We start from the raw sequence: 115,343 nt of genomic DNA, 5'->3' as shown, positions 1-115,343 counted from the left end.
TTTGATCTTGCGGCCAAACACCAACGCTAGCGCCACCAACACCGGAAAAGTAGCCAGCATAAACAGCGACAGCTTGATGGAAGTCCACATGATGATGATAACGCCAACAATCAGCGTAGTTGTCTGCCGGAAAAGCTCAGCCAGTGTTATGGACATGGCATCCTGCACCTGCGCCACATCCGTGGTAATGCGGCTGGTGATTTCGCCTACGCGTCGTTTCTCGTAGAAGGAGATTGGCAGCTGCACAAACTTGCTGTACAGGTCGCGGCGGATGTCGGCTACTGCGTTTTCGCTGACCTGCGCAAAAAAGTACACCCTGAAAAAGGAGAAGATGCCCTGCAGCAGTATAACCGCGAAAAGGCCCATGGCAATTACGTTAATATCCTGCAGCAGGCCGCTTGGGCTACCTGTTGAGGAGTTAAAAAGCTCTCCTACCAGGTACGGGAAAGCCATAAACGTAAGGCTGGACAGCACCAAAAAGGCAAGGCCGGTAATAAATTTATACTTGTAGGGAAGTACGTAGCTAAAAATCTGGAGACTACGGCGAAAGCTCTCTTTGGTAATCTTCTTTCTGCCTTCTTTATCCTGCTCGCCGCCGCTAGACCCGAATCCGCGTTTTGCCATTAATAATACGCTGCTTAAATTGTTTGTAAGCCAATATCCGGCTCATATTAGGCCAGAATACTGCACTTTGAGGTATACTGGCATAACAGCTGAATGAGCTAGAAGATGCCAAATACCCGCAAAATATTGCAAAGGTAAGCAATATGTAGGAAAGTATGATTGGTTTATTGATTGTTCCTCCAAGCGCTCATACTTCGCAAGGTCATACGGCATGTTGGAAACGAAGGGCATGCCGTTTAACTCAGAAAATATTTATAAAGTAAGCCTGCGGACGGGGCTGTATGAGCTCAGCGTATAAAGCAAAAGCGCCCTTTCCTGCTCTCAGGAAAGGGCGCTTTTGCATATGGGGTTTTGGTTTAAGCAGTTTGCTCCCGAGCCAGCTCCAGTTCATCTATTTTACCAGACGAAACAGCCATCAAACCTGCAAATGTCAAGAAGCCGTTCAGAATAAGCACTTCAAAACCGAACTCATACCCCCAGAACCAGTCTACGGAGTTGTAGCTGATGATGAAGGTAAGAAGCGGCGCGATGATACAAACAGCCGGCACAAAATTGTCGCGCACGGCTCGCTTCGTGTAAATGCCGAAGCTGTAAAGCCCTAGCAGCGGCCCGTACGTATAGCCGGCCACTTTAAACACAGCCGTTACGACGTTATCATTGTTCAATATATCAAAAGCGATGATTACCAAGCCCATCACTACTGAAATGCCGGCATGCACGATGTAGCGCACACGCACGCGCTCCTGCTCCGGACGGTCCTTAAAGTTGAGGAAGTCTACACAGAAGGAGGTGGTAAGGGCTGTAAGCGCTGAATCTGCGGAAGCGTAGGTAATAGCGATAATACCAAGTATAAACACGATGCCAGCAAAGTATGTAAAGTGGTTCAGGGCTAGGAACGGGAACACGTCGTCGCCGCGCTCTGGCAGGGCAATACCCTTTGCGTTAGCGTAAATGTACAGCAGGGCGCCTAAAGCCAAGAACAGGATATTGACGAATACAAGTATGATGCTGAACCAGAACATGTTTTTCTGGGCTTCGCCGATGTTTTTGCAGCTCAGGTTTTTCTGCATCATATCCTGGTCAAGGCCCGTCATTACGATGGCGATGAAAGCGCCGGAGAAAAATTGCTTCAGGAAGTATTTACTGTCTTTCACGTCCCAGAAGAACACTTGCGAATAGTCGCTGGCCTGCACAGTGTCTACTAATCCCTGGAAGGTAAGGTTCAGTTCATCAGAAATAAGCCAGATGCTGGTGCCAACCGCCATCAGCATGGCTGTGGTCTGGAAGGTATCGGTCCAGATGATAGTCTTCATGCCTCCTCTGAAAGTATAAACCCAGATCAGGGCAATCGTGATAATCACTGAAACGGAAAACGGAATTCCGAATTCGTCGAAAACGGCTAATTGCAGCACGCCAGCCACCAAGAACAGGCGAATAGCAGCCCCCAAAGTACGCGAAAGCAGGAAAAATGCTGCTCCCGTTTTGTACGACCACCACCCGAAACGCTGCTCCAGGTAAGTATAAATCGAGACAAGGTTCATGCGGTAGTACATGGGCATCAGCACGGTGGCGATTACAAAGTAGCCCAGCAGGTAGCCCAGCACAAACTGCAGATACGAGAACTCAGCCGCCGCCACCATACCCGGTATCGACACAAAAGTAACACCCGAAAGCGATGTGCCGATCATACCGAAAGCCACCACATACCAGGGTGAAGAGCGGTTTGCCAAGAAGAAAGTCTCGGAGTCGGAGTTGCGGCTAGTGAGATAAGAAATAAAGATGAGAATACAGAAGTAGGCTATGATTAAGCCTATGATAAGGGTCGATGACATAGTGTAAGCAGTGGTTCGTAAACGTTCTAGTTCACAAATATAGCAAATCTAAAATCCGACCCTACTCTTATGTTATCTCGTTTAGCAGCACCGGCTCACCGATGGCAGGTATCCGGAGGCCTTGCAGCATGCCTGAGGCGGCAATCTGCTCCAGCAGGCGCACCGGCTCGCTCGGCGGCTCATCAGACAGGTCGTAGGTGCCGTAGTGCATCGGTATAAAAGTGCCCCCACGCAGCAGGTTATAAGCTTTCACGGCCTCGTGCGGGTTCAGGTGGCTCTTTTGCATCAGGAAAGAAGGCTTGTATGCGCCCACTGGCATCAGGCAAACATCCATGGGGCCTAGCAGGTTTTCAATCTCCTCAAAATGCGAGTTCATGCCTGAGTCGCCGGCAAAGTATAATGTTAAAGTAGGCGTTTTGAGCACGAAACTGCCCCACAGCACTTTATTCATATCCAGCAGGCCACGGCGGTGCCAATGAGAAGCCGGCATAAAGTATACTTCCACACTATCAGGTACTAGGTCGAACTTCTGAAACCAGCCCGCCTCCTGGTACGGCAAGTTTGGGTTGATGCCGCGCAGAATATCGCCGGCACGCAAAGGGGCGAGCGCTTTTATAGCTGGGTTGCTTTGGTAAATGGTTTGTACAGATTTCTTATCCAGGTGATCGCGGTGGGCGTGCGACAGCAACAGGAAATCAATGTTACGGAGCTGCTCGGGTGGGCAAGGCGTACCTACTTTCCGCTTCACCATCGAGATATCATACAAAACAGGATCAGTTATAAACGTAACGCCATTCAGGCGCAGAAAAAAAGATGCGTGCCCCAGCCACACCAGCATATCGCGGGTATCGTTTATAAAATCGCAGCCCTCTTGCACCGCAGGAGTGTAGGTGTCGTGCTTTTTCTGCTGGCGCTGCGGGTTTTGGCTCAGCTGCCACTTCAGCACACTGCTAAAATCCGGGGCATAAACTTCCTCGCCGTTGGCAAAGCGGCCTTTAACTGTTTTGTTGCCTCTGTAACCGGGTTTTATAGTTTCGAGGCGTTCGTTCTTAACGTGGCGGATGTGGTTGTTTGTATGCTGCAAAGTCTGTTCGGTTGCGTTAACGGTATTGTGATGATAGATGCTGCTAGGTATAACCAATCCTGAATACAAAATTAGCAATCAGGCACATTGTTAGCCTACCCAGCCTGCCATCATCACCTGTATACTTTGTAAAGGATAAAATAGGTTATAACCTGCTGCTTTTGCAGGAGCCCAGACAAAAAGAACGCTTCCCTGCAAGACCAGGAAAGCGTTCTTTTTGAATTTTATTATGATGATAAAGTTACCAGTTTCCGAAGCGGCTGCCGTAAGCCGGCGAGTAAAACTGGTTTCCGTAAGGCGAGGCTCCGTCCGTGTACCGGATGCCACCTGTCACGCTCAGGTTCTCAGTGATCTTGTAGGTAGCCCTGAAATCGGCTCCCATACGGCCAGCGTTGTAGTAGCTGTTGCCAAAGCTGCTGGAAGGCAAGTTGGAGAAGTCGCGCCACACGTTGCCGCTCAGGATAAGTCGGTCACTAGCAAGATAATCAACCCCCACGCTTGCAATGTAGTGGCTGCCGCCGCTGTTTCTGTAAACTACCGTGGTGCCCTCTGGGCCGGTTAAGGGTATGTTAAAGCCGGAAGTGCGCACATAGGCCAGGCTGGTGTTTACCCTAAAGCGGTTGCTTACCTGGTAGCGCACAGAAGGCTCTACAAAAGTAGCGCTGCCAAAGCCGTTACTAAAACTTGCGCCCATGTTTAGGTTATAGCTCAGTTTTGGTCCTTGCCAGGCCGGCTTCTCATTTTTTACAAGATCCTGCGTTGCTGTAGCAGCTACAGGCGCTGTGCTGGTTTGAGTGGGCACGGGAGCAGCCTCCAAACTAGGCTTTACGTCCTGTGCCATACTTTGCCCGGCGTAAAGCAGGCCTGCTGCCAGTATGGTTCTAAATATATTTTTCACGTGGAAAGATCTGAAGTATAAATTCTTATACTAAGGTACGGCTTAGATGGTTCAAAAGCAAAACGCACCTTTGGGCTCTAAAGTATACGGGTCAGGCTATTTAGCTTTAGAGCTTAACCAGGCGCTGCGGTAGGATTGCATCTCCGGTGTCAGCTGCTTTCCGGTGCTCTCATAAGGTACCAGCTCATATACCGGAACAGCATCTAGCATAAAATTGGTGGTGCGCGTCTGGCCGTGCCGGGTGAAGGTAACCGGAACAGTATCGCCGGGCTTATGCTTTTTCAAAACTTTATCCAGCGCCTTTTCTGATTTAAGCTTTCGTCCGTCCAGGGTCAGAATCACATCGCCTTTTTCCAGACCAGCTTTATATGCCCCGGTGTTTATAAAAGTGCCGTTGGCTACGGTGGCAGCTCCGTCTTTATAATCAAAGTTGAGCATGCTTACCGCGGCTTCGTTTGGTTTGGCTATTCTTAATTCTAAACCTGCTTTGGCCAGCAGCGGGGCGTAATCCGGTAGTTGGCTGCCAAAAACGCTCTGCTCAAAAAACTGCTTTGCAAAAGCAGCGTCGCCGCTTACCTCTGCCAGTGTTTGCTGGAGGTCGGTCATAGTATAAGGGTTTTCCGGTGCACCATACTTGCGCCAGAGCGCCTGCATGTACTTGTCTAATGTCGTGTTATATTCCTGGCGCAGCGTCATGTCGAGGGCCAGGCCAAGCATGCTGCCGTAGGTGTAGTAGGAGATGAAGGTGTTATGGCGGTTTACGGGGTCCACGGAGCGGGCGGCATCCACAAAAGGCGCCTGCTGGCTCATCTCCACCAGGCTATGGTACTGCCGCCCCGGCAACAGCAGCACGTAATTCAGGTCTCCGGCCAAGTCAGAAGTGTACTTTTTAAGGTCGAAAATGCCGGTGCGGGCCATGGTCAGGTCGCCGTAGTAGCTGGTAAAGCCCTCCGCCAGCCACAGCGCCTCACTCATATTAGCCTCCTGAAAGTTAAAAGGCTCCAACGATTTTGGACGGATGCGCTCTACGTTCCAAGCATGGAAGAACTCATGCGAAACAGTGTTAAGCAGCGGCCCCATAGCGGCAGCCAACGGCCTGGAACTGGTAAGAATAGTGGAGTTACGGTGTTCCATCCCATCGCCTACGGCTTGCGGCATATAGCACCCGATAAAAGTATAACGGCCAAAGTCGAAGTCCGGCAGCTGACCGAATACCGCCTGCTGCTCTGCCACAATGTCTTTCGTCTGCGCCATATATTGCTCAAACTGCTGCTGGGTGCCAGGGTGGTGCAGCGCCACCTGTATGGTTTTCTTTTTGCCGCCGTCGTTTACGGTCCACTCCGCAAAATCAAAATCGCTGAGCTCCGTAGGGCTGTCCATCAGGTACTGGAAGTTAGGGGCGTAGTAGGTGTTGCCTTGTTCCTGCCGAAGCTGCGTGGCTACTTTCCAGTTGCTGCCCTCCGGAATGTTGAAAGTTACGTAAGCAGGCGCTTTCTCAAAACCCTTGGCATACATTAGGCTGGCGGGTGCGTTCAGGTGGGCGTGTGTTTCGTCGATGCCTGCGTAGGTACCGTCGGCATGGTCGGCAAATAAAGTATAGCTGATCGTGGCGACTCCCTTATGGTTGGGCACGGCCCATTCGCTGGTGCTCAGGCGCAGGAGTTGCAGCGGCTTGCCCTGCGCATCGGTGGCCCGTACGTTGTATACGTTTTTGGCAAACTCGTGCACGGCGTAACGGCCCGGAGAAGTGCGCGGCATCAGCACTTTCAGCGTATCCTGCTGTATATCTGCAAAGTTTATTTTTACCTCTGCCTCATGGTGTACCGCATTCGGGAACGAGAGCGCATACTTTACCTGTTGCTGTGCCAGCACGGGCTGTGCCCCCAAGCCTAGCGCGAGCAGGCCGTATATAAATGGTTTCATTGCGTAGATTAATGTTTTGTAAATTTAAATATAGGGATTGAGAAGGAGGTGCGCAATGTTTATGGCCGGATGTGTGCTGCAAGTACCGCAGGTAATGCTCAGCTGAGGCGTTGAGCAAAAGCCTCCTCTAACGAAAATGCCTACATGGTGGGGTTTTAAGTGATGAATGTATAGAGTGCAATTCTTCAAAGAATCAGGTCAGCTGCCGCTCAAGCACTTTTGCCTGTACCAAGCCGCTATAAAACTGCTGGCTAAAGTTTACCTCAAACCCCAGCACTTTGAAGTGTGAACCGTAATCCGGGAGCTGTTTCGCCTGCACTTCGCTTAGCCACCCGAAAAATACATACATCCCTTTTATAAGCACTTGCTGCCACCAAGGAGTCGGCTGCCGTGCAGGCCAAAAATCAGCGAGAAGCCACTTGCCGTTTGGCGCCAAGGCTGCGGTAAGCTCTTGCATGAGCTGCCGCAGCCTTGGCGGCGGAAAAAGATCGAGTAGGAAAGGAGTGATGATAACATCGAACTGCTCGTGCGGCTGCAGCGCCTGCTCCGTGCCAAGCCGGAAGCTGACGCTGCAGAAGTGCGGATTTTTATACCTTGAGTACCTCTGCTGAGCCCGTTGCAGCATGGCAGGGGAGGCATCCAAGTATAGAATGTACAGGTGCTTTTCTGTTTTAAGAAGCTGCTCCAGAAGCCATCCGGTGCCGCCGCCAATTACCAGCACCCGTGCCTGCTGCGGCACAAAAGGCAGTAAGGCCAGCTGCGCCCGCTCCAGCGCCGTGCCGTACACCAGCCGGACCAGGGCATCATAGTATGGAGCTACTCGATTAAATCCGCTGTCGGGGAGTTTGGGCAAAGTATAAGCGGTAAAAGTTGCAGCGGCAATTTAACGATTATCGGTCGTAGTGCTGCTCCAGCACTCCCTGAAGTTTCTGAAAAATGAAATCGACAAGCTGCTTGCGCACGCTTTCTGTGTTGCCCTTAAACACCTCCCGAAACTCTTCCGCCTTGCCGTCATACAGAAAGCTCACGAACATGGTGCCCACCGGTTTTTCTTCTGTTTCGGAGCCGCCGGGGCCAGCCAGCCCTGTGGTGGCAATACTAATGTCGGCGCCCAGGAGTTTTTTCAGGCCCATTACCATCTCATTGGTTACCTGTTGAGACTCAGCTGTGTACAGATCAAGTGTTTCTTTTTTTACCCCCAGAAGCTTCTGCTTTACCTCCGGCTGATAGACCACCAGGCTTCCCTTCAGTACTTCGCTGCTGCCTTTGGCGCGAACAAATTCTGAGGCTAAAAGTCCGGCGGTGCAGCTCTCTGCAAAAGCCACAGTTAGTCCTTTGTCTTTCAGAGAAATCATCAGCTCACTAAGCTCTGTCTGGTTCATGGATGTAAGTTAGGTTTACCACTGTTGAAGTAGCATGTTTACTGAAATTGCCGGCTAGAGGTTTTGCCGCAAAGGGTATCGCTCCAGTATAGTATAAGTTGGGTGCGGTGAGCCCAGTACCGACTGCCACAGGGCCACTTCCTGCACCAGAAGTTTCAGCGGCTCTTCAGAGCGGATAATTGACAGGTGTTTAGGCGGAGCTGTATCTTTCCGGAACCGCGCAAGCGTAATATGGGGGATGGATTTCTGTTTTGCCGGCGGTTGTTCTGCCAGCGCCTCCGTCAGCTCTTGGCTAAGCGCCTCAAAAGCGGGATGCTGCGCAAACCGCGCCCAGATTAGCCGGGGGTGCCGCGGCTTTGGCCCAGGTTCTGTTTGCTCAAACTGCAAGGTAAACGGCTGGTGCTGCTGCGCTAAGCGGGCCACACGTGCTTTTATGGGTGCCAGCTCCTCTGCCGCTACATTCCCGATAAAGTATAAGGTGAGGTGCAGGTTCTGGGAAGGCAATAAACGTATAGCTGTATCCTGGTAATGCTGTAGCTGCTCCTCAAGTTTCTCTTTTATGGCTGCGGGCAGCGGAGCGGCAACAAACAACCTGATGCTGTCTTTCATAGTTTACGTATAGTGATTTCCTGTACAACAAAGGCGTTGGCCTGATCTGTAACAGGTATGATTACGTTTTACAACTGATTCTGAAGCAAAATGATACGAAGTTTCTATAAACGAATGGTGGCTTCCGCGGCGCTCTTTACCGTGGAGTTGGTGTTTATTTGGCTGCTGTTTCTGGTCTGCATTATTGTGTTCCTGTGGCTTGGCCGCGAAATTATGTCAGGCGATAAGGTATGGTTGGATGAGGCAGCCTTTGGCTTGGCCGCTAACCTCAGCAACCCCTTCCTGGACGGCTTTATTAAGTTCATCACGTTCTTTGCCTCCCGGCAGTTCCTGACACCCATGGCACTGGCGCTGGTTGGCTATTACCTGTTTGTGCGCAAACACCGCTGGAACTCGCTGAAGGTGCCGGTGGTAGCATTGGGCAGTATCACACTGAACGTTATTCTAAAGTACTTTTTTGACAGGCAGCGGCCTATGTCTCCGTTGGTGGAGGCTTCAGGGCTTAGCTTCCCGAGTGGGCATAGTATGGTGGCGGCCTCTTTTTACGGCCTTCTGATTTACCTGGTGTGGCACAACGTAAAGGATGTACGCTACCGCAACATGCTTGTAGCTTTGCTGGTTGTTTTTGTGTTCCTGATTGGCTTTAGCAGAATTTACCTGCGCGTGCACTACGCAACGGATGTGGTGGCTGGCTTTGCCGCTGGCTTTCTATGGGTTATTATAGGTATTTCAACACTGCGCCGGCTGGAGCGGTCTGCCGGTAAAGAGCTTACACCGATTGTGCTGGAAGATGACGAAAAAAAAGAATAATATTTTTTAAAGAGGTATTGTTTCTACAGAAACCATACACTACTTTTGCACTCCCAATAAACACAAAGGGTTAAAGGGCTTTGGGATTTTTATTGATATAGTGAAGCACGCGCAAGTGGCGAAATTGGTAGACGCGCTGTCTTCAGGCGGCAGTTCCGCAAGGTGTGAAGGTTCGAGTCCTTTCTTGCGCACACTAAATCTTAAAAAGGCTGATCTTTCGAGGTCAGCCTTTTTTGTTTTACGGCCATCAGTAATACACGCGCCAATCCCGGATCTGAAGCTTCTCATTAAAGTACTGCAGCATCCATTGCCGCTCTTCGGGCAACTTGCCTTTAACCACAAGTACCGGCTGTTGCTGCAGCAGCTGCCTTAGGCGTTCTAGGTCCTGTAGCCTGTTTAGCTGCAGCAGCTGTTCCCGCCACTGCCCGTCCTGCTCAAACTGCACTTCCCGCTCCAGCTTACTGCTGCCGTCTTCCAACGAAATAATGCTGCTATTGAGCTCAAAAGCGAGCGAAGGAAGCAGCCTGTTGTAAACCAGCACCGGACGATGTTGCAGTTCCCGCTCTTTTATTACCTCTGCTATTTGCCGGCTGCCGTTAAGAAGCTGCGGGTTGTAAGCCAGTAGTTTAGTAGAAAAAGGCACCAACAAGGCTGTTAGGAGCAACGCTCCGTACATTATTTTCTGATAGGCCGACCTCTCGCCGTTCCAGAGTACCAGCAGCAGGAGTAGCGAGAAAAACGGCAGACTAAGTAATCGCCAGGGTAAATTTATACCAAGAGGCAGCAGCGGTAAAGCTATTAGCGCCACAAGTAGTAAGGCAAAGTATAGCATACTGCCGGTTACAGCTTTTACCATGGTTTTAGTGGGGAAATGATTTATAATCCAGGTGGTTAGCAAAGCCTGTCCGGCAAAAACCGGCAGGATATAAAAGATAAGTTTTGGCCCCAGAAACGAGAAGAAAATGAGCGGCACGATTATCCAGAACAGGAAAAGGCGCTTAAGCGCCGCAGGCATGGCCGCCAGTTTTTTGAGCTGCAGCAGCAGGATGGCAAACCACGGCAGGCTGAGAACAGGAGCCAGCGCAAAGTAAAACCACCAAGGCTTGGAGGGACCAAAAGCATCTAGATCGGTAAAATACTGCCAGGTATACTTGTACAGAAAATAATCTAAAAGCTGCGGATGCTGCAGTATAAGGTATACAAACCACGAACTGCCCAGCAACAAAAAAAGCAAAGCTGCCGGCAGGTGGTGCCAGCCAGAAGCATAGCCGCTGACAGAGCTGTAATGCTGGCTGAACCCAATAACAGCAAACAACGGGAAAATAAGCCCTAAAGGTCCTTTGGTGAGAAATGCCAGCGCCAACAGCAGGTAAAAAAAATACAGCCACACAGCCCTGCCGCTGGTTTTATACTTCAGCCAGGCAAGTATGGCCGCAAGTTCGAAAGTGGCTAAATAAGAATCTGAAGTAAGGTGGCGTGCCGACAGCAGTACCGCAGGAATGGTTAGGTAGATAAGGGCAGCCAGCAGCGCCTGCCGCGGTACATGAAACAGCTCTTTGGCAATCAGGTAAACCAGCCATACTTGTACTAGCAGCGATACCTGCAAAAAAAAGCGCGCACCAAAGCCATTTGGCCCGAATATATCTATCCCGATAGCAGTTATGATGTATGTTAGAGGCGGCTCCTGGTAGTGCTGTATACCCAGTAAGCGCGGATGCAGCAAGTCGCCGGTTAACCACATTTCGCGGCTAATCTCAGCGTAACGGGCTTCGCTGGTTTCCATTATGCCCCACCCGTCCAAATTAAAAAGCAGCAGCAAAAACAGCACGAGCAGCAGGCCCATCAGAAACTGATCTGTACGAGGTTTGTGAGGTAGCAGCATCAGGTTTAGCTTTTTGTAAAGTGTTGTTGATGAGATGTCTGCACCCGCAGCGCAAGTATAAAGTTACGACTATCAGGGAATCTCCCAAACAGCTTCTTCAGAAACAGCAGCAGGTTCAGGCGCAGTAGAACGTACAACATTAGCATCAGGCTTCTTAAGGGCAGATTGCTTTAAAACTAATTGAAACTACAGACCCCTGCAGCGCCATTATTCTATACGAAGCAGCGAATTAAAAATCAGCTTTCAGGCATTAGCACACGTAGCTTTTATAGTATGAAGCACCGGTTGCCACAAACTTTTCTGCGCCTGCTGGCGCTCCTTAGCGCAGAGGCGCTTGTACTGGGTTTTGCTTTCCTGCTTTGCCTGCTGCTTTTTCTGCTAATGGCACATCTGGTGTTCAATGTCGGTGACAGTACATTAGATACAGCCTTGTTTACGTTTGCTGATCGGTTGGCCTCGCCGGGGATGACGCGCGCCATGATGGTGATCTCTTTTTTTGCCTCCGCCGAATACCTGCTTGTTACGCCGCCGCTGGTAGTGCTGGTGTTCAGCTTTTTCAGGGGGTGGCGCTGGTTTGCCCTCAAAGTGCTGCTCATCTCCTTTTCTACTTCCATACTAAACCAACTGCTGAAGCGCTTCTTTGAGCGGCCCAGGCCATCTTTTGCTATGCTGGAGCAGTCAGGCTTGAGTTTCCCCAGTGGCCACGCCATGATCGGAGGCGCTTTTTACGGAGTGCTGATTTACATTGTCTGGCGTACCGTGCCGGGGGCCGCCTGGCGTTGGTTGCTTACCTGTTTGCTATCGTTGCTCGTGCTGCTGATTGGCTTTAGCCGCATTTATTTAAAAGTGCACTATGCTACGGATGTGCTGGCCGGTTACGCGTTGGGTGTGCTGTGGCTGCTGTTATCCATTTACCTGATGCGCCGGTTAGAGATAGCTTATACCAACCGTTACCAGCGCCAAGTATAGCTGCTGCAGCTGCAGCAGCTAGGCTCAAACCAGATCACTCGTTGCCCAGACCGCTTCATTTTTTATGCTTGAGCAAGTATAGCTAAAAAGGCACAGACTTGTAGTTAGCCTTGATTTTCATGAAGATAATGCGTTTATACTTTTATCAAAAGCAGGAAAACCATACTTTTAGAAGTCTAAATTTAGTGCCCGAGCTACATGCGTTCTATCCTCAAGCAAATACTTCCTTTTACTTTCGCGTTTTTTATTGCCTTGCCCGCTTTAGCCCAGCACCCGGGTGATGTGGCGGCAGTGCGACAAAAGCTGCAGCAAGAGCGGCAGGAGGCCTTACAGGAAAATTCAGGAGCTGCCCAAAAGGCTACCCGGTTGCTGGAGTTAGGAGCATGGCAGGAAGCCCGCCAGGTACTGCTGCAGGCGCAGCCAACAGCGGCTGTACAATTGGCAAAGGCCAGGCTGGCTATTTTAGAGAACAGTTTTAGGCAGGCCGATACCTTGGTGCAGCAGGTGCTGCAGGAGAACCCGGAGAACCGCCAGGCGCTGTTGCTGCAAAGCGAACTGCAGGTACAGGCCTGGGAGTTGGAGCAAGCCAAGGCCACAGCGCATGCTTTGCTGGGGAAAAACCCCAAAGACGAAGCGGCCGCACTGCTTATTGGCAATGTGCTGATGCTGCAAAAGAAGTATGGGCAGGCGCTGGAGTGGGCCAAGAAGGTGCAAAGCTGGAACCGCGAAAACGCCGAAGCCTGGCTGCTGGAATCGGATGTGCACTTTTGGAACCAAAAGCCGGAGTTAGCCGAGCAGCCGCTCATCAACAGCCTAACCCTGAACCCCTTTAACCCTGATGCCCGCTTTAACTATGGCTATGCTATCTGGCGGCGCGTAGATGCCACGCAGCTAAACAACATGGCCGCGCAATGGGAGCTGGCGCTGGAGCTAAACCCGCTGCACTATGTTACGCACTGGCACTGGGGCAACGGCCACACCAACCTTACCTACGCCGACTACGCCCAACCCGAGGATGAGCAAGTACGGCAGGCGCTGCAACACGCTGATAAACTTTTATCTGAAAATAAGCTGAAGGAGGCACTGGCAAGTATAGCCCAGGTGCAGCAAAAGTATAAAACATCTGTGCTGCCGCAGATGCTCCGGGGTTCCGCCTATTACATGGCCTTCCACACGGATCGCCAGGCCCGTCTTGACTCAGCACAGGCTGTTTTCCAGCGCATCCTTCAGAAAAAGAAGCACTATGGGCCAGCGCACAACGCTTTGGCCGCCGTTATCAAACAAAAGCAGCTGACTTACCTGCACAACTACGACTCGCTGCAGCAGGTGGTGCAGCAAACCGTGATTAAGGACCCGGTAAACTTTGCCCGCGTGTTTCCGGATGTGACGTATTATCCCGGCGATGAGGTCCAGAAAATGGTGTGGTCGCAGCTTTACGAGAGCATTGTATACTTCCCTTTTCTTTCTAAGCAGGATAGAAAATTTGTGATTCCGCCGCTGCACGTAGATTTGGCTATCGCCATGGGGTCGCCATACTTCAGGCAAGCAACCACGTTCGATAACCGCCAATGGATGGATATCCGGGGCGTGGGAAGCGGGGCCGCGGCGATAGAGTATGTGGTGCGCGGCTCTTACCTAGAGCGCAACGTGGTGCTGCACGAGTATGTGCACCTGTTTCACCAAAGTGTTTTTATGGATGCTGAGAAGCGCGAAGTACGCCGGCTCTACCACCAGGCCATGCAGGAAGGCCGCACCCTAGATTACTACTCCGCCAATAACGAGCACGAGTACCTCGCCCAGACCTATCCGGCCTATTTCGAACCGGTAAAAGTGCACCCGCTCAACCACAAATCCATCAATACCACCACCGACCTCAAAGCCAAAGACCCGGAGCTGTATACTTTTTTGGACAGGCTTGTGGCGCGGCAGCGGGCATACCTGTCTGGCAATAAAGAGGCGATGGCTACAAACTGGGCACAAGTATACTTAAACCTGGCGGAGCAGACGCAACGGAAAGATCAACTTGCCACAGCAGCTACATACTTAGACAGTGCCCTGGTTTGGGACGAAACTTACCAGCCCGCCCTGCTCGCTTACGCTGGGGTAAGGCAACGGCAGAAAAAGTATAAGGAGGCGCAGGAGTGGCTTAGTCGGGCTAAAAGCGTTAACCCAAACTATGCACCAATCTATCTGGCTGAGGCTGAGTTAGTGGAAAGTATGAAGCGCAACGGAAAGTTCAACTCCCATGATGCCCTTATGAGCCAGGTGGAGCTGTACAAAAAAGCGACTAACCTGGAGGATGACCTGCTGATGCGGGCGCTGGCGAATGAGCGCTTCCGGGAGTTTTTTATAGATTACGGCATGGTACCAGAGGCGATAGCCGTGGCAGAAGCCTACATAGAACAGGCTCCTACCATCTCAACCTACCTCCGAGACCGTCGCGACGAGGCAATAGCTTACGCTAACTGGCTGAAAGGCACAACAAGTATAAACCGGGAGGCAGAGCAGGCACTGCAGCAACTGGTAGCCCTGAAGCCGCAGCATTACGAGCTGCGCAGGCAGTATGCAGAGGTGCTGGCTACACAAGGCAAGTATAAAAAAGCCTATGAAACACTGGCGGAAGCGCAGCGCATTTTAACAGCAGCAGGCACTGCCCGCCCTGATTTTATGGTGCTGATGGCTACCTACCAACTGCAGCTGCAGCACAAGGAGGCTGCCCGTGCCGCTGCTCAACCTTTTCTGGATGGTGATGCAAGCCTGCCGCCGCAGGAGCGATACCTGCTGTTGCCTGTATTGGCCGAACTGGGCGAGGAGAAGCAAGCGAAGGCATTACAGAAAAAGCTGCCAAAGCCAGAGACGGTGGTAGAGAAAGCGCAGATCTTAGCGGCCAAGGGGCGCATGTTTGAGGCCAAAGGAAAAATAAACAATGCTATAAAGGCTTACGAAAATGCATTGCTGCTGTACCCTTACCAGCTGGAGGTGCGGCAGCGGCTGGTGCGCCTGCTGCAACAGAAAGGCCGCACCCAGGACGCTGAAAACGTAGCGCAAGCCGGCGAGCAGCTGGCACAAGCTTAACACTTAAACACAACCAATTTTCATACTTCTAACCAACAACCAATTACATGAAGAAATTTTTACTGCAACAACTCAGTGTTTTCTTGTTGATGCTGTTTGCTGTCGCCTGCCGCCAGTCGCCGGTAGGGCAGGAGGGAGCCCTGGCAGTAGTAGACCCTATGGACAGCAATGCCCAGCTAACCGTAGTTTACCTGGTGCGCCACGCTGAGAAAGATATCTCTGACCCCAGTAACCAAGACCCTGACCTCACGCCGGAAGGTGTAGCCCGGGCAGAGGCGCTGCGTACCTTGCTGGAGCAGCAGCAGGTAGATGCTCTGTACGCCACTAAATATGTGCGCACAAAAAACACGCTAAAACCCTTAGCCGAAGAGCGTAAACTGGAGGTAAGGCAGTATGAAGCGCACGACTTTCAGGGGTTGAAGAAAAGTATTCTGCAGAACCATCCGGGGCAAACTGTAGTGGTTTCCGGCCACTCCAACACGCTGCTGCCAATTGTGGAAGCCTTTGGTGCCAAACGGCCTGTGCCGGACATTACGGAGCAGGAGTACGATTACCTGTTTAAGGTAGTGCTTACCCCTGATGGCAGTGCCACAGTGGAAACAGACCGTTTCGGAAACACTGCAAAATAATCAGCCTAAACCTGTATTTAAAAGCCACTGCAGCACCAGATCTGCAGTGGCTTTTATTTTTCCTGAACAAGTATAACCCCTGCTGCCGTAGTAGTAGCATGCGCAAACTAACTATAAAAGTAAAAGAGGGGCAGGGGCAGGAGGTAAAAAACATTGCCGTAAAGCATGATGCCAAAAACCTGATTGTGCAACAGGCCGAGAAAGGCGAGATTGTAACCGTGCACCTGAACAATGAACGTGTAAGCAAATTTATTACCGCCCTCAGCGATTATAAAGAGGCTGAGATAACCCTTGTTCCACGTGGCGTTATCGCGCTGTACCCGCCGCAGGGCGACGCCCCGGACCAGGTGACGGACGTAACATACCTTAGCCCTCTAGAGATTTTTCTGGGCGGCCTGCAGAGTGTGGGCTCTAAAGTAGGGCTGCTTTCTTACGCGTTGGTGGGGGGCATGCTGGTTTGGATCGGTTTGTATACCAACACTAGTTATCTGCTGGTGGCGGCTATGCTGGTGTCTCCTTTTGCAGGGCCGGCTATGAATGCCGCTCTGGGTGCCGCTGCGGGCAAAGGGGGCTTGCTCAAGCAGAGCCTGATCCGCTATTTTATGGCTATTAGTGTCTCTATCTTTATCACATTTATACTCTCGTACCTTATAGAGCAGAAGCACGCCACACCCATGATGGTAAGCGTGAGCCATATTTCGCAGGTAACTATACTGCTGCCAATAGCGGCTGGTATAGCAGGCGGCATAAATCTGGTGCAGTCGGAGCGGTCTAGCTTAGTAGCCGGAGCGGCTGTAGGCATGCTGGTGGCGGCCTCACTTTCTCCGCCTACTGGCCTGATAGGTATGGCGATGAATTTCGGAAACTGGCAGCTTGTGCGCAGCGGGGTTTTTCTGCTGATATTTCAGCTTGTGGTTATCCAGTTTACCGCCGCGCTGGTGTTCCGGTATATGGGCAAGGTTACGATAAAGGGAGCTCGGTTTGCCGATGGAAGAGAGTCTGTGTTCCGGTTGTCGCTGCTGACTTCGGGCTTGATTATAGCTGGTATGCTGTATTGGCAGTTCGCAAAACAGCCTTCGCTTCAGAAAGCCAGCCTGAATACCCTGATTACAGAGGTGATACACACTGAGCTGAATAAAATGAAAGACATCGAGACGATAGAGGTAAATGCACGCTTTACCCGAGGCACGCTGCCCGACCTGAACCCTGTTATCTGTGAGCTGTACCTCTATAACCGCAACGACTCCCTTTCGGATGAGCAACTGAAGCAGGTGGTGCAGGACGTGCTCCATAAACGCATCAAGTCAGAAAACTGGAATGCCGACCCTATGTTCAACATCACCATCCTGAGTTATCAGGGGGAAGCAAAAGAATAGCCGCTGCTAATTTACTGCACTATAACCTGTGTGTCAGCCAGTTTGTCGTGAAAGGGGCGTCTGGAGCTGTAGTCTGAGCCGACCAGGAAACGCAAAACAATAAGCACAGCAGATACTGGCTTAACCAGGAAACGTAATGTGGCAGCCCTGAAATCTATTCTGTCTCCTTTGGAGTCGGTTACGCGCAGGTTCATGAGGTATTTGCCCAGCGTGCCCTGACAGCGGCAGGTTTCGGCCCCGGCAAAGTATAGCCAGCCTAGCACGAGGTGCAGCAGCCGCTCAGGTTTAAAAAGAAATGCTTCATCATCGCTGCTAAACGTAAAAAAATCGGCTATGCCAATCAGCGTCAGCAGCAGCAGTACATCCAACGACAAAGCCATCAGGCGAGTGCCAAGGTCAGCAAGTTCGGTTTTGTCTTTGGATTGGGTATAAGTAGTCTGCATATGTAGTATAACACGGAATTCACCTTTTTATACTTGCAGACAACGCCTTAGTTACAAAGTATAGATTTATTTATACTTTAAGAAGTGATTTTATGCGTTGTTTTTCAGCTATGTATGCTATTCGGGGCTGTTGCCTGGGTGCTGCAGCACAAGCGTATCGGCCAGTTTATCGTGCAGTGCTTGGCGGCGCTCGGTAAAGGCAGCCATCACGTAACCGATCAGCAGGATAAGCCCCGACAGCATTTTACCGAAGTACCGCCCAGAAGCCCGCGCAAACGTAATGCGGTACCCGTAGGTATCTGTAACAAAAATGCCGAAAAGCTGCTTGCCTAAAGTGGCCTGTCGGGCAGAGCTCTCAAAGCCGGCATAGTATAGCCAGCCTATAAAAGCCGCAATTCCCTGAATCTTCAGGCGGCCTTCTACATCGGTTATCTCCGGTATATTGTCGATGCCTGCAATGGGCAGTATAAACAGATTCATGAAAAAGGAAATAATAAGGGCATCTGTGAAAATTGCCGCCATACGTTTCCAGAAGCTGGCATATTCCAGGGCAACCGGTGTGTTTTCCTCTTCGTTTTGATAAAGCTGCATGCGTAAATTATTCTTGGCAGCGATGATACAACATCCGGGGGACTCCTGCAACAAAAAAGCCGCCCACGTTTGCAGACAGCTTCCCAAGTATGGCTTCTTTTGTGTGATGTATTAAGTATTGGAGGCGGTGCCAGCAGGCAGTGTTTGCAGGTATTATAAGCTCAATTTATAGGGCTTAACTCTATCTGCTATAAGAAAGGTTGTTCCTACTCTGTGAAAAATAACGCTGTAAGCGCCGACACGATAAAATTAACGCCAATAGAGAGCACTATAAAACCCATAATTCGGGACAGTGCTGCCAGACCTGCCTTGCCCATATAGCGCGTTAGCTGGTGCGAGAAGCGCAGAATAATGTATGAAACGGCTGCCAGAAGCAAAATGCCAACAAGAATCATCACCATATCCAGGTAAGAAAGGGAAGTGGTAAACAAGCCTATACTCACGGCAATGGCACCTGGGCCGGAAAGCATAGGCATGGCCAGCGGCGTAAACGAAATGTCTTCTTTCAGCTGCCCTTCCTCCACCACATCCGGCGAAATTTTCTTTTTACTGGCACCCGGCGTAAGCAACTCAAAACCTGCCCGCATAATCATCAAACCACCGGCAATGCGCAAATCATGAATACGGATGCCGAAAAAGTTAAGCACGTACTGCCCCGCCAGAAAAAACACCGCCAGAATACCCACCATATACAGACAAGCCTTCAGGGCCTGCTGATTTCTATAAGCTGGCGTATCGTCTTGGGTTAGCGTTAGAAAAACAGGCATCGCCCCGAAAGGGTTAACAACAGAGAACAGGGCAGAGAAAGTGGCAAGTATGATTTCCATGTATAAGGTATGGCTCGAGTAAGGTGTAGCTTTAAATATAGAAGTTTAAAAATGCATCTACAACGTAAATTTGCGCAGGAGGTGGTAAAAAAGTTTAGCACAGTGCTATTTTCGGTACATGCCTAGTGCCTATCTTGCTGGTAAAGTATGAATTGCACCAGAAAACATGCAGAACTTAAGACTTTTGTCTTCCGACTCCGTTCAGAATCCTTATTTTTGAGGATAGATCAACCAAACCGTTACACTACATGAAAGGAGAAGTAAAGCTGGGCATACTTGGCGGCGGACAGTTAGGGCGCATGCTGATGCAGGCCGGGCTAGATTTTAACCTCTATACCCTGGTGCTGGACCCCGACGAGAACGCACCCTGCAAAGATATCTGCAACGAATTTTACGTGGGCAGCTTTCGCGATTATGATACGGTGTATGAGTTCGGCCAGAACTGCGACATCCTCACCATCGAGATTGAGCACGTAAACGCCGATGCGCTGGAGAAACTGGAGCAGGAGGGCGTAAAAGTATACCCGGATGCCAAAACCGTGCGTACCATTCAGGACAAGGGCTTACAAAAGGAATTTTACCGCCAGCACAACATCCCGACCTCAGATTTTATACTTCTGAAAGACAGGCAGGAGCTAGCGCAAAGTATAGATTTCCTGCCGGCGTTCCAGAAGCTGCGCCGCGAAGGCTATGATGGCCGCGGTGTTACGCGCTTAACCGGGGAGGCCGATTTAGGCAAAGCTTTCGAGGAGCCGACTGTGCTGGAGAAACTGGTGGATTTTGAGAAGGAAATATCCGTGATTGTGGCCCGCAATGCCAACGGCGAGGTAACGGCTTTTCCGGTAGTAGAGCTGAGCTTCCATCCGGAGCACAACCTGGTAGATTCGCTTTTCGCGCCGGCCAACGTGCCTTACAAACTACAGCGCCACGCCATCGAGATTGCTACCCGTGTTATTGAAGCCTTTGACATGGTGGGCATACTTGCCGTAGAAATGTTTCTGACCAAAGATGGGCAGATTCTGGTGAACGAGGTGGCACCGCGTCCGCATAATTCCGGGCACCACACTATAAAAGCAAACTATACCTCGCAGTACGAGCAGCACCTGCGCGCCATACTCAACCTGCCACTGGGCGCCACTGATATTCAGAGTGCAGCGGTGATGCTGAACCTGCTGGGCGAGCCCGGCTACGATGGCGAGGCCGCGTACGAAGGGCTGCAGGAGGCACTGGCTGTTCCGGGCGTGTATATCCATTTGTATGGTAAAAAATACACAAGACCTGCCCGTAAAATGGGACACATTACCGTGCTAGGCCAAACCATAGAAGAAGCGCAGCAAAGAGCTGCGTCGGTAAAAGACGTTATCAAAGTAAAAGCATAAGTATGGCTGAAGAAACTAGAAATACACAACCGCTTGTAGGCATTATAATGGGCAGCCAATCTGACCTGAAGGTAATGGATGCCGCCGCCGAAATCTTGGAAACGCTGGGCGTGCCTTTTGAACTGACCATTGTATCAGCGCACCGCACGCCGCACCGTATGTTTGAGTATGCTGAGAACGCAAAAAAACGCGGCTTAAAAGTAATTATTGCCGGAGCAGGCGGCGCAGCGCATCTGCCGGGCATGGTTGCTTCCGTTACCACTATCCCTGTTATCGGTGTGCCGGTCAAGTCATCTAACTCCATCGATGGCTGGGACTCTGTGCTGTCTATCCTGCAGATGCCGGGTGGCGTACCTGTTGCTACGGTTGCCTTAGATGGTGCGCTAAATGCTGGTATACTTGCTGCTCAGATTATCGGCACTAACAACCCTACCGTGGCAGATAAGCTAGAGAAGTATAAAATCAGCCTGAAAGATAAAGTAATGCGATCTGTGGATGAGCTGAAAAGAGGAGACCGGGATTTGGACTGATTTAGATAAACTTTAGTTTTCGAGAAAAAGGAACAGTATAAATCATACTGTTCCTTTTCTTTTTTATTGCCTTCTGTTTTCCGCCTTAGTTGTATTCACCCTCTCTATAAGTGCTTTCACCCCTAATTTTACATTTAATAAAATTATATTTAAAGTTATATTATTTGGTTTATATATTATATATTTTATAATTTTATATGATCATATATTAATAAATTTTAACTTTTTCAATTATTAGCCGTTAAAAGTTGACAATCAATTATTCATATCAGAGGGGAATATGGAGGCAGTTAAAAGAGTTGCTGATTATAGCAGGCAGCGATATATCACATCGGCCGGTTACAATAAGATATCTTTTTTTCAGAGGGTAAAAAGAAGGCTTGAAGGTTCTTTTAGCTATGGCACGCCCGAGTTTTTTGTTTGGAAGAACTCTTATGCCAGGATGAAGCAGACAAAGTATTGCATTAACGACTATGTGCTGAAAAGCAAGTATAAAGAGATAGAGTACTGCCAGGAGTTTCAGCAGGAGTTGACATTTGTACTGCCTTTTGCTTATTGGCACCACCTTAACGGCACACTTGGCAAAACCATCTCTTCAAAATACACCAAAGAGCTATACTTCTTCAGTGAGCAGCATGAGGAAAAGTATAATACCAGAGTTGATCAGCTTCCAAGGGATACTTATGAAGTACCAAATATGTATCATTGCCCCACTGTTTCCTTTAACAAGTGGGCAAAGGTGCCTTTAAAGGAGCATTATAAAAATAAACATTTTGTGTTTGGCAAACCGCTGCTGATAATTGCCAATAAGTATAATACAGAGTGGGGCAAGGGGCCAATCAACTTTTTTAGCGTCTCTATGCTCGATAAAATTCTGGATAAGTATGGCGATAAGTATCAGGTGGTGTATAACCGGCCAGGCGCTGACTATATTGTGATGGATAACAGTGAAATTCTGGAGCTGAGAGAAGCGACGTTTATTCGCAAATATTACCCTGAGGTTATTTTAGCTGAAGATTTATACCAGGAAAATAAGGGCAGAGCAAATAATTACAATCACTTTCAGTTAATGCTGTACGCCAACTGCGATCATTTTTTGTCGGTGCACGGAGGTACTGCAGCGTTAGCAAGCTATTTTGGTGGCAAAAACATTATACTTTCCAAACGCGGACACGAGCACAGGTATAATGAGTTTAATTCTATTTTTCCTGCCTTATCCGGTGCTGAGATATATCATGCTAAGAATGATGCGGATGTGCTGCGCTTTCTGGAGCGGCATTATTAAACTTAAGTGTATGCTTTGCCCGTAGCCCTTTCGGGGGCATGTGGCTTTATTTTTAGATCATGCAAGGCCATTTTAGCAACTATTTTGGCTGCTTTGTAGCATATTTTTGCATCTATGTGCATGTTTAAAGCCTTGCGCAGGTTTGCTTCCACATACGTTCTGTTTCCGGTTTTCTGCCAGAGGCTGTGTGCGATGTTTATACCATAGTTCGCAAAGTTCTTCTGGGCTTTTCTTAATATCTGCTTCCGGTGCTCTGGTGGCAAATGTTGCTGAATAAGCTGAAACAGATGGGCCGCATCTTCTAAATATTCTCCTGTTAGAAACTTAACTCCTGATATGGAATTTGTGTGCTTTCTGTATTCTGCCAGCACCTGCGAAGTATAGGCTACCGGGTAATGCTTTGCTATGCGCACCCACATTTCCCAATCCTCCCCGTAAGTTAGTCCGTAAAAAGAGCCCAGCTTTTCGTACACTTCACGCTTCACAGCTATGGTAGCGTACTGAATATGCTGTTTCTCACTGATACGAAGCAGCCAGTTGTCCAGGAGGCCACGCTGTGGGTTGTCATCCCTCACATTTTTAGAGATGATACTGTTTTGCTCATCAATATGGTAGTGCCTGCAGAAAGCGGCACCAGCTTCTGGGAAGTCTTCGAAAAGTTTCTGCATCGCTCTGTAGTACCCGTCTCTCACGCGGTCATCGCCATGAAGTAGATGGACAAAATGCCCTTGCGCTCTGTTGATGCAGGTTTCAAAATTGCGGAGGCTGCCTACGTTTTGCGGCTGTCTGTAATAGCTCACGCTGCCTTTGCCAACCTCCTGCACTATTTTCTCCACATCGGCGTCGGTGCTGCCATCGTCTACCACTTCAATCTGCATTGCTTTTACAGGATAGTTCTGCGCCAGCACGCTCTCTATTGTATAAGGCAAAAACTCTGCGCAATTATAGACAGGTATCATAACCGACCACTGCGGGCGGTCTGGCGATGGCGCAAGTGGGGGGATTAAAGGGGGGGAAGTAGGGATTCTTTCCATAGCACTTGTTATACTTATTAAATTACAGGCTTTTTCTAGTTGAATGGCTACATTTTCAGCCACTGCTTCAGGTGCTGGTCAAGTTCATCTCCTGTCCAATTTTCTATGAGAAACCTTCCCAATCTGTAAGGCTCAGAACCTGACTTAATTGGCCTGCTATCTGTTGTGAAAGCAGCCGTAAAGCCAGTTTCTTTTGCCACTGCCATCGTGTCAGGGGTGTAGCTTCCGTAGGGGTATGCTAGCAAATTTATCCTATCAGTTGATACTTCCTCTAGAAACTTCTTATTCTGCAGTATCTCCTGCTGCTGCACTGTTTTGCTGTGCGCAGCAAGGTCTGGGTGCGATACGGTATGAGCTCCAAGATCAACTAAGCTGCTGTTGACGAGTGCAAATGCCTGTTGCAGGGTCATACTGTGGCAGAGGGGTCTGAGGGTAGTACAAGTTTGGCCTGACCAATCCCGTATCTCTGAAATGTGCTTCTGCTGAATGGTGTGGGGCAATGGTCTTAGAGTTTCCCATACTTTCAGGAATAGCATTGCCCTGGCAGTAGGAGGAGGCTGTACGTATGCTTTCCACTGCCGGTGGTTGGCTTTTATACTTTCTGTAAGAAAATATTCGGCTGTAAGGTTCATAAAAACGTGAATGCCCTCCAACTGCATGTCGAAAATAAAGGGAAGCTGTTCAGAATGTAGTATGATACGCTCTAATTCATCCCACCAGAATTCTGCTTGATTACCTATGTTTCCTGAGCTGATAAAGAATGTGGCTGGCAACTTATACTTCTCTAGCAGTGGCTTGGCATGTAAGAAGTTATCAACGTAGCCATCGTCAAAGGTGAGCGCTATGCTTTTGTTGCGTAACTTCTTAGCCTTAAGGTTTTTAGCCAGTTCAGCCAAGGGAACCACATGCCATTTTCTTTGCAGCAACCGAAGATGCTCCTCAAAGTTTTCAGGGTTTACGGCTAATCTCCAAATGTCTGGCTCCAACTCTGCTATACGGTGATACATCAGCACCAACGCCTTGGGCTCAAGCTGTTTCTTCACGTTATTTAAGAGGCGCCTTATCAATTTTTAATGGCCTTCACGGTTATGGTTACCTGATAATGTGGGTCGTTGTACTTCAGCTTGTCAAGGGGTACCTCTTGTAGCCCCATGCCGTATAGAAATGCGGTTGCCGTAAACACGTTTCCGTAGGGTGTGATCTCTGCTGTGTCCCCAGGAAACATCTCCTGCATCAGCCGTTTAAGTGCTTTGTCTGTAAAAGACCAATACCATGTATCTTCCCATTCCCCGTAATCGATAGGGGTGATGTAAGGCACCGTGAGCAGAAGTGCGCCTCCTGGCTTTAATATGCGGTAGCAAGTTTGCAGCGCTCCCCTGAAATCGTAGATCAGGTGTAAGGTTTGCGTCAGGATGAGGCAGTCAAAAGAGTTGTCGGGGATTTGTGGCGCATGACTGATGTCGCCAATTAGTGTAGCTGTAGGGTTACTGTCATTTACATGTAAAACATCGCTCTTTATAACTTTATCCCCCCCATACCGCATGGTGTACTCATTGTCGCCAATTTCTAATACTCGGCCTTTGACAAAGTTTGCTTCCTGCTCCAGGAAGTTCTCAATGTAGTAGCGATCCACGGGGCCGCCCCGGTCGTAGCCAAACTGTGTACTAAACGGCAAGTACCTGTTGAAATCGCCAACTTTCACTTTTCCGGGTGTAGGCAGGCGCTGTTTAAACAGGAGGGACTTGAGCTTATTTCTGACTCTGCTAGAAGGGATGTGTTTTAGCATCTGGTTCATAAGGATTGCGGTGCTGGAGCTGTTAAGAATGTTATTTAAGGTGAGGCTGGGGTCATACTTTAAAAGGTTGTAGTACTCGGGTAATGCCAGGGATTGCTGCTTTTGCAGCTTTTCAAGGAGCTGTTCGGTGTAGTAATATTTCCAGGACATCACCCCTGCTTGGTACGCTTTTGTCTCTTCGTCGCTTTGCAGCAAGTGTTCTTGTCGCCTGAGTACCTCTATGGCGGTCTTTAGCATCAGGAGCACATTTCTGGAGCTGTTGGAAAGGTGGAACCGGTAGGCAGCTATTTTTGCAGCGTGGTGCCGTACTGGGTATTTTCGAGCTATTTTCAGATACAAATCATACTCCTCACATCCTCTCAGGCTGGGGTCAAACTCGAACTCCTCAAATACGCGCCGCCTGTACAAAACTGTGGCATGCATGCCAATGTAGTTGCCTTTTAAAAGGTGTGTATAATGCTGCCGGTGCACGACCCTTACCTCTGAATACACCTTCTCTTCATCATAAACTCTGTCGTGGCTGCCGGAGACAAATGCTAACTGCACCTGTTGCTGCAGGTATGTGAGGTTGGTGGCAATAGCGTCTGGGTAGAGGTAGTCATCGGCATCCAGAAAAACTAAAAAATCGCCCTTGCTAAGGCGTATGCCTGTATTTCTGGCGGCAGAGGGCCCTTTGTTGTTTTGGTAATGATAGATTATACTTGGGTTCTGTTTTGCTATCTGCCTAGTGTTATCGGTAGAGCCGTCGTCTATTATAATGATCTCTGTGTGCGGGTAAGACTGCAGGTATACACTATCCAAGGCCGTCTGCAGCAGGTTGCCATGGTTATAACATGGTATAACCACTGATACAAGCGGATTTTTAGCTAGAGCAACCATCTTATCTCAGAGTTGGTTTTAACAGCTGGCGCTGGTGCTTTCTGTAAAAAATCAATCCTGATACTATACCGCTCATTTCTGCCCAGATGGTAGAGTAGCGGGATGTATAACTGGGGAACCCTCTTCTGATGAGCCCGATGTAGAACTTTGGCAATATCTGAAAAAGGTGCTGCTTATAGCCAGCCTGCTGGTGCCGTTCTTGCTGAAGCAAAGCAGCCACCGTAAATCCGCGCATGTAATAGTATAACTGTTTCTGAAGCCCTTTGGCTTCCTTACGGTGCTCATGAAATACAGTGGCTCTTGGATTATACATTATGCTTAATCCCGCAGACAATATCCTGTGCCATATCTCAGAGTCGCCGTTGCAGCCAGCAGCCCCTACGTCGAGCAATTCGTTGAAAAGGCCTACTTGCTTAAAAACAGACTTTTGGAATGCCATATTGGCACCGGCGCCTATCTCCCAGACAGGCGGCCCTATGGCTAAGGTATCATTTATGAAATCTGAAGTATAGGTTTTGTCTGTATATCCCCTGTTGAAGCTCCAGTACTTCTCAAAGTTCAACTGTGCCTTGGTGTGCAGTTGAGCTGCTATCACAAGCCCGGTCATGGCTGCTATAGAATTGTCCTGGAATGTTTCCCATACCCAGTAAGCCCACATTGGATGCACCAATACATCATCATCAATGTAGGCTATAATTTCGTTTTGGGCGTGTAGAATGCCTGTGTTCCGGGCAATGTCCAGACCTGGCCTCGGCTCTTTTACATAGGTTACCTTCTTAAACTGCCGTGCTGCCTCAAAGGTCGTGTCATCTGCTGGGGCGTTATCCACTACTAAAATCTCTTGTGGCACGCACCGGATGCCAAGCAGGTTTTGGAGACACTCTTTTAGTTGAATTGCCCTATTTCGTGTGCAAATAATAACTGTGACAGGCACCGTAGCTGGCACCTGTTTTGGGAAGACAGGGGAGAAGATGTTCTCAAGCACTGCATTCATTTTTTTAAAATTCCCACTTTGCAGCATTGATATCCAATGAGCAGTAGTGCTTAGCTGATTTTCTGGTGAATATTGTTGTACAGCAGGTCGTATGGCCTCAGTAAGTTGTTTTAAGTATATTTCATCTGTGAGTAGCTGCCCAGGCTTTAGAAACAAATGGCCAATAGCAATGTCTTTCCACCAGAAGACTAGGTAACTACCTGAGAGTTTACCTACAGCAGGTATAGGCAAAGGGTGCTGCTTATCCAGATGAATGTGATGAATGTGACAGGCAGGGTGCTGCGACATAGGTTTATATGCTAAGTTGTAATCTGATGTTTTTGTTCTCTAACCTGAACGGAAGCTGGGGGCGTACGGCACCCCACCATTTTTCAAAATAATTCAAGTTTCCACGATAGTCCTCCACATCAAAAGCTAGGCACTCTTCAAAATAATAAAGCTGTATGGAAACATCGCGGGCGACATGGAGGCTTATATAGTACGAGCCGTCATTCAGGAGATTACCCGGAATTGTGCATTCCCCTTCCACAATACCTTTGTGGCAAACGGTAGCCGGGGAAAGCAGATCAAAAATACAGTCGCCGCTGTAGGAGAACAGAACCAGCCCGACATTTATACTTACCTCCTCAAGCAGGTTCCAGAACTGGAATTTAACAGTGAGCGGTGTACGCACGTCAATGATGCCCTCAGTTAGTTCCAGGTGCGGTATAAGTTCTACTTGCTTAAAGCGAATCTTATCGTTGCCAGGAGCTAAGCTGGATGTTTCCCATTTTTGCTGCAGTTGTAGTTTCTGCATACTTGCAATGTACTTATTAACCACCGTGGTGGAAGGGCCAATCTCTTTCATAGTGCCTTTGTTTAGCCAGAGGGCTCTGTCGCAAAGGGTGTTGATGGCCTGCATGCTATGGCTTACAAAAAGAATGGTTCTGCCATCTGACTGGGATACTTCCCGCATTTTGCCCAGGCACTTTTTCTGGAAGTCAGCATCGCCAACGGCCAAGACTTCATCCACAATCAAAATATCAGGCTCCAAGTGAGCGGCCACAGCAAAAGCCAGCCTGACATACATGCCCGATGAGTAACGTTTCACAGGTGTGTCAACAAACTCTTCTATGCCAGAGAAAGCCACTATCTCATCGAATTTGGCCGCTACCTCAGCCTTGCTCATGCCTAGAATGTAACCGCTGATAAAGATGTTTTCGCGGCCAGTCAGCTCTTTGTTAAAGCCTGTGCCAACCTCCAGCAGGCTGCTTACTTTGCCTTTGCCTTTTACAGTGCCCATTGTGGGTTTTACTATCCTAGATATGATTTTCAGCAAAGTAGATTTGCCGGATCCGTTACTGCCAATAATGCCCAAAGACTCTCCTTGCTTTACTTCAAAGTTTATGTCTTGCAAGGCCCAAATCTGGTCCTGCTGGGCGTTAGGCAAAACAGTGTTATCTAAATGGAAGAAAGGGTCTTTTTTGCCTAGTATATAAAGGTTCCACCAATGCTGCAGGTCCTGACGAAAGGAGCCTGTGCCAATGGTGCCCAAGCGGTATAGTTTGGAAATGCGCTCTACCTGAATAATGTTCTCTGCCATACTCGTTTACACTACGTCTATCAGCTTATCGCCCTGTTTGTTAAACAATAATAAAGCAGCACTGAAAAAGGCTGCGGTAAACAGCATGCTATACATCAAATGGAAAACAGAAACAGTGCCCTCTCCCAAAAGTGACAAGCGAAAAGCCTCAAAAAGAGGTGATAACGGGTTAAGCTGAACAACCCATTGCACCTTTTCCGGGACAGCAGAAAGCGGGTAGATAACAGGTGTAACATACATCAGCAAGCGTACTCCCAAGCTAATAACATAGCCGATATCCCTATACTTAGCCGTCAGCACTGAGAAGAACAATCCCATGCCCAAAGCAAGTACCGCCGTTGTTATGATGGCTACCGGAAACCAAAGTATAGTTATACCTGGGGATATTGTTAAACCCTGAAAGAGCCAATAATAGGCAACCAGTAGCAGGAGCAGCATAAACTGAATCAGGAAATTGTATAATTGCGTGCTTATAATGGATAGCGGCAGCACAATACGCGGAAAGTATACTTTGCTGAAGAGGTGGGCATTGTCTTTAAAAGTAGAAGCCGTGCCTGAGAAGCTATCACTGAAGAAGCTCCAAAGTATGATTCCTGAAAAGTAAAACAAAACTGGCGGCAAACCACCAGTCGGGATACCTACAAACTTACCGAAAACCACAACATAGGTAACCAAGGTGAGCAGGGGAGGAAAAAGGATCCAGAACGGACCAAGTATAGTCTGTTGATACTTCAGCAGGAAGTTTCGTTTTACCAGGCCACCGAGCAAGTGCCGGAAAGACCACATCTCACCAAGGCTTGTTCCCCAGTAACTGGTCTGGCTGGTAATCTCCCAATCCCATTTTGTTTTTGTTTCAGACATTAAGTTACCCATCGATTTTGAGTGGAGCAGTTATCTATGCTTATTGCGCCAGCGCTAACTGCCACCATGCAGGGGCAGGGGCCCCTTTGGGTAACTTATACGGTGCATTGTATTTTATGTCTTATTAATTGAATTAAATTTTATAATTAATATATTTAATCATAAATAAGATCAACAAATTTTTGTTGGTAACTTTGTTTGAGTAAGTTATACCTTAAGTGGAGGAGCCTATAAACGAAGCACACAGCTAATTGCTTAGCTGCTTGCTTCGTTTATACTTTCTAAAAGTCTACTAATAGAAATTGCTTATTGTTTAAGGAGCTTAAAACGATAGGTTTTATTACTAAAAGAGGCTGTTAGAATATAGTAAGATGATTCTTTTAGCTCACTTAAATTAAGTGGAAGCCTAGTCAACCCCTGCTGAACAGGTATGGATTTGTAAACCAGCTTCTTGCCTTTTGTGTCTGTTATTGTAAGTATAAGGTCTTCTGCTTTTTCCGTTTCCAGTTCAAGCGTTACCGTTTCCGAGAACGGGTTTGGATAAGCAGAAAATGAAAGTCTGGCCTGTTTAAAATCCACTGCTCTTATAAAGGAGTAGGTAATGGTACTGTCCAGGTCTATCTGGCGTAAGCGGTAGTAGGTTGTTCCGGTTTTTCCTGCCTCCTGATCACGGTAAGTATAAAGTTGCCGCCGCGCTGAGGTAGGAGATTTGCTCTTTACAAAACCAGGTTTTCTGAAGCTTTTCCCATCTGCTGACATCTCTACATCAAAGCCGTAGTTGTTTTGTTCAGAGGCTGTTACCCATTCCAGCACAACTTCCGCTCCCTGTTTAGCAGCCGTAAACGATGCCAGAGTAACTGGCATAGGCGTAGGCACAGACTGAGTGCTGGCAACCGTAAAAGGGGAGAAGGAGTTAACACCGCTCAGGCTGATTTGGTATGTACCGGCAGTTGCGCCCTGTGTTACCATGCCTGTGCTACTCTCCATCACCTGCCAGGTGTTATCTTCAAAGTGGCTCACATAGCTTTCGCTCCGGTTAAAAGTTTCCGGCTCATCATTGGTAGCCCATTGCAGCGTCATCGTTACATCAGAACCCCCTTTTTCTCTTTCGTCAATATGCCAGGTTTTGTTGATTGTACTTTCTTTTTCAGCGGTTTCTTGTTCAGTCGGTGTTCTGTCTTCCACACGTATGCTGAAAGCGTCTTTTATACCTTTGTTCTGCAGCGAAACTGGGGCATACCCTTTAGCGGTGCCAACCGGATATACTTTTGTTGTGCCTGTAGCCATGCCCGCATAAGTTAGCTGGCCAGCGCCGTTAGTTAGAATATAATGATCTGCGTTATAGTTAAATATTTTACCTCCTTCTTTTATTAAAAGGCTATTGTCGCCCAGCAGCAGTTTGCTTTGATTTAAATCCAGCAGGTTGTTTATAGTAGCAGCTCCGGCCAGGGTTTTAGCGCCGCTGCCCTGTAGTACCAGGCTGCCGTAGCTACCGGCAGGTATAAGTTGCGTGGTATCGCTGTTAAATATGATGCTGGAGTTCAGGTCAGTACTTAAGTTGGTCGCCACTAAATTGCCATGTAGTTCTAATGTGGCATTCTGCCCAATTGTAAGTGGGCCAGCAGCATTTAGGGCATTTACATAGCCGTGTTCTCCAGACTCTATACTTGGGAATAGGCTTACTCCTTGCTCACTTGGTGGAATACTGGCATTAATGTGTGGCGTCGGAACGCAGGCGCTCCAGTTCTGGCTGTCAAACCAATCTGGGGTGCCGCTATTGCCTGTCCATTCAGTTGCATCCGTATCGATAACACTAATTGTGTAGTGCACTGCCTGCTGCTGTCCCTGCGCATCGGTATAAGTATACACGAGAGCATGGCTGCCTACACCTGCCGCCTCAGGAGTAAAATACCCTTCCTTGGTCACTCCGTTGCCAGCATATACTCCTGGGGAATCGGTTTGGCCAAACGTGAGTAGCTGCGGACCGCCGTAAAGACAGGCTTTGCTGTTATTTGTCACCTGATGAGCCCCAATGCAAAGATTGTTGCGTTGGGAGATGCTGTTGCCCCAAAAATCTGTTTTACCTATGCTGAGCCCGTAGTCTATTTGCAGGTTTAAAGCTTTACCAATCAAGGCAGAGGACCTATCGAGCTTATAACCTTCCAGCGTAAATAGCAATCTGGGGTCGGAAATAGTAATGCCCTTACCTGGGTTTTTTAATTTTGGATCAAGGTAGTGTCCTGATGCTGCGCCATTTGTAGATTCTTGTGTGGTGGCAGTACGCCAAGCCTCTAATGAAGTATAGGTGGTGGCGCCCCAGGTAAACTTTGGTGAAACTCCTGATGCCCAGTAGTTATTGCCTTCAAACTTAACGTTAGCAGTTACTTTGCTATCTACTTGCAGTAACTTAACACCGCCTGTTGTTACAAAGAGATTATTGCGGAAAGTAGCTACTGCTGTACCGCTATTCTGTACCCAAACAGCTTTTGGAGCACCGCTAGCTGGCGCAGTCATGTATATCGTATTATTATAAATCTGTGCATCCTGAATACCTCCATTAGAACCTGAAGACCACAGGTGAATAGCGCTGTAGCCGTTTTTTCTGCCGTCGTTTTCGCTGATGTTATACCTGATGGTCAGGCCTTGCATGGCTGGCGCACCTGAGTATTGGGCTAACAGAAATCCTGCACCCTCATTATCGTGCGAATAGTTGTACTGCATAATACAGTTGGTGCTACCGCCATCTATATCAAACCCTCCGCCGTCTTTAGATGTGCCTGTTTTATTGTGGTGAGACTCGTTGTACTGAATCACCACATTATTGCTGACATAGCACCAGATGCCTACCGGGCCGCCGCTTGTCCAGGCATTGAGCCATCCGTTGTTGTAGGCCTCGCAGTATTCTATAATGCCACCGTCTACTCCACCCATAACAATGCCGTTTCCGCTATGCGAGTGGGTTTTTGTTGATATGCCAGCGTTGTTGTATACTTTGTTGTTAGATAAGTAGACATTCCTATGGCCCTTTTTATTCTCGTCTGCCCAGGTACTAATACCTGCGTCGCCATTGTCGTGGGCGGAGCAGTGCGTAATAGAAACATCATCAAAACCACTGGTCCCGTTCCAACTGCCAATACTGATGCCTGACTCTCGGTAACCGTATACTTCCACGTTATGGATGGCAATGTAAGGTAATCTGGTGGAGGGCAAATCCATGTAAAAATCGACACCAGAAGCCCCATTAGTTGTTCTTCCTGATCCCTGAAATACTAAATCCTGTATTTTAAAGCCGGCAGAGTTGTACACAGATAAACCCACTTCGGTGCCGCTACTAATAACAGCTCTTCCGACACCAAATGATCCTATCACGATAGGCAGCTCTGGCGTGCCTTTTACATCAGGCCCAAAGTAAATTGAGCCTGAAAAAATAACCTCTCCTTCAAATAAAACAGTATCTCCTGCAGCAAAACGTGTAGCATTTACTTTGTCTATACTTGCCCACGCTAGTGTTTTTGAGGAGCCGCTATTGGTGTCGCTTCCAGTACTGCTGATATAATATGTCTCCGCGTGCGCACTGAAACCTGCTATTGTTAGCAATAAACCCACCGCAAATGATAAGGACTTCATAAACTACAATTGTTTTAAAAGTATGCCTGCTTGTAATCCTATTATTGGATAACCTTTGAGGTAGTGTAGTTAAGGAAGATGAGAGATACGGGCTTACCCAGTTGAACAACTGATACACTTGGGATGCAGTGAGTTATGCAAATGCCTTTACAGGAGTACTTTAGTGGGTAATTGTACACCATATAAATGTTGAATTATAGATAATGGGAAAATTGTAATTTTGCTATTTCCTCTTAATGAGGAGCTCCTGCAATAGTCATAATTATTTGGCTTCTGACAAAGCCGCTCACGGAATAGTTTATTAAAAATGTTTAAATAGATAATAATGTCTATAATTTGATTGGAATAATTATAGTCATATTGATTTGTTGATCAAGTGCTGTTTGGCAGTTTTTTACAGGTGATTTAATCAGAAGTACAAATATTGGCTAAAGCTGCCGGTTTTAAAAAATTATACTTGTTTTTTGCCATTGTGAGGTGGTGACAAAACTAAACAGTGTTAAGTGAATAATATGTATTAACCTATATTTAGGTTAAACTTAATTTTTATAGATAGGAGAGGTAGTGAGTATGGCAATTGAGGAGATTCATCAGCCTTATATTGTGCTACTACTTGGGCCGTGGTGATGCAGGCTGTGCGGAAGTGAGGCCCGAGGTAATTGATAAAGTATAAGTCAGCTTAAAAGGCTAACTCTTGTAATCTAAAAGAGGCCGGCAAAGTATAATTGCCGGCCTCTTTTAGATTGCTTTAGAAAGCGTAACTTAAGATAAAGTAAGAGCTTTTTATTCTGGTCGTCATTTCAGATATCGCAGAAAAACCGTCGTTTATTTCATACCTGGCTTCTATAGATAGTGCATTTCCATTAACCGGATACGATAAACCGATTCCAGATGTAAGGCCTAAAGCGTACTTTCTGCTGCCAATATATTCCGGTAAAGCCGGTCCCTCTTCAGTATAACTGGAAGACATAAAAGTGCTTTGAATAACTTCTTTATCCTTAAACTTAACAGCATAAGCTAGTACAGGGCCAGCGTTTATAAAAGGGCGAATCTTTCCTTTAGGGAAAGTATAGCGCAGCTGTGCAGGTAGCTTAAGGTATCCTAAATCAAATGTTACCTCGCTTGATGTTTGCCTTCCGGAGCCGTTTTCCTCAACCTGATAAGAAGTAAACTTATATGGCGTATACAACAAATCAGTTTGAATAGAAAGCTTCTCATTAATAGCAGGAATAGTGAAATTTAAGCTGATGCCACCTGTAAAATTTGAAAGGCTGTTGTCGTACTCGCGGTTTGCAAGAATGTATGGGCCTGTAGTGGTCAGGTTGGAAACGAAATAGGCTGCAACAGGCGCAATGCTGATATGCCCTTTCTTCTTTTCCTGTGCATAACTTACACTGGCAGGGTTTACGCATTGGTTATACTTAAAAACTGCGGCTGTAAGAGAGGTATGGTTTAGGTTTACTCTTTTCAGCTCTGCTGGTGATAGGGCAGCACAATCAGAGGCTACACTGGAGAGGGCTGTAACAAACGTCTTGTCTGTAACTCTACGTTTTCTGCCGGTGGTTGCATCTGTCTTATACGTTATTACTTGTGTTAACTCAACCAGCGGTCCATTATCTTTAGAAATATAATAGCGTTCCTTTTGAAAGGCATCACGGTAATGGTAAAGGTTGGCTTTTCCTTTTACCAATACATTCAAAAACAGCCGTTGTGTGGCAGTACCTTCTTCTGCTGTGGCAGGTACTGAGTGCGATTCGAAAAGCTTCTGCTCTTTGTAAAACCCATAGCCTTGAATGTTATCAGGCGAAAACGTTTGCTCGGCAGCACTTTCATTTTGCTTAAAAGTGGTAAGCTGTGAGCTACGGACTCCGCCTCTGTAATCTACCAAGCCTTGCACAGTGTCGCCATTCTGAACTATAAAGCCACTTTGGAAATTCTTCTGAGCGAAGGATAGACTGCAAATAAGGAGCAATGAGAGGGTAAAGTAAATTTGTTTCATAAAAGGGTGTTAATTGGATAAAATTTGAATGGGCCGCAAGTAAGTCAACTTGACAAATAATCCATATAGTTTTTATAATTAATTTGTGCAGCTGAGTATAATGCAAAAAAAATCCCCTGCCAGATTCCGACAGGGGATTTTTATATAGTTTAAGTATGAGATGCTTATTTGTTAGAGCTTCCGTCTACTTCTTCGTAGTCAACATCAGTTACACCGTCGTCGTTGGCTTTGCCCTGGTCAGCACCTGGCTGGCCGTTGCCACCACCTTCAGCGCCTGGTGCACCTTGGCCTTGCGTAGCAGCATACATCTCCTGAGAGGCTGCGCTCCAAGCGTTGTTCAGGTTCTCGATAGCTGTGTCGATACCGGCCACGTCTTTTGCTTCATGTGCTTTTTTCAACTCAGCAAGCGCGTTCTCGATGTTCGACTTGTTGCCGCCGGAAAGCTTGTCGCCATACTCTTTCAGCTGCTTCTCAGTTTGGAAGATCATAGAGTCAGCTGTGTTCAGCTTCTCGATCTCCTCCTTCGCCTTCTTGTCAGCCTCAGCGTTAGCCTCAGCCTCCTTGCGCATCTTTTCGATTTCTTGATCGCTCAAGCCGGAAGAAGCCTCAATGCGGATCTTCTGCTCTTTGCCGGTTGCCTTGTCTTTGGCAGTTACGTGCAGGATACCGTTGGCATCAATATCGAAAATAACTTCGATCTGCGGAACACCACGTGGCGCTGGCGGAATATCTGAGAGGTGGAAACGACCGATGGTACGGTTGTCTTTCGCCATTGGGCGCTCACCCTGCAGTACGTGGATCTCAACCGATGGCTGGTTATCCGAAGCAGTAGAGAACGTCTCAGATTTTTTGGTAGGGATAGTTGTGTTCGACTCGATCAGTTTGGTAAACACACCGCCCATGGTCTCGATACCTAGTGAAAGTGGCGTTACGTCCAGCAGAAGTACATCTTTTACCTCACCAGTTAACACACCACCTTGGATGGCGGCACCAATAGCAACCACCTCATCCGGGTTAACGCCTTTAGAAGGCTTCTTGCCGAAGAATTTCTCCACTTCTTCCTGCACTTTCGGGATACGGGTAGAACCACCTACCAGGATCACCTCATCGATGTCAGAAGTAGAAAGGCCTGCATCCTGAAGCGCTTTTTTGCATGGCTCCATAGAGCGGCGGATCAGGTCATCGGAAAGCTGCTCAAATTTAGCGCGCGTCAGTTTGCGTACCAAGTGCTTCGGCACACCATCAACCGGCATAATGTATGGCAGGTTAATTTCTGTTTCCTGAGAAGAAGAAAGCTCGATTTTAGCCTTTTCAGCTGCTTCCTTCAAGCGCTGAAGCGCCATTGGGTCTTTGCGCAGGTCAAGGCCTTCGTCGTTCTTAAACTCATCGGCCAACCAGTTAATGATCACCTGGTCAAAGTCATCACCGCCAAGGTGTGTGTCACCGTTTGTAGAAAGTACCTCAAATACACCGTCACCCAGCTCAAGGATCGAGATATCGAAAGTACCACCACCAAGGTCAAACACTGCAATCTTCTGGTCTATGCTTTTCTTATCCAAACCGTAAGCAAGCGCTGCTGCCGTTGGCTCGTTGATGATACGCTTCACCTCAAGGCCTGCAATCTGGCCGGCTTCTTTGGTAGCCTGACGCTGTGCATCGTTAAAGTAAGCTGGTACGGTAATAACAGCTTCAGTTACAGTTGTACCCAAGTACTCCTCTGCCGTAGCCTTCATTTTCTGAAGAACCATCGCAGAAATTTCCTGTGGCGTATACTCGCGGTCGCCGATCTGCACGCGAACCGTGTTGTTGCTGCCCTGCTGTACTTTGTAAGATACCTGCTTTGCTTCTTCGCTTACCTCATTGTAGCTGTGGCCCATGAAGCGCTTGATAGAAGCGATAGTGTTTTGCGGGTTAGTGATTGCCTGGCGCTTGGCAGGGTCACCTACTTTGCGCTCGCCGTTTCCGTTATCCAAAAATGCTACGATAGACGGAGTTGTGCGGCGCCCCTCGCTGTTAGGTATAACAACTGGCTCGTTACCTTCCATTACGGCAACGCAAGAGTTCGTTGTACCTAAGTCAATACCTATTATTTTTCCCATTCTATAGCTTTATTTATAGTTGCTGATTTGATTTCCTTTTATGGTTACTACTCATTTAACAAGCCATGTGCCAATGGTAATATAGTGCTGTTTTTATGTCATTCTGTCAGCAGACTATATGATGGCCTTACTTGTTGGCGGACTTGCCGGGTTGCTCTGCCGTCACTGCGACATAATTGCTGAAGTTATACTTGGCTGTGACGGTGCGTGGGAAAAACTAAAGCCGCAGCTAAATACCTCTTTTAGAAGCGGCCAGCTGCGGCTTATTTAAATAGATCGGGCTTATTGAAAACTAGACACCAGTTGCCGCACTTCCTCTTTATACTTTGGCAGTATGTCGCTGAGGCCCTCTTTGGCAGAAGCATAAGTTACCTCCACCTGCTTTTCGCCCAGGCGGTATGCCAACAGGCCTTGCTGCTCTTCAGTTAAATAATAAAGCTTGTTTTGCTCTGAGGCTGTGGAAACAAGATAAGTACGAAATGTAAAGCTGTTCTGGACGCGGTGCTGCGTAGGAGCTCTGTTCTCCAGGTATCGTTGCGTGACCATGGTATCTATCCCAATGCTGCTTTGGATTTGGACAATGCTGCGTATCTCGCCCTCATCAAATTTCCAGCGGTGTATCTGGTGCTGCCCCTGCTGCTGCTGGATGTAAATTGCCTGGCTCAGATCTAACTGGGCCACAAGCGCGAATAGCTGCAGGTCTTCGGCCACGGTTTGCACAGTGGGGCTGAGGTTGCTGTTGTCGCTGATGAAGTAGCTTTTACTTTGCTGCAGCTGGCTCAGGTCTTTCTGCAGGTCCTGCTGCAGGCGCAGTTGGGTAGTATCTGTAAACAGGAAGGTGAGCGGCAGAAGTATACTTAACAAGAATGTAGTCATTGCTTAAACAGGTTTATTTAGGTTATACTTCATCCGCTCCAATCTTGTGCAGCGAAGTTACAGCCGTGAGCTGTCTACCACCGTCCAGCTGATATTACCGTTGTTAACCTCATACTTCAGCAGCATATAACCGCCCATGTGGCCGTCTTCGTAATACGCAAGGGCGTAGCGGTCGTTCAGGATGCGTGTATCCCGGATCGCCATGGTACCGCCTACTACACCTTTTGTAGGTATTAGGTTGCCCTGCTTACGGCTCAGGTCATTCATCAGGTCTGTTTCCGGGTTCTGCAGGCCTTTGCGCTTCAGGCGTTGTAAATCAGTTTGGCTCAGGCTGCCCAGCTCGTCTACAAAAGCGGCACCGCCCGGAGGCACCAGGCTCATCGTATCAGGCGGCAGCATCATGTCTTCCAGCGAGTCGGCTGTTTCAGTCTGCTCTTCCAGTTCCTGGTCAATCTCAGCTACCTGGTTATCGGCTATGGCTAGGCGGCTTTCGGCTTCGTTTTTCTGCCAATAAAAGTATAAAGCCAGAAACAGGAACAGAGCTGCCAGAAGCCAGGGAAGTATATTTCTCATATTGTTTTAGTAGGATGCCTTCAAATAAGAATTCTATAGTATAGCAATTTGCTAATTTATACTTTGCCTGTGGCAAAAGGTGCTGCTTTTCTTTAAAAAATCTGAAATAACAAAGCCTGCTCCGTTTAAGAAGCAGGCTTTATTATACTTATACTTTAATTTTTTTCTCAAAAGACCTTTTAGCCGAGCTTAGATTGTCTGGTTCACATCGAAGTTCTCCAGGTAATCTGCCACGCGGCGTACAAACATGCCGCCCAGCGAGCCATCTACCACGCGATGGTCGTAGGAGTGCGACAGGTACATGAAGTGGCGAACCCCGATCAAATCACCTTCCGGCGTCTCAATAACGGCTGGCTTTTTCTTGATAGCGCCCACGGCCATAATAGCTACCTGCGGCTGCATGATGATCGGCGTGCCCATCACGTTTCCGAATGAACCTACGTTAGATACCGTGTAAGTACCGCCGGCCAGGTCGTCTGGCGTCAGCTTGTTCATGCGGCCACGGTTGGCCAGGTCGTTTACTTTTTTGGTCAGGCCGTTCAGGTTCAGCTGGTCAGCGTTTTTGATGTTCGGCACGATCAGGTTACCGCTTGGCAGGGCCACGGCCATACCTATGTTAATGTCTTTGTGGCGGATAATCGTGCTGCCATCCACTGACACATTGATCATTGGGTAATCCTTGATGGCTTTGGCAATGGCATCGATAAAGATTGGCGTAAAGGTCAGGTTCTCGCCTTCGCGCTTCTTATACTCGTTTTTCCACTTGTTTCTCCAGTTTACCAGGTTGGTTACGTCGGCCTCCACAAAAGAGGTAACGTGCGGAGAGATGCGCTTGCTGTCTACCATGCGGTCGGCAATCATTTTGCGCATGCGGTCCATCTCGATCAGCTCTGTGTTGCCGCCGTAAGATGCGGCTGGCTTTACCTGAGGAGCGGCAGCTTGTGGTTGGGCAGCAGGAGCAGGGGCGGCCTGTGGTTGCGCCTGTGGCGCGGCAGGTGCCTGTGCTTGCGGAGCAGCAGCTTGGGCCGGAGCGTTTTTGCGGTTCTCCACATACTCCAGAATATCTTTTTTAGACACACGGCCTTCCTTGCCAGTACCCGGAATATACTCCAGTTCCTGCATCGGAATGCCTTCTTCGCGGGCAATGTTTAGCACAAGCGGTGAGTAGAAGCGGCCAGTGGCAGGCTGGTCTAGTTTGGCAAACGCCTCACTAGGTGCAGAAGCCGCAGCAGTCTGCTGTGGAGCAGCCTCAGGTGCTGTGGCAGGAGCCTGTGTAGCGGCAGGGGCAGAAGTTCCGGCAGTGTCTTCACCGTCTGTAGAAATAACAGCGATCGGGGCGCCTACGGCCACCACGTCACCTTCCTGTACCAGAATTTCCTTCAACACGCCACCCTGAAGGGCAGGTACTTCTGTGTCCACTTTATCTGTAGCTACTTCCAGCACCGATTCGTCCTGCTCGATGGTGTCACCCACGCTTTTGAGCCATTTCAGAACGGTGCCTTCCATGATACTTTCACCCATCTTGGGCATAACCATTTCTACAAGTGCCATATGTGTCTTTATTCGTTGATCAGTTTTAATTAAAGTAAAAAGCCGAAGGAGTACAAGCAGGAAAGTGAGTGCTAACCCGTGTTAAGACCTTTTGCTTAAAAAGTTCAGACAAAGTTAATTATTTTAGCCTATTCCTCAACCGTTGCCTCTAAACTTTGGCGCAGCAGGTTTAACAAAGCCATGGCCGTGTATTCTATATTGAGGAGCCTGTTTTTGTTAAAGTTCAGCAGTTTGGCCTCGGTTTTATACTTGTTGGCATAGGCAATCCAAATGGTGCCTACCGGTTTATCGAGTGTGCCTCCGTCTGGGCCTGCAATGCCGCTTGTAGCCAAGCCAATGTCGGTGTCAAATTTAAGGCGCACATTCTCTGCCATAGCCCGGACAGTAGCTTCACTTACGGCGCCATGCTGCTGCAGGGTTTCAGGGTTTACGTTCAGTTCCTGCATCTTTACTTCGTTATGGTAGGCAATTACGCCGCCTATAAACCAGGCGGAGCTGCCTGCCACACTTGTCAGCTTATGGGCTAGAAAGCCGCCGGTACAGCTTTCGGCTGTGGCGATTGTAAGCCCGCGCTCTTTCAGCTGCAGGCCAATAGCCTCTTCCAGCGGTACCTCGCCATAGGCAAAAATATACTTCCCTATGATGCCCGGCAGCTTATCCACCTCCTGCTGCAGCTCCTGCTCCAGTTCAGCCTCATCCATACTTTGCCCCGTAAGGCGGAGACGCACGCCGCCCAGGTGCGGCAGGTAAGCCAGCTTCAGGTGCTCTGGCAGGCGTGTTTCCCAGTCCTCCAGCCGCTCGGCAAGTATAGACTCCGGCAGCCCTACCGTCTGGATTACCTTGTGTATGATATGCGGCGTTTTAAAGTATGCCTTCAGCTGCGGCAGCACAATGTCGGTCATCATGCGTTTCATCTCAAAGGGCACCCCCGGCATCGAGACGTATACTTTGCCTTTGTGCTCAAACCACATGCCCGGCGCAGTGCCCAGTACGTTGCGCACTGGTGTGCAGCTTTCAGGTAAAAAGGCCTGCTGCCGGTTTAGCTCCGTCAGGTCTATGCCGCGCTGCTTAAATAAGGCGGCGATGTCTGCCAGCGACGGTTCGTGCAGTATAAGGGAAGTATGAAAATAATCAGCCAGCACATGCTTGGTAAGGTCGTCTTTGGTTGGGCCGAGGCCGCCTGTCATCAATATGATGTCGGCGCGCGCCCCGGCATCTTTTAACGCCTGCACAATATGCTCTACACTATCTGAGATAGAGGTGATTTGCTTTACCTTTATGCCAATCCTGGTAAGCTCGGTGCCCATCCAGGCAGAGTTGGTGTCCACAATCTGGCCATAGAGAATCTCATCGCCGATGGTGATAATCTCAGCAGTAACCGCTTTCATATATATTTGTGGTCTGATTTATGTTTAAGCTTCTTAAACCCTGTAAAGGTAAAGATGTTGTAGCACAATGCATAAACAGCTTTAGCTATACTTTCATAAACCGGACCGGATACTTTAAAATCAACATAGTAAGCATACATGAAGAAAATAATTTATACTTCTGCCATAGCCTTGGCACTTGGCGCCTCGGCCTGTACCGTAACGGATATACAGCGCACCATGGATGGCGTGCTGGCAGGCACCAGCGGCACACTTACCCAATCTGAAGTAGCCGCGGGGCTAAAGCAGGCTTTGGAGGTGGGGATAACCAACGGCGCTAGCCAGGCCTCCCAAACCGACGGCTATTTTGGCAACTCACTGATCAGGATTCCATTTCCGGAGGATGTGCAGCGTGTGGAGAATACCCTGCGCCAGGTGGGGCTGGGCAGCCAGGTAGACAAGTTTATACTTACTCTGAACCGTGGTGCCGAAGACGCCGCCAAAAGCGCCGTGCCAATATTTGTGAGCGCCATCAAGCAGATGACCATTCAGGATGCCTGGGGGATACTCCGTGGTGATAAGGACGCGGCCACAAACTACCTGAAGCGCACTACCTCGCAGCAGCTGTATGATACCTTTAATCCGATTATGGTTAAATCGCTGGAAAAGACAAACGCCACGCGCTACTATGCAGACCTTGTAAACCAGTATAACAAAGTGCCGCTTGTGCAGAAAGTAAACCCCGACCTGGATGATTACGCCACCCAAAAAGCCATTGACGGTCTGTTTACTTTGGTTGCCCAGGAAGAGCTAAAGATACGCCAGAACCCGATTGCCCGCACCACCGAACTGCTGCGCAGGGTGTTTGCCCAGCAAAACCAGTCATAAGTTAAGTTGCACGCTTAACATGGCTTTGCGCCCGCTTTACCCAGAAGTAAAGCGGGCGCTTTATTTTATGGAACATAAACCGCTCATCGAAAGTACAATACAGCAAATTTAATTTACCGCTCGTTATACTTTACACCACGGCTATGGGACAAAAACCTTTTCATTATACTACGCTCACAAAAGAGAGGGATCTTGATGTATTATTAGAGGAAATAGGCGACGCCCGCGTGGTGATGCTGGGAGAAGCCTCGCACGGCACTTCCGAGTATTATTCCTGGCGAACGGCCATTTCCAGAAGGCTGATCCAGGAGAAGGGCTTTGACTTTATAGCAGTGGAGGGCGACTGGCCGGAGTGTTATGCCATCAACCGCTTTATAAAAGGGTATCCTAACGCGGGCAGTAAGATTGCCGAGGTGTTGGAGGTGTATCGGCGGTGGCCTACCTGGATGTGGGCCAACTGGGAGGTGGCGGCGCTGGTAGAGTGGCTCCGGGAGCACAATAACCAGCGCAGGCAAGGGGAGAAGGCAGGTTTCTACGGGTTGGATGTGTACAGCCTGTGGGAGTCTTTGGAGCAGATTGTGCGGTATTTGGAAAGCAACGACGGACAGGCCGCGGAGGCTGCCCGCTTGGCCATCAACTGTTTTGAGCCTTTTAACCGCGACCCGCAGACCTATGCCCAGGCCACAGCCTTTGTGCCCACCGATTGCGAACGGGAAGTGATTGAAATGCTGCAAAAAGTACAGCAGCACCGCAGCTTCAGCAACGACCCGGAGCAGGATTTTAACACCAAGCAAAACGCACTGGTAGCCGCTAACGCAGAAAAATATTACCGCGCCATGATAAACGGCAGCACCAACTCCTGGAACGTGCGCGACAGCCACATGATGGAGACGCTGGACCGGCTGCTGGATTTTCACGGTTCGGGTTCCAAAGCTATCGTATGGGAGCACAACACGCACATCGGCGACGCGCGCTTTACCGATATGGCAGATAACGGCATGTATAATATCGGGCAGCTGGCCCGCCAGAAGTATGGCCACGATAAGGTACGGCTGGTTGGCTTTGGTTCTTACCAGGGCACTGTAATAGCCGGCAGATCTTGGGGGGCACCGATGCAAAAAATGGATGTTCCGCCTGCGGCTAGCGGCAGCTGGGAAGAAATGCTCCACAACATCAGCACCGACGATAAAATCATACTTTCCAAAGACCTCCGGAATGTGCCCGAACTGCAGGAGCTTATCGGGCACCGCGCAATAGGAGTGGTATATGATCCTAAGTTTGAGATGTTCGGAAACTATGTCCCTACCGTTATCCCGGATCGGTATGATGCCTTTATTTATTTTGATGAGTCAGAAGCCGTGCACCCGCTCCGCATGAAAAGCCGGGGCGGCAAGGAGCCAGATCTATACCCTTGGAACTATTGATAGGTGGGTAAAGAAAAGCATAAAAGCAGCAAGGGAGCTACCATGGTAGCTCCCTTGCTGCTTTTATGCTTTAAGCTAGTGCTTAGTAGCCTGGGTTCTGCGTCAGGTTGGCAGTTCTGACATCGTTATCCGGGATGGGAAGCAGGTTGTGCTTGCCTTCTACGTAGCCAAGCGGGCCAAGCTCCTGGGCTGCCATGTCCCAACGTACCAGGTCAATGTACCTGAAGCCTTCAAAAGCCAGTTCCAGTTCTCTTTCCTGCATAATGGCATTAAATAAGTCTGTGCCTGATGCGCTTATATCATCCAGGCCGGCTCTTTCCCGTACTTTGTTTAGCTCGGTGCGTGCTCTTCCCTCGTCGCCGAGGCGGTAATAAGCTTCTGCTGCCATCAAAAGTACATCTGCATAGCGTATCAGGCGCCAATTTGTGCCGTAATTTAGCTCCCCGACAGAGCCGCCTTCCGTGGCAGTCTGGTTAATATACGAGCCATACTTGCGCTGGAAGTAGCCCATGTAATCATAAGCGTTGGGTGCTGTCCAGTTTCCTCCCTTTGCCTTGAGTTCTGCCTCAGACATTACTGTGTTGATTCTTCTTTGGGTATCTCCGGCATCAATAAAGCTTTCGTACAAACCAGACCGAGGAGTGTTAAAGCCCCAGCCACCGATCAGGGAGTCTTGCGGTGCTTTGGTGTAAAAGTCGGCACGAGGCCCCATTAACTGTATGTGAATGTTGCTTTCCAGGTTGCGACCGTTAGCCCATGGAAAGTTGCCCCAGTCATAGTTGGCGTCGCTGGAGTAAGCTACCTCAAACAAGGATTCAGGGCCGAACTCTCCTTCCTGCGAGAAAACAGTGCTGAATTTAGGCTCCAGGCTATACTGTCCTGAACTGATCACCTCATCTAGCTGCTGCGCGGCCTGCTCCCATTCTTCCTGGTACAGATGAGCCCGGCCAAGCAAGGCCTGCGCGGCGCCTTTCGAAAACCGGAACCTCTCGCCGGTACCATACGTGCTTTTCAAAGGCAATTCTGCAATGGCTTCGGTCAGGTCTTGCTCAATCTGGTTGTATACTTCCTCTTTGCTTACGCGCTGCTGGGCGGTGTACTCGCTTGGTGCAATGTTATCCAAAATTAGAGGAACATCTCCCCACAGCGATACTAAATCCAGGTAATACAGTGCCCTTAATGCCTTGGCCTCTGCAATCAGGCGCCTGCGTAGGTCGGATTCCGGAACGACATTGTTTATGACCTGGTTTGCCCGGTAGATGCCGTAGTAGCTCATGGTCCAAGCACCCAGCACCGCGTCGTTTTGCGAGTCGAAGCTGAAGTCGTCTAAGGTTTGGTAGGCAGGCTGGTCGCCTGGCCCGCTACCGCCGGCGTTGCTTTCGTCAGACAGCAGCGTTTTAACTAAGTACATGCTGGCCCAGCCCCAGTTGTAGTGCGCCTGCAACATATCGTAGGCAGCTGCTGTAGCTTGTATGGCATCTTCATCTGTTCGGTAAAATTCTTCCTGTGGCAGCCTTCCCGGAATTTCTGATTCCAGAAACTCATCTTCGCAGCTGGTGGCCAGCATCAGGGCGGCCAGGCACATGATGGTTCGTGTTAAAATATATTTTTTCATGATGTTCAGGGTTTAGAGTTAGAAGCTGAAATTAAGGCCAAAAAGTACTTTACGCGGTATAGGGTACACACCTCTGTCAATACCCAGGCTGTTCACGTTGTTGCTACCAGCCTCAGGGTCCAGCCCAGGGTAGTCGGTAAAGGTGAAGAAGTCATCAAGCGAAACATAGAAACGGGCGTTTTGCACACTGATTCTTTCGGTAAGTGTGTTCGGTAAAGTATAGCCGAGTTGTAACTGCCGTATGCGGGCGTACGAGCCGTCGAAAAGCATCAGGTCGCTGTTGTACACATAAGTGCTGGTAGTGTTAGGGGCAAACCAGCTGTTGGTGCTGCCGGGGCCGGTCCAGCGGTCTTCATAGAAGAAAGCAGGGCGGTTGGCGGTTGGCCTGTCTACACGGTTAAAGGCCAGCAGCACATCATTGCCGGCCTGCCCTTGTATAAACGCCAGAAAGTCAAAGCCTTTATAGCTGAGGTTGATGCGGCCGCCGTAAATCACCTCCGGGTGCGGACTGCCTATAAAAGTCTGGTCATCGGGTGAGATCTGGCCATCGCCGTTTACGTCTACCACAATTGGGTCGCCTGGCTGCGGGTCGTACCCTGCTATGTTGTTCTCGCTCAGGTACTGGTCTATGTCTTGCTGCGTCTGGAAGATGCCTGCCGTTTTATAGCCCCGGAAATACCAGATAGGAAAGCCCTCTTCAAAATATGTAGCCGTCCAGCCGGTGCCCACGCCTGTGCCTGCAATGCGGTTTACGTTCGGGTTCAGGAAGGTAACCTCATTATCTATAGTTGTCAGGTTCACGGCAAATTCATACTTAAAGGCATTGTCGCTGTTGTTGAAGCCCAGCTCAAATTCCCATCCTCTGTTTCTTACGTCGCCACCGTTTACGAAAGGCAGTGTGTTACCTATAAAACGAGGCGGCGTGCCGGGTGTAATAAGGTCTTTGGTGGTTTTAACAAAATAATCGGTGGTCAGGGTAAGTTTGTTGTCAAAGAAGCCCATGTCTAAGCCTATATCCACCTGCTCGCTGGTTTCCCACTTCAGTTCGGGGTTAGCCAGGGCCGCTGGCTCGGCAACCGTAATGTAACCGCCGTTTCCGTCCGGGTAGCGTATGCCCTGCGATGTGATAACGGCCGCCCATTGCCCTAAAGTCAGGTTTGACAAGCTGCCGTTCTGGCCCCAGCTGCCGCGTATTTTAAAGTAGTTGAGCACATCGTTTGCCGGGAAGAAATCCTCATTAGTGAAAACCCAGCCTACTGACACTGATGGAAACGTACCCCACTCGTTACCCGGAGGCAGCAAAGAAGAGCCGTCGCGGCGGACGGTCAGGTTCAGCAGGTATTTGTTCTCGTAATCGTAGGAAAGCCTGCCGTAGTATGACTGTAAGGTGTTGGAGTTTTCTGTGCCTGCTATCCTGTCATTGTCATCCGGCGTAAAGTCCGGGAATGCGAAAATATCCTCTTCGGCAAACAACCCTGACGAGCTGCCGTTGAGCCTGTTATACTTTCTTTCTAAGGCAGAAATACCGGCAAGCACCGTGAAGTTGTGAGAGCCTATGGTGCGCTGGTAGTTTGCGTAATTCTCCCACTGCCAGGTAAACCAGTTTTCATTGTTATCGAAGGTGTTAGCCACCGTGTTAAGTCTTTCTGAGGAGAACCAGAAGCTTGGGTTCCAGCCGTGATTACGCTGAAAAGCCGCATCTATACCGAAACGCGTCGTGATTGTGAGCCCTTCAATAGGCTCCATATCAGCATAAATATTGCCGACCACTTTGTTTTGAACGGTGCCGCCCTTTGTAATCGCTAACTGGGCCAACGGGTTTCCGACCTCTCCTCTAATGTATGGAGACAGCCCGTAGATGCTGCCATTGCCATCCCGAACCAGCGGAAAACCAGCATCCAGGGCAGTCTGTACAAAATCAGGCAAAGCACCCGTATAAATAGTTGGTGTGATAGGGTCCATGAGTATGGCGTTGTTTATCACAGAGCCGAATTCGGAGTCTTCTTGTATGCCTGTTCTCTCGAAGTGGGAGTAGGAGAGCCTGTTGCCGATGTTGAGCCAGGATTTGATCTCATGGTCGGAGTTGAGCCTGACGGTGTAACGGTCGAAGCGAGCCTTATCGCCGCCTACTACGCCATCTTGCCGGAACATGGTGCCATTTACCAGGAAGGAGGATTTGTCTGAGCCGCCGCTGAAGCTTACCGAGTGCCGTTGCATGGGAGCAGTCTCAAAAATCTCGTCGAGCCAATTGGTGCCCTCTACATTAGCAACATCTGCCGGGTCGGGTATTACGCCTGCGGTGTTAGATTCATTTAGGTAGGCTGCATACTGCTGGGCGTTCATCAGGTCCATGCGGTCGCCTACTGACTGTATCCCGTACTGGCCGCTGTAAGAAACGGAGGATGGCGCTCCCTTGCTTCCGGTTTTAGTGGAAATAATGACAACACCGTTGGCACCCTCAGCACCGTATATAGCAGCAGAGGCCGCGTCTTTTAAAACCTCTATAGAAGCAATCTCGCTCGGGTCCAGGTACTCAATGCCGCCGGTCCGCATGCCATCCACAATATAGAGCGGCTCCGCGTTGCCATTAGAGCCGGCTCCGCGAACTCTTACCCGCATGCCGCTGCCCGGTGAGCCGGAGGCAGGCAGCACCGTAACACCAGCTGACCGGCCCTGCAGTGCCTGCTCCACGCGTGTAGAGGAAACGGTGGCAATTTCTTCCTGATTAACGGAGGAGATGGCACCCGTAACCAGGCTTTTCTGCTGCGTGCCGTAGCCAACCACCACTACTTCTTCGAGTGCCTCAGCGTCCGGAGCGAGCGACACGTTAATTGTTGACCTGTTGCCAACCTGCACCTCCTGCGCCTTATAGCCGATAAAAGAGAAGACTAGCGTGCCTTCGCCGCCCGGCACAGCAAGCGAGTAATTTCCGTTTGCGTCGGAAGCTGTTCCGCGGGTTGTGCCTTTAAGTATGACCGTTACACCCGGAAGGGCGCCGCCGTTCTCATCTGTCACCTTACCTGTAACAGTAACATCAGCCGTTTGCTGCATCAGTGGCTTGGGCATACTCCACGCGTTTGCACAGGTAACAGAGCCTGTACAAATAAGCATAAGTATGAAGCCTACGTTCGAAAGGAAAAGTCTATTCATAGGTGAGTTGTTAAGTGATTAGAATTGATACATGACTTTATTTCTAAGAAGGTCCCGGCCCCGGCGCTCAGTGTTTGGGAGAAGAGAGAGGTGAAAAAGAGGCGGTTTGAGTCCATCAAATTAAGTTTTCTGTTGCTTTAACCTTTGTTGTTATCATGAGCAAGGCACCAGGGGAAGAGATGTATTCTGCTGTTGCTGCACCTGGCCGAACTGTTTTCTGCTTTTATCTTGCTGTAGTTTTTCTTAAATTTTCGGATTGTTTTCCTTTCTGAAAAATATTAGTGAGTGCTTACTTTGTTTTAGTTGCTGTTTTTTACGAGGATTAATTATTAATGATTTGATTTTTTTATTGGATAATTTTTATTGATTGTTATAACTTTTTATTCTAAGGCTGTTAACCTTGGATATTTTGAAGAACCATACAGCCAGCATTTTCTTACTGATTTAGACTGGTTTGTTCAGCCGAGCTATACTTGGATTAGAATATGCTTATTATTATGTATAAATTTATGATTGCCTTTTGGCATATGTGTTGCCAAAAGATCATCCAGAGTCTGTGAGTTTATACTTGTGTAAGCTTGCAATTGGAGATGAGCTAACTTGATGCGGAGTTTTTGAATGAAGAAGTTATATGTAGTGCTGGCTATACTCCTGATGTGTTACCCTACGCTGGCACAGGTAAAGAATGAGGGTATACCTTATATCCGGAATTATACCCAACAAGATTATAGCGCCTCGCCTCAGAACTGGGCCATAGTGCAGGACCACCGCGGCGTGATGTACTTTGGTAATAATTTTGGGGTGGTGGAGTTTGACGGTAACCATTGGCGGCTGATCAGCTTAGCGAACCGCACCATTGCCCGATCGCTTGCTGTAGATAAAACAGGGCGTATTTACGTTGGCGGGCAGGGTGACTTCGGCTACCTGGAAACAGATGAGCGGGGGCAGATGGCGTATGTTTCGCTTAAGTCTAAAATTGAGGAGAAGCACCAGAACTTTGCCGATGTCTGGAAAATCTATACCTCTGATGACGGCGTGTACTACTGCACCGTTTCCGGTGTATACCACCTTCAGAACGATAAGATAAAAGTATACGAAGCACCAGTAACGCCTACAGGTTATCCGTTTCTGGTTTACAATAAGCTGCTGCTTCCTATACCTGGCAAAGGGGTGTACGAGCTTAAAAATGACCGGTTTGTGTTTGTGCCCGGCAGCGAGAAGATGGCAGACTACGTGATTATCGCTATGCTGCCTCATACCAATGGCAGGTCGCTTATTCTGACGGAAGAGAACGGCATTTTTATGTATAACGGCTACAGCGGCTTTGAGCCGGTAAACTGGGCCGTGGAAGACTTCCTGATCAAAAACAAAGTATACGCTGCTACCAGTTTATCCGAAGAGTATGCCATAGGCACTGCGCACGACGGCCTTCTGATAATTGATAAAAACGGGGTGCCGCGGCAGCATCTAAACAGGGAGAAAGGCCTGCAGAACAGCAACGTAAGAAGCATTTACCAGGATCAGTCCGGAAATTTATGGTTGGCCCTAAACAACGGGATTGACTACTTAGAGACAAACTCTGCCTTTACGCTTTTCAACGCAAAAAACGGTATTCCCGGCACCGGTTATACTTCTTTGCTTGATGGGGATGTACTTTACCTGGGCACCAACGACGGGTTATACTATAAAACATGGTCTAACACTGAGAACCCGCTCAACCCTTCGCCATTCAGGCAGGTTGGCAACACGCAGGGGCAAGTATATAATCTGCAAAAAATAAACGACAGGCTGCTGCTGTCGCACCACAATGGCCCGTTCGAGATTATAAATAACACCGCCTATAGGTTATCGGAGCATCGTGGTGCCTGGTTGTTCGTGCCGCTGGCCTCCCGCCCAGGGTATGTGGTGTGCGGTACTTACTCCGGGCTGCTGCTGTATAAATTTGTAAACGGGAAGCTGGAGTATCAGCATAGGATTAATGGTTTTGATGAGTCGGCGCGGGTAGTGGAGGAAGATAAGGAAGGCAATATCTGGGTGGCCCACGGTTACAAAGGCGTGTATAAACTAAGGCTTTCCGAGCAGTTGGATGAGGTGGAGAAACTCAGCTTTTATGACCAGCGCGCAGGCTTTCCCTCCAACTTGTTCATCAATGTTTTTAAGATAAGCGGCAAACTGGTGTTTACCGGAGAGCGCGGTATTTATAAGTATAACAAGAGCAAAGACCGCTTTGAAGAGCATGAAGAACTAGGCAAGCTGCTTGGCCAGGAAACACACATCCGCAAGCTGATTGAGGACAGCGAGGGCAATATCTGGTTTTCGGCGGGCGTGGAAATGGGCGTGCTGAAAAAGAGAAGTAACGGGAGCTACGAAATTGAGAAAAATGTCTTCAACAAGCTGGAAGGCAAATTAACGGGAGGGTTTGAGCATATTACCCATTATAACCCGCTTAATGTATTGATCGGAGTAGATGATGGCTTTGTGCATTATCACCCTAATTATCAGCAGGCTAGAAGCTTGAATAAATCATTCCATACTTTAATAAGGCGCGTTGAGATAACAGCGCAAGGCCAGGACTCTCTTTTATCAGGCGGCACGTTTCAGCAAGAAGGTATAGCAACACTTAATCAGAGCGAGGAGAAGGTGCCTGTGCTGGCTTTCGACTCAAACTCTGTAAAATTCACTTTTGGGGCCATCTCTTATGATGATATCGACAGAGTGCGCTACCAGTGTTACCTGGAGGGCTTTGAAGCGGCCTGGTCACCGTGGTCCACGGGTTTGCAGAAGGAGTATACCAACCTGCGGGAGGGTACTTATACTTTCCATGTTAGGGCTAAAAACATTTACGGGAATGTAAGCGAAGAAGCAACGTATACTTTTGTGGTGTCGCCTCCCTGGTACAGGTCTCTGTGGGCATATTTAATTTACGCCTGCCTGTTTATACTTGCCCTGTTCCTGATCAAGAAATTGCAGGACTTGAGAGTTGCTAAAACAAAGCAGCGCTTGCAGGAAGAGCAGGAGAAAGCCTTGAAGCTGAAGGAGGCAAAGCACAAAGAAGAGGTGTTGCTGGCTGAACGAGAGATTATTAGGTTAAATAATGAGAAACTGGAGGATGAGCTGGTGCATAAAAACAAGGAGCTGACGAGCTCTGCCGTGCACGTGATGCAGAACATGCAAGCGGTGCATAAGGTAAAGGATCAGCTACAGGAAACCATAGAGCAGGTAACTTGCAAAAATACGCTAAAACAGCTAAAGAAATTGCTTAAGTCGGTAGAGGAGGAGATTAAGTTCGAGAACAATTGGGAGCAGTTTGAGCTCCACTTTAACCAGGTGCACCAGGACTTTCTGACACGCCTGCGCGAAGAGTTTCCGGACCTGACGCACCGCGACCTGAAGCTGTGCGCCTATTTGCGCCTGAATTTAACCAGCAAGGAAATTGCTTCGCTGCTTAAGCTATCATTGCGTGGCGTAGAAACCAGCAGGTACCGCATCCGGAAAAAAATAAAACTTGACCAGGAGGATAACCTGACGGAGTTTATGCTCAACTACTAGCCATCATTGCTGATAAAACAAAAAGGGATACCCCATACTTGGCGTATCCCTTTTTGTTGGATAGATAAGAGCCTACTGCTCGTTCATCTTGTAAACCCGGACATAATCTATTTCCATGGACTGCGGATAAACACTTGGGTCTACGCCTTGGGAACCGCCCCAGTCGCCACCCACAGCGATGTTGAGCAGCAGGTGGAACCTCTTGTCGAAAGGCCAAGTGGCGAAACCCTTTCCGTCATTGATAAACTCAAACACTTGGCTATTATCAATATAACCCCGGATGGCGTAAGGCGTCCAGTCTACGCGGTAGTTGTGGAACTCAGAGCTGGCGGTGGGAATCACCTTGCTGTTGCCCTTCTGGGTGCCCTTGCCGTGGTTGTAGGCCTCGGTGTGGACGGTGACGTGCACTTTGTTCTGGTCGTAGCCCACGTGCTCCATGATGTCGATCTCGCCTGACTTCGGCCAGCCGCCGTAGGCCCAGTCGGTGGGCAGCATCCAGATGGCCGGCCAGGTGCCCCTGCCGGTGGGCAGCTTGGCCCGTATCTCGAACCTGCCGTAGAGGAAGTCGCCTTTGCCCTTGGTCACCAGCCTTGCCGAGGAGTAGTCGCGGCCCTGGGTGCTCTCCTTGCGGGCCGTGATGGTGAGCAGGCCGTCGGCCACGCTGGCGTTGGCGGGGCTGTCGGTGTAGTGCTGCAGCTCGTTGTTGCCCCAGCCGTGGCCGCCTGTATCATAGCCCCACTTGGCAGGGTCAGGGGCGCCGCTATAGTCAAATTCGTCTGCCCAAATAAGCTCTGTAAATGTTGTCGTGTCAGTCACTTCGGCTACCGCTGTAGATGCTATAGCAGACATTTTTGCCAGGTTAGACACTGGCGTACTCGTTGCACCTGATTGGGAAGAAGTGCAGGAGCTCAGCAAAGCCACTGTAAGCAAAGATGCTGCAAGTATGCTCTTATAGTTAATCGAAAGTTTCATGTGGAAAGTATTAGTGCTGTAGGCACGCAGCGGTGATAAAGCTGTTTTAAAAGAAACGTGGAAGCAGATATTTCCGCCTCCACGTTAAGAAAACCAACTAATCTATTCTACTATGCTAAATTTTTGCTTCTGATCGCTCACGCTTATTACAAATTCTCCGGCCTCTACTGTCTTTTTGCCCTCTCTGTTGATGTAGGCTAAATCCTTCGGAGCAATTGTGAAAGTAACCGTTTTGCTTTCCCCTGGCTTCAGCGAAATTTTCTCGAAGCGGCGCAGGCGTCTGACATCCGGTGTAATGCCACTGGCATAAAGGTCTGAGGTAAATAATTGTACTGTTTCCTTGCCTTCTGTTTTGCCAGTGTTCTGCACATTTACTGTAACAGTTAACTGCTCAGATTTTCCGATCTGCGGCTTGCTCAGTTTCAGGTCGCTATACTTGAAAGTCGTGTAGCTTAACCCGTAGCCAAACTCATACTGAGGGCTATAGTCTGCCTCGTAATTGTAAACGCCTTCTACTGTTTGTTGCTCAGCAGATGGTTTGTGGATGTATGGCACCAGGGCATTTGGGTAGCGCGGGTAGTTGTAAGGCAGCTTACCAGATGGGTTCACGTCACCGAACAGCACGTCTGCAAGCGCATCACCGCCGAAGTTGCCCGGCTGGTAAATCTGCACAATGCCCTGCACCTTTGGCTCAATACGGCTGATAATGCGTGGTCTGCCTTCATTTAGAACCAGGATAACAGGCTTGCCAGTTGCAATTAGTTTCTGAGCCAGCTCCGTCTGCAGGTCTGACAAGTATAAATCGCTCAGGTTGCCAGGCGTTTCGGTGGAGGTGTTCTCGCCAACGCAAAGTATAATAGCATCTACAGACTGGGCCGCACTCACAACTTCGGCCATCTTATCAGCGGCTTCTTCGTAGTACTTACCATCCATTTTGTAGCTTACGCCAGGAACATAACTTACATTTTTAGCTCCGATCTCGTTCTGAACTGCCTCTAGAATAGTGTTATACTTGCCTGCAAACTCATCCACTTTTTCACCTTGCCAAGAGTAGGTCCAGGCTCCATTTAAGGTACGCATGTTGTTTGCGTTAGGGCCAGTTACTAATACCTTGGCTGTTTTCTTAAGCGGAAGGGCATTCTGCTGGTTCTTAAGCAACGTGATAGACTCGGCTGCCATTTGGTAAGCTGCCTGCTCAAACTCTTTGCTGCCAAACTTAGGGTAATCTTTCGGGTTGGTGGTAGGGCGCTCAAATAAGTTTAAGGCATACTTTACACGCAAAATGCGGCGCACGGCGTCATTTATACGCTCTTCTTTCACCTTGCCCTCTTTTACCAGTTCCACTAATCCGTTGCAGAAAGGCTCATACTGATAAGGAATCATAGACATGTCGATGCCCGCGTTGATGGCCAGCATAATCGCTTCCTTGTGTGTCGCGGCTACTTTGTCTCTGGTGTGCAGGTACTCGATATCGCCCCAGTCTGTCACTACTAGTCCTTTAAACCCGAGCTCCTCTTTCAGCAGCTTTGTCAGGATATCATGGTTAGAGTGTACGGGCACCCCGTTTATAATTCCGGAGTTGATCATGATAGTATGAGAACCGGCATCTATGGCTGCTTTAAAGGCCGGCAGGTGATACTCGCGCAGATCAGTTTCAGAGATGGTAGTTGGCGTTCTGTCTTTGCCTGAAGTAGGAACCTGGTATCCCAGGAAGTGCTTCATGCACGAGGCTACATGCTCCGGATGCCCTATGTTATTTTGCTCCCCTTCATAGCCGTCGATCATCTGTACACCAAGTTCAGAGGTCAGGTACGGGTCTTCCCCAAAGGACTCGAACTGGCGCGAAAATCTCGGGTCTGGCGCTAAGTCCAGAACAGGGGAGAAGTTCCACGGAATAGAGCTGGCACGTGTCTCGTACGCAGTTATCTCAGCACCTCGTCTCACTAACGCACGGTTTCGGCTGGCGGCCTGGTTAATCTGTTGCGGGAACATCGTGGCGCCTACCGTGTAAGTGGCACCGTGAATTTCATCCACACCATAAATAATAGGTATCCCCAGCCTAGTGTCTTTCATGGCTACGTCCTGTAGCTGGCTGATAACGCTGTACCATTTCTGAGGAGTAAGGGCCCGGTTGTTGGCCGTGTTCAGCACCGATCCAATTTTATAGTCTACCAGCGCCTTTTTTAACTCGGTTTTATCCAGCTCAAATGGCTCGAAACTGGAGAAACGGTTATCGCCCTTTCCAACTACATCCAGCGTGATCTGAGCCATTTGGCCCACTTTTTCCTCCAAAGTCATTTTACTCAGAAGCGCCTCTACTTTTTTGTCTATTTCGGCTGCGCTAGGAGCATTTTGTGCTTTGTTGTTTTTAGTCGTCTTGCTTTTCTGAGCCTGTGCATTTGGCAGCACGGTTAAAGCTAAGAGGGCCGCAAGGGCTATGTGTTTAATTTTCATTTCTAAAGTATGAGTATCCGTTTTAAAAGTATCGTATGATTGATAAGGTACTGTCTATAAATCATTCATTTTATATACGCGCACATAATCGACCTGCATGGCCTGTGGGAATACAGTTGGATCCACGCCCTGCGCTCCGCCCCAGTTACCGCCCACGGCTATGTTGAGCAGCAGGTGGAACCTCTTGTCGAAAGGCCAAGTGGCGAAACCCTTTCCGTCATTGATAAACTCAAACACTTGGCTATTATCAATATAACCCCGGATGGCGTAAGGCGTCCAGTCTACGCGGTAGTTGTGGAACTCAGAGCTGGCAGTGGGGATCACTTTGCTGTTGCCTTTCTGGGTGCCCTTGCCGTGGTTGTAGGCCTCGGTGTGGACGGTGACGTGCACTTTGTTCTGGTCGTAGCCCACATGCTCCATGATGTCGATCTCGCCTGACTTCGGCCAGTCGCCGTAGGCCCAGTCGGTAGGCAGCATCCAGATGGCCGGCCAGGTGCCCCTGCCGGTGGGCAGCTTGGCCCGTATCTCAAACCTGCCGTAGAGGAAGTCGCCTTTGCCCTTGGTCACCAGCCTTGCCGAGGAGTAGTCCCGGTCCTGGGTGCTCTCCTTGCGGGCCGTGATGGTGAGCAGGCCGTCCGTCACGCTGGCGTTGGCGGGGCTGTCGGTGTAGTGCTGCAGTTCGTTGTTGCCCCAGCCGTGGCCGCCTGTATCGTAGCCCCATTTGGCAGGGTCAGGGGCGCCGCTATAGTCAAATTCGTCTGCCCAGATCGGGGTAGACTCGAAGGTCCAGTTTTTATCGGTTGGAGCCTGTGGCCTTGGTGCAGGGGCAAGCGGACCCGGGTCATCTGACTTTGAGCCGCACGATGTAATAAACAACGGTAAAAATATCAGCGTTAAAAATTTCCCTGCCCTTCGTTTAGTTTCCTCTCCTGTAATCTTCATTTTAAAGTGATTGCTGATTAATAGTTACTTATTTATACTATGTCGAAAATAATTATGATAGAGAAAAAGCCAGGATTAAATCCCGGCTTTTTCTTTATTCGCTTCACACAATTAATTTTCGAGTCTAAAGTCATCCAAGAAGAAAATGCCTGGAATGTAGTTGCCTTCCCCGCCTATTTGGATTACAATTCTGTCTAGATCCTTTCTGTTAACTGTTTCAGCGGCACCGAAGTCGAACGTTAACTCTACCCACTCGTTCAGTTTGTCCACCTGCTGCTTAATCTCTACCTGAGTCTCCCATGGCTGGGCTGTAGTGCTATTCTGCAATTTGATAGACACCTGCTTGAGCAGATGCGGATCGGCCCAGGACTCACCTTCAGCTGAGTTAAAATCATTATAGCCAGGTATAAAAATTTTAAGCTTAAACACGTTACGCTCACGCAAATCAAGATTATGATCGAAATTAAGGAACATGTTAGCAAAGGCATAAGGCTGCCCGGCTTGCTTTACGTACATAGCCACCTTAGCTGATTTATTAATAGGAAACGGAGCAGGGTTGTCGTAGCTCTGGTTCAAGGTAAGGCCGTCAGTTTTCCAGACTACGTTACCGTCTTCATCAAAATTGTCGTAGATGTCGGTCATCTTGTATTCCTTTTCAACTACTTTTATTGGCGGTATATAGCCTTCAGGTACAAGTACGTAATTACGCACACCGCCTCCGCCGCAGCATACTTTTCTTATGTGCAGTCTATTTTCGGATAACTCCATCACCTCGTAAGTGCCGTTTCCATCTGCCCAGGCAATGGTTTCACCATTACTCACTGAAAGCATGGTTTTCCCGTTTTCCTCATAAAGTCTCCAGGTGCTTTTAGTTGCTGTATGTGAAGCGCAAACATTCTCTTCTCCGCCTTCTATGCCCCACATAGCGCCTCCGCTTTGGTTCTCGAAAGCAAAGCCTTCAAGTTTAAAGACATACTTATCGTCTTTCATACAATCGCTCTGGGCGTCCAGTGTTTGGCTCCACCACGAGGATGGTGCTTCTGGCGTACCTCCAAAGTTCATAGGGCCTACCGGGTCAAAGACCCAAGTCTTACCCTCAGCAGCGTCAGAACCACCTGTCAGGAAGTTGTAATCTTCCCGATCCAGCATAGTGAAGTCCGTTTTTGCTATCTGAATAGTTTTGGTGCTTATGGCATGGCCTCCGTTAGTAAACACAGTTAACTTTACTGTATACTCGCCTGCCAGCGCAAAAGCTCCCTGTGCTTGCTGCCCCTCAGCCACAGCTCCGTTGCCAAAGTCCCAGATAGCCTTAAAAGCCCCCGGGGTCTGGTTTGTAAAATTGATGATATTAGGATTGTTAGCCGAAGGAGTGGCCGTGAACTGCACCATCTCAGAAGATATGGCTGGTCCCAGCTCCGCATCACCTCCTTCTGGAGTACAGGCTGTAAACATACCCGTGAGCAGCACCGCTGCCAACAAAGAGTATACTTTTGATTTGGAAATACTATATTTCATGATTTCTTTCAATTAAAATAAGTGGCAAATGCTTATCGGTACTCAGGGTTCTGCACAAGCTTCGTGTTTCTTAGCTCATCCAGCGGAATAGGTAGCACTTCATGCTTGCCAGCCATAAAACCCATAGGAGCTAATACAGAGGCTGCTCTACCTGTGCGTACCAAGTCGTGGAAACGGTGGCCTTCTGTGGCCAATTCTAAACGACGCTCTGTGTAGATATTCTCTAGAGTAGCCGCTACAGGTGCCAGACCTACACGGTTGCGCACAGCATTCAGCAGTTCTGCTGCTCTGCCTATGTCGCCGCCTCCTTGTACAATGGCTTCTGCTTCCATTAAGTAAGTATCAGCCAGACGAATTTCAATATAATCGATTGGGAAGTTAAGAGCGGCGTCCCCACCTAAAGTAGAAAGCCATTCTATTGTTGGAGCATACTTCTTGATAAAGTAACCTGTGTCATCATAGCCAGGCTCATAAGAGGCATCATCCATACTATTGATATCCAATACTGTATACTCGTAGCGTGGGTCATCCTTCAATGCCTTTACAAGACTTTCGGTGAGTGGGTTAAAACCCCAACCAGCTATGTATGTCGGTCCTGAATATCCTCTCGGCCCTACCATCTGCACGCCAATATTACCTTCAGTGTTTGTCCAATTGTCCCAACCTGTTCTTGAAAGGTTGGTGTGCACAATTTCGAAAATTGATTCGCTGTTGAACTTGTTCGCCGGGTCAAAAATTTCACCGTAGTTATTTAGCAGTTTATAGCCATACATGCTGGTGCCGCCAGGGGTGCCATTTACGTCTGCCAGCTGCTCAGCCGCCTTACTCCATTCCTTCTGGTATAAGTATACTTTGCCAAGCAGAGCTTTTCCAGCACCTTGTGTGGCACGGCCTCCTTCTGATGCCACAGGGACAGTAGTTGGCAAGTTAGGAATCGCTTCAGTTAAATCTTTTTCGATTTGGGCATACACCTCTTCCGGGCTTGCTTGTGTCTGGTTAAAGATCTCCTCAGTGGCAAGAGGGGCCGTGAACAGCGGCACGTTTCTAAATAGGCGTACTAAATCAAAGTAGTAGTAAGCGCGTAAGAACTTTGCTTCGGCAACGTAGCGGTTGGCAGTAGCCTCGTCTAGTCCTGGTATACCCGCTTCTATTTTAGATAGTAATGTGTTTGCTCTTGCCACTCCTCTAAAGTTTCTGTCCCAGTATTCTTCTTGGGGTCCAATAGCTGGAGTTATGTTAAAGCGGTTCCATGCCTGCCAGGTGTTCATGTCAGACGGTCCGCCTCCGCCTGCGTAGGCATCGTCTGAGGCAGCATTGATGGTGGCAAAGTTATGATAGGTTTCGCCAGCCTGCCAGCCAAGCGGGTCATAGGCAGCCACCACACCGGTATAAGCCTCTTCAGGGTTTTTATAATATTCAGACTCTAGAATTGTGCCTTCTGGGTCTACTTCTAAAAAGTCATCTTCACAGGCACTAAACAGTGGCATGGCTAAAGTGAAGACGGCAGCATATATGAATTTCTTTTTCATGATTCTTGTGTTTTAATATTCCTTCCTGTTACAGACTTAAGTTTAAACCAACCATAAGTGTGCGTGCCTGCGGGTAGAAAGCACGGTCGATACCGAATATGTTACCGCCAATTTCAGGGTCGTAGCCGGTGTACTTGGTGAAGGTTACTAAGTTGTTGCTGCTTACATAGAAGCGTGCACGCTGTAAGGAGATTTTGTCAGTGATTGATTTAGGAATAGTGTACCCGATCTGTAATGTCTTTATTCTGAAGTAGTCTCCGTCTTCCAAATAGAAGTCAGAAGGATTGGAGAAGTTGTTGTTAGGGTCAGAAGTTGACAGTCTAGGGTAGTCATTTGAAGTGCCTTCACCCGTCCAGCGGTTCAGTGCTTTAGATTGCCAGTTAGCTGTGCTGATTTCTAAACGACGCAGTCCCTGGAAGATCTTATGCCCTGTAGCACCCTGTCCGAATACAAGCAGGTCAAAGTTTTTCCAGTCCAGGTTCAGAGTAGCACCGAAGGTCCAATCAGGTAGTGGTTTGCCAAGTACAACACGGTCCTCTGCTGTAATCTGTCCATTTCCGTCTGTATCTACCCAACGGAAATCACCTGGTTGAGCATTTGGCTGTATAACTGTTCCGTCGGAATTAACATAGTTCTGTACTTCTTCTTCGTTTTGGAAAATGCCGTTTGTCTGGAAACCATAGAACGCACCGTACGGCTGCCCCACAATCATGCGGTTTAGAGGGAATTGGAAAGTTTGGATGTAGGCACTGCCATTATCAGTGAATTGCTTTCCGCTTTCAAGTGACAGGATTTCATTCTTTACATAAGCGGCATTGCCTGATAATCTGAAACCGACCTCGCCAAAGGTTTTATTATAACCTAGCTCAAGCTCAACACCTCTGTTTTGCATATCAGCGATGTTGGCAGGGGGGTTACCTGTTTGGCCTGCATAACCCGGTAACTCCAGGTCTCTAAGGATGCCAGTGGTTTTCTTGTTATACCAGTCAAACGTGAAGTTGAAGTTGTGCAAGAAATTTGTCTCGAAACCGATGTTGGTCTGTGCCGTTTCTTCCCAACGCAAGTCAGGGTTAGCCGGTGCATTCGGGCTGTAGCCAATAGTGTAGCCGTCGTTGCCGAAAGTATAGTTTCTGCCTGGGCTCACGGTAGAGATAAAGCCGAAGTTACGGGTGTTGTCGTTACCAACCACACCATATGAACCACGGATTTTGAGGAAGTTCACTACATCATTAACTGGCCAGAAATCCTCGTTGGAGGCAACCCAGCCCAAAGATACGGACGGGAAGTAACCATACTTGTAGTTCTCTCCAAAACGAGAAGAACCGTCTCGACGGATGATACCGGTAAACAGGTACTTCTCCTTATAATCGTAGGTGGCGCGGGCGAAAAGTGAGTTAATTGTGTGTGCTATAGCATCATAAGCATAAGCTGTGATGTTAGCGCTTGGAACCGGTAAGTTAAATGAGGCGTCATCAAAGTTTGTAGCCGGAATCGCATTGTAAGAAAGTCCAAGTCCGTCAGACTGGCCATCTTTATAAGCACCTTGTCCTAATAGTACAGAGAAGTTATGGCTATCAAGTTGTTTAGAGTAAGACAGAATGTTCTCTATGTTATAGTCCACCACCATGTTTCTGTTACGGCTCCTGGCAGTCTGGGTGCTGATGGTAGAAGCGTTCAAATAGTAAACTGGTCTGTAGCTCTCGTCACCCCAGTAAGCCAGTTTACCGCCTAGTGTCGACCTTAACTTAAGTCCTTTAAGTGGCTCAATCTCAGCAAAGGCATTTCCGACGATGTTGTCAGACCATCCGTAGTTACCTAGTTGCGTCTGGATATAAGCCAACGGGTTAGTCATTTCCTGCATTACAGTTGTAGAGATACCATAAGGATAGCCCTGGGCATTTCTGATAACAGGCTGCTTGTTATAAACACTGTTGGGATCTTGCAGTATAGCCGGGTCAGTTATCAGTACAGGGGTTGTAGGATCCAGGTTGATGGCAGAGTTAAGAGGGCCACCGAATTCTGTGTTCGGGTTAAAACCACCTTTACTCTTAATATGGGAGTAACCCACGTTCTGACCTAAAGTTAGCCATTCAGTTACCTCGTGGGTTGAGTTAAGACGCACGTTGTGGCGCTCATAGTTCGATATGGCTGATGCCACAATACCCTCCTGATTCAGGTAACCATAAGATGCGTAATAAGAAGATTTGCCGTTGCCACCGCTTACACTAAAGTCGTGGTTTTGGATGCGGGCATCGTCGTTGAAAACATACTCCTGCCAATCAGTGCCTTCGCCCAGCGATCTTGGATCTTCATATATAATACCGCCGCCGCCGTTTACAGAAGCTTCGTTTCTAAGAGTGGCATACTCTGTGGCATTAAGTAAATCCAGTTTTCTACCTGGAGCCTGTGTGCCGTAGTAGGCATTGTAATTTAATCGGATAGCTCCTTCTTTACCTTTCTTGGTTGTTACCAGGATAACACCGGCAGCACCCCGAGTACCATAAATTGCGGCTGAGGCAGCATCTTTTAGCACCTCAATAGACTCTATGTCTGACTGGTTCAGGAAATCAATGCCGCCGTTCACGATAACACCATCTACTACATAAAGTGGATCGTTGTTGTTTAGGGTAGTTATACCTCTAACGCGTACAGTAGAGGCTGCACCCGGTGCTCCGGAGTTAGCAGCAACGGCTACACCGGATGTTCTACCCTGCAGCGCCTGCTCTACGCGGGTAACCTGCTGGTTCTCCAGATCTGCGGTTCTAACACTGCTAATGGCGCCTGTTACTACACTCTTCTTTTGGCTACCGTAGCCTACCACCACTACCTCTTCCAGTGCTCTTGCATCCGGGGCTAGCGATACGTTGATAGTTGCTCTGTTATTAATCTGTATTTCCTGCGGCGTGTAACCGATAAAAGAAAACACTAGTGTTCCGTTTGCATCCGGAACCGCTATAGAGAAGTTACCCATAGCATCTGTTGTTGTTCCTCGGGTGGTGCCTTTCAGAACAACGGTTACACCTGGTAAGCCTGAGCTGTTTTCATCTGTTACTTTACCTGATACAGTAACTGCCTGGGCAGTCTCAGAACTCATTGGCCGCAGATTACTCAAACTACCTGCATAGGTGCTTGTATGCAAGCAGGCAGTTAAGGTAATACAGCCAAGAGCTGTGTATAGATGTTTTCTCATAAAAATGTAGTTAGGTGAATGTTATTAGTTTCCTTAGATATGATTGAGTGGTTACTATATACTATGAAAGCATAATTTTACAGCTAATAAAGTATTCTGCAAAAGAAGTGGCTACAGCATGACTACTTGTGTACTACGTCATGACTACTTTAAAATAAACATACATCGCATAATTTATTGAAAGTGAGTTGTTTGTGTGCCTTATGTTGTGAAATATTGTTAGAGGCAATAAAAGAGCGTGAAAAGGTGATTGGCTACTTATTGAAGTGGTAAAAAGGGAAAGGCAGATAAGGGGAAGCACGTAGTAGTATAAATAAATCTTGAAGAAGCAGAAACTAAAAACGCCTGCTCAATAAACATGAGCAGGCGTTTCAGGAAGTAAATAAATCTTTAAAATAGAAATGAGTAACTACCCACGTATAATGAGATAGCCTATATAAGAGAAATACACCAGTAGAAAAATGATGCCGTTAAAGCGATCAATAGCGTTGCGCTTGCCGATAGGCATGGCAAGTATAAGCATGGTGCTTGCCAGGATCATCATGATGATATCAGAGTTGTTCATCACGTTAAAAGGCAGCGGGCTGATAAGGGCACTGATGCCCAAAATCCAGAGCAGGTTAAAAATATTTGACCCTACCACATTGCCCACTGCAATATCAATGTTGCGGCGATAGGCTGCCATGGCCGAAGTAACCAGTTCTGGTAAGGAGGTGCCAATTGCTACTACCGTTAGGCCGATAAACGACTCACTCAGCCCCATCGACTGCGCAATATGAACGGCTCCGTCTACCACCCATTTGCCTCCTAAAAACAAACCCAACGCTCCTATAGCTATGAAAAGTATGGATTTGCCGATTGGCATAACCTGCGTTTCCTCGTCTGGCAACACTTCATCTTTGTTCGTTTTGGCTACGTTATAGATGTAGACCATAAACATCCCGAAAAAGCCAAGCAGTATAGCGCCATCTAAGCGGCTGATGTATAAGTCGTAACGGCTGTTTAACAGGGTTGCGTTTGCTAAAAAACCTACCAAAAGTGTGGCGATCAGGGAGAAAGGGATTTCCGTTAGTATAGTGTTTCGCTTTATTGGCAGCGGGCAGATGAGTGCTGTTACCCCAAGTATAAGGAGGAGGTTAGCCACATTGCTGCCGAACACATTACCAATAGCCAATTCAGGCTGCCCTTGCATACTTGCCAGTATGTTAACAATAAGCTCCGGCAGCGATGTTCCGAAGGAAACGACTGTTAAGCCTACCACCATGTCTGACAAACCGTAGCGCTTGGCGATAGAAGAGGCGCCGTCTACCAACATATCAGCACCCTTAATTAGTATAACAAAGCCAATTGCAAAGAGAAAGTATAGGAGCATACCGGTTTAATTTTTTGTTAACTGTGTGCGGTAAAAAAAAGGCTGCCCCAAGTATACCCGGAGCAGCCGCTATGTTTACAAGTTTTCAGGCACTAGGCCATGTTATGGTAGACCGCCTGAATGTCATCGTCTTCCTCGAAGCGCTCAACCATACTTAGTACCTCTTCCTCTTGCTCTTCGGTTAGCTCGGTGCGGGTAGTAGGTATGCGCTGCACATCGGCACTAATCACTTCTAAACCTTTTTCTTCCAAGCCTTTTTGCATATTACCGAACTCCGTAAAAGGGGTTTCAATAATAATTTCGCCCTCGTGCTCGTAAATGTCTTCTGCACCAAAGTCAATCAGCTCCAGCTCCAACTCCTCCAGGTCTACGCCTTCTGCTGAAATCTTGAAGATCCCTTTGCGGTCGAACATGAAGTCTAACGAACCGGTTTTGCCTAGCGAGCCCCCGCCTTTAGAGAAGTGCATACGCACGTTGGCCACCGTTCTGTTCAGGTTATCGGTGGCGCACTCTACCACTACAGCAATGCCGTGCGGGGCATAGCCTTCATATACTACCACTTCGTAATCTTTCTCCTCTTTAGAAGAAGCACGTTTGATAGCCGCCTCAACACGATCCTTGGGCATGTTTACGCCTTTGGCATTCTGAATAGCCGTTCGAAGGCGAGAGTTGGTGTCAGGGTTAGGACCGCTTTCTTTTACGGCCATCACTATTTCTTTGCCGATGCGCGTAAAGGCCTTCGACATTTTATCCCAGCGTTTAAACTTACGGGCTTTTCTGAATTCAAATGCGCGTCCCATAGTATGCGTTTTGTGTGTCTACAAAGTTAGGCAGCTTCCGTGTAAATTGGAAATTCTTAGGTATAGGTTGTTCGTAATTCGTCTCCGGAAGGTGATACTTAAACAGAAATCAGAGTGCCTGTTAAGTTTTATGAGCCACCAAACGGCAGCCGCTGACTATTTACGCGGCATGACGTGGTAATCTGATATTCTCAGCTGCTGCTCACAGAAGCTATACTCATGCTGGATGTTGGAGCCTACAATAACTAGCCGGCCTTGTTTATTCTGCTCCACATGCTCCTGGTACCAGGCTACACCTTCCTGGTCCAGATTGGTGGTAGGTTCATCCAGCAGAAGCATGGCGCTGTTGGAGTAAATAGCCAGCCCAAGCTTTAAGCGCTGCTTCATCCCGGAAGAGAAGTCTTTCACGAACTTATTCTTTGACCGCTGCAGCCCCATTCGGTCGATCAAATCCAGGTTGGAAAGGTTATGCCGCAGCGGCTTAAATTGGGTATGAAATCCGAGCATCTCCAGGAGCGTGAACTCTTCCACCAGTTCCAGGTAAGGGGCCGTTAACGAAAGGTGGCGATATGCATTGTCTGCAGCAACTATTCTGCCTCCCGAAGTATAAACAAGCGCACCCTCGCTTGCCAGGTTATGCCCGGCTATTATAGTAAGAAGAGTGGATTTCCCGGAACCGTTATGCCCTAAAATAGCATAAGAGGTGCCTGACTCAAAAGTATAAGTCAGGTTCCGGAAAATCCACTCGTAGTTATAGCGTTTACCTAAATCGGTTAGGCTAACTTGCATCCTTTGCGAAATAGCCCTTAATAATACCGCGGCCTGAGTTACGCACGAAATTGATGATCTCATCGCGCTCTTTGCTCGGCGAAAGCTCTACTTCAATTTTATCTAATGCCTGGCTATTGTTAAGGCCATTCATAAAAAGTAGGCGGTACACGTGCTGAATATCGTTAATTTGATCGCTCACATAGCCTCTGCGGCGCAAACCGATAGAGTTGATGCCCGCATAAGAAAGTGGCTCACGCGCAGCCTTTACAAACGGAGGCACATCCTTCAGCACCAGCGATCCGCCGGAGATAAAAGAATGTGAGCCGATTTTAACAAACTGGTGTATGGCGCTGGTAGCGCTGATGATGGCAAAATCACCAACCTCTACGTGGCCTGCCATTTGCACAGAGTTGCCGATAATACAGTTGTTACCTACCTGGCAGTCGTGCGCAACGTGGGCGTAAGCCATTACCAGGCAGTTGCTACCCACCACGGTCTTCATTTTATCAATGGTGCCGCGGCTAACTGTCACGTACTCACGGATAATGGTGTTGTCTCCGATGTGCGTTGTCGTTACCTCGCCGGCAAACTTCAGGTCCTGCGGAATAGAAGAAACCACTGCGCCAGGAAATATCTTGCAGTTCTTGCCAATGCGGGCTCCCTCCATAATCACGGCATTAGAGCCTATCCAGGTGCCTTCGCCAATTTCCACATTTTTATGAATGCTGGCAAACGGCTCAATTACAACATTTTGTGCAATTTTAGCCTCTGGGTGTACGTATGCTAATGGCTGATTCATGCGTCTTTTTTTACTATGCTTGCCGACATTTCAGCTTCCATTACCAATTGCCCGCCCACAAAGGCCTGGCCACTCATTTTGGCAATACCGCGCTTTATTGGAGCCAGCAGTTCACATCTAAATATAATCGTATCACCAGGTACAACCTTGCGCTTAAAGCGGCACTTGTCTATACCCAGGAAGTATGTCCAGTAATCTTCCGGCTTCTCAACTGTGTTCAGTACAAGAATTCCGCCAGTCTGGGCCATGGCCTCAATTTGGATAACACCAGGAAGCACTGGGTTACCCGGAAAATGGCCCTGGAAGAATGGCTCGTTCATGGTTATGTTCTTAACGCCCATAACCGTGGTTTCGTCTAAATGAATAATCTTATCGATCAGCAGAAAAGGGTAGCGGTGCGGCAGTGTGGCTGCTATCTGGTTGATATCCATCACCGGCTTTTTCTTAGGATCGTAAGTTGGCACGTTCTTGATTGTTGCCTCGTGGATCATCTTTTTAACCTTTTTGGCAAAAGCGATGTTTGCGGCGTGGCCAGGGCGTGCTGCCAGAATCTGTCCTTTTATAGGACGTCCGATCAAGGCCAGGTCGCCCACTAAATCAAGTAGTTTATGGCGTGCAGGCTCATTTTTAAAGCGGAGCTCCGTGTTGTTCAGGATGCCTTCCTCTTTCACCTCCACCTTCTGCTTTTGCAGCAGCTGCGAGAGGTGCGTCAGCTCCTCGTCCTGCACCACACGGTCCACAATCACGATGGCATTGTCCAGGTCGCCGCCTTTAATCAGATTTTGCTTAAACAGCACTTCCAGCTCGTGCAGGAAAACAAAGGTACGGCAAGGCGCTATTTCTTTCTCAAACTGATTCAGATCCGTAATGGAGGCATGCTGGCTACCTAGGATAGGGGAGTTGTAGTCCACCATCACCGTCAGTCTGTAGTCATCCAAGGGAAGGGCGGCAATTTCTACGCCGCGCGCATCATCTTTATAGCTCAGGCCTTGGGGTATCTCAAAGAAATTGCGGAGGGCGTTCTGTTCCTGCGTACCTGCCTCGTGTAGGGCTTTCACAAACTCAATGGAAGAGCCATCCATGATAGGAGGTTCCGGGCCATCCAGTTCAATCAGCACATTGTCTATCTGCAGGCCAACCAGTGCAGCCAAGGTATGCTCCACTGTGTTTACACGGGCACCGTTCTGCTCAATAGTCGTTCCTCTGGAAAGGTCTACCACATTATCCACATCGGCTGCCACAATGGGCTGCCCAGGCAGGTCAATGCGCTGGAATTTGTAGCCATGGTTGATTGGAGCGGGTTTAAACGTCATGTTTGAAACCACGCCGGTGTGCAACCCAATGCCCGATACAGTTACCGGAGCTTTTATGGTGTGCTGTTTATCGTTCATTCACGTATCTGTAGTCGTGTTAGTGCTTGTGTTATGGTAACATACGCGCAGCAAATCCGCTGCTGAAGGCGTATTGCGCAGGCTATTACGAGCTAAGTTCTTAGCCCCTGCAAACTTAAGATATTAAATAGGGTATTGCCAATTTTTATGTAGAAAGTAGCAGGTGTATCCTATAATGTGCAGGAGAGTGTAAAGTATAACAACTGGAAGAGCTTAGGCAAAAGCTTTGTTAGAGCATCAGAGGCTCAATTTATACTTTTGATCATACCTTCTGGAACAAAGCAGGCAGGTTCAGGATGCAACTGCCTTTATAAAAGCTGCAGACATTGTTAATAAGTATAAAAGCCCTCTTTTCATCAAGCTCTGACGAGAAAGTATAGCTGCGAATTATGTCTATATTTCTCTCAGGGAGATATTTATACTTTGAAAATCTCCAGATTATACTTTCTCCTTCAGCATGTCAAGGTCTCGCTGCAGCTCCGGCAGTTTACGGAACACCGTCATGGCACGCAGGTTCTGCTTGTAGTCAAAAGCCGGGGAACCCTGTAGGATAAGGCCTTCCTCTTTCACTGATTTTGAAACGCCTGATTGTGCCCCAATGGTTGTTTTATTGGCTATCGTGATATGGCCCACAACACCCACCTGACCAGCAATTACGCACTTATCGCCAATTTTAGTGGAGCCGGAAATGCCTGTCTGAGAGGCAATAACCGTGTGGGATCCAACTTCAACATTATGGGCAATCTGCACCAGATTATCAATTTTAGCGCCAGTACGAATGATAGTAGAACCCATGGTGGCGCAGTCGATGGCTGTGTTGGCACCTATAGAGATGTCGTCTTCCAAAATCACATTACCGATCTGAGGCACGGCTTTGTAAGTGCCGTCGGGCTGCGGAGCCCAACCAAAGCCGTCGCTGCCAATTACAGCGCCAGAGTGGATCGTGCAGTTATTGCCTACTACCGTGTTAGCATAAAGCTTTACGCCTGCAAAAATGGTAGTATTGTCACCGATTTGCACATTATCACCGATGTAAGCCTGCGGAAATATACGCACGTTATCACCGATTTTACAGTTGTTGCCGATATAAGAGAACGCGCCGCGATAATGGTTTTCGCCGATTTGGCTGCCCTGGCCAATAAAGCAAGGCTCTTCCACACCGGTTTTAGATGCCAGCAGCGCTGTCTGGTAATAGTGCAGCAGTGTAGAGAAGCTGGAGTAAGGATCTTCCACCCGAATGAGGGTTGCAGTTGTCTCCTTCTTTAATTCCAGCGATTCTGATACGATAACAACACTGGCACTGGTGCTATATAAATATGGCTCGTACTTTGGGTTGGAAAGAAATGCAAGGGCACCCGCTTGGGCTTCCTCTATTTTGGCTAAAGTGCTGACCTTGACAGAATTATCTCCCTCTACCTTGCCCTGCAGCAGGTCAGCTATCTGTTGAACAGTAAATTCCATTTTGTAAAATTAGAGCAAAAACTCAAAAACGCTAGTGCTTTGGGGGTGCAAACTTAATAAAAAATCCCGCTAACGCATCCTGTTTAAGTTTATACTTTACTATACGAGCTGTGGCCTTATTGTGAAGGTAGGGGAACAGCAGGTGTTTTCAAGATTTAGTTTGCAGTTTTGGAGAAGTTGGTTTTGTAAGGTGGTTTTTTTCTAGGTGAGAGGTGCAATTATACTTTAAACCCTTTAATTGTAGCTAAGCTATACTTAATAGCCTTTGTTCATCCACGGCTTTACAACCTTCTTGTTTCATTCTTGGCTTTGGCTCCCTCCAGGCGGGGAGGCCTCGTCTTGGGGGTAGGGGCCCTCGATAAGGGCATCGCGCGGTGTTCCCTCCTTGCCTCGCTGTCGCTCAGCATGCCCTTGGCGGGCACCGGCTCAACCCAAGGACTGGGATCAGGTTCGATAGCTGCAGCTGACGGAGCTTTTCCAAAGTTTCCTTCCCGGTGGTTCCCAGCTCTTTCGGATTTGCAATCCGAAAGTATATACATGCGGATTTGCAATCCGCTTTCCAACTCATAGCTATTGCTTTTGTAAGTCTTATTACAAATCCGCAATCACGGGAGTATCGGAGTAAAATCCAGAACAGCGAGAGGGCAAGCTTTAAGCTTGCAGGTGTATAGGTACAGGGCGATGCCGACTAATGCAAGCTGAAAGCTTGCTGGCATGGAAAACCACGAGTTGAAAACTCGCGGTAGGTGAAATTGATTTTTACTGGTCCTAATCGTAACCTCGGAGGGGCAGGGGAACTGCACCTCATACTGCAGACGACAAACCTGTTTATTTACAAATTCACTAAATCCTAAAACTGACAATCCAGAACCAGAACACGAGTTGGGAGCTTGACTAAAGTATAGAGTGTCTGAATCTACAAATAAGCCACCTCTTTCGGGTAGCAAACGAAGTGTTTCTCTACTTTATAGCTCAGGGCGCGGATGTTAGGTAGGTCAGAAGCCTCGGCTACATCCACTACGTAGCCCGATTTAGTCAGCATGTTAATCGTCTGGCCCTCTACATCGTAAGCGTTATTGCCGATTTTGCCCGAAATCATCAGGTACTTGATATCCTCCTCCGGCAGTTTATACTTGTCGATCACCAATTCTTTTATGCCGAGCAGCATTTCTTCCTCCACGGGTTTAGTAGAAATGTATACTTTAAACAGCTTGCGGCTCAGGATGCTTTTGGCCAGGTATGAAAGTATAAAATCCGGGTGGAGAGCCCACTCCTTGATGCCGCCCCAAATATCGTGGTCATCAAGGGCCACAAATCGCTCCAGTATACTTTTATCCCTTTTAAAATCATCCATGGTCAGGTCGGAGGACAAAAAGAAGCTGAGGCAGGGGGTAGTAGGCACCGCTACACCGCGCTGCATTAGCTCACGTGCACGCTGCACCACGCGCAGCACCATGTTTTCGGCACTTATCACAGTCTTATGCAAGTATACCTGCCAGTACATAAGGCGGCGGCTCACCAGAAAGTTCTCTATACTATAAATGGCTTTTTCCTCTACCACCAGCTTATCGTTGGCCACATCCAGCATTTTGATGATGCGGTCTGCACCGATCTTGCCTTCGTAAACGCCTGTATAGAAGCTGTCGCGGTTCAGGTAGTCGAGGCGGTCTACGTCTAGCTGGCTTGAAACGAGCTGGTGAAAGAAGCGGCGCGGGTACTTATCTGTGAAAATATCGATAGCTAAACTCAATCTTCCGCCGAAGTCCTCGTTAAGCAGGTGCATGATGTGCAGCGAAAGGTGCTCGTGGTGCACATTTTTAAAAATAGCCGTCTCCAGCGCATGTGAGAAAGGCCCGTGGCCCACATCGTGCAAAAGTATGGCGATGAGCGAGGCCTCGTATTCGGTATCGTTTATTTCGTTATTTTTACTGCGAAGCGTCTGCAGCGCCGTGTCCATCAGGTGCATGGCGCCCAGTGCATGATGAAAACGAGTGTGGAGCGCCCCCGGGTAAACCATCTCCGTCAAGCCTAGCTGCTTAATGCGGCGCAGGCGCTGGAAGTATGGGTGCTCTATAATATCAAATATTAACTCTGTCGGGGCCGTGATGAAACCATAAACAGGGTCGTTAAAGATTTTTTTCTTATTCACAGGAAGACATTGGGTAGTATGTAATATGTGATGTAAAAGTAATGCTTCTTACGCAGCATTGTAAGCGTATTTGACTAGAGTTATGTTTAAAAGAGCTATCAATTTTACAAACTGTCCTCAAGGGGACAATTATTAGATCAAGCTGCCTTGCGGCAGAACCAATAACTTCAGCTAACAAATCAGGCTAAAGCAATCATTAAGTATATTTGATTGTTATCCCTGCAAAGGAAGTTGTTTCAAGCTTTGCCGCTTAACAACTACGCCTTTCAATCGTTAAACAAATTAGCCATACTTACACAAGTATAAAACTATGCAAAGATACAATATTTTATGGGCCGATGATGAGATCGACCTGCTCAAGCCGCACATACTTTTTCTGGAAGATCGCGGGTATGACATTACCCCGGTAAACAGCGGCACCGATGCTATTGAAGAGTTCCGTGACCGCAACTTCGATATCGTTTTCCTGGACGAGAACATGCCCGGCATCAGCGGCTTGGAAACCCTGAACGAGCTGAAAACCATACGCCCCGCCGTTCCCGTGATCATGATCACCAAAAGCGAGGAAGAGCATATTATGGAAGAGGCCATCGGTTCCAAGATCACCGATTACCTGATCAAGCCGCTTAACCCGAACCAGATTCTGCTTTCCGTTAAAAAGGTGCTGGAGAACAAGCGCCTCGTAAGCGAGAAAACCAACATGAGCTACCAGCGCGATTTCCGGCAGCTGGGCATGGCCTTTGGCGAGCGCCTGAGTCAGCACGAATGGGCCGATATCTACAAAAAGCTGGTATACTGGGAGCTGGAGATCGACGAGACGGAGAATAAAAGTATGGCCGACGTGATTAACATGCAGAAGGACGAGGCTAACTCTAACTTCGCAAAGTTTATCATGGACAATTACGAAGACTGGATGGATGGCGATGAGGAAGCTCCGCTCATGTCGCACCAACTGTTTAAGCAGCGCGTGTTCCCGCTGATGAAAGAGACCGAGCGCCCTGTATACTTCCTGCTGATAGACAACCTACGCTATGACCAATGGAAGGTGCTGGAGCCGCTGATCTCAGAATACTTTACCGTGGATTCCGAAGAAATGTTCTATTCCATACTTCCGACCACCACGGCCTATGCCCGTAACGCTATTTTCTCGGGCATGCTGCCTACCGAAATTCAGAAAAAGTACCCAAATATGTGGGTAGGCGATGACGAGGAGGAAGGCAAAAACCTGCACGAAGCCGATTTTCTGGACATACAGTTTCAGCAGAACCGCGTAACGGATAAGCATAGCTACCATAAAATTACCAATGTGCAGGCTGGCCGCGATTTGCTCAGCAAGTTCAGTAACCTGGATAACAACAAGCTGAATGTGATCGTGTATAATTTCGTGGATATGCTCTCGCATGCCCGTACCGACAGCAACATGGTGCGCGAGCTGGCTCCGGATGAGTCGGCGTACCGCTCTATCACCAAGTCCTGGTTCCTGCACTCGCCGCTGTTTGACACGCTGAAGGCCATTGCAGATAAAAAAGGCAAGCTCATCATTACCACAGACCACGGCACCATCCGGGTAAAAAGGCCATTCAAGATCATCGGCGACAGAAACACGAATACCAACCTGCGCTACAAGCACGGTAAAAACCTGGGTTATACCGACAAAGATGTGTTTACGGTGCGCAAGCCAGAGAGATTTTTCTTGCCTAAAGCCAACGTTTCCACTACGTTTGTATTCGCGATAGAAGATTACTTCTTCGCCTACCCGAATAACTATAACTATTACGTAAACTACTACAAGGATACCTTCCAGCACGGGGGCGTGTCGTTGGAGGAGATGATTATACCTTATATAACGCTTTCACCGAAGAATGTATAACACTGGTGTTGTAAGAGCAGAAATCAAGATGTCGTCGTTGGAAGATCTTCCAGCGGCGGCTTCTGTGCTTATAGAGGAAGCCAAATCGGAGCCGATAATTCTGTTTGAAGGCCCGATGGGCGCAGGCAAAACCACGCTGATCAAAGAACTGTGCCGTCAATTGGGCGTGCAGGAGAACGTGAGCAGCCCTACCTTTGCCCTTGTAAATGAGTATGAGGGGGAAAAAGGGAAACTAATTTACCATTTCGATTTTTATAGAATCAACGACGAGCGGGAAGCGCTGGACATCGGGGCACCTGAATATTTCGAGTCCGGAAACCTGTGCCTGATCGAGTGGCCATCTATGATCCCAAACCTGCTGCCCGAACGCTACCTGCTGGTGCAACTGGAGGTGGATGACGAAGGAAGAGAAAGAAAGTTGCAAGTTAGAGAGGTAGAAAGTTAGAAAGTTATTTAGCTTTTACGCTTCTGTAGGTGCTGCTGGCGCGAGCTTGTACCTATACTTACTTGTACAGGGATACGAGCTGCAAGCTCGCACCAGCGTGGGGTAATTACTATAATGGGAAATTGCTAGAGTTTATCTCTGCAAAAGATTGTCATCCCTAAGCTCTTTAATAAAAGGACTGGATTCTGGGGGAAAATAAAGCTATTAACAAACAAAGTATGACGGAGAAGTTTGCCGTAGATTTAGGGAAGTTGGCTACAAGCCAGGCGCTGTACCCAAAAGAGTCGATGATGGCCGTGGAGGAGAGACGCCGAAGCCTGTTTATTGGTATTCCGAAGGAGAACTCTTTTCAGGAAAACCGCGTGGGCCTTACTCCTGATGCCGTGAAACAGCTCACTGATCAGGGGCATCGTATCCAAATAGAGGCAGGTGCAGGCAGTCACTCCAAATACTCTGACAACGAATACTCCGAAGCTGGTGGCAAAATTGTATACTCCACCGAGGAAGTATATGAAGCTGACATCATCCTGAAAATTGCGCCTCCAACCTACGACGAGCTGGATTACCTGCGTCCGGGCCAAACCCTAATCTCTGCCCTGCACTTTGGCAACCTAACTTCAGACTATATTAACGCGCTGCTTCGTAAGAAGATCAACGCTATCTCCTTTGAGCTGTTCCGCGATAAATCGGATGCCAAGCCTGTAGTGCGCGCCATGAGCGAGATTGCTGGCAGTACCGTCATGATGGTGGCCGCCGAATACTTAAGCAGCAGCAACGAAGGAAAAGGAATTATACTTGGAGGAATTACCGGTGTGGCCCCGACCAAAGTAGTTATACTTGGTGCCGGCTCTGTGGCTGAGTTTGCCGCCCGTGCAGCTTTAGGCCTAGGCGCAGAAGTGCGGGTTTTCGACAACCATATTTACAAACTCCGCCGCCTGAAGCATAACGTCGGGGCCCAGATTTTTACCTCTACGCTCGATAAGGCCATCATGTATAATGAGATTAAGCAGGCTGACGTAGTGATCGGTGCCTTTGTGGCCGACGAGGGCGAGATTACCTGCGTGGTGGAGGAGAGCGTGGTGGCACAGATGAATCCTGGCTCCATCATCATCGACGTCTGCATCGACCAGGGCGGCTGCTTCGAGACTTCTGAAGTTACCTCACACTCGCGGCCTATCTACCGCAAGTATGATATCATTCATTACTGCGTGCCCAACATCCCATCCCGCGTTCCCCGCACGGCTACGCAAGCGCTTTCTAATATCTTTACGCCTATCTTTACCGAGTTCTCCAAGTATGGCGGCATCAACGAGGTGCTCTTCATGAACGACCACTACCGCAGCGGCGTCTATATCTATAAAGGCAGCCTTACCAATGCCCATATCGCCAAGAAATTCGGCATGCGGTACAAGGAGCTGGGGCTGATGATTGCGGTGCGGAATTAGGATTAAAAATCTTTCCTTTCAATAAAAACTTCCCGACTTGACCGACTTTTAGCAAGGAAGCCTACTTCCTGCAAGAATAGATAGATTATCTTTAGCCAGCTCATGCAAGGAAGAAAAACCTTAATAAGAGAGCGCTCTGTTAATAAAACGTTATAAATTTTAGATTTTTTAGCCAAAAACTATTTATCTCAAATGATAGAAGTACCTTTGCATTTAGCATTGACTAAAATAGTGTGACATGAGATAAAATGTTGTACTGTGAGTTCGATGCTCTTGCAGAAGATTACTATATTCTTTGGATAGCTTCTATAACATAGAACGACAATAAACAAGCTGAGCGGTAGTATAAAAGTAATGACAAGTAAAGCTGAATTAGAACACGCTAAAATAGCGGTTATAGGATTAGGATACGTAGGACTGCCTTTGGCTGTAGAGTTTGCGAAGCAGTTTAAGACTTTCGGTTTCGATATTAACCAGCAAAGGATAGAAGAACTGAACAATGCACATGACCACACGCTAGAGGTGTCGGATGAACAATTAGCAGAGGTAATTACGCAAGACTGTACAACTGATAAAGGACTTATCTGTACAAATGAGCTGGAGAAAATAGAGCAGTGTAGTTATTTTATTATTACTGTACCTACACCTGTAGACAAGCACAATCGGCCGGATTTAACGCCGCTTTACAAAGCCAGCGAGACTGTAGGGAAGGTGTTGAAGAAGGGAGATATAGTAGTATATGAGTCAACTGTGTACCCTGGCGTGACCGAGGAAGAATGCGTTCCTGTATTGGAGAGAGTGTCAGGGCTGAAATTCAATGAAGACTTTTTTGCTGGCTACTCCCCTGAGCGTATCAACCCCGGCGACAAGGAGCATACAGTCGCCAAAATTCTTAAAATTACTTCAGGCTCTACACCAGAGGCTGCAGATAAAGTAGATGCACTTTACAATGCCGTGATCACAGCCGGTACACATAAGGCGACCACTATTAAAGTAGCAGAAGCCGCAAAAGTAATTGAGAACGCCCAGCGTGATATCAACATCGCTTTCGTTAATGAGCTGGCTAAGATCTTCAACCGGCTGGGCATTGACACGGATGAAGTGCTACAAGCCGCCGGTACAAAGTGGAACTTCCTGAAGTTCAAGCCAGGTTTGGTAGGCGGTCATTGCATTGGTGTAGATCCTTATTATCTTGCTCAAAAGGCGCAGGAAGTAGGCTATCACCCAGAAATCATACTTGCCGGTCGACGGCTTAATGATGGCATGGGAGCGTATGTAGCCCATGAAGTAGTGAAGCTGATGGTCAAGAAGGATATTCCAGTGAAAAATGCTAATGTATTGGTATTAGGCATCACCTTTAAAGAAAACTGCCCGGATGTGCGCAATACAAAGGTGGTGGATATCCTGCACACGCTGAAAGACTATAACATAAACATCGCTATCTATGACCCTTGGGCCGAACCAGCAGAAGTGAAGCACGAGTATGGGTGGGATTTTTCTACAACCCTTGATGAAACTATGGCTTATGATGCCGTTATTCTGGCAGTATCGCATAAGGAGTTTGAGAAGCTGGATTTAAGTAAGCTATGCAAAGCGAATGCAGTGGTTTACGATGTAAAGGGCGTGCTTCCGAAGGAGTTAGCAGATGCGAGGTTGTAGAGTTTAACCATTGCTACTTAAGCCGATAAGTGTAATCAAAATTTAGGTGAATTAAAGTTACTTGGGAGTATTAGCATTATACAACATTAAAATTTAATGAAAATTCTAGTTACAGGAAGTGCAGGCTTTATCGGCTTTCATTTAGCAAATAGATTATTAGATAGAGGCGACGAGGTAGTCGGTTATGATAATTTAAACGATTACTATGATGTGCAACTCAAGTATGGGCGTCTGAATGAAGCAGGTATTCCTATAAAAGAAATTGAAGATAAGGAGTTGCTTACTAGCTTCAAGAATAAGAACTATAGATTTGTAAAAGCTGATTTAGCAGACAAGGATTTCTTACTTGAATTATTCAATAAAGAGCGATTTGATGGGGTGGTAAATCTTGCAGCACAGGCAGGGGTGCGGTATTCATTGACTAATCCTGATATTTACATAAAGTCTAACATTGAAGGATTTTTGAATCTACTCGAAGCTTGTCGTCATTACCCTTTACAGCATCTTGTGTATGCTTCTTCGAGTTCAGTGTATGGTGCAAACACGAAAATGCCGTTTTCTGTGCAAGATAGAGTAGACCATCCTGTCTCATTGTATGCTGCCTCAAAAAAATCAAATGAGCTAATGGCTCATACATATAGCCATTTATTCAATATACCAACTACTGGTCTGCGATTTTTTACTGTATACGGCCCTTGGGGTAGGCCTGATATGGCTCTGTTTATCTTTACTAAATCAATTATTGAGGGCAAGCCTATTCCTGTATTTAATTATGGGGAAATGAAGCGAGATTTTACATATATAGATGATATTGTAGAAGGTATAATTAGAGTACTTGACAGACCAGTAAAATCAAAACTTAGTGCAGCAGAATCTACTACCCATAGTTCGGCTCAAGAAGCTACAAATGCACCATATTCGCTGTATAACATAGGTAATTCTTCGCCATTAAAGTTAACAGATTTTATAGAGGCACTTGAAGCATCAATTGGTTTAAAGGCTAAAAAAGAATTGCTTCCTATTCAGCCTGGAGATGTGCCAGCAACCTGGGCAGATGTTTCTGAACTAACAGCTGCAACTGGCTATACCCCAGTTACTGATGTTTCTGATGGAGTAAGGCATTTTGTAGAGTGGTATAAGCAGTTTTATAAAATATAGTAATCACAGTCGAGAAGAGTTAGCTAAAATAGCGTTTTGATAATAGTTCTAAAGAATGGAGAATATAAACAAGCAGTTAACAGCCCACGTTCATGGGGGAATCATTCCTAAAGGAAGAGTTAAGGTTAGTGGGGCCAAAAATGCAGCAACAAGATTACTTGCAGCTTCTTTAATATCAGATGAAAGCGTAGTACTAAATAATTTTCCTATTGATCTTGTTGATGCACAATATAAAATAGATTTCATAAGGCAAATAGGCGGTAAAGTTGAAGTAAATACCGAAAGAGAAAGTTTAACAATAAGCACTTCTGACGTACAGAATGTTATACTTGATAACTATGATTACCCTATTAGAACTACATATTTATTAGTTGCAGGCTTATTGAAGAAGTTCGGCATAGCTAGAATACCATATCCTGGTGGATGTAAAATTGGTAGCAGAGGTTATGACCTGCACATTATGGTATGGGAAAAGTTAGGCTGCACTGTTACAGAGGAAGAAAACTTTATTATAGTAGAAGCTAAAAACGGCTTGGTTGGGGGCGAAATAGATTTTCCAATATCTACAATAGGAGGTACTGAAAGTGCTCTGATATGTGCTTCTATAATAGAAGGAGAAACTATTATAAGAAACGCCTACATTTCTCCTGAAGTCTCAAGTCTGATCGATTTTCTGAAAACACTAGGTGTCAACATTGAAGTTGCTGGTAATAGCTTTATAAAAGTTATAGGTAAGCGTTATTTAGCAGGTTCAATATTCTCTGTTATTCCTGATAGGATCGAGGCTTTGACATGGATTGTTTTGGCAGTTATATCAGGAGGCGACATTCTTATTGAAGATGTGCCTATTGATTTCATGGAAATTCCACTTATTCATTTAAAGGATGCAGGCATCAACTACTTCCAAAACTCTGAAAGTATCTACATAACACCAAGCTGCCAGAAGAACGGAGAAGTACAGCCTTTTGAATTAGCTTGTGGTACTCATCCCGGTGTTATTTCTGATATGCAGCCTTTTTATGTATTGTTAGGTTTGCATGCAAAAGGTGTGAGCAGGGTGTATGATTATAGGTATCCAGAAAGAACAAAGTACCTTGAGGAATTAAGTAAGTTCTATGCGAATAGCTTAAGCTGGGAAAATGGTGCTATAACAATAACAGGCAAAAATAAACCTGCTCCTGCTGTAACTACATCTACGGATTTAAGAGGTAGTATGGCATTATTAATGGCGGCGCTAATTGCAGATGGAGAATCAGAGATTAGAAATGTTGAAATGGCTTTAAGAGGATATAACCGTTTGCTGCCAAAGCTAAGGAACTTAGGCTATAAAATCGATTTACAGGAAGTTAATTAAGTGTAGCTTTGTCAAGTTCTTTCATAAAAGATCTAGCAGCAGTCTTTAAGAGTAAAGTTGCTGTTATTATGTTTGGCTTATTATCAAGTATTGTAACAGCCCGTTATCTTGGCCCTGAAGGCAATGGAATTATAGCCTCTCTAATGGTTTATCCATCACTGTTCATGAACATAGGATCATTAGGCATTAGGCAGTCTACTACCTACTTTGTTGGACAAGGTAAGTATGGTGTGAATGAAGTATACGGAGCTGTATTATCTATTTGGACTTTAACAAGTGTATTTAGCTTAGTTAGTTGTTATGTACTTATACAGTATTTTACTAGTGGAAGCTATTCTGTACTACTTATTATACTGGCAATAGCTGCTATACCTTTTTCACTTTATACAACCTATAGCTCCGGTATATTTCTAGGACAGCAGAAAATAAAAGAGTTTAATAGAATAAACTGGATACCTGCTGCCATAAATTTAATAATAACCTTCCTTTTAATAGGTATTTTCCCCTTTGGAGTAACTGGCTCCATGATTGGGACTTTTTCAGGTGTTTTTATTCTTTCATTCTTTGTATTAAAGAAAATGGCCAATTTGGGTTCAATTAGGCTAAATTTTGATGCTAAGATCATGAAAGAAATGGTGAGTTTAGGTATTGTTTATGCCGTTTCATTATTAGTAATTAACCTCAATTATAAGGTTGATATTATAATATTGGAAAAGCTCTCCACAGCACATGCAGTTGGTATCTATTCTAAAGGTGTTGGTATCGTAAATTATCTATGGCAGATACCTATGTTGCTTAGCACTTTAGTTTTTTCCAGGAGTGCAGGTTCAAAAGATCCTAAAGGCTTTTCAATTAAAGTAGCAAGATTATTACGCTTATCAGGTATTGCTGTTCTTGTTGCTAGTATCATATTGTACTTCTTATCTGACATGTTAATTGTAAAGATGTATGGAGAGGACTTTAAAGAAAGTAGTATGGTTCTTAAACTTTTATTACCTGGTGTCTTCTTGCTAACAATTTATAAAGTATTAAACATGGATCTAGCAGGTAAGGGGAAACCATGGCTATCAATGTTTGCAATGATACCAGCTCTAATTTTAAATGTCAGTCTAAATTACTTATGGGTTCCAGTCTATGGTGCTAATGGAGCCGCATTGGCATCAACATTAAGCTATATATTTGCTGCACTAGTGTTTTTAATGGTTTATTCAAAAGCAGCAGGTTTGCCTATTAGTAAGATACTAAAATTTGACCAAGGAGATAAAACAATATTTGTCGCCTTAATAAATAAAATAAGAAAAAGGGAAAATATAAAAATTCAATAAAGATGATAATCAAGGAAAATCTTGATCTTACTGAATATAACTCTTACAGAGTTAAAGCAATATGTGCAAAAGCATACTTTCCTGAAACAGATGAAGATATTATTGAGATATTTAAAAATACCGATAAAAAAGTTATTTTAGGAGGAGGGTATAATACTATATTATCAAAACCATATTATCAGGAGCCTTTTGTAATATTTAATAAACACTTTGGGTCAGTAGAAATCACAGGTAATATAGTATCAGCTCAAGCAGGAATTAGTTTGCTTGAACTTAGTGAACTTGCCCTAGAAAATTCACTGTCTGGCTTAGAAACATTTTACGACATACCATCATCTTTAGGTGGTGCAGTAGTAATGAATGCCGGTGCTGGAGGAGAGGAAATTAAAGATCTCCTTACTACTGTCAAATATTTTGATCCTGCGTCTTTAACCTTCTATGAGAAGCCAAGAGATGAAATTAACTTCGAATATAGAAACAGTTTTTTTCAAAAGAACCCACATTTTATTATAATAAAAGCAGAGCTTATTTTACGTTCTGGCGTGAAAGCAGATATTCTTAATAAGATGCAGAGCATCAAAGCTGCAAGATGGGCGAAACAACCTAAAGAATATCCTAATGGTGGAAGTGTCTTTAAAAGACCTTCTGGAAAGTTTGTTGGTCCTATGATAGAAGAACTTGGATTAAAAGGATATTCAGTAGGTGGAGCTAAAGTTTCAGAAAAGCATGCAGGTTTCATTGTAAACTTTGATAATGCTACAGGTGCTGATATTTTGAATTTGATTTCTGAAATTCAACTCAAAGTCAAAACAACATATGATATTGATCTAGAAGTTGAACAGCGTATTATCTAGAAAATGAAAATATTATATATTATAAGTACTTTCAAAGGAGGCAATGGCGGACATGCATATTCATTAACTCATATAAGTAGTGAAATTTCTAAATATGCCGATACTGCAATTATTTCAATTGGGCCTAAAAGAAGTAAAGTTGTAACAACTAGCCCACATTATCTGCAATACCTGTACTTTGATGCTATAAATATTTTAACCTTTAAGAATGAGTTGTATGAGGTACTTGAAACATATAAACCAGATATAATACATTGTTTTGATACAAACGCGTATAATATAGTAAAGCTAATATTACCGAATTCAAAGTATAAAATTATACTTAATAAATGCGGTGGGCCTAATAAGAAAAATTATCCTCTTTTTAATGACCTTATTCTATTTAGTATTGAAAATAAAACATGGTTTGATCAGCAGTTCGAATATAATAAAAGCAATATTCACCTAATACCAAACAGGGTTAAGGGGATTAAAGTGGCTGCGCCTTCACAACTTGATGAGCCAATATTTAAAGATCAAACTAAATTTACTTTTGTTAGAATAGCTCGTCTAGGGGCTGCATACAAAAAGGGTATAATTGATGCAATCAGGTTGATCAGTATATTAACTAATCTGAACTATAAAGTAGAGCTCTATATAATAGGAGTGATTGAAAATGAGCTTATCTTAAGAGAGTTACAAAAAGAAGCACAAGGACTGAACGTTATCTTCTTAACTAAAGATGTACATACAGTAAAAGCTTCTAAAATGCTATACCTTGCAGATGCGGTTGTTGCCACTGGCAGAGGATTAATGGAGGCATGTTCAATAGGATTACCTGTTCTAACTCCTTCAATAAATGCCAACATACCAGTATTGGTTTCTGAAAATAATTTTGATTCTTTTCTTTCAACAAACTTTTCAGAGCGGAATGTTGATGAAGGCTATAGTAAAGAAAATAATATTTCAAATATTATTAAATTAATAAATAATAAAGAATATAATCAAAAGCTAAGAGCCTTTACTTCAGAGATGTTTGAAAAATATTTTGATATCTCTGAAGGAGCAAAAAAGTATATAGAGGTTTACAAAAGCGTACTTACTTCTAATAGACAAGAAGTAAGTAGGTTCAAGAATATACCTTCCAAACTGAAGACCTTATATGGGTTTTATAAATATTCAAGAAAGTAGCCGCGCTTAAAGCTTATGACTCACATGAAATTAGCAATACATTCTAAAAAGGGAAGTTTTAGTGATGATTGGATTGAATACTGCAAAGAAAAAAATGTCCAGTTTAAGTTAGTCGATTGCTATTCATCTTCAATAATTGATGACTTGAGAGAATGCGATGGCTTAATGTGGCATTGGCATCATACTGATCCTAAAGCTGTATTATTTGCAAAACAGCTTACTTTTTCTTTAGAGAAAATAGGGATTAAAGTTTTTCCTAGCAGTTCCACTTCATGGCATTTTGATGACAAAGTTGGTCAAAAATATCTGTTTGAAGCTATAGGAATTCCATTAGTGCCATCACATGTGTTTTATGATAAGAAAACGGCTTTTGATTGGATTCACAAATCAACTTTTCCAAAAGTTTTTAAACTAAGAGGGGGCTCTTCAGCAGTAAATGTTAAATTAGTTAAAAGCGCCCGTGCAGCTGAAGCAATAGTTAGACAGGCCTTTGGACGTGGTTTTTCTCCAAAAAATAGGCAGGCAATCTTGGAAGACAGATTAAGAGTCTTTAAAAAGAAAAAAGACCTATATACATTTTATCTTTTGTTGAGAGGTGTAGTTAGATATTTTATACCTACAGAGTTTGAAAAACTTAATGGCCCTGAAAAAGGATATGTTTACTTTCAGGATTTTATTGAGGGAAATACTTACGATACACGTGTTGTGGTTGTAGGTAATAAATGCTTTGCTATACGTCGATATAATCGCGAAAATGATTTTCGAGCTTCTGGAAGTGGCAATAAACACTATGATGATCCAAAATTATTTGATATTAACTGTATTAGGTTAGCAAGAGAAACCACAAAGCAGTTAAATGCTCAAAGTTTAGCTTTTGATTTTTTAGTGGATAAAGATAATAAACCATTAATAGTAGAAATTAGCTATTGCTTCACATCAGGGGCATTTCCTGGATATTGGGATGAAGATGATGTTTGGCATAACGAAAAGGTTAATGTTCGAAAGCTAATGATAGAAGAGTTTATCAAAATATTGGAATAGATTGATTTGTGTATTAAATGGAAAAAGAAGAGCGAATAGCAGTATTAATGCCATCATTTAGAGGAGGAGGAGCTGAAAGGGTCTTAGTAGAATTTGCAAATTGGGCTGTAAGTCGTGGTGTAACAACTGATCTATTAGTTATTAATGATGTAGGCCCTTATCGTTCTGAAGTAGATAAGGCAGTAAATATCATAGCTTTTGATTCCGTTAGAAGTATATATGCAGTACCTGCTTATGTATCTTATCTTAGAAGAGCTAGCCCATCAGGCGTAGTGTCAACAATTGGGCAACTTAACATCATAAATTCATTCCTAACGCCAATATTTTCAAAAGGTACAAAGGTTGTACTAAGAGAAGCAAATACACCAACTCAGCAAGCTAAGAAAAAAAATAGCCATAAGTTTAAGTTACTATTGAAACTTTATAAAAGAGCTTATCAATCAGCAGATTCTGTGATAGCAGTATCTCGAGGAGTTTTAGATGATGTTTCAGCGCGATATAAAATTCGCAAAAATCTGCTCTTGATACCAAATCCTGCTTCTGTAGATTCAGTTAGATGTAAAGCCGCTGAACCAGTAAATTTATCTTATCTTGGTTTAGAAGATGGTGATGAGTTTGCAATTGCTGTTGGTAGACTGACATATCAGAAAGACTTTTCTACCTTGATTAAAGCTTTTAGAATAATTGCAAATTCTAACGATAGCATTAAGTTACTAATACTTGGGGAGGGCGAGCTAAGAGAATGTCTTGAAAGAGAAATAGAAGTTTTAGATTTAAAAAAAAGAGTGTTATTACCGGGGTTTGTGTCTAACCCTTTTGCAGTCATGAGGCATGCTCGTTTACTAGTGATGTCATCGTTATATGAAGGTATGCCGAACGTACTACTTCAAGGTATGGCATTGGATCTCCCTATAGTTTCAACAGATTGCAAAAGTGGACCAAATGAATTGTTAAATAATAGTTTACTTGAAAAACTTGTTTCAGTAGGCTCCGCTAATGAAATTGCTGTAGCTGTTACAGATATATTATCTGTAAAGGGTAAGCCTGACTATAGTACTCGTTTAAGTAAAATGACTCCTGATATAGTTTTCAACCAGTATCTAAATGCGTTGATCAAGTAAGATTGCCTGAAGTATCACAGTTCGTATATTTTATCAATGTGTGAAAAGTGTACTCTGTGTGAATTTTTAAGATTAATTATTAGTGAAGGTGTGTAAAATTTAGAAATCTATATTACGAGAAATATATTATATATTTAATACTTTAACCCGAAATTTAGTAATATAGGAATAATCTACTTATAGTAGATTTAGTCATGCATTATGCAAAAAAGATGGGATGGCTATGCTTTTACGCACTGATGAGAATTGAAGGCAATATAAGCATATGCATAAATAGTTCAAAATTTACGATAATATAACTAAGTTATTATCTATTACCCCAATGTGAGGGTGTAATTTTAGCATATACCTACAGTTCTATAGTTGTTTTCCAGATTATGGATGTTCAATTATTAATAACCTTAATTACAGTTTAGGATTGCGGTTGATAATGAATGGAGAATATAGAGATGGCTTTAACAAACTACATAGGTGCTAGGTTTTAATATTTATGCTGATTTGTAATTAATGTGCACACTAATAGTGCATAAAGAATGTTAGCTGACCTTCAATATATTTTACTTAAACTATATTTTTTTTAAATGAGATACTCTTATATAGTTCTTAATAAGTATGCAATAACGAATAATTATACAGCTAATGTCAATTAAAGTATTATTTCTAACTCCTGGCTTAGGAAAGGGAGGTGCTGAAAAGCAATTATTCCTTTTAGCAAATCATTTAAATCATAAAGGCTATACAGTTAAAATTGTAAGTCTTATTGATAGGAATATGTATGATCAAGAGTTAAAGCAAACAAACATACCTTATAAGACACTAAATTTTGAGCAGAAAAGCTTAATTAGTAGATTCTTAGCCTACAAGAATCTTATAATAGATTTCAAGCCAGACATAATAATTTCATTTATGTTTGCTGCAAACTTTTTGTCAAGATTAACCAAGTTTTTTCATAAATGTATCGTGATCAGTTCCATTCGAAATGAAATATTTGGTGGAAAGTTAAGTGAGAAGGTACTAAAATATACTAACAGACTTGATGCAGCTACAGTAGTAAATTCTGACACGGTACTAAATAAATTGTTAGCTGCAGGAATACTTGACAAACGAAATGCAATGTCTATTCCCAATGTTGTTAATTTACCAACTTATAACTTTAGTGAAAAAATAGAAGCAAGGAGTGAAGTCCGGAAAAGATTCAATATATCTAGCGATCAATTTGTCTTTTTGTTTGTGGCTCATTATCGCCCGCAGAAAGATTATGATAATCTTTTCAAAGCGATCTCACTTATGAAAGAAAACGTTAAAATTTTAATGGCTGGTAATTTATTTGAGAGTAGCTGGCCATATGAAAGGGTTAAGGAACTGAATATTGAAAATAAAGTTATTCTCTTGGGTAAAACAGAAGAGTTAAGAGAATTGTATCTTTCAGCCGATGCCCTAGTTATGTCCTCTAAGTGGGAAGGTTTACCCAACGCTATTCTAGAGGCGATGAGTTTTGAACTTCCAGTTATATCTACTAACGTTGGCGGTGTGAAGGACTTAATATCTGATGGACACAATGGAATTCTTTGTGATTCAAAGAATAGCTTAAAGTTAGCTGATTCGATGAAAGCTGTAGTTAATATGCCACCTGAAAGATTAAAAGCAATGGGGGCGGCTTCACGAAGCCATGTCGCTTCTACTTTTTCTTATGAAGTCATCATGAAAAAATGGGATACTCTTATTAGTTCAAGTCTTTCAAAATAAATCAGCTTAATGCTAGGGAGCATATAATTTTATAGTATATAATTAATTTAAATCTAACAAGAAACAGAGGTTGTAATAAAATGGATGTTAGAGATGGAGTACTAGAGGATGTGCCTGCAATTGTTGAGCTATTAAAGATGTCATTAGGAGAGTCTTTAATACCTAAATCTGCATCTCTTTGGCAATGGAAGCACATGCAAAATCCTTTTGGTGCCTCTCCAATTCTAGTTGCTGAAGATAGAGGGAAAATTGTAGGGGTTAGAGCTTTTATGAATTGGACTTGGGTATATAAAGGTGAAATTCTAAATGCGGTACGAGCTGTAGATACTGCAACTCACCCAGATTACCAAGGTAAAGGAATATTTAAGAAATTAACTTTGCAGGGGGTTGCTAATGCAAAGAGTGCAGGAATAGATTTTGTCTTCAATACTCCCAATACGAGCAGCAAGCCTGGATATTTAAAAATGGGTTGGGCGGAAAAGGGCCGTGTACCTTTGAAACTGAAGATAAATCCTTTGGCTTACAAAAGAAGGATAGCTCCACTTGCTAAAGTGCATGACTGGGATCAACTTATAGGTTTTCTGTCTAAAGTTAAAAGTCCTTGTTATGATACTAATAAAGTGCAAACCCTAGTAAATTCTGACTACGTATCTTGGAGGTACAAGAATAATCCGCTATTTGATTATAGCTTTATTTCTGACTATCATTCTTATGTTCTCTTTTATAGAATGAAAGAGCATAAATTTGGTCACGAGATGCGAGTAGTTGATTTGTTTATAAATGATTTGACTTTCAACCAAGAATCAAGACGCGGGCTTCAGAAGGTATTTAGTGATAAATCGAACAACTCATTTCTGACATCCGTGTCTGGAAGGCAATACTTATTAGGAATGAATAAGTATCTCAACATGGGTTTATTGCCTATTTTAAAAAAGGGGCCTATTGTAACTTTACGTAACGTTAACATGAACGATGAGCAGTTTCATGAGCTATTAAACATTGATTCTTGGGCATATTCATTAGGAGACATGGAGCTTTTTTAACATGTTTGGAGCTTTTATTTTAGTAGTAGTTTTATATCTGATTAATCAACCTCTACTAGGCTACTTTAAAAATCAGTACAATTTTCTTCGTATAAAGCTGTTAAATCAGCTTTATTGGTATCATATGCTATTTGCTGTTATTTACTATATATATTCAATTTTTAATCCATCTGATTCTCAAAGGTATTTCAATAGGAATAGTATTGATGGTAATCTTTCCATAAGTTATCCTCCATATCAAACAGGAACAGGATTTATTGATTTTATAGTTTATCCGTTCGTTCATGAACTCGGGTTTAGCTATGAGATGGCTATGATATTGTTTGCTTGGTTTGGGTATTTAGGATTTGTATTTTTTTACATATTTTTTAGGGAAAATATAAAAGAAACAATAAGAGTATATTCTTTTGATTTAGTTACTATTTTACTTTTTCTCCCAAACATGCATTTTTGGACCGCCTCATTAGGTAAAGGTTCTTTTATATTTTTGGGTATTGCAATGTTTGCATATGCATTGAAAGCACCCCAGAAGCGAATTGTTTCTATGGTATTAGCTTTTATTATTGTATATAGTGTAAGGCCGCATATGATGATGTTTTTGGCTGTTGGGGCTGTAGTAGGGTACCTAACAGGCAGAGAGAATATCCCTCTCTATCAAAAACTTATTATACTTGGCGCTTGCGTGGCAGGAATTTTTCTAATGTATGATAAGATATTAGAAATGGCTAGTATAAATGAAGAGGATGTCGTTGGAAGCTTTCAAAATTTTTCCAGTAACAGGGCAGAATTACTAGCAAGGTCTGGTTCAGGTGTAGACATGTCTAATTACCCTTTGCTGTTAAAGCTTTTCACATTCTGGTTTAGGCCTTTGTTTTTTGATGCACCTGGTGCGTTAGGTCTTTATATATCTGCAGAAAATCTCCTATATCTTTTGCTTACATTGAAACTTATAGATAAAAGTTTTATGAAATTCTTGAAAGGTGCATCTTCATTAGTTAAAATGAGCCTAATCACCTTTATTTCCTCATCAGTTGCTCTATCGTTTGTGATGTCAAATTTAGGTATAGTAATAAGACAAAAGAGTATGGTGATGTACTTCCTTTTCTTTGTTATACTTGCTTTTCTTGAGTTCAAAAAGCGCCAAAAGAATGATACTGATTTAATAGTTTCTACAAATAATCAAATAAGCCGTCAGCAATTACGATTAGTATAATGAAGGATAAAGCAGTTCTAATAATTTCCCTTGATTTCGAATTATACTGGGGGGTTTCTGATAAAGTTAAACTAGAAGATAAGCAACAATATTTTCAAAATACTAGAAAAACGATACCAGCTTTATTAAATCTCTTTAATCAAAATCAGGTACATGTAACTTGGGCAACGGTAGGAATGCTTTTCGCAACTAGTTGGAAGGAATGGTACCAATTTATGCCTAAAGAAAAACCAAACTATAATAATGCTAATTTGTCCTCCTATGCAGTTGAAGCCAAATATAACAACGCAAATCACTTAGAACCTTTCTTGTTTGCTCCAGACATAGTTGATCTTATAAATGAAACTCCTAATCAGGAAGTAGCTACACATACTTTTTGCCATTATTATTGTAAAGAGAGCGGACAAACTATATCACAATTTAGAAGCGACTTGCAGGCGGCAAAGATAATTGCAGCTCAAAAAAATATATCTCTACATTCACTTGTGTTCCCTCGAAATCAGTACAATGAAAGTTACCTAAAAGTATGTGCTGAAGAAGGCATAACAAGCGTACGATCTAATCCTCAAGATTGGTTTTGGAGAGATACAGAGAATGAAGTATTAATAAATAAAATTTTTAGAACTGGAGATAGCTATATTCAATTAGGTAAACAAACTTCTTTTAAGTTATCATCGCTAGATTTAAAAGACGGTTTGCCTCTTTCTATTCCTGCTAGCAGGTTTCTGCGGCCAGTGGGGAATAAAGCTTACTTAAATAAGCTGCGCCTACGAAGAATCATTGCTGAAATGACCGCTGCAGCTGAGAGACAAGAGTGTTACCACTTATGGTGGCATCCGCATAATTTTGGAGATTATCCTGAGGAAAGTATGAATGATCTTCAACATATTGTAGAACATTTTAAAAGGCTACAGCATAAGTATGGAATGATTAGTATGACAATGCAGGAAGTTGACAATTACATAAAGGATAATAATAAGCATGATAAAGCTCTTTAGAGTAACTACAGTACCAATATCACTACAGAAGCTTATTACAGGTCAATTGAAGTACATGCGAAGCAAAGGTTTTGAGCCTTTAATGATATCTGCAAATGGTCCTGAAGTTGCTCAGGCTATTAAAGAACAAGAGGCACCACATATAGTTATATCAATGACTCGTAAGGTCACACCCCTCAAAGATTTGATATCATTATGGAACTTCTATAAGCTTTGTAAAAAAAATAAACCTGATATAATTCACTCCCACACCCCAAAGGCAGGGATCATTAGTATGCTAGGAGGAAAGTTAGCAGGTGTACCTGTTCGCTTACATACAGTTGCTGGAATGCCACTGATGGAAGCTAAAGGGATAAAGCGTCGTGTGTTAGAATTTGTGGAAAAGCTAACTTATGCATGTGCCACTAAGATTTATCCAAATTCAAATGTTCTTAAAGAATTTGTCATTCAAAATGGTTTTTGTACCGAAGACAAAATAAAAGTACTTGGCAATGGTAGTAGCAATGGAATCAATACAAATAATTTCACAGTCGAAGCACTTGACCCAAAGAGGCTTCAAGATTTAAAACAAAAGTTAGGAATAAGTGCAACAGATTTTGTGTTTGTTTTTGTTGGGCGTTTGGTTAAGGATAAAGGAATACGTGAGTTGGTAAGTGCGTATAAGATTCTGCAATTAAAGCATAAAAATGCCAAGTTATTACTAATTGGGCCTTTGGAGCAAGATTTGGATCCGCTACCAGCAGAAACCTTGATCGACATAGAGTCAAATCCAAATATTCTTTATGTAGGTTATCAAAATGATGTGCGACCTTATCTTGCTATCAGCCAAGTTTTAACTTTTCCTTCGTATAGAGAAGGTTTTCCAAATGTACCAATGCAGGCTGGGTGCTATGAAGTCCCAAGTATAGTTACTGATATAAATGGATGTAATGAAATAATAATAAACGGAGAGAACGGCATTATCATACCTACAAAATCGATAGAACCCCTTTATGAGGCTATGGATTGTATGATTGAGTATAATGATTTGTATATTAAATTAAAATCTAATGCTAGAAGAATGATTGTTGAACGCTATGATCAGCAACATTTTTGGGAATTATTGTTTCAAGAATATCAAATTCAATTATCAAATAATGAAGTGGTTTTATCGTAATTTCTTTAAACGTGCATTTGATCTTATCTTTAGTCTATTAGCTTTTCTCTTACTTTTACCTATTTTCATTTTAGTGACATTATTATTATTCATTGTAAATGAAGGACAACCTTTCTTCCTGCAGTTAAGGCCCGGCCAAAATGGTAAAGTGTTTAAAATAATCAAGTTTAAGACAATGAATGATAAGAAAGACTCCCAGGGAGAACTTCTGTCTGATGAACATCGGCTTACTGCAGTAGGTAAATTTGTTCGTAAAACTTCACTAGATGAAATACCACAACTGTTGAATGTCATTATAGGAGATATGTCCATAGTTGGTCCTCGACCACTTCTGGTAGAATATTTGCCACTTTATAATAAAACACAACGTCGCCGGCATGAGGTTAAACCTGGCATAACAGGATGGGTTGGTGTAAACGGACGTAATGCGATTGGATGGGACCAAAAATTTAATTTAGATATATGGTATGTTGATAATATGTCTTTAATGTTAGATCTGAGAATTATTTTTTTGACTGTTTTAAAGGTATTCAAATCAGAAGGAATAACTGCGGAAGGAGTAGCAACAATGCCTAAGTTTAAAGGTAATAACTAGTAACTAACTAGCTTTGGTGTGCAGCTATTCCTTCGCTTTAAGATTTTATTATGGAAGGGAAGGTAAAAGTTTTAGAGTAAAAAATGATTTTACCTGAGACTATAATTTTGTCACGTATAAGCGCATTATACAGAGAAACGGTTTAGAATTCAAGTTAATAACATTGTTCATTACCTTTGATAGCTTATTAAGGTAGTGATAAATATGATTTTTCTAATTTATGTTGACATGGTTGCCAGAAGGCAAAAAGGCTGCAATTTGCTTTAGTATTGATGATATTCACCCAGCTAAGAGTTCTGACTATTATGAAGCAGGGGGAGATTTGGATAAAGGTAGTTTAGGATTAGTTAAGTGGTTATTAGATAGGCACCCTAAGCTTAAAGTAACGCTTTTTACAACTGCAGACTGGAGAGAAATATCACCGGTTCCTACAAGAAAGCTACTTGCCTCTATACCTTATTTGAGAGATAAGGTATTTCTTGCAAAGCGTTGGAAAAAAGGTACAATGCAGTTAGACCGACACCCCGAATTTGTTGAGTTTCTTAATAATATGGAAAGGGCAGAGATAGCATTTCACGGTCTTTATCATTGCCATAAAGGTCTTAAGGTACCTGTTGAGTTTCAAGATCAAACAGAGGAGGAGTTTGATTGTATAATCAAAGAGATGTTAAGAATTTTTGATACGTCAGGTATAAATTATGTTGATGGTATTTGCCCCCCTGGATGGAATGCACCAGATAAATTGCTTAATCAGTTAGTAGAACATAAAATTAAGTATATAAATTCTGCTAGAGATATTTTTACTAATATATCAAAAGATGCACTAGCTAATATGAGTGGGCTGAAAGGGGTACCGCTTATATTTCCATCACTTTTAAAAAACAATAAACTGTTGCACATTCCTGCTAATTTCCAAGCAACATCTAAACCTGAACGAGCGCGGCAAATTATTGATAATTCAGGTTTATTGTCTATTAAAGCTCATATAATTAAATCTGCTATGGGCCATATTGCACTTGATGGTGTAGACCAAGAATATATGAGTTACCTTGATTCGCTATTTTCATCAATAGATAAAGAGTATGGAGACTCTATATGGTGGACATCTATGGGAGAAATCACTAATCACATCTTTAGCCATAACAAAGCTTAAATTTATATGGAAAACGTTATAATAAATCCTGAAGATTATACTTCAAAGTACATAGCATATCTGAATAAATGTTTTAAAAATTGGGGTCAAAAAGATGTATATGATTGGGTGTTTAAAAGAACTGTTGGTGGGCTAGACTCTGATATTATTCTTATAAAAGATAATGAAGGTGAAATAATAGCAGGCTCTGGTGTTACTTATCGAAAGTTGAATACTGAGCAAGCTGGTTTAATTGATATTGCTATAATGACTGGTTCTTGGACTTTACCTAAAGCAAGAGGAAAAGGTTGTTTTACTACTATGATTGAAGTTTCGAAAGAAGTAGCAGCTAACAAAGGAGTGGCTTTTCTTACAGCTTTTGTAACAGAAAGTAACGCAAGCTTTAGGAGGCTAGAGAGAGCAGGTTCTTATTTGGTATCAACTTATCACTTGTTTTCACCTGATGAACAATATAATGCTCCGAATCTTTTAAATGTTGAAGAGGTTTCTTTAGATGAATTTACGATAGATAAAGTATATAATAGGCTTAACAGTTTCAAAGTGTTGGCACATTTTGCTTATACAAGACATGAGTTTAAAGAACAATATATAGATCGGCCCATAAGTCCCATTATACTAAAAATTAATACTGAATATGTTTTAATTGAAGAGACGCATAACGTGATGAAGGTACTATTATTAACTAGTCCTGATGATCAATCGCAATTAATAGGTATAGTCAAATCCTTAACAAATTGGTCTTTAAGAAATTACGCAAAAAAGCTTCTCCTATTTACCACTGATACTAACATTAAGGGAGTTTGTGAAGAACTTAAGTTTGAAAATTTGCCAGGTCATTTTACTGTACTAAATACAACTGCTATAGGTACTGATATACTTAAGCCCTTTTTAGGACTAGCCATTAATTCAGGAGATAAGATATAATCGAAAACTAAAAGTAAAGTAGGAAATACATATGAGAATAGCAGTAGTTGGTACCGGGTACGTTGGTCTGGTAACGGGGACGTGCTTTGCGGAAGTGGGCATCGACGTGACCTGCATCGATATCGACGTAAAGAAAATAGAGAACCTGAAGAAGGGCATCCTGCCGATATACGAGCCGGGCCTGGAGGAGATGGTGTCGCGCAACTTCCAGAAGGAGCGCCTGACGTTCTCCAACGATTTGGACAGCAGCATTCAGGGCTGCGAGGCGGCCTTCATTGCAGTGGGGACCCCTCCGGGCGAGGACGGCTCGGCCGATCTGAAGTACGTGCTGGCCGTGGCACAGAGCATCGGCCAGAACATGACTGACTACCTGGTGGTGGTGACCAAGAGCACCGTGCCGGTGGGTACCGCCGAGAAGGTGCGCAAGGCTATAGAGAAGGAACTGGAGGCGCGCGGCGTGGATATCCCGTTCGATGTGGCCTCCAACCCCGAGTTCCTCAAGGAGGGCGCGGCCATTGACGACTTCCTCAAGCCGGACCGCATTGTGGTGGGTGTGTGCTCCGATAGAGCCGAGAAGGTGATGGAGAAGCTCTACAAGCCCTTCCTGATGAACGGCCACCCGCTTATTTTCATGGACATTCCCTCTGCCGAGATGACCAAGTATGCGGCTAACGCCATGCTGGCCACCAAGATCAGCTTCATGAACGATATTGCCAACCTGTGCGAGATCATGGGCGCCGACGTGAACATGGTGCGCAAGGGCATCGGCTCGGACGCGCGCATCGGCAACAAGTTCATCTATCCGGGCATCGGCTACGGCGGCTCCTGCTTCCCCAAGGACGTGAAGGCGCTTATCCGCACGGCCTCGGAGAACGGCTACAGCATGCGCGTGCTGCAGAGCGTGGAGGAGGTGAACGAGAACCAGAAATCAGTGCTCTACAACAAGATACACAGCCACTTCAACGGCGACCTGTCCGGCAAAACGTTTGCGCTGTGGGGCCTCTCGTTCAAGCCCAAGACCGACGACATGCGCGAGGCGCCCTCGCTGGTGATTGTGCAGAAATTGCTGGAGCAGGGTGCCAAGGTGCGCGCCTACGACCCGGTGGCCATGAAGGAAGCCAGGCACATCCTGGGCGACACCATCGAGTACGGCAAGGACGAGTACGAGGCCCTGATCGACGCCGACGCCCTGCTGATGATCACCGAGTGGCCGGAGTTCCGCTCGCCCAACTTCACGGTGGTGAGCAAGCTGATGAAGGAGAAGGTGATCTTCGACGGCCGCAACATCTACGAGGGCGCAGACATGCGCGAGAAGGGATTCACCTATTACGGCATCGGCGTGAAGCAGCAGGTGCCCCAGAAAATTGACGCAACGCTGTAAACTATGAGCAAGAAAAGAGTACTCATCACGGGAGGGGTCGGTTTCCTCGGCTCTTACCTGTGCGACAGAACAGCATAATTTCAAAGACTTGCTTATGGATAAAAATAGAGTAGTAATAATTGGTGCATCAGATCATTGTCGATACACAATTGATATAATTGAGCAAGAAGATAAGTATAAAATATATGGTGTTCTTGATGTAAATCTTTCAAAAGGACAGCAATATGCAGGTTATAGTATATTAGGCTACTTAGATGATTTAGCTCTCCTTTTAAATAATGGTGATGTTGTTGGAGGCATTGTAGCTATAGGTGATAATTATACCCGTAGCCTTGTTACAAATGAGATTAAAACTAGGTTTCCTAAGTTTAGATTTATTAATGCTATTCATCCATCTGTTATAATTGGTAAAGAAACCAAAATTGGCGAAGGCTGCGTTATGATGGCCGGTGTAATAATTAATAATAACTGTATTATCGGTAATCATTGTTTTCTAGCAACTAAAGCCTCATTAGATCATGACTCTATAGTAGGAGATTATTCTAGTCTTAGTCCAGGGGTAACAACTGGTGGCAGAGTCATAATAGGAGATTGTACTGCAATAGGAATAGGAGCCACACTTTTGCATTATAGAACAATTGGAAGTAATTGCGTGGTTGGAGGAGGAGCGTTGGTGAATAAAGATGTTGAGGATAATTATTTAGTATTGGGTGTTCCGGCAAAACCAATAAGGCAAAGAGATTCAAGTGAAAAATATCTTTAATATGAACGAAAAAATCTGGCTATCCTCCCCGCACATGGGCGAGAGCGAGTTTAAGAACGTAAAAGAAGCTTTTGAAACAAACTGGATCGCTCCGCTTGGTCCGCACGTAGACGGCTTTGAGCGCGATATAGCTGACTACTTAGGGGAAGGTGTGCATGTGGCTGCATTAAGCTCAGGCACAGCCGCCTTGCACCTGGCTTTGATTCTGCTGGGTGTGCAGGCCGGGGATGAAGTGATTTGCCAAACAATGACTTTTTCGGCTTCAGCCAACCCTATTGCTTACCAAGGGGCCACGCCAGTATTTGTAGATAGCGAGGAGGAAACTTGGAACATGTCGCCGGAACTGCTGGAGGCTGCCATACAAGATCGTATTGCCAAAGGTAAGAAGCCAAAAGCGATTATTATAGTGCACCTTTACGGCATGCCAGCGCAGATGGACCGTATTATGGCCGTTGCTGATAAGTATGAGATACCAGTGGTTGAAGATGCTGCAGAAGCCTTAGGTTCTTCTTTTAAAGGGCAGAAGCTTGGCACTTTTGGTGCCATGAGCATTTTGTCTTTTAACGGAAATAAGATTATTACCACCTCTGGTGGTGGCGCACTAGTTTCTAAGAACGAAGAATCGATTAAAAAATCTCGTTTTCTGGCTACACAAGCACGTGACGCAGCTCCGCACTATCAGCACTCGCACATCGGTTATAACTACCGCATGAGCAACGTTTGTGCCGGCATAGGCCGTGGACAGATGGAGGTGTTGCCGCAGCGAGTAGAGAAACGCCGCAGCAACTATGAGTTCTATAAGGAAGCTTTAAAAGAGCTGAAAGCCATTCAATTTCCTGATGAGCCGAATGTTGACTTTTCTTCCAATAGATGGCTAAGCACTGTTTTAGTTGAAGGTGAGGTGACAAGAGAGGCTATTCGTCTGTACCTGGAGAAAGATAACATTGAAACGCGACCGCTTTGGAAGCCAATGCACATGCAACCTGTGTTCGCTGATGCCCCTTTTTATGGCGATGGAACCAGTGAGCGTTTATTTGAATTAGGTTTATGTTTGCCTTCAGGCTCTAACCTGACAGATGCAGATCTCGACAGAGTGGTAACTCAACTGAAGGTTTTATTTAAGAAGACTGAAGTAAAAGTATAAATCCATATTGAGTCTCCATAACAAACAACACCTCCGAAGCTAGTAAGGCTTCGGAGGTGTTGCCGTTTAATCCAATTTTGATTCCCATAACAGTAGAGGACTAACTTAGATTATTTTACAAAGTAGTTGATAAGTATAAACTGCTGCTATAAACTAATGTGTTTAGCTACTATGCTTTTAGTGAGGAGTTTGTCGAATACTCTATCTTTGCCATTGTTGGTGATATCACCTATAATGGCAAACTGCAGTAGTCTCCACTTATTTTTAAAATATATGGAAAGGCATTAGAGGTTCTGCATTTACAAGAAACTTTACGCAAGTGTTCTAAACGAGTAGCTGATAAAACCTAGCTGCTGCTGCATACGCATATATTTTGCTACTGTGCTTTTAATGAAGAGTTTACCTAATTCTTCATTTCAAAAGCTTTAAATGATTATTAAGAAAATGTAAATTATCAAGAAGCAGAAGTAACCGTTTTTTATGCTATATTTGCACAGATTTTAGTAAAGACTATATTTTACTTTGTTTATATACAGTATTAAACATAGAGTAAGCTAAATATTTACCAAAAGTATGAATGGTAGCCTGCAGGTGGTACAACTAAACCTTTCTCTTTGCGTTCATACTTACTAATCAGAGTAGAGGTAATTAGTTTTCTACTTATTAATTTATAGCACTTATGGTATGTTAAGTGTTATTTATAGTTGAATGTATTTATTGTTTGGAGTTTATTGAACAAGTTTACAAAAGAATACAGCTTTAGTTTATAATAGGCCTTTTTTATTAAGGCTGCAGTAAGCTGACTGTTAGGATTCGATATATGAAAATTTTACTTAATAAGTCACTTCCTAAATGGATAGTGCTTTTAATAGATCAACTTATCATGAGCTGGTCTTTTGCGCTATCTTTCTTTATAGTGAAACAGTTTCAGTTCGAGGAGATTATGCGCGGGCACTTTCTGGTGTACATGGGTCTCTTCGGTGTCGTTTCTCTTGTCACTTTTTATACCATGCGCGTGCATACGGGCTTGATCCGGTATTCGAGCATCTACGATATTTACCGCATATTTTCAGCGGTACTCATCACCAGCCTTGCTTATGCGACCCTTATTGGCCTATGGGTAGCTCCCGTACACGACATTGATTCTGTTAACATCTATCTTGTTTTACTAATCAGCTTTTTTGTTTCGTCTACTTTGCTTACGCTGGTTCGGATGGGAGCGAAAGCTATCTTCCTGTTCTTTAAGCGCGACTCGTCTGGCGAGCGGGAGCGTGTACTGATCTATGGCGCGAATGGCTTTTCTATTCTGCTGAAGCAGGCTTTGGAGGCAAGCGGCCAGGGCCGTTTTCATATAGCCGGGTTCTTAGATGACAATCGAAATAAGATTGATAAAAACATTCATCAGATACGAGTATATCATATTGATGATATTGAGCGCTTGCAGCAGAAGCTTAGAGTAGATAAAGTGATCGTTTTTGCGGATGACCTGAAATCCGATAACCAGAAGCTGTTTGTGGAGCGCTGCGTAGAGCTTGGCGTAAAAGTACTTACTGTTCCTCCAACAGAGCAGTGGATGTCTGGGCAGCTCAGTATGAACCAAATTAAGGACCTCAAAATTGAGGACTTGTTGCAGCGCCCACCGATTGTTATTGAAAACGACCGTATTCGTGGTGATTTGCGCGGTAAGCGGGTGCTTGTAACAGGAGGTGCAGGGTCAATAGGATCTGAGGTGGTACGACAGGTAATGAGCTATGGCCCGGAGCTTGTAATTGTCTGCGACCAGGCTGAATCTCCATTACATGAACTGCAGTTGGAGATGGAAGAGCAGTATCCGGACGGTAATATTGCTTTGTTTATAGGCGATATAACCAATTCTACCAGAATGTACTCTATGTTTAAAGAGTATTCACCAGATATTGTTTACCATGCAGCCGCTTACAAGCACGTGCCGATGATGGAGAACAACCCTTGTGAGGCGGTGCTAACAAACGTTATGGGTACACGCAACCTGGCAGACCTGTCACTTACATTTGATGTAGAGAAGTTTGTGATGATTTCTACAGACAAGGCGGTGAATCCAACCAATATCATGGGTACTTCTAAGCGTATTGCAGAAATCTATATACAGTCGCTGAACAACCTGAACCATGGAAAGGTAAACGGCAACAAACATCCCTACAAGCAGGTAACTCAGACTAAATTTATCACTACACGTTTCGGGAATGTGCTAGGATCTAACGGCTCTGTTATTCCGCGTTTCCGTCAGCAGATTGAAAGGGGAGGGCCAGTTACGGTAACACATCCGGATATTACCCGCTACTTCATGACCATACCGGAGGCGGTGCAACTGGTGCTGGAAGCTGGCACAATGGGTAATGGCGGCGAAATCTTCATCTTTGACATGGGCGAGCCTGTTAGAATCGTTGATTTAGCCAAAAAGATGATAAAGCTGGCTGGCTTAGTTCCTGATGTGGATATTCCAGTTACGTTTACAGGTTTGAGACCAGGTGAGAAACTATATGAGGAGCTACTCAACGAGGAAGAGCAAACTATCCCGACACATCATAACAAAATCAAAATATCGAAAGTGCGCAACTACCGTTACGATGATGTAGTAACCGATATTGACGAACTGATGCAGTTAAACAGAACAAAGGATGAACTGATGGTTGTCCGCAAGATGAAGCAGATTGTGCCAGAGTATATCAGTAAAAATTCACGTTTCGAAGAGCTGGACCTACAGGTTAACTAAAATAGCTTCTCTATATAACAACAAAGCCCGCTGATGTAGCGGGCTTTGTTGTTATATAGGCTTTTGCTAGATACATAGCATTTATACTTGTCTGCTCAGCAGCAGCACTTTCCAGGCTTGTTCTACCTGATTATCCTCCAGCATCTTTTTACCTAGCTGCTCTAACTCTTGCTGTAACTGGGCAATATCATTTTTATACTTGTCTGAAATGTAACTTACCAGCGGATCAGCTTTAAAGGCTTCTACCTCTGCCTCAGAAGGAATAGTCTCTGTGTTACCTAAACGAGCGAGGTTATTACCTGTGAGTATGCTGCTGCTGCGGATAAAATCAGGGAGTTGATCTATACCGATCCCTTTATTGCGAATTGGCTTCGGCAGTTCGAAAATACAATTACCGTTGGCACGAAGATAGTAATCGCCGCCCATGCGTGCTACAGCATCCAGCTTAAATGGGTCTATCTTGCCTGCTTCGTCCAAAATGTTTTCGTTGACGTGTATCAGCAGCACTTCACAAATAACCAGGTTGCCTGCGCCTCCTTCTGGGCCCAAACTGATCACATCATTCACTTTGCACTCAAAAGATACAGGAGCCTCCTTCACGCGTGGCGGCTGCACAAGCACAGAGGCTTCTGGCGTTAGCCCAGACTTCACAAACTCGTCTATACCCCGATCATACTCTGTACTGGCCAGCGACATTTGCTCCACAATATCATAGTTGGCAATGTTGATGACCACATCGCGTGTTTCCAGCACATTTTCTAAAGTATGTTTGCTGGTATTGTCGCGCACCCGACGGGCGGGGGAAAACACAAGTATAGGAGGCTTGGCACTGAAGACGTTGAAAAAGCTGAAAGGGCTTAAGTTGACGTTGCCTTCGCGGTCAGTGGTGCTGGCAAAGGCAATCGGCCGCGGAGCAATTGCCCCAAGCAGCAATGCGTGTACCTCCGCCGTTTTAACATCCTGTGGATCTATGGTTTTCATTTGGAATTAGAAAGTTAAAAGGTGAGAAAGTAAGTTTGCAGTGCTATTAAGTATAGATATTCGAAAATCAAACAGTCGGCAGCACTTTTGCCTTTACCTCGCCAAAACCGACTCTAATGCCGTTGCGCTCACTGAAGCCACGCATGATCACGGTGTCACCGTCATTAATAAACTTACGCTCAGAACCGTCTGAAAGTACAATTGGGTTGGTGCCGCGCCAGGTCAGCTCCAGCATCGAGCCGAATGAATCTTTCTCAGACCCACTGATGGTGCCAGATGCGTACATATCACCGACCTGCAGGTTGCAGCCATTGCTGCTTTGGTGCGCTAGCTGCTGGCTCATGTTCCAGTACATGTACTTGTAGTTAGACCGACAGATGCTGTTCTCCTCACCGCCTTCCGGCTGCAGCAGCACCTCCAGGTTTATATCATAGTTGTGGTTGCCGGTAAACTCCAGATAGGGTAACGGTTTAGGATCTTGTTCAGGGCCTTTAACTTTGAACGGTTCCAGCGCATCCAGGGTAACCACCCATGACGAAACGGACGAGGCAAAGCTCTTTGCCAGGAATGGCCCCAGCGGCACATACTCCCACGTCTGCATATCTCTGGCCGACCAATCGTTGAACAGCACTAAGCCAAAGATATAGTCATCTGCCTCGTTTGGATTTATACTTTGCCCCAGTTCAGTTTCTTTACCAGTTATGAAAGCAACCTCTAGCTCAAAATCCAGCAATCTGGTAGGGCCAAAAGTTGGTGCCTCAGCATCAGGAGCCTTGGTTTGGCCTTTCGGGCGGCGAATATCTGTACCAGATATGACAATGGAAGAAGCACGACCATGATAACCAATCGGAATATGTTTCCAGTTTGGCAGCAACGCGTTTTTAGGGTCACGGAACATCGTACCTACATTGGTGGCGTGCTCAATGCTGGAGTAGAAATCGGTATAATTGCCAACTTTCACGGGCATCAACATTTCTGCATCGGTTTGCTTTACCAGCAATTCCCGAATTAGATTACTGTTGCTGCTGATTTCGTCGTTATCGTTGCGAAGCAGTTCGGATACGCGGTTGCGCACGGCACGCCAAATTGGTCTACCCAAGGCAATGAAATCGTTGAGGTAGGGGCGGTGAAAAACGTTTGGGTCCAGGTCTATAAGCTCAAAGAAATCGCGGCGAGCCACTTCACAAAGGTCCAGGATATACTCACCTATAGCCACGCCTACACGCGGGTCACGATCCGGGGTCCGGAAAATACCGAATGGCAGGTTCTGTATAGGGAAATCGCTGTTCGCGTCTATTTCTATCCAGGAGTGCAGGGTTGGGTCGTTGGCTCTTATCATAGTATGGTTCGTTCTGGTTTGCTTTAGTACAAATATAGCTTTTTCAGCCACTGATGAAGAATGATTGAGCTGATTTATACTTTCTGAAGTAAGATTAGCAAATTGGTTTTACACGCTTCTGAATAGCAAATAGTTATAATTTAACTATCAAGATGAAAAAATACCTGAATTACAAGAAGCAGGTATACAAAGTATAGAATCTGGAAACAATGCAGTCAGCGCTCTATTTCTGGAGCATCAACAAAAAAAGGTGTGGCTACAGCGGCAGCCACACCTTTCGGTATACTTTAGTTTCTAATACTTATACTTTAGAATTCAGTAGGAGTCACGTTTACAGCTTCAACAGATTTGATTTCCGGAACTGCACGTAGCACCGACTGTTCCACACCTGCTTTCAATGTCATGGTAGACATAGGGCAGGAGCCGCAGGCACCCAACAGTTCTAATTTCAGCACCATTTCGTCTGTTACCTCCAGCACTTTTACGTTCCCGCCATCGGCCTCTAAGTAAGGCCTTATCTGGTCAAGAGCCGACTCAATGCGAAGCATGAAATCCTGATCTACGTTTGTGACTGCCATTAATTTTTTAGCTTTTAATTTCTACTGGTTTTGTTTTGCCCAATGTAGCATTGCGCAGCGATACTTGTTGGGCCACGGACTGAGCCAACTCTTTGAAAACACCGCTTGCCGGAGAATCGTTCTGCAACACAATAGGAGAGCCTTCATCGCCGCTTTCGCGGATGCTCTGCACGAGAGGCACCTGGCCTAGCAGGGATACTTCATACTTGTCGGCTAGCGACTGGCCACCGCCTTGCCCGAAAATATAGTATTTGTTTTCCGGGAGCTCGGCTGGTGTAAAGTACGCCATATTTTCTACAACACCCAACACCGGCACGTTAATCTGCGGCTGTCGGAACATCTGCAGGCCACGCACAGCATCAGCCAAAGCTACTTTTTGCGGCGTGGTTACAATTACCGCTCCCGTTACCGGCAGCGCCTGCACCATGGTAAGATGAATGTCTGATGTGCCCGGAGGCAGGTCCAGCAGCAGGTAGTCTAACTCACCCCAGTCTACATCAGAGATAAACTGGCGCAACGCGGAGCTGGCCATCGGCCCTCTCCAAACCACAGCGCCATCGGCTGGTGTCAGAAACCCGATCGACATCATCTTTACACCATATTTTTCTACCGGCTGGATGTAGTTTTTGCCATGATCTCCCTGCACCATATACGGGCGCTCCTGCTCCACACCAAACATAGTAGGGATAGAAGGGCCGGAGATGTCTGCATCAATCAAACCCACACGCGCACCGGTTGCGGCCAAGGCAATAGCCAGATTAGAGGTAACAGTAGATTTGCCTACGCCGCCTTTACCAGATGCTACCGCAATGATATTCTTCACGCCGCGCAGCACCTCAGAGGTATCGCCACGGCCAGAAGTAACACGCGAGGTCATGTTCACGGTTACGTCCGCTTCTTTGTCCACCATCGTATGGATGGCGGTAACGCAGGCATTGCGAATCAGGTCTTTGAGCGGGCAAGCCGGGGTGGTAAGTATAACCGTGAAGCTCACGTTCTTGCCATCCACCTGCACATCCTCAATCATGTTAAGCGTCACCAGGTCTTTGCCCAGATCCGGCTCCTCCACATAGCTGAGGGCTTTTAATATATCTTCTTTTGTGATAGCCATAGTGTTAATTGCAATTGCCCTGCAAAGATACAAACAAAATATTCCTCCTGAAAAGGCAAAGCGTATACAGTGCAACAAGTATGGCGGGGGAATAGTTTTAGGGTGTAGAAATAAGGTTAGATTGTATCCGAACAAGTATAAACGATGGGAAACACAACGATTGAAGTGCAGCAAGACGATATTGCCAGGGTGCAGGTAGATGCTGTGGTAAACGCCGCTAACAGCAGTTTGTTAGGTGGAGGAGGCGTAGACGGCGCCATTCACCGTGCCGGCGGACCGATCATTCTGGAGGAGTGCACGCAAATTAGGGCGCGGCAGGGCGGCTGCCCCACCGGAGAGGCTGTTATAACAACAGCCGGTAAGCTGCCTGCCAAGTATGTCATTCATACGGTCGGCCTGGTTTGGAACGGCGGGAGCAAAGGGGAACCGGAGTTGCTGGCTAACTGCTACCGAAACAGCCTGAATTTGGCAGAAGAGAATAACGTGGAAAGTATAGCCTTCCCTAACATTAGCACAGGAGTGTACGGCTACCCCAAAGACAGAGCGGCCAAAGTAGCAGTGGAGGCCGTAAAATCATACTTGCAGGAGTACCAAACAAGTATAAAACAGGTGATTTTTGTTTGTTTTGATGAGGAGAATTATCGGCTGTACCAGAAGCTGCTGAAGGAGTAGTAGGACTTTGGAAATGCGAGAGAGGTTTGTTCAACACTGAGTCTACTTTTTCTGTAATCTTAGAAAGAGAATTACTCGGGAACGACTGTCATCCCCCTGCCCCCTTCGAAGGGGCACTTTGGAAAAGTTCCGTCAGCCTTGGTTATCCAACCACCCCTACCTCCGGCAGGAAAAGCTCCCAGCGCGATGCGGGAAGACAAGGCCTCCCTTAAAGAGAGGCCCTACCCCGCCTGGAGGGAGCCATAGCCAGAAATGAAACAATAGGTTTGTAAGACTGAGGATGAACAAAGGCCATTAAGTATAGTTTGTTTCGAATTGAAGAAAAACAGAAGTAAAAAAGCGCGGGCTATAAGCCCGCGCCAGCGATAGAGCAATGAGAACTCATTCACGCATCTATAATTCAATCGGAAACCCTTATCTTTGCCATCCGCTTTTACTTTTGCCTATGTCCCTCATCCCTAAAGAAATAGTTGACCAAGTACTAAACCATGCCGATATTACGGAGGTGGTCGGTGATTTTGTGTCGCTCAAGAAAAAGGGGCAGAACATGTGGGCCTGCTGCCCGTTCCATCACGAAAAATCGCCATCTTTCTCAGTTTCGCCGGCAAAAGGCATTTACAAGTGCTTTGGCTGCGGAAAGGCCGGCAACTCGGTGCAATTTATCATGGATGTGGAGGGCACGAGCTTTCCGGAGGCCATTAAGTACCTGGCCAAAAAGTATAGCATCGAGATACCCGAGGAGCAGCACGACCCAGAGTATGCCCGGGAGCAAAGCGAGCGCGACAGCCTGTTCATTGTGTCAGACTTTGCCGCCAAGCACTTTCAGCAGCGCCTCACCAGCCACGAGCAGGGTAGCATCGGGCAATCTTACCTGAAGCAACGCGGGCTAAGCGGCAATACCATTAAAAAGTTTGAGCTGGGCTACAGCCTGGACGAATGGACTGACCTGACCGATACCGCCCTTAAAGCGGGTTATCAGCAGAAGTACCTGGAGGCAACCGGCCTGACAATTGTAAAGGAAGACGGCAAAAAGTATGATCGCTTCCGGGGCCGTGTTATGTTCCCGATCCATAACGTATCGGGGCGCGTGGTGGGTTTTGGTGCCCGTACGCTTAAATCCAACGACAAGAAAAGCCCGAAATATCTCAACTCGCCGGAGTCTGATATCTACCATAAGAGCAACGTTCTTTATGGGTTGTACCAGGCGAAGCAGGCCATGCGCATGCAGGACATGTGTTACATGGTGGAAGGCTACCTAGATGTGCTCTCTCTGAACCAGGGCGGCATCGAAAACGTGGTGGCCTCCTCAGGAACCTCGCTTACCGAAGGGCAGATTAAGCTGATTTCGCGCTATACCGAGAACATTACAGTACTCTACGACGGTGATGCGGCAGGTATAAAAGCCTCTTTGCGCGGGATCGACCTGATTTTGGAGCTTGGCCTGAACGTGAACGTAGTAACTTTTCCGGAAGGCGAGGACCCCGATTCATACATCCACAAAGTTGGCGACACGGCTTTTAAAACTTACCTGAAGGAGTATTCGCAGGACTTTATCTCATTTAAAACCAGCCTCTTTGCAAAAGAGGCTGCGGGCAACCCGGTAAAAAAGGCTGAAGCCATAAAAGAGGTGGTGGCTTCTATTTCAAGGATTCCGGATGCCATTAAACGTACGGTATTCTTCCGTAGCTGCAGCCTGATTTTTGATATTGATGAGCAGGTACTGATATCGGAATACAACAAAATGCACCTGCAGGGGCGGCAGCAACAGCAGCAGCAGCCTAGAGGGGGTGGGGCTGAGCCTGATTTTGCGTTCGCGCCACCAATGCCGGAGGAGGAGCCCGAAAAGCCAGCCTCGGATGCCGATGTGCTGCAGCGCTATGAGCGGGAGATTGTGCGTATGTTGCTTAATTACCCGGATCGGCTGCTGGATGACGGCCTCACCACCTGCCAGTATATGCTGGAGCAACTAGAGGATATTGAGTTCCGCTCGCCGCTGTATGCCCGGTTTGTAGAGCTGGTAACCGAAAAACTGAACCAAGGTGTAGTGCCTGTGGCAGATGACTTTATTAATTATCCAGACCAGGAAATACGAACAGAGGCCACAAATCTGCTCTCAGACCCTTATGAGCTAAGCCCGAACTGGGCTACGCACCAGATCTATGTTCCGCATGAAACCGACTTGCTGCCTTACGGAACCGAGCGTGCAGTGCTCCGCCTCAAGTTTGTGTACCTTAAACTGATGATTGATGAAGAGGCGCTGAAGTTGAAAGTCGTGACAGACCCGCAGGAGCAGATAAACCGGCTAATGGCAGTTATGAATTTGAAGAAGCTTCACAAGCAGATTGGTGATATGCTGGGGATTGTGGTGTTTTAAGAAGCTTCTGAAGCTTACGCTTAATTCTGCTAAGCAGCAGAATTGCTTTTAGCTTTCTCTTTAGGTTTGATCCAGGTCTGTAATAGAAAGCTTTTAAAAGAGAAGTTGAAAAAGACGTTGAGAGCGGCTTGTTCATCAAAATATACCCTTCAGCCTGCAGGAGGTAATGCTCTGCTAAATACTTTGCCAGTTCCTTTGGTGTGATCTGCTTTACCATGGAACTTTTGCGGCGCTCAACGGCATTTAGTGCGGCAATCAGTTTCTCATCTCTCGACTTATTAAAGCCTTCATACCCCTGCGAAACACCTCTGTCACTAACCCGGAAGTAGTATAGCGGCTTCTCTAAAAGTATAACATCGCCTACTTCCTCGAGTTTGTATATGATGTCTCGGTCATCGGCAAGTTTAAAAAACGGATCGTAGCCCAGGGTTTGGTTATAGCAAGTGCGCTTATAGGTAAGCAAGTGGCTGATTTGATCTTCCAGAATATCGGAGTATACTACCTGGCTACAAGCTGCTATCTCCAGCGGATGCAGTTGAGAGTCACAGTTATAGCGCTGTGTGTATACAATACTAGCCTTTGGGTAAGCCTGATGCGCTTTAACTACTTCCTCTAAAGCATTTGGAGCCAGCGCATCGTCATGGTCACAGATCACAATAATTTCTCCCTTGCTGTGCCGGACTCCCGTACCTTTGGCAAAGCTAACCCCATGGTTTTCAGGTAAGGCTATAAGCTTACATCTATCCTCTAAGTTCTGCTGCGCTACATACTGGCGTAACACCTCTAAAGTATGGTCTGTAGAGCAGTCCTCTACCAGTACCAGCTCCCAGTTTTGGTATGTCTGTGTCTTGATAGAATCTAGCGTTTCTAATACTAGGTCTGGGTTATTATAACAAGCTACTACAACAGAACACTTCACTGCGGTTGGTTTTAGGTACTACAAAGACGAAGAGGTGAAAATAGATAATGTTTCTTTAATAGAAGGCTATTTTCTACCTTTGCTTAGTACTAGAAGTTCATTATTGATAAAAGAGGCCTAAGCCTTAAATGAACAATGTGGCTGTTTTTGTAGTTCTGATAAAGAGGTAAAAAGCTTCTGTTTTAGTTAAACAGACAGTAAGCTGCGCTGCCTTTTGATATACATAAATACATGGAAAATAATCCAAATGAGTCAATAAAGCTCGATTCAATCGAGGCTGCCATTGAAGATATACGCCAAGGCAAGGTAGTGATTGTGGTAGATGATGATGACCGCGAGAATGAAGGCGACTTTGTTTGCGCCGCCGAAAAAATCACGCCGGAGATTGTAAACTTTATGGCTACCCATGGCCGTGGCCTTATTTGCGCGCCACTTACCGAGGAGCGCTGCGATGAACTGGGGCTGGAGCTGATGGTTGGCCGAAACACGGCGCTGCACGCTACTCCGTTCACTGTGTCGGTAGACCTGATTGGGCACGGCTGCACCACTGGTATCTCAGCATCAGACCGCGCCAAAACAATTTATGCGCTGGTAGACCCTACCACAGATCCGCACTCGCTGGGCAAGCCGGGGCATATTTTCCCGCTAAAAGCTAAGAAAGAAGGTGTGTTGCGCCGTGCAGGACACACCGAGGCTTCCGTAGATCTTGCCCGCTTAGCAGGTCTGGCGCCTGCCGGTGTGCTGGTGGAGATCATGAACGAAGACGGTACCATGGCCCGCGTGCCGGACCTGGTAAAAGTAGCCGAGCGCTTTAACCTGAAGCTGATCTCAATTAAAGACCTGATTGCTTACCGCCTGAAGGAGGAAAGCCTGATAGACCGCGAGATTGTGGTGCAGATGCCAACTGATTTCGGTGTATTTGACCTTTACGCTTTCACGCAGCGCAGCAATGGTGCCAAACATCTGGCTCTGGTAAAAGGAACCTGGGAGGAAGACGAGCCGGTATTGGTGCGAGTACATTCCTCCTGCGTTACAGGTGATATTTTCGGCTCCTGCCGTTGCGACTGTGGCCCACAGCTGCACGAGGCTATGCGCATGGTAGAGAAAGAAGGCAAAGGCGTAGTAGTATACATGAACCAGGAAGGCCGCGGCATCGGACTGATTAACAAGCTGAAGGCTTACAAGCTGCAGGAGCAGGGGTTGGATACTGTAGAGGCTAACCTGGAGTTGGGTTTTGGCATGGATGAGCGCGACTACGGCGTAGGAGCACAGATTCTGCGCGACCTGGGTGTAACTAAGATGCGTCTGATCTCTAACAACCCACGCAAACGTACCGGCCTGATGGGCTACGGACTGGAAGTAGTGGAGCGAGTGCCGATTGAGGTAGTGCCAAATGAGCACAACCAGAAATACCTTACTACCAAGCGCGACAAGCTTGGCCACGAGATCCTGAAGAATCTGACGATCAACAAGTAAACAGATACTTATTTACTTCTCTGAGACCTGCATAGGAAGCCAAACGCTACTTGTGCAGGTTTTTTAGTTTCCGGCCTATTTGCTTGAGGCAATAAGGCAACTTTTCTCCCGGAAAATCATACAAATTATATAAGAGGTTGATAATGAGCGTGTAGATGCGCTGCTTATTGATTTTTGGGTTTTTGAATTGTATTAAAATTGTTGCTGAAGCTATGAAAAATAATATTTATTTAATTACATGCCTCATTTGTTTCTGTCTGGTAATTTGCCTGCTGCCTAATCCGGTAGAAGGGCAGTACAGACCTGCTGTTGATATCCAGGAATGGCCTTCAGGCAAAGTTGTACTAACTTCGGGCGATACCATCTACGGGCCGATAACTTTTTACCGTACGCAGGATGTCGTCAGTGTTTTGCATGATGACGGAACAAAGAGCTGCTTCGCTCCTGTGAATGTACAATATTTTATTGCCCAGGAGGAGCCTAGCGGGAGGGCTTATACTTTCAGGTCGTTGATGTGGAACCTTGGCAAAGCCTATTCGAACTTTAAAAAGCCTACATTTTTTGAGCAGCTAAACCAAGGGCGTTATACTTTAATTATGCGCGAAGAGTATACCCACAAGGACGTATCGCGCACGTCGCCGCTCTATGCCTATAACTCTGCACACAACTCTGATCTGTATGTGCCGGGAAGCGAGTGGATGGATCAGATTAAGGGGCTGTATTACGTTATGCTGCCAGACGGGGAAATTGTAACCTTACGGAATGTGCGCAAAGATCTGCATCAGCTGTTCGGTAATAAATCTAAAGAGGTGAAGAAATTTGTCCGGGAGCGGAAGCTGAGCTACGAAAAGCCGCACCAGGTAATAGCCATTGTCAACTACTACAACTCGCTGCTGTAAACCTATAAATCGCGTAGCTTAAGCATATAATAACTCAGGAGGCAAAACACACCGATATAAGCTACAGAAACCGCAGCTGCCCAAGGCAACGACAGCAGCTCTGTGGGGGTGGTGAGTTGGTCCAGCATATCCTGGCCAGGCATAGGAGTAAGGGTCTTGAGCACTTTCATCGGCATAAACTTGTCTACAGCATCAGGTAAACGGAAGTGAAGAATAGGCTCCACTATCTGCGCGTAGGCAATGTAGGCGATAATTGCTAGGCCACTCCTCTTAATAACAATCCCAAATAGCAAGGCCAAAGCCATATAACCTACGGCTTGTACAAAGTAATAGGAGAGGCGGTCTATCTGCCCGAATACAGCGTCAAAGGTATGGTTCTGCCCATGCAGCAGGCCAAAGTATAAACCCAGCACCAGGAGAAAAATCGTAGCAAAAACGCCTAAGCCAAGTATAACATAAAACTTAGCCAGCACCAACTCTGCTCTGGAGAGGCCATCTATAACCTGTTGGCGCAACGTCCGGAAATTATATTCATCAGCCACCAGCACAATCAGGAGCACACCAAAAAGCAGGTTAAAGAAGCTGGCGATGTAAACCAGCGTTTGCCAGAAATCAGGCAGGTTGTACATTTGCTTTCCAAGTTCCTGCCCGTTAATGGAGATATTGCTGCCAGCATAAAGCACAAGCAGTAGCAGCACCACAAATATCGAAAGTATAGCCCAGACTGTTTTGTAGGGCAGCAGCTTGTTTAGTTCTATGCGGAGTAAGTTCATCAGACTTGGGTTTTGATAATTTCCAGAAACTGTGCTTCCAGGCTTTTGCGGCGGATGGTTAGCTGTTGCAGTACCACACCGGCCTCAAACATGGCTTTGTTTATATCGGTGCTGCTATAGCCTTCGCGTAAGGTCAGGTGTATCACTTCGCGCTCCGGCTGGTAACTCTCTACAAAAGGCAGTTGTTTAAGCACTTCCATCGCTTGGGCTATGTTTTCGGCACTGATGATGATTTGGTCTTTAGCTGAAAGTATGGTATCTACGCGCCCTTGCGCACGCAGCACGCCCTGTTGCAGCACCGCTACATGCGTGCATACTTTTTCCACCTCATCAAGCAGGTGGCTGGCAAGTATAATTGTTTTACCCTGAGCGGCAATCTGAAGTATAAGTTCCCGCACTTCGGCAATGCCTTCGGGGTCCAGGCCGTTTGTCGGCTCATCCAGCACCAGCACCTCAGGGTCGTTCAGCAAGGCAGACGCCAGCGCCAAACGCTGTTTCATGCCCAGCGAAAAGCCTTTAAAAGTAGTATGAGACCGCTGCGACAGGCCAACCAGTTTCAGTACTTGTGCAATTCGTTTCGGGTCGGCGCCTTTTATCTCAGCGGAAATTTCCAGGTTGCGGCGGGCGGTGAGGTAAGGGTAGAAGTTCGGTGTTTCGAGCAGGGCACCGATCTGGTGTTTGGTGGCGCGTGCTATAGCTTGGCCAAACCACGCAAAGCTGCCTGAGGTAGGGCGAATAACATCCAGCACCATACCGAGTGTGGTGGTTTTGCCGCTTCCGTTGGGGCCAAGCAAACCATAGATGCTGCCCTGCTCCACCTGCAGCGTCAGTCTGTCTACGGCTTGTATGCTGCCGTAGCGCTTGCTAAGTTGGTTAATATCAAGTATAACAGACACGTTTCCTAAGTTTTCGGTGTAAAACAAATATAGCGTTTTTACTTTAAACTAGATTTTAGAACGTCCATCCAATCTGTATACTTTAGGAAAAGACTTAAAGCTAGCGGCATTAACTGCGTTGTTCATTATAAAAGTATTACTGGCTCAAAAGGCCTGCTCTGGCTAATCTGGAGGGAGGCAAGATGGGGTTCTGCACAACTTAATTCGCAATAATAGGGTACCTTGCAGCTAAACCCATACGTTAACGGAAACAGTTAAATGAACCATACAATCCAATATGACAGCCTTATCTTCGACCTCGACGGCACCCTCTGGGACTCCACCCAAACCATTGCCGATGCCTGGAATGCCGCCGCCGCTCAGTTCGATTTTGTTGACCTTACCCTTACCCGAGAAGATATCCGCAACATTGCAGGCATGCAGTACGATGCCATTTATCAGAAGCTTTTCCCGAACCTGAACCTGGAGCAGCGGAAGCAACTGCAGGCAACAGCAGCCAGAATAGAGCTAGAGTATCTGCAGCAAAAGGGAGGAGAATTGTATCCGCAGCTTCAGGAAACACTGGAATTGCTGCAGCCAAAGTATAAACTGTTTATCGTGAGCAACTGCCAGAGCGGGTATATCGAGACGTTTTTGCAGTACTTTGATCTGCAGCCATACTTTACGGACGTTGCCTGCTACGGCGACCAGCGTTTGCCCAAAAGCGAAAACATCAGGGCGGTGGTGCAGCGCCACAACCTGCAGCAACCGGTATACATCGGCGATACCCAAGGCGACTACAGCGCCAGCGTTCAGGCAGGCGTGCCGTTCATACTTGCCCGGTACGGCTTCGGGGAGGTGCAGGCAGAGGTAGAGCAGATTGAGCGCCTCAGCGATCTTCAGAAGCTTGTACAAGTATAAACAACCGAAAAGGCTGCTGCAGCATATGCATCATAGGTAAAGATTTCTGTGGTAAAACATAGGATTTAGCTAACTTATACTTTCAAACTGATAAAACAATGATGAACTCTTCAGCTGCATGTACTATGGCAAAACAACTACTGAAGCGAATAGGGCTGCTGGCTCTGCTAATGGGCTACCTCAGTATAACTCAAGCGCATGCCCAGGGATTTTTGAAAGCTGACGGAAAGAAAATAATGAACGGAAGCGGCGAGGAGGTGATACTGCGGGGTATGGGTTTAGGTGGCTGGATGCTGCAGGAGGGATACATGATGCGCACAGGCGATGTGGCCGGGCAGCAGCACGCGCTGAAGGCTAAGATTGAGGAGCTGATCGGCCCGGAAAAAACAAACGAGTTTTACAGCGCCTGGCTTGCCAACCACACCCGCAAAATTGATATCGACTCGATGGCCGCCTGGGGCTTTAATTCTGTGCGCCTGCCCATGCACTACAACCTTTATACCTTGCCGGTAGAGCAGGAGCCGGTAAAAGGTCAGAACACGTGGTTAAATCAAGGTTTTGCCATGACGGATAGCCTGCTGGCCTGGTGCAAGGCAAACAACATGTACCTCATCCTGGACCTGCATGCGGCACCCGGTGGCCAGGGTAACGACCTCAATATCTCTGACGGCGACCCGAATAAGCCGTTTTTATGGGAAAGCGAGGAAAATCAGCAGAAAACTATTGCGCTGTGGCGGAAACTGGCAGAGCGCTACAAAGATGAACCTTGGATTGGGGCTTACGACATCATTAACGAACCGAACTGGGGCTTTACCGACCCGAATGATAAAAACGGCTGTAGCGAAGAGCAGAACGGGCCACTCCGCCAGCTGATGGTGGAGATTACCCAAGCCATACGGGAGGTGGATCAGCAACACATGATCATTATAGAAGGCAACTGCTGGGGCAACAACTACAAGGGTGTGCTGCCTACCTGGGATGATAACGTGGTGCTCAGCTTCCATAAATACTGGAACTACAACGATCAGGAATCCATACAAGGCTCCCTGAACCTGCGCGATAAGTATAACGTGCCGCTTTGGTTAGGAGAGACCGGTGAGAACTCTAATGTCTGGTTTACGCAAGCAATCAGCCTGGCTGAAAAAAACGGCATTGGCTGGAGCTGGTGGCCACTCAAGAAAATGGGCTTCAACAATCCGCTTGAGGTAAAGGTAGCCCCAGGCTATCAGAAAATCCTGGATTATTGGAAAGGCAAAGGGGAAAAGCCAGCAGCCGACGAAGCGTACAAAGCTCTGATGCATCAAGCGCAAAACACCAAACTGGAAAACTGCATGTACCATCAAGATGTGGTGGATGCCATGTTTAGGCAAGTGCAAACTACTGCCACCAAGCCTTTTGCAGCTCATGCTGTTGCAGCCGGTACTACTATAAAAGCGGTGAACTATGACCTAGGCCGTAACGGTTTTGCCTACTTTGATAAGGATACAGCCAATTATCACATCTCTTTAGGCAGCGAGCGCACGCTCTGGAACAGGGGCCATGCTTACCGTAACGATGGTGTGGATATCAAAACAGGTTCTGATGGGTATTACGTGAGCAATTTTGAAGAAGGGGAGTGGCTGCAGTATACGGTAAATGTGCCTCAGAAAGGAAGGTATAAACTTCTGGTGCAGGTGGCGGCTGCAGGAACAGGCGGAAAAATTAGCGTCTCGAACAACGGCGCCATACTTGCCGCCACAACAGTTGTTCCGGTTACAGGCGGAGAGCAGAACTGGGAGACAATAGAAATAGCTCATGTGCCGCTTGCGCAGGGCAAAAATACCCTACGCGTGCGGGCAGACAGCGGCGAGTTTAGCCTGAACGCTATCTGGTTCGAGAAAGCAGGAAAATCAACAGGCAGAAAGGCTAAACAGAAGTCAAAGCGTTAATCATACTTTCATAGCCACAGCCAGGCAGTGCAGCGTCAGAAATTTGATTGCCTGCAAGCCTAAATTTCTTAAAAAGTATACATGCAGCAACAGCAGTACGAAAAAACAGAACGCACCCTCACCGCAGCCGAGGCTAACGTGAAGGCGCTGGTGTTTATGCTGCCCATTCTGGTGCTATACATAGTGCCCTACGTGCTGTTGTGGCCGGAGCAGTTCAGCTACAGCGCAGTGGGAGGGTTTGTGCGGGAGCATGGTGTTTATACCCTGTTTTATCCGTTTCTGATGCTCCTGGTGTTTGTGTTGGGGGCTGTGGTGCACGAGCTGTTACACGGCCTTACCTGGTCTGTTTTCTGCAAACGTGGGGTAAAATCTATCAGCTATGGCGTGCATTGGCGTTACCTTACCCCATACTGCCATTGCCAGGAAGTACTGCCGCTGCACGCCTACATACTTGGTGGCATAATGCCTGGCCTGGTGATGGGGTTACTGCCTGCAGGGGCAGGTATCTTAACAGGTAATCTGCTGCTGTTTTTGTTTGGACTTTTCTTCTCTGTTGCGGCCTCCGGCGATCTGCTCGTGCTCTGGATGCTGCGCCATGCCAATGCCACCGATCTGATACAGGATCACCCGGAGAAAATAGGCTGCTACGTGTTTAGGGAAGTATAACCAGGGCAAATCAAAATACCGGCAGCTGCTGTCACGCCTTAAGCTGTTTTTCGTTTCAGTTTGCTTGTGAGGTTTTAACAGGTTATAATCCTGACTAACGTTTATTTCTCAGGCCATTGTGAAGCCTAACTCTTCAGGTCCTAGGTCTAATTTAGCGATGTTTTT

The 115,343-nt window shown here is 46.1% G+C and carries 90 protein-coding genes and 1 tRNA gene (1 of these 91 running past the window's edge); 43 read left to right on the top strand and 48 right to left on the bottom strand.

Annotation, left to right across the window (positions count from 1 at the left end; all coding sequences use genetic code 11):
* The 8 genes from Q1B04_RS09565 to thpR all read right to left on the bottom strand — a co-directional run.
* Nucleotides 1-624, bottom strand: the 5' portion of a protein-coding gene (locus Q1B04_RS09565; protein WP_299758558.1) for an ABC transporter transmembrane domain-containing protein. Its footprint begins 1,197 nt before the window's first position; only the first 624 of its 1,821 coding nucleotides appear in the window; its start codon is at nucleotides 622-624; its stop codon lies off the left edge, out of view.
* A gap of 356 nt (nucleotides 625-980) precedes the next feature.
* A complete protein-coding gene (locus Q1B04_RS09560) occupies nucleotides 981-2,456 on the bottom strand; it encodes a sodium:solute symporter (RefSeq protein ID WP_299758556.1) in 1,476 nt (491 codons plus the stop codon).
* A gap of 67 nt (nucleotides 2,457-2,523) precedes the next feature.
* The gene (locus Q1B04_RS09555) at nucleotides 2,524-3,540 is read right to left on the bottom strand and encodes an MBL fold metallo-hydrolase (protein WP_299758554.1); all 1,017 of its coding nucleotides are present in this window, start codon (nucleotides 3,538-3,540) and stop codon (nucleotides 2,524-2,526) included.
* 241 nt (nucleotides 3,541-3,781) lie between these two features.
* Nucleotides 3,782-4,438, bottom strand: coding sequence for a hypothetical protein (locus Q1B04_RS09550; protein WP_299758552.1), 657 nt, complete (start codon nucleotides 4,436-4,438; stop codon nucleotides 3,782-3,784).
* Between the two features lie 96 nt (nucleotides 4,439-4,534).
* Nucleotides 4,535-6,361, bottom strand: coding sequence for a PDZ domain-containing protein (locus Q1B04_RS09545; RefSeq protein WP_299758550.1), 1,827 nt, complete (start codon nucleotides 6,359-6,361; stop codon nucleotides 4,535-4,537).
* Nucleotides 6,362-6,554: 193 nt separating this feature from the next.
* Nucleotides 6,555-7,214, bottom strand: a complete 660-nt coding sequence (locus Q1B04_RS09540) for a class I SAM-dependent methyltransferase (protein ID WP_299758548.1) — start codon at nucleotides 7,212-7,214, stop codon at nucleotides 6,555-6,557.
* Nucleotides 7,215-7,251: 37 nt separating this feature from the next.
* The gene (locus tag Q1B04_RS09535) at nucleotides 7,252-7,743 is read right to left on the bottom strand and encodes a CinA family protein (RefSeq protein WP_299758546.1); all 492 of its coding nucleotides are present in this window, start codon (nucleotides 7,741-7,743) and stop codon (nucleotides 7,252-7,254) included.
* A gap of 54 nt (nucleotides 7,744-7,797) precedes the next feature.
* Entirely contained in the window at nucleotides 7,798-8,352 is a 555-nt protein-coding gene (gene thpR / locus Q1B04_RS09530) for an RNA 2',3'-cyclic phosphodiesterase (RefSeq protein WP_299758544.1), read from the bottom strand.
* 90 nt (nucleotides 8,353-8,442) lie between these two features.
* Between thpR and Q1B04_RS09525 the strand changes: the two genes are divergently transcribed.
* Nucleotides 8,443-9,162, top strand: coding sequence for a phosphatase PAP2 family protein (locus tag Q1B04_RS09525; RefSeq protein WP_299758542.1), 720 nt, complete (start codon nucleotides 8,443-8,445; stop codon nucleotides 9,160-9,162).
* Between the two features lie 109 nt (nucleotides 9,163-9,271).
* Nucleotides 9,272-9,353: transfer RNA gene (locus Q1B04_RS09520), tRNA-Leu, on the top strand.
* 56 nt (nucleotides 9,354-9,409) lie between these two features.
* Here Q1B04_RS09520 and Q1B04_RS09515 read toward each other — a convergent pair.
* Nucleotides 9,410-11,044 (bottom strand): glycosyltransferase family 39 protein, encoded by a 1,635-nt coding sequence (locus tag Q1B04_RS09515; protein WP_299758540.1) that lies wholly within the window; start codon nucleotides 11,042-11,044, stop codon nucleotides 9,410-9,412.
* A 5-nt stretch (nucleotides 11,045-11,049) separates the two neighbouring features.
* The gene (locus Q1B04_RS09510) at nucleotides 11,050-11,184 is read right to left on the bottom strand and encodes a hypothetical protein (RefSeq protein ID WP_299758538.1); all 135 of its coding nucleotides are present in this window, start codon (nucleotides 11,182-11,184) and stop codon (nucleotides 11,050-11,052) included.
* Between the two features lie 133 nt (nucleotides 11,185-11,317).
* Between Q1B04_RS09510 and Q1B04_RS09505 the strand changes: the two genes are divergently transcribed.
* From Q1B04_RS09505 to Q1B04_RS09490, 4 genes are all read left to right on the top strand, one after another.
* Nucleotides 11,318-12,013 (top strand): phosphatase PAP2 family protein, encoded by a 696-nt coding sequence (locus tag Q1B04_RS09505; RefSeq protein WP_299758537.1) that lies wholly within the window; start codon nucleotides 11,318-11,320, stop codon nucleotides 12,011-12,013.
* A 198-nt stretch (nucleotides 12,014-12,211) separates the two neighbouring features.
* On the top strand, nucleotides 12,212-15,088 hold the full coding sequence (locus Q1B04_RS09500) for a hypothetical protein (protein WP_299758534.1): 2,877 nt from the start codon (nucleotides 12,212-12,214) through the stop codon (nucleotides 15,086-15,088).
* A gap of 47 nt (nucleotides 15,089-15,135) precedes the next feature.
* The gene (locus tag Q1B04_RS09495) at nucleotides 15,136-15,717 is read left to right on the top strand and encodes a histidine phosphatase family protein (RefSeq protein WP_299758533.1); all 582 of its coding nucleotides are present in this window, start codon (nucleotides 15,136-15,138) and stop codon (nucleotides 15,715-15,717) included.
* Between the two features lie 98 nt (nucleotides 15,718-15,815).
* Nucleotides 15,816-17,093: a DUF389 domain-containing protein gene (locus Q1B04_RS09490; RefSeq protein ID WP_299758531.1), complete on the top strand. Its 1,278-nt coding sequence runs from the start codon at nucleotides 15,816-15,818 to the stop codon at nucleotides 17,091-17,093.
* A gap of 11 nt (nucleotides 17,094-17,104) precedes the next feature.
* Here the strand turns inward: Q1B04_RS09490 and Q1B04_RS09485 are convergent, their stop codons facing one another.
* The 3 genes from Q1B04_RS09485 to Q1B04_RS09475 form a co-directional block, all read right to left on the bottom strand.
* A complete protein-coding gene (locus Q1B04_RS09485; protein ID WP_299758529.1) occupies nucleotides 17,105-17,536 on the bottom strand; it encodes an RDD family protein in 432 nt (143 codons plus the stop codon).
* A 117-nt stretch (nucleotides 17,537-17,653) separates the two neighbouring features.
* On the bottom strand, nucleotides 17,654-18,127 hold the full coding sequence (locus Q1B04_RS09480; RefSeq protein ID WP_299758527.1) for an RDD family protein: 474 nt from the start codon (nucleotides 18,125-18,127) through the stop codon (nucleotides 17,654-17,656).
* Nucleotides 18,128-18,333: 206 nt separating this feature from the next.
* Entirely contained in the window at nucleotides 18,334-18,954 is a 621-nt protein-coding gene (locus tag Q1B04_RS09475; protein ID WP_299758525.1) for a MarC family protein, read from the bottom strand.
* A 248-nt stretch (nucleotides 18,955-19,202) separates the two neighbouring features.
* Between Q1B04_RS09475 and Q1B04_RS09470 the strand changes: the two genes are divergently transcribed.
* From Q1B04_RS09470 to Q1B04_RS09460, 3 genes are all read left to right on the top strand, one after another.
* Nucleotides 19,203-20,333: a 5-(carboxyamino)imidazole ribonucleotide synthase gene (locus tag Q1B04_RS09470; protein WP_299758523.1), complete on the top strand. Its 1,131-nt coding sequence runs from the start codon at nucleotides 19,203-19,205 to the stop codon at nucleotides 20,331-20,333.
* A 2-nt stretch (nucleotides 20,334-20,335) separates the two neighbouring features.
* The gene (gene purE, locus Q1B04_RS09465; protein WP_299758521.1) at nucleotides 20,336-20,863 is read left to right on the top strand and encodes a 5-(carboxyamino)imidazole ribonucleotide mutase; all 528 of its coding nucleotides are present in this window, start codon (nucleotides 20,336-20,338) and stop codon (nucleotides 20,861-20,863) included.
* Nucleotides 20,864-21,305: 442 nt separating this feature from the next.
* Nucleotides 21,306-22,148, top strand: a complete 843-nt coding sequence (locus Q1B04_RS09460; protein WP_299758519.1) for a hypothetical protein — start codon at nucleotides 21,306-21,308, stop codon at nucleotides 22,146-22,148.
* A 2-nt stretch (nucleotides 22,149-22,150) separates the two neighbouring features.
* Here Q1B04_RS09460 and Q1B04_RS09455 read toward each other — a convergent pair whose 3' ends face one another.
* The 9 genes from Q1B04_RS09455 to dnaK form a co-directional block, all read right to left on the bottom strand.
* Nucleotides 22,151-23,182 (bottom strand): glycosyltransferase, encoded by a 1,032-nt coding sequence (locus tag Q1B04_RS09455; protein WP_299758517.1) that lies wholly within the window; start codon nucleotides 23,180-23,182, stop codon nucleotides 22,151-22,153.
* Nucleotides 23,183-23,229: 47 nt separating this feature from the next.
* On the bottom strand, nucleotides 23,230-24,225 hold the full coding sequence (locus tag Q1B04_RS09450; RefSeq protein WP_299758515.1) for a polysaccharide deacetylase family protein: 996 nt from the start codon (nucleotides 24,223-24,225) through the stop codon (nucleotides 23,230-23,232).
* 20 nt (nucleotides 24,226-24,245) lie between these two features.
* A complete protein-coding gene (locus tag Q1B04_RS09445; protein ID WP_299758513.1) occupies nucleotides 24,246-25,856 on the bottom strand; it encodes a glycosyltransferase in 1,611 nt (536 codons plus the stop codon).
* Between the two features lies 1 nt (nucleotide 25,857).
* The gene (locus Q1B04_RS09440) at nucleotides 25,858-26,850 is read right to left on the bottom strand and encodes a glycosyltransferase (protein WP_299758511.1); all 993 of its coding nucleotides are present in this window, start codon (nucleotides 26,848-26,850) and stop codon (nucleotides 25,858-25,860) included.
* A 292-nt stretch (nucleotides 26,851-27,142) separates the two neighbouring features.
* Nucleotides 27,143-28,432, bottom strand: a complete 1,290-nt coding sequence (locus tag Q1B04_RS09435; RefSeq protein ID WP_299758509.1) for an ABC transporter ATP-binding protein — start codon at nucleotides 28,430-28,432, stop codon at nucleotides 27,143-27,145.
* A 6-nt stretch (nucleotides 28,433-28,438) separates the two neighbouring features.
* Complete coding sequence (locus tag Q1B04_RS09430; protein ID WP_299758507.1) at nucleotides 28,439-29,293, bottom strand: ABC transporter permease; 855 nt, start codon at nucleotides 29,291-29,293, stop codon at nucleotides 28,439-28,441.
* 306 nt (nucleotides 29,294-29,599) lie between these two features.
* Nucleotides 29,600-32,920, bottom strand: a complete 3,321-nt coding sequence (locus Q1B04_RS09425; protein ID WP_299758505.1) for a right-handed parallel beta-helix repeat-containing protein — start codon at nucleotides 32,918-32,920, stop codon at nucleotides 29,600-29,602.
* Nucleotides 32,921-33,668: 748 nt separating this feature from the next.
* The gene (locus tag Q1B04_RS09420; protein ID WP_299758503.1) at nucleotides 33,669-34,919 is read right to left on the bottom strand and encodes an outer membrane beta-barrel protein; all 1,251 of its coding nucleotides are present in this window, start codon (nucleotides 34,917-34,919) and stop codon (nucleotides 33,669-33,671) included.
* A gap of 164 nt (nucleotides 34,920-35,083) precedes the next feature.
* The gene (dnaK, locus tag Q1B04_RS09415) at nucleotides 35,084-37,018 is read right to left on the bottom strand and encodes a molecular chaperone DnaK (RefSeq protein WP_299758501.1); all 1,935 of its coding nucleotides are present in this window, start codon (nucleotides 37,016-37,018) and stop codon (nucleotides 35,084-35,086) included.
* Nucleotides 37,019-37,136: 118 nt separating this feature from the next.
* Between dnaK and Q1B04_RS09410 the strand changes: the two genes are divergently transcribed.
* The gene (locus tag Q1B04_RS09410; protein WP_299758499.1) at nucleotides 37,137-37,289 is read left to right on the top strand and encodes a hypothetical protein; all 153 of its coding nucleotides are present in this window, start codon (nucleotides 37,137-37,139) and stop codon (nucleotides 37,287-37,289) included.
* Nucleotides 37,290-37,300: 11 nt separating this feature from the next.
* Here the strand turns inward: Q1B04_RS09410 and Q1B04_RS09405 are convergent, their stop codons facing one another.
* From Q1B04_RS09405 to Q1B04_RS09390, 4 genes are all read right to left on the bottom strand, one after another.
* Nucleotides 37,301-37,894 (bottom strand): hypothetical protein, encoded by a 594-nt coding sequence (locus tag Q1B04_RS09405; protein WP_299758497.1) that lies wholly within the window; start codon nucleotides 37,892-37,894, stop codon nucleotides 37,301-37,303.
* A 57-nt stretch (nucleotides 37,895-37,951) separates the two neighbouring features.
* A complete protein-coding gene (locus Q1B04_RS09400) occupies nucleotides 37,952-38,467 on the bottom strand; it encodes a hypothetical protein (RefSeq protein WP_299758495.1) in 516 nt (171 codons plus the stop codon).
* Nucleotides 38,468-38,656: 189 nt separating this feature from the next.
* A complete protein-coding gene (locus Q1B04_RS09395) occupies nucleotides 38,657-40,018 on the bottom strand; it encodes a dihydrolipoamide acetyltransferase family protein (RefSeq protein ID WP_299758493.1) in 1,362 nt (453 codons plus the stop codon).
* Between the two features lie 128 nt (nucleotides 40,019-40,146).
* The gene (locus tag Q1B04_RS09390) at nucleotides 40,147-41,406 is read right to left on the bottom strand and encodes a competence/damage-inducible protein A (protein WP_299758491.1); all 1,260 of its coding nucleotides are present in this window, start codon (nucleotides 41,404-41,406) and stop codon (nucleotides 40,147-40,149) included.
* A gap of 138 nt (nucleotides 41,407-41,544) precedes the next feature.
* On the opposite strand from Q1B04_RS09390, the gene Q1B04_RS09385 reads away from it, so the two are divergent.
* Both Q1B04_RS09385 and Q1B04_RS09380 read left to right on the top strand, forming a co-directional pair.
* Entirely contained in the window at nucleotides 41,545-42,273 is a 729-nt protein-coding gene (locus Q1B04_RS09385) for a DUF4197 domain-containing protein (protein WP_299758489.1), read from the top strand.
* Between the two features lie 143 nt (nucleotides 42,274-42,416).
* Nucleotides 42,417-43,697, top strand: coding sequence for an erythromycin esterase family protein (locus tag Q1B04_RS09380; protein WP_299758487.1), 1,281 nt, complete (start codon nucleotides 42,417-42,419; stop codon nucleotides 43,695-43,697).
* Between the two features lie 82 nt (nucleotides 43,698-43,779).
* Here Q1B04_RS09380 and Q1B04_RS09375 read toward each other — a convergent pair whose 3' ends face one another.
* Together Q1B04_RS09375 and Q1B04_RS09370 are read right to left on the bottom strand one after the other, a co-directional pair.
* A complete protein-coding gene (locus Q1B04_RS09375) occupies nucleotides 43,780-45,312 on the bottom strand; it encodes a RagB/SusD family nutrient uptake outer membrane protein (RefSeq protein ID WP_299758485.1) in 1,533 nt (510 codons plus the stop codon).
* Between the two features lie 18 nt (nucleotides 45,313-45,330).
* Nucleotides 45,331-48,378 (bottom strand): TonB-dependent receptor, encoded by a 3,048-nt coding sequence (locus Q1B04_RS09370; protein WP_299758483.1) that lies wholly within the window; start codon nucleotides 48,376-48,378, stop codon nucleotides 45,331-45,333.
* Between the two features lie 702 nt (nucleotides 48,379-49,080).
* Here Q1B04_RS09370 and Q1B04_RS09365 point away from each other — a divergent pair.
* The gene (locus tag Q1B04_RS09365) at nucleotides 49,081-52,011 is read left to right on the top strand and encodes a two-component regulator propeller domain-containing protein (RefSeq protein ID WP_299758481.1); all 2,931 of its coding nucleotides are present in this window, start codon (nucleotides 49,081-49,083) and stop codon (nucleotides 52,009-52,011) included.
* Nucleotides 52,012-52,083: 72 nt separating this feature from the next.
* Here Q1B04_RS09365 and Q1B04_RS09360 read toward each other — a convergent pair whose 3' ends face one another.
* The 13 genes from Q1B04_RS09360 to Q1B04_RS09300 form a co-directional block, all read right to left on the bottom strand.
* The gene (locus Q1B04_RS09360) at nucleotides 52,084-52,983 is read right to left on the bottom strand and encodes a glycoside hydrolase family 16 protein (RefSeq protein WP_299758479.1); all 900 of its coding nucleotides are present in this window, start codon (nucleotides 52,981-52,983) and stop codon (nucleotides 52,084-52,086) included.
* A 102-nt stretch (nucleotides 52,984-53,085) separates the two neighbouring features.
* Nucleotides 53,086-55,437 carry a glycoside hydrolase family 3 N-terminal domain-containing protein gene (locus Q1B04_RS09355; protein ID WP_299758477.1) on the bottom strand — a complete coding sequence of 784 codons (2,352 nt, stop codon included), beginning with the start codon at nucleotides 55,435-55,437 and terminating at the stop codon, nucleotides 53,086-53,088.
* A gap of 54 nt (nucleotides 55,438-55,491) precedes the next feature.
* Entirely contained in the window at nucleotides 55,492-56,313 is an 822-nt protein-coding gene (locus Q1B04_RS09350) for a glycoside hydrolase family 16 protein (protein ID WP_299758475.1), read from the bottom strand.
* A gap of 177 nt (nucleotides 56,314-56,490) precedes the next feature.
* A complete protein-coding gene (locus tag Q1B04_RS09345) occupies nucleotides 56,491-57,894 on the bottom strand; it encodes a PKD domain-containing protein (protein WP_299758473.1) in 1,404 nt (467 codons plus the stop codon).
* Nucleotides 57,895-57,926: 32 nt separating this feature from the next.
* Complete coding sequence (locus tag Q1B04_RS09340) at nucleotides 57,927-59,423, bottom strand: RagB/SusD family nutrient uptake outer membrane protein (protein ID WP_299758471.1); 1,497 nt, start codon at nucleotides 59,421-59,423, stop codon at nucleotides 57,927-57,929.
* Nucleotides 59,424-59,451: 28 nt separating this feature from the next.
* Complete coding sequence (locus tag Q1B04_RS09335) at nucleotides 59,452-62,517, bottom strand: TonB-dependent receptor (RefSeq protein WP_299758469.1); 3,066 nt, start codon at nucleotides 62,515-62,517, stop codon at nucleotides 59,452-59,454.
* A gap of 505 nt (nucleotides 62,518-63,022) precedes the next feature.
* Nucleotides 63,023-63,985, bottom strand: coding sequence for a calcium/sodium antiporter (locus tag Q1B04_RS09330; RefSeq protein WP_299758467.1), 963 nt, complete (start codon nucleotides 63,983-63,985; stop codon nucleotides 63,023-63,025).
* 92 nt (nucleotides 63,986-64,077) lie between these two features.
* The gene (locus tag Q1B04_RS09325) at nucleotides 64,078-64,785 is read right to left on the bottom strand and encodes a YebC/PmpR family DNA-binding transcriptional regulator (protein WP_299758465.1); all 708 of its coding nucleotides are present in this window, start codon (nucleotides 64,783-64,785) and stop codon (nucleotides 64,078-64,080) included.
* A gap of 156 nt (nucleotides 64,786-64,941) precedes the next feature.
* Complete coding sequence (locus Q1B04_RS09320; protein ID WP_299758463.1) at nucleotides 64,942-65,574, bottom strand: ATP-binding cassette domain-containing protein; 633 nt, start codon at nucleotides 65,572-65,574, stop codon at nucleotides 64,942-64,944.
* On the bottom strand, nucleotides 65,564-66,355 hold the full coding sequence (gene lpxA, locus Q1B04_RS09315) for an acyl-ACP--UDP-N-acetylglucosamine O-acyltransferase (RefSeq protein WP_299758460.1): 792 nt from the start codon (nucleotides 66,353-66,355) through the stop codon (nucleotides 65,564-65,566). The genes Q1B04_RS09320 and lpxA overlap by 11 nt, the downstream gene beginning before the upstream one ends.
* Entirely contained in the window at nucleotides 66,352-67,746 is a 1,395-nt protein-coding gene (locus tag Q1B04_RS09310) for a bifunctional UDP-3-O-[3-hydroxymyristoyl] N-acetylglucosamine deacetylase/3-hydroxyacyl-ACP dehydratase (protein WP_299758458.1), read from the bottom strand. The genes lpxA and Q1B04_RS09310 overlap by 4 nt, the downstream gene beginning before the upstream one ends.
* Before the next feature lie 438 nt (nucleotides 67,747-68,184).
* Nucleotides 68,185-69,207, bottom strand: coding sequence for a UDP-3-O-(3-hydroxymyristoyl)glucosamine N-acyltransferase (gene lpxD / locus Q1B04_RS09305; protein ID WP_299758456.1), 1,023 nt, complete (start codon nucleotides 69,205-69,207; stop codon nucleotides 68,185-68,187).
* Nucleotides 69,208-70,123: 916 nt separating this feature from the next.
* Complete coding sequence (locus tag Q1B04_RS09300; protein WP_299758454.1) at nucleotides 70,124-71,356, bottom strand: HD domain-containing protein; 1,233 nt, start codon at nucleotides 71,354-71,356, stop codon at nucleotides 70,124-70,126.
* Nucleotides 71,357-71,666: 310 nt separating this feature from the next.
* On the opposite strand from Q1B04_RS09300, the gene Q1B04_RS09295 reads away from it, so the two are divergent.
* The 23 genes from Q1B04_RS09295 (at nucleotide 71,667) to Q1B04_RS09185 (ending at nucleotide 99,666) form a co-directional block, all read left to right on the top strand.
* Entirely contained in the window at nucleotides 71,667-73,226 is a 1,560-nt protein-coding gene (locus Q1B04_RS09295) for a PglZ domain-containing protein (RefSeq protein ID WP_299758452.1), read from the top strand.
* Nucleotides 73,219-73,671, top strand: a complete 453-nt coding sequence (gene tsaE / locus Q1B04_RS09290; protein WP_299758450.1) for a tRNA (adenosine(37)-N6)-threonylcarbamoyltransferase complex ATPase subunit type 1 TsaE — start codon at nucleotides 73,219-73,221, stop codon at nucleotides 73,669-73,671. Before Q1B04_RS09295 ends, tsaE begins: the two co-directional genes overlap by 8 nt.
* 218 nt (nucleotides 73,672-73,889) lie before the next feature.
* Complete coding sequence (locus tag Q1B04_RS09285; RefSeq protein ID WP_299758448.1) at nucleotides 73,890-75,116, top strand: alanine dehydrogenase; 1,227 nt, start codon at nucleotides 73,890-73,892, stop codon at nucleotides 75,114-75,116.
* 354 nt (nucleotides 75,117-75,470) lie between these two features.
* A complete protein-coding gene (locus tag Q1B04_RS09280; protein ID WP_299758446.1) occupies nucleotides 75,471-76,775 on the top strand; it encodes a nucleotide sugar dehydrogenase in 1,305 nt (434 codons plus the stop codon).
* A 96-nt stretch (nucleotides 76,776-76,871) separates the two neighbouring features.
* Nucleotides 76,872-77,933, top strand: a complete 1,062-nt coding sequence (locus Q1B04_RS09275; RefSeq protein WP_299758444.1) for an NAD-dependent epimerase — start codon at nucleotides 76,872-76,874, stop codon at nucleotides 77,931-77,933.
* Between the two features lie 55 nt (nucleotides 77,934-77,988).
* Entirely contained in the window at nucleotides 77,989-79,287 is a 1,299-nt protein-coding gene (locus tag Q1B04_RS09270) for a UDP-N-acetylglucosamine 1-carboxyvinyltransferase (protein WP_299758442.1), read from the top strand.
* An 8-nt stretch (nucleotides 79,288-79,295) separates the two neighbouring features.
* Entirely contained in the window at nucleotides 79,296-80,612 is a 1,317-nt protein-coding gene (locus tag Q1B04_RS09265; RefSeq protein ID WP_299758440.1) for a flippase, read from the top strand.
* Between the two features lie 2 nt (nucleotides 80,613-80,614).
* Nucleotides 80,615-81,466, top strand: coding sequence for a UDP-N-acetylmuramate dehydrogenase (gene murB, locus Q1B04_RS09260; RefSeq protein WP_299758438.1), 852 nt, complete (start codon nucleotides 80,615-80,617; stop codon nucleotides 81,464-81,466).
* A gap of 3 nt (nucleotides 81,467-81,469) precedes the next feature.
* Entirely contained in the window at nucleotides 81,470-82,636 is a 1,167-nt protein-coding gene (locus tag Q1B04_RS09255) for a glycosyltransferase (protein ID WP_299758436.1), read from the top strand.
* Between the two features lie 24 nt (nucleotides 82,637-82,660).
* Complete coding sequence (locus Q1B04_RS09250) at nucleotides 82,661-83,677, top strand: hypothetical protein (RefSeq protein ID WP_299758434.1); 1,017 nt, start codon at nucleotides 82,661-82,663, stop codon at nucleotides 83,675-83,677.
* Nucleotides 83,678-83,694: 17 nt separating this feature from the next.
* The gene (locus Q1B04_RS09245; RefSeq protein ID WP_299758432.1) at nucleotides 83,695-84,798 is read left to right on the top strand and encodes a glycosyltransferase; all 1,104 of its coding nucleotides are present in this window, start codon (nucleotides 83,695-83,697) and stop codon (nucleotides 84,796-84,798) included.
* Between the two features lie 639 nt (nucleotides 84,799-85,437).
* A complete protein-coding gene (locus Q1B04_RS09240; protein ID WP_299758430.1) occupies nucleotides 85,438-86,544 on the top strand; it encodes a glycosyltransferase in 1,107 nt (368 codons plus the stop codon).
* Between the two features lie 80 nt (nucleotides 86,545-86,624).
* Nucleotides 86,625-87,587, top strand: a complete 963-nt coding sequence (locus Q1B04_RS09235) for a GNAT family N-acetyltransferase (RefSeq protein WP_299758428.1) — start codon at nucleotides 86,625-86,627, stop codon at nucleotides 87,585-87,587.
* A gap of 1 nt (nucleotide 87,588) precedes the next feature.
* Nucleotides 87,589-88,800, top strand: a complete 1,212-nt coding sequence (locus Q1B04_RS09230; protein ID WP_299758426.1) for a hypothetical protein — start codon at nucleotides 87,589-87,591, stop codon at nucleotides 88,798-88,800.
* A complete protein-coding gene (locus tag Q1B04_RS09225; protein WP_299758424.1) occupies nucleotides 88,800-89,798 on the top strand; it encodes a polysaccharide deacetylase family protein in 999 nt (332 codons plus the stop codon). The genes Q1B04_RS09230 and Q1B04_RS09225 overlap by 1 nt, the downstream gene beginning before the upstream one ends.
* The gene (locus Q1B04_RS09220; RefSeq protein ID WP_299758422.1) at nucleotides 89,782-90,954 is read left to right on the top strand and encodes a glycosyltransferase family 4 protein; all 1,173 of its coding nucleotides are present in this window, start codon (nucleotides 89,782-89,784) and stop codon (nucleotides 90,952-90,954) included. Before Q1B04_RS09225 ends, Q1B04_RS09220 begins: the two co-directional genes overlap by 17 nt.
* The gene (locus Q1B04_RS09215) at nucleotides 90,935-91,549 is read left to right on the top strand and encodes a sugar transferase (RefSeq protein WP_299758420.1); all 615 of its coding nucleotides are present in this window, start codon (nucleotides 90,935-90,937) and stop codon (nucleotides 91,547-91,549) included. The genes Q1B04_RS09220 and Q1B04_RS09215 overlap by 20 nt, the downstream gene beginning before the upstream one ends.
* 220 nt (nucleotides 91,550-91,769) lie before the next feature.
* A complete protein-coding gene (locus Q1B04_RS09210) occupies nucleotides 91,770-92,702 on the top strand; it encodes a DUF2334 domain-containing protein (protein WP_299758418.1) in 933 nt (310 codons plus the stop codon).
* Between the two features lie 6 nt (nucleotides 92,703-92,708).
* Nucleotides 92,709-93,626, top strand: a complete 918-nt coding sequence (locus Q1B04_RS09205; RefSeq protein WP_299758416.1) for a hypothetical protein — start codon at nucleotides 92,709-92,711, stop codon at nucleotides 93,624-93,626.
* A gap of 31 nt (nucleotides 93,627-93,657) precedes the next feature.
* The gene (locus Q1B04_RS09200; RefSeq protein ID WP_299758414.1) at nucleotides 93,658-95,007 is read left to right on the top strand and encodes a UDP-glucose/GDP-mannose dehydrogenase family protein; all 1,350 of its coding nucleotides are present in this window, start codon (nucleotides 93,658-93,660) and stop codon (nucleotides 95,005-95,007) included.
* A 94-nt stretch (nucleotides 95,008-95,101) separates the two neighbouring features.
* Nucleotides 95,102-95,770 (top strand): acetyltransferase, encoded by a 669-nt coding sequence (locus Q1B04_RS09195; RefSeq protein WP_299758412.1) that lies wholly within the window; start codon nucleotides 95,102-95,104, stop codon nucleotides 95,768-95,770.
* A gap of 1 nt (nucleotide 95,771) precedes the next feature.
* Entirely contained in the window at nucleotides 95,772-96,914 is a 1,143-nt protein-coding gene (locus tag Q1B04_RS09190; RefSeq protein WP_299758409.1) for an aminotransferase class I/II-fold pyridoxal phosphate-dependent enzyme, read from the top strand.
* An 883-nt stretch (nucleotides 96,915-97,797) separates the two neighbouring features.
* Nucleotides 97,798-99,666, top strand: a complete 1,869-nt coding sequence (locus tag Q1B04_RS09185; protein ID WP_299758407.1) for a nucleoside-diphosphate sugar epimerase/dehydratase — start codon at nucleotides 97,798-97,800, stop codon at nucleotides 99,664-99,666.
* An 81-nt stretch (nucleotides 99,667-99,747) separates the two neighbouring features.
* Here the strand turns inward: Q1B04_RS09185 and Q1B04_RS09180 are convergent, their stop codons facing one another.
* The 4 genes from Q1B04_RS09180 to Q1B04_RS09165 form a co-directional block, all read right to left on the bottom strand.
* Entirely contained in the window at nucleotides 99,748-100,647 is a 900-nt protein-coding gene (locus Q1B04_RS09180; protein WP_299758405.1) for a flavin reductase family protein, read from the bottom strand.
* A gap of 67 nt (nucleotides 100,648-100,714) precedes the next feature.
* Nucleotides 100,715-101,986, bottom strand: coding sequence for a fumarylacetoacetase (gene fahA / locus Q1B04_RS09175; protein ID WP_299758403.1), 1,272 nt, complete (start codon nucleotides 101,984-101,986; stop codon nucleotides 100,715-100,717).
* Nucleotides 101,987-102,294: 308 nt separating this feature from the next.
* Nucleotides 102,295-102,564 carry a NifU family protein gene (locus Q1B04_RS09170; RefSeq protein WP_299758401.1) on the bottom strand — a complete coding sequence of 90 codons (270 nt, stop codon included), beginning with the start codon at nucleotides 102,562-102,564 and terminating at the stop codon, nucleotides 102,295-102,297.
* Nucleotides 102,565-102,571: 7 nt separating this feature from the next.
* Entirely contained in the window at nucleotides 102,572-103,675 is a 1,104-nt protein-coding gene (locus Q1B04_RS09165) for an Mrp/NBP35 family ATP-binding protein (RefSeq protein WP_299758400.1), read from the bottom strand.
* 144 nt (nucleotides 103,676-103,819) lie between these two features.
* Here Q1B04_RS09165 and Q1B04_RS09160 point away from each other — a divergent pair, with 144 nt between their 5' ends.
* Together Q1B04_RS09160 and dnaG are read left to right on the top strand one after the other, a co-directional pair.
* Entirely contained in the window at nucleotides 103,820-104,347 is a 528-nt protein-coding gene (locus Q1B04_RS09160) for an O-acetyl-ADP-ribose deacetylase (RefSeq protein ID WP_299758398.1), read from the top strand.
* A 445-nt stretch (nucleotides 104,348-104,792) separates the two neighbouring features.
* Entirely contained in the window at nucleotides 104,793-106,721 is a 1,929-nt protein-coding gene (dnaG, locus tag Q1B04_RS09155; RefSeq protein ID WP_299758396.1) for a DNA primase, read from the top strand.
* On the opposite strand, the gene Q1B04_RS09150 is transcribed toward dnaG, so the two are convergent.
* The gene (locus tag Q1B04_RS09150) at nucleotides 106,660-107,640 is read right to left on the bottom strand and encodes a glycosyltransferase (RefSeq protein ID WP_299758394.1); all 981 of its coding nucleotides are present in this window, start codon (nucleotides 107,638-107,640) and stop codon (nucleotides 106,660-106,662) included. The two genes, dnaG and Q1B04_RS09150, sit on opposite strands and share 62 nt — an antisense overlap.
* 231 nt (nucleotides 107,641-107,871) lie before the next feature.
* On the opposite strand from Q1B04_RS09150, the gene Q1B04_RS09145 reads away from it, so the two are divergent.
* Together Q1B04_RS09145 and Q1B04_RS09140 are read left to right on the top strand one after the other, a co-directional pair.
* Nucleotides 107,872-109,116, top strand: coding sequence for a bifunctional 3,4-dihydroxy-2-butanone-4-phosphate synthase/GTP cyclohydrolase II (locus Q1B04_RS09145; protein WP_299758379.1), 1,245 nt, complete (start codon nucleotides 107,872-107,874; stop codon nucleotides 109,114-109,116).
* Between the two features lie 212 nt (nucleotides 109,117-109,328).
* Nucleotides 109,329-110,015 (top strand): hypothetical protein, encoded by a 687-nt coding sequence (locus tag Q1B04_RS09140; protein WP_299758376.1) that lies wholly within the window; start codon nucleotides 109,329-109,331, stop codon nucleotides 110,013-110,015.
* 2 nt (nucleotides 110,016-110,017) lie between these two features.
* Here the strand turns inward: Q1B04_RS09140 and Q1B04_RS09135 are convergent, their stop codons facing one another.
* Together Q1B04_RS09135 and Q1B04_RS09130 are read right to left on the bottom strand one after the other, a co-directional pair.
* Nucleotides 110,018-110,788, bottom strand: coding sequence for an ABC transporter permease subunit (locus Q1B04_RS09135; RefSeq protein ID WP_299758373.1), 771 nt, complete (start codon nucleotides 110,786-110,788; stop codon nucleotides 110,018-110,020).
* Entirely contained in the window at nucleotides 110,788-111,711 is a 924-nt protein-coding gene (locus Q1B04_RS09130; protein ID WP_299758371.1) for an ATP-binding cassette domain-containing protein, read from the bottom strand. The genes Q1B04_RS09135 and Q1B04_RS09130 overlap by 1 nt, the downstream gene beginning before the upstream one ends.
* Before the next feature lie 231 nt (nucleotides 111,712-111,942).
* Here Q1B04_RS09130 and Q1B04_RS09125 point away from each other — a divergent pair, with 231 nt between their 5' ends.
* The 3 genes from Q1B04_RS09125 to Q1B04_RS09115 all read left to right on the top strand — a co-directional run bounded on the left by Q1B04_RS09125 (nucleotide 111,943) and on the right by Q1B04_RS09115 (nucleotide 115,178).
* Nucleotides 111,943-112,584: an HAD family hydrolase gene (locus tag Q1B04_RS09125; protein ID WP_299758368.1), complete on the top strand. Its 642-nt coding sequence runs from the start codon at nucleotides 111,943-111,945 to the stop codon at nucleotides 112,582-112,584.
* Nucleotides 112,585-112,709: 125 nt separating this feature from the next.
* Nucleotides 112,710-114,512 carry a cellulase family glycosylhydrolase gene (locus Q1B04_RS09120; RefSeq protein WP_299758365.1) on the top strand — a complete coding sequence of 601 codons (1,803 nt, stop codon included), beginning with the start codon at nucleotides 112,710-112,712 and terminating at the stop codon, nucleotides 114,510-114,512.
* Nucleotides 114,513-114,593: 81 nt separating this feature from the next.
* Nucleotides 114,594-115,178 (top strand): DUF3267 domain-containing protein, encoded by a 585-nt coding sequence (locus tag Q1B04_RS09115; protein ID WP_299758362.1) that lies wholly within the window; start codon nucleotides 114,594-114,596, stop codon nucleotides 115,176-115,178.
* Nucleotides 115,179-115,343 lie beyond the last annotated feature (165 nt).

It is taken from the genome of uncultured Pontibacter sp., from assembly GCF_947495565.1.
Taxonomy (GTDB): Bacteria; Bacteroidota; Bacteroidia; order Cytophagales; family Hymenobacteraceae; genus Pontibacter.
Note: the sequence above shows the minus strand (reverse complement) of the source record. Positions and strands in the feature narration are given on the sequence as shown.

Coding starts and splice junctions, on each gene's coding strand:
- Q1B04_RS09560 (WP_299758556.1), bottom strand. CDS start 2,456: ATGTCATCGACCCTTATCATAGGCTTAATCATAGCCTACTTCTGTATT.
- Q1B04_RS09545 (WP_299758550.1), bottom strand. CDS start 6,361: ATGAAACCATTTATATACGGCCTGCTCGCGCTAGGCTTGGGGGCACAG.
- Q1B04_RS09535 (WP_299758546.1), bottom strand. CDS start 7,743: ATGAACCAGACAGAGCTTAGTGAGCTGATGATTTCTCTGAAAGACAAA.
- thpR (WP_299758544.1), bottom strand. CDS start 8,352: ATGAAAGACAGCATCAGGTTGTTTGTTGCCGCTCCGCTGCCCGCAGCC.
- Q1B04_RS09525 (WP_299758542.1), top strand. CDS start 8,443: ATGATACGAAGTTTCTATAAACGAATGGTGGCTTCCGCGGCGCTCTTT.
- Q1B04_RS09515 (WP_299758540.1), bottom strand. CDS start 11,044: ATGCTGCTACCTCACAAACCTCGTACAGATCAGTTTCTGATGGGCCTG.
- Q1B04_RS09510 (WP_299758538.1), bottom strand. CDS start 11,184: ATGTTGTACGTTCTACTGCGCCTGAACCTGCTGCTGTTTCTGAAGAAG.
- Q1B04_RS09505 (WP_299758537.1), top strand. CDS start 11,318: ATGAAGCACCGGTTGCCACAAACTTTTCTGCGCCTGCTGGCGCTCCTT.
- Q1B04_RS09500 (WP_299758534.1), top strand. CDS start 12,212: ATGCGTTCTATCCTCAAGCAAATACTTCCTTTTACTTTCGCGTTTTTT.
- Q1B04_RS09495 (WP_299758533.1), top strand. CDS start 15,136: ATGAAGAAATTTTTACTGCAACAACTCAGTGTTTTCTTGTTGATGCTG.
- Q1B04_RS09490 (WP_299758531.1), top strand. CDS start 15,816: ATGCGCAAACTAACTATAAAAGTAAAAGAGGGGCAGGGGCAGGAGGTA.
- Q1B04_RS09485 (WP_299758529.1), bottom strand. CDS start 17,536: ATGCAGACTACTTATACCCAATCCAAAGACAAAACCGAACTTGCTGAC.
- Q1B04_RS09480 (WP_299758527.1), bottom strand. CDS start 18,127: ATGCAGCTTTATCAAAACGAAGAGGAAAACACACCGGTTGCCCTGGAA.
- Q1B04_RS09475 (WP_299758525.1), bottom strand. CDS start 18,954: ATGGAAATCATACTTGCCACTTTCTCTGCCCTGTTCTCTGTTGTTAAC.
- Q1B04_RS09470 (WP_299758523.1), top strand. CDS start 19,203: ATGAAAGGAGAAGTAAAGCTGGGCATACTTGGCGGCGGACAGTTAGGG.
- purE (WP_299758521.1), top strand. CDS start 20,336: ATGGCTGAAGAAACTAGAAATACACAACCGCTTGTAGGCATTATAATG.
- Q1B04_RS09460 (WP_299758519.1), top strand. CDS start 21,306: ATGAAGCAGACAAAGTATTGCATTAACGACTATGTGCTGAAAAGCAAG.
- Q1B04_RS09455 (WP_299758517.1), bottom strand. CDS start 23,182: ATGGAAAGAATCCCTACTTCCCCCCCTTTAATCCCCCCACTTGCGCCA.
- Q1B04_RS09445 (WP_299758513.1), bottom strand. CDS start 25,856: ATGGTTGCTCTAGCTAAAAATCCGCTTGTATCAGTGGTTATACCATGT.
- Q1B04_RS09440 (WP_299758511.1), bottom strand. CDS start 26,850: ATGAATGCAGTGCTTGAGAACATCTTCTCCCCTGTCTTCCCAAAACAG.
- Q1B04_RS09435 (WP_299758509.1), bottom strand. CDS start 28,432: ATGGCAGAGAACATTATTCAGGTAGAGCGCATTTCCAAACTATACCGC.
- Q1B04_RS09430 (WP_299758507.1), bottom strand. CDS start 29,293: ATGTCTGAAACAAAAACAAAATGGGATTGGGAGATTACCAGCCAGACC.
- Q1B04_RS09425 (WP_299758505.1), bottom strand. CDS start 32,920: ATGAAGTCCTTATCATTTGCGGTGGGTTTATTGCTAACAATAGCAGGT.
- Q1B04_RS09420 (WP_299758503.1), bottom strand. CDS start 34,919: ATGAAACAAATTTACTTTACCCTCTCATTGCTCCTTATTTGCAGTCTA.
- dnaK (WP_299758501.1), bottom strand. CDS start 37,018: ATGGGAAAAATAATAGGTATTGACTTAGGTACAACGAACTCTTGCGTT.
- Q1B04_RS09410 (WP_299758499.1), top strand. CDS start 37,137: ATGATGGCCTTACTTGTTGGCGGACTTGCCGGGTTGCTCTGCCGTCAC.
- Q1B04_RS09405 (WP_299758497.1), bottom strand. CDS start 37,894: ATGACTACATTCTTGTTAAGTATACTTCTGCCGCTCACCTTCCTGTTT.
- Q1B04_RS09400 (WP_299758495.1), bottom strand. CDS start 38,467: ATGAGAAATATACTTCCCTGGCTTCTGGCAGCTCTGTTCCTGTTTCTG.
- Q1B04_RS09395 (WP_299758493.1), bottom strand. CDS start 40,018: ATGGCACTTGTAGAAATGGTTATGCCCAAGATGGGTGAAAGTATCATG.
- Q1B04_RS09390 (WP_299758491.1), bottom strand. CDS start 41,406: ATGAAAGCGGTTACTGCTGAGATTATCACCATCGGCGATGAGATTCTC.
- Q1B04_RS09385 (WP_299758489.1), top strand. CDS start 41,545: ATGAAGAAAATAATTTATACTTCTGCCATAGCCTTGGCACTTGGCGCC.
- Q1B04_RS09380 (WP_299758487.1), top strand. CDS start 42,417: ATGGGACAAAAACCTTTTCATTATACTACGCTCACAAAAGAGAGGGAT.
- Q1B04_RS09375 (WP_299758485.1), bottom strand. CDS start 45,312: ATGAAAAAATATATTTTAACACGAACCATCATGTGCCTGGCCGCCCTG.
- Q1B04_RS09370 (WP_299758483.1), bottom strand. CDS start 48,378: ATGCCCAAGCCACTGATGCAGCAAACGGCTGATGTTACTGTTACAGGT.
- Q1B04_RS09365 (WP_299758481.1), top strand. CDS start 49,081: ATGAAGAAGTTATATGTAGTGCTGGCTATACTCCTGATGTGTTACCCT.
- Q1B04_RS09360 (WP_299758479.1), bottom strand. CDS start 52,983: ATGAAACTTTCGATTAACTATAAGAGCATACTTGCAGCATCTTTGCTT.
- Q1B04_RS09355 (WP_299758477.1), bottom strand. CDS start 55,437: ATGAAAATTAAACACATAGCCCTTGCGGCCCTCTTAGCTTTAACCGTG.
- Q1B04_RS09345 (WP_299758473.1), bottom strand. CDS start 57,894: ATGAAATATAGTATTTCCAAATCAAAAGTATACTCTTTGTTGGCAGCG.
- Q1B04_RS09340 (WP_299758471.1), bottom strand. CDS start 59,423: ATGAAAAAGAAATTCATATATGCTGCCGTCTTCACTTTAGCCATGCCA.
- Q1B04_RS09335 (WP_299758469.1), bottom strand. CDS start 62,517: ATGAGTTCTGAGACTGCCCAGGCAGTTACTGTATCAGGTAAAGTAACA.
- Q1B04_RS09330 (WP_299758467.1), bottom strand. CDS start 63,985: ATGCTCCTATACTTTCTCTTTGCAATTGGCTTTGTTATACTAATTAAG.
- Q1B04_RS09325 (WP_299758465.1), bottom strand. CDS start 64,785: ATGGGACGCGCATTTGAATTCAGAAAAGCCCGTAAGTTTAAACGCTGG.
- Q1B04_RS09320 (WP_299758463.1), bottom strand. CDS start 65,574: ATGCAAGTTAGCCTAACCGATTTAGGTAAACGCTATAACTACGAGTGG.
- lpxA (WP_299758460.1), bottom strand. CDS start 66,355: ATGAATCAGCCATTAGCATACGTACACCCAGAGGCTAAAATTGCACAA.
- Q1B04_RS09310 (WP_299758458.1), bottom strand. CDS start 67,746: ATGAACGATAAACAGCACACCATAAAAGCTCCGGTAACTGTATCGGGC.
- lpxD (WP_299758456.1), bottom strand. CDS start 69,207: ATGGAATTTACTGTTCAACAGATAGCTGACCTGCTGCAGGGCAAGGTA.
- Q1B04_RS09295 (WP_299758452.1), top strand. CDS start 71,667: ATGCAAAGATACAATATTTTATGGGCCGATGATGAGATCGACCTGCTC.
- tsaE (WP_299758450.1), top strand. CDS start 73,219: ATGTATAACACTGGTGTTGTAAGAGCAGAAATCAAGATGTCGTCGTTG.
- Q1B04_RS09285 (WP_299758448.1), top strand. CDS start 73,890: ATGACGGAGAAGTTTGCCGTAGATTTAGGGAAGTTGGCTACAAGCCAG.
- Q1B04_RS09280 (WP_299758446.1), top strand. CDS start 75,471: ATGACAAGTAAAGCTGAATTAGAACACGCTAAAATAGCGGTTATAGGA.
- Q1B04_RS09275 (WP_299758444.1), top strand. CDS start 76,872: ATGAAAATTCTAGTTACAGGAAGTGCAGGCTTTATCGGCTTTCATTTA.
- Q1B04_RS09270 (WP_299758442.1), top strand. CDS start 77,989: ATGGAGAATATAAACAAGCAGTTAACAGCCCACGTTCATGGGGGAATC.
- murB (WP_299758438.1), top strand. CDS start 80,615: ATGATAATCAAGGAAAATCTTGATCTTACTGAATATAACTCTTACAGA.
- Q1B04_RS09255 (WP_299758436.1), top strand. CDS start 81,470: ATGAAAATATTATATATTATAAGTACTTTCAAAGGAGGCAATGGCGGA.
- Q1B04_RS09250 (WP_299758434.1), top strand. CDS start 82,661: ATGAAATTAGCAATACATTCTAAAAAGGGAAGTTTTAGTGATGATTGG.
- Q1B04_RS09245 (WP_299758432.1), top strand. CDS start 83,695: ATGGAAAAAGAAGAGCGAATAGCAGTATTAATGCCATCATTTAGAGGA.
- Q1B04_RS09240 (WP_299758430.1), top strand. CDS start 85,438: ATGTCAATTAAAGTATTATTTCTAACTCCTGGCTTAGGAAAGGGAGGT.
- Q1B04_RS09235 (WP_299758428.1), top strand. CDS start 86,625: ATGGATGTTAGAGATGGAGTACTAGAGGATGTGCCTGCAATTGTTGAG.
- Q1B04_RS09230 (WP_299758426.1), top strand. CDS start 87,589: ATGTTTGGAGCTTTTATTTTAGTAGTAGTTTTATATCTGATTAATCAA.
- Q1B04_RS09225 (WP_299758424.1), top strand. CDS start 88,800: ATGAAGGATAAAGCAGTTCTAATAATTTCCCTTGATTTCGAATTATAC.
- Q1B04_RS09220 (WP_299758422.1), top strand. CDS start 89,782: ATGATAAAGCTCTTTAGAGTAACTACAGTACCAATATCACTACAGAAG.
- Q1B04_RS09215 (WP_299758420.1), top strand. CDS start 90,935: ATGAAGTGGTTTTATCGTAATTTCTTTAAACGTGCATTTGATCTTATC.
- Q1B04_RS09210 (WP_299758418.1), top strand. CDS start 91,770: ATGTTGACATGGTTGCCAGAAGGCAAAAAGGCTGCAATTTGCTTTAGT.
- Q1B04_RS09205 (WP_299758416.1), top strand. CDS start 92,709: ATGGAAAACGTTATAATAAATCCTGAAGATTATACTTCAAAGTACATA.
- Q1B04_RS09200 (WP_299758414.1), top strand. CDS start 93,658: ATGAGAATAGCAGTAGTTGGTACCGGGTACGTTGGTCTGGTAACGGGG.
- Q1B04_RS09195 (WP_299758412.1), top strand. CDS start 95,102: ATGGATAAAAATAGAGTAGTAATAATTGGTGCATCAGATCATTGTCGA.
- Q1B04_RS09190 (WP_299758409.1), top strand. CDS start 95,772: ATGAACGAAAAAATCTGGCTATCCTCCCCGCACATGGGCGAGAGCGAG.
- Q1B04_RS09185 (WP_299758407.1), top strand. CDS start 97,798: ATGAGCTGGTCTTTTGCGCTATCTTTCTTTATAGTGAAACAGTTTCAG.
- Q1B04_RS09180 (WP_299758405.1), bottom strand. CDS start 100,647: ATGAAAACCATAGATCCACAGGATGTTAAAACGGCGGAGGTACACGCA.
- fahA (WP_299758403.1), bottom strand. CDS start 101,986: ATGATAAGAGCCAACGACCCAACCCTGCACTCCTGGATAGAAATAGAC.
- Q1B04_RS09170 (WP_299758401.1), bottom strand. CDS start 102,564: ATGGCAGTCACAAACGTAGATCAGGATTTCATGCTTCGCATTGAGTCG.
- Q1B04_RS09165 (WP_299758400.1), bottom strand. CDS start 103,675: ATGGCTATCACAAAAGAAGATATATTAAAAGCCCTCAGCTATGTGGAG.
- Q1B04_RS09160 (WP_299758398.1), top strand. CDS start 103,820: ATGGGAAACACAACGATTGAAGTGCAGCAAGACGATATTGCCAGGGTG.
- dnaG (WP_299758396.1), top strand. CDS start 104,793: ATGTCCCTCATCCCTAAAGAAATAGTTGACCAAGTACTAAACCATGCC.
- Q1B04_RS09145 (WP_299758379.1), top strand. CDS start 107,872: ATGGAAAATAATCCAAATGAGTCAATAAAGCTCGATTCAATCGAGGCT.
- Q1B04_RS09140 (WP_299758376.1), top strand. CDS start 109,329: ATGAAAAATAATATTTATTTAATTACATGCCTCATTTGTTTCTGTCTG.
- Q1B04_RS09135 (WP_299758373.1), bottom strand. CDS start 110,788: ATGAACTTACTCCGCATAGAACTAAACAAGCTGCTGCCCTACAAAACA.
- Q1B04_RS09125 (WP_299758368.1), top strand. CDS start 111,943: ATGAACCATACAATCCAATATGACAGCCTTATCTTCGACCTCGACGGC.
- Q1B04_RS09120 (WP_299758365.1), top strand. CDS start 112,710: ATGGCAAAACAACTACTGAAGCGAATAGGGCTGCTGGCTCTGCTAATG.
- Q1B04_RS09115 (WP_299758362.1), top strand. CDS start 114,594: ATGCAGCAACAGCAGTACGAAAAAACAGAACGCACCCTCACCGCAGCC.